An 84,403-nucleotide genomic window follows, 5' to 3' on the forward strand; every position below is an offset into this window, starting at 1 on the left:
CCCCTGGGGTGCAGTATGATAAATCACAATATCTACATCATTAAACGATATGTCAATAACATTACATATCTCCACAGTATTGGTATAATTCACTGGTTTAGTTCCAAACTATATTGCACCTCAAGGGAACCCTTATGCAATTAAAAATTGACTATTGAGGATGGAGAATTGTGGAAAACTAGCAATTGCATTGCTAGTTAAAAAATCCATTAAAGAAATTATTTTGGTCAAAAATAAATTCCACCTTAATTGTGCATTTTGTATTGTGAATTTAAATGCTCAAATGTGTAGTTATGCTTGATTATATATTAATTTTTAAGGTAGTTTATCTATATAGCCATTTATAAATATAACTGATAGAATTTCAAAAAATTCTTTTCCTTAAATCCACATTTTTTATATAATTTAATTGCTTCATTATCAGAATTCACACAAAGGATTATCTCCCTTATAGTATCATGGGAAAATACAAAATCGATTGCCACATTTAATAATTTAACTCCTAATCCACGCCCTCTACAATCAGGTTTAACTCCTAAATATTCTATGTTTCCCTGTTGAGCTTCTGGACATATCTCTACATATATGTATCCTTGAATCTCATCTTTTTCTTTGTATATATAAACTCTATTTTTTGAATTTATTTTATTAACTATCATCTCTCCACTATAGTAAGTATTGGGAAAAATACTATCATGAAGCTTTATAAATTCTTCTTTTTCATCATCTTTCAGAATCCTTACTCCATCATTAAGGTTCTCTATCCTATCCTCTCTATTTAGTGATAATATAAACTCATTACTTTTAAAATTAAAATTTAAACTATTGGAGAATTCCATAGCTAAGGAATTTTTATAGTTAAAAAACATATTCGCTTTATTTATTTTATTAGGTATTAAAGGCAATATATCATTCCACAACTTTAAAGCAAGATTCACACCGTATTTTTCATCTATAAAAGGGCCATGAATTTCTACTGTTTCATTTTCACTATCTAAATCTACTCCTAATACAGCTACTATTTCTTTTTCATCACTTAAAAACATTAAGCTTTTATTAGGTAAAAAATCTTCCTGTAGAGTCTCTAATATTTCCTCTTTATTATCTCCACAATATCCTATATGATTTTCTTTTCTCATATTCATTGTTGCCATAAATTCTGCTATTTTTTCTAAATTTTCTTCATTAATGACTGATAACTTCATACCTTCTATTTCCATGGAAATCCCTCCGATATTTAAATTATTATTGCTACATACAATTCTATATTTATTGATTATTCCTTTTTTATATTATTTTTTAACTATTTTACAAATAAAAAAGGAGAAGTTTTTATTACTTCTCCTTTTTACTATACAATTAAACTAAAATTTATTTTATTATTACTTTTAATTCAACTTTATATTGGCTATCATTTATATTATGCCCTTTTATAACACCAGTATAGATTTTTTCTCCCACTATAGAAGTATCTATAACTAAATCTTCAGTTTGCCATTGTATCTCTACTATTTTAGGTAATGCTTCATTAATTGTCTTTCCATCTGGTAAAACAAACACTGCACTTGGTAACATAGCAAATTGATCCTTATTGATAGTTATAGGTTTTGATTTTATATTCCTAATATCAAAATATTGAGCTGCTTCTCCAATATATGATAAAACTTCATCACTTAAAATCGCTTGTCCACCTAGTCCATAGACCTTTTTAGATCTTAAAAAATTAGCATATATATCAGTATTGTCATCTATTTCATATGCACTTGCCAAGATTAATGGTGAACCTGTCATTGCCGCAGCTGCACTTCCAGATAATGCATCTGGATAGTTCATACCTGTTGCTACATAAACTTCATCATAATTTAGCCAATTTCCAAAAATAGATAATACATTTACATTTGTTTCAAATCTATTTTGCCCACCTATTCTCATTGGATTTGGAAATGCAGAAGCAACTTCATAACTTATAGCTCCAATTCCTCCTACAATAACAGTTTCATTAATCTCTGTTGAGTCTATAAAATTTTTAACATCTTTATTCATATAATTACTTGGAGTTAATATAATTGGCATTGAAAGCTTTCCTGCTACTGGAGCTATTGATAATGCGTCAGCATAATTTAATCCGTAAGCAACAGCTATTCCATTTTCTGTACCAACTTCCCTAGCTATATTTACAGCTGTGTTATATCTATCCTTTCCATCAATTCTTCTAGTTGTAACTCCCATGGCTTTTAATTCTGTTTCTACCTCTTTAGATACAGCACCATTTCCACCCACTATAATTGCATTAGAAGCACTTAATCTTTTTATCTCTGCTTTTACAGATTGAGGTAACTTTTTATTTTCAGTTAAAAGTATCGGAGCATTATGTTTTGCTGCTAATGGTGTAGCGCTAAGTGCATCTGGATAATCCATTCCAGTAACTAGCACTATTGTATCTGATCCATTTGCCCATTTTTCCTTAGAAATAGCTACCGCCGTTTCGTATCTTCCTGTATTATTGCCTCCATATAGCCTCTTAGTAGTAGTTTCTACTGAAGATTTTACCCATTCTCCTGAAAAATTAAAAACATTTTCAGGACTATTATTAGCCTCGCTTTCCATCATCATTTGTATAGCATTTTCATTTTTTGCTTCCGCTGCAAAAACTACAGTGCTATTAAACAATAAAGTAGCTAATAGTCCACAACTAAAAATTTTAAAAACACTTTTTTTCATTAACTTTATCTCCCCTTTTTGGTTTATCTATTAAAGATTACCATAATTTATTTATTTTTTCAATTTTAATTTGATAAAATTTTTTTCAAAATTTTTATTTTTATTTAATTATTATATATATTATTAGTTTTTCATTATTATCTAATAAAGTATTTTATAGAATATTATGTCGAATTTTATAAGTATAAAAATAGAGTTTAATTCTAAAACAATTTTAAATTTAGAACTAAACTCTTTGTTTTTTTCAAATATATAAATTTTAAGATATATTTTAATAGATGTTGATATTTAAAATAGTAATTCACTCTTATACAAAAGATATACTATAAGAAAAACTGGCGAACAATGTTCGTCCTTATAATATCATTTATAATATAGATAAATATACTTCATGCAGCAGCAAACAGTATTCACCAGAAAATCCAAACCGATTTCCATTATCATATATTTGACAGAAAATCAATTTTCAACAGATATATTTTAAGATATTATCTTAATACCAAAATTAATACCAAAATTAATAAATATATTATTATAAAAATCATATCCCTAATAATATATGTAAAGGAAAATAGATGAACAATGTTTACCTCCTACAATTATAATATAGATAATAAAACCTACAAAAATATATAATTATCATATTATCATGAATAACAAAATTCTTATTTACTTATGTAATATTTTTTCGTAACAATAAAATTTACCTTTACGAAACTGTACTTCACCAACACATTTATAATTCAATGCTTTATATAGCTTAATAGCAAAAGGATTTTCAGAAAAAGCGTCAAGACGAATTATTGAGTAGTTATTTTCAAGTGCCTTGGCTTCAGCAAAACTAACTGTCTTCTTACCAAATCCTCTCCCTTGTACTGTAGGATCAACACACATGCGGTGAATTACACATACATTTCCTTCTCTTTGTGTCCAATTAATAGCTTGGTACTCTGGATCTTGTTGTTCATTGATTACTATGGCTGAAACCAATCTATTATTATATATAAGCACATACATTTGTTTATTTTCTATATCATTTTTAATAACATCACTATTAGGATATATATTATCCCATTGATCAATTCCCTTTTCTTTCATATCTTGTATTGCATTAAAAAATATTTTAATTATATTATTTAAATCAGACTCATTTGCTAACCTAAATTGATAATCCATTTTAAGATACCTCCTAATAATATAAACTGCTACTTAATTTATATAAAAAACTAAATTACAATTTATCTATTTTTCTAAATTTTATAATATTATAATTTAATGAAAATCTATTGATAACCTAACCATATCAACACATTGTATTCCATTTTCTATAATAGGCTCATCATAATGTTTTATAAAAAAATCATAATCTATACTTCTTATTCTAAATCCACACTTTTGATATAGTGCTAACTGAGAAATACTAGAGTTTCCCGTACCTACTTCTAAAGTTTTTATATCCGTTTTTTTTGCTATTTCTATTGCATTTTTAATTAGTACCTTACCTATTCCCTTTCCATGAAAACTTTCATTTACAGCAAGATTTACAAGCTCCATAGTAGCAGGTCTAGTTTTAATTAATACATATACTCCAATTACTCTATTATGTAGTTCTGCAATATAAACATCTCCCCTAGATGTATATTCTTTTATTAGATCAAGTGAAGGATCTGCTAACAACAGTAAGTCATAGGGAAATAACTCTTCATTTTCTATTTTTTTAATATTTAACTTATCTATAATATCATTCATATTTTTTAACCCTTTCTATTTGTATCAAGCTTTTTATTATACTATATACTTTAGTACAAATTATTATCAATAACAAACTTAATATTATATAAATTTTAAACCTCTAAAAATATAAATTATTAATATTATTTTTAAAAACTACATAATCTCAATTTCTATAATCTTATTTTAAAATAGTAAAGCGTGGTGAAAACACCACGCTTTTAGATAAAGTAATAATCTTAATGATTAGTTACAAATTATTTTGAATAAAACAATACTAAATACTATCCTCAAAAATAATATGCTTTACTCTCCATTTCTCTAGAGCAATGCTAACCCAAAAACCATATATACCTATGGTTATAATGGTTAATAGAAGCCATTTTATCCAATTACCAAATAAACCTACGGCAGTTCCTGTAAATTTTAATCTTCTACCTTCTATTACAGTATGATTAATTTTCCAACCATAAACCATACATTCTGCCCAAGGATAGCATATTCCTAAAGTTACTATAGTTATTAATATTCCTAGTAATCTCCATCCGATTAGCTGAAGTAATCCTCCATCAAAATAAGATTGCCCTTTTACATTACGCTTTGATAATTCCATTTTATCCCCCTTGGATTAAATATTGTTACAACAATATTATAAGGAAAATTTTATATAATATTACCAATAACTATAAAATTTTCAATTCATTTAACTTTTATAAATTACTAATAATTATTTTCAAATTATCATATAAATTTTTTTATAAAACATTAAAAGTAATATATTGAAATTTAAATAAATAAAATTCTTATATTTAAATAAGAATTTTATTTATTTAAGAAATTTTTTATATTATGCTTTCATAAACTATTAATGGGGTGGTTTTATGAAATTATTTTATAAAATCTTTATCATACTTATTGTTGTATTAATAATTGAATATCTAATTATTTTCTTACTTTATTATTTTTAAATTGGCAATTAAATTAACTCTCCATTTATTCCCACTGTTACCTCTCTATAAGGTACTATAGTTTGGGATTGAAGCATTGCATTTTTAACTGAACTTACTATACCTGAGCAACAAGGTACTTCCATTCTAACAACAGTTATACTTTTTATATTGTTGCTTTTTAAAATTTCAGCTAACTTTTCTCTATAATAGTCATTATCATCTAATTTAGGACAACCTATTACAGTTATATGATCTTTTATAAAGTCTCTATGAAAATTTGCATAAGCATATGCGGTGCAATCTGCTGCTATTAATAAATTTGCCCCTTCAAAATATGGTGCATTAGGATTTACTAATCTTAATTGTACTGGCCATTGACTTAATTCTGAATTTAAGCTACTGTTTTCTTCTTTAGAATTACAGTCACATATATCATTCTTTAAAGCCTTTGTACTTAGATTTAATCCTGCCTTTCTTTCAATTTTCTTTGCCATTGTTCCAGGACATCCACAAGGCATAGCTTTATTTTCTTCTTTAGTTTCTTTTTTTACCTTATCCATATCCTCTATTCTTCTTTTCACTGCTTCATCATCATAAGCTCCTGCTTCTCTTTCAATTATCTCAATAGCACCTTGAGGGCAATTTAAACAATCGCCTAGCCCATCACAGTACATATCACTAACAAGCTTTGCTTTACCATTCACTATTTCTATAGCTCTTTCATGACATGCATCTACACATATACCACAACCATCACATTTTTCCTCATTTATATGAACAATTTTTCTAATCATAATTTATACCTCCATAGCACACATTAATTTGAAAATCTAAAAGAAAATAATAATTTAAATATGTTAATCTATTTTAGAAATATGAAAGAAAAAATAGTATAGCATACTGGCTTATTACTTTTTTTAGATTGCTTAAATACTATAGTGTGTTAATTTAAATTCAATCTATGATTAAATTATATCAATTTAAATATTTTTGGTATGTAACTTATGTTACAGAGTTAATTTTTTATAATTCCAATTTTATGTGAGTTTTTAATAACTTTTATTTTGTCCTCAATATTTTTATCTAAAGCTATTATAGCTACCGTTGCAGGACCACAACTTTTATTTATATCTATGTTTATATTTTCTTCTAAGATAAATTCCATACCATTATTTTTAGCTAGTTCTTCTGCTTCATATAATATCCCTTTAGATCCTACAGGAACAATTTCCTTGACCTCTTTTAATTCTCTTAAATAGTAAAGAATATCATATTGAAAAATATCTTCATCATATTCATAACTTATCTCTTCTCCAACTTTGGGTATTCCTATGGAATAAATTATGACATCATCTTTTATATTATTTACTCTAAGTTTAGACTTTTCCCCAATTCCAATTATAGTCATTCCTAATCCTGTAGAAACACAAGGAAAATTTTCTTCTGTACTTCCACTAAGAGCAACATTGCTAATATCCGCCAATTCTAATTCACTTTTAATTCCCTTTATTATTTCTTCTCCTGTAGGTTTCATTTCTGCACAGACATTATCAATAACAGTAATCACTTCTGCACCACTACTTAATACTTCTAAAAGCCCTACTCTAACTGTATATTTTCCTGTTATAAAAGGTGGAACCTTTAATGCATCCTGTGGCTTGTCTCCTATACTTCCACAGCTATCACAAGCAATTACCATAGATTTATTTTCATCTATATCTACTAACACTAAGTCTCTTATTTTATTTATCTTCATATAGATTTTCCTGGTTATGAAAAACGTAACAAAACATAACCTTGCCCTTTCTTATATTTTTCATATTAATTTTTACGTTTTTAAAACCAATATATTTTATTAAATCTCCATAATAATTTACAAGACTTAATTCCATACCTTTTTAGTATTTTATTTTCCATTGTAGTAATATTACATTGATTTTTATTTGAATAAAGTGCAGTTATATAACCAATATAATATTCTCCATTTTTCTTTGTGTATTTTATTAAATCTCTATGCTTAAATCCATTTAGTTCTGCAATATTAGCTTTTGATTTTCTTCTCATAGGTTTGATAATCCAATCTTTTATATTACATTCGTTCATATTTACTTCTAAATCTGTTATGCAAATTGCATCATTACTATGTGTTTTATATATATTCCAATCGATACGTTTGTTAGCAGTATCTCCACCTGTAGTTAGCATTAATTTGCCCAATTTAGATAACTCTTGTCTTAAATAAGTTTTACCTTGCATAACGTGTTGAGCGTAGTCAAATCTTATATTTTTACCATCAATTGTTTTATAATATTTATCAATAAATAATTCTTCTTTGCCCTCTGTTTTTTGATGACAACCACTACACAAAGTGATTAAATTACTTATGGCATTAGAACCCTTTAATCTACGAGGAAATATATGATGTACTTCTAGCATACAATTAGATTTTCCGCATTCCATACACTCGCAATTATCTCTTAATATAACTGCTTTTCTTATATTTTCATCTAACCTATTTGATTTTTGATATTGCCATCCATATAATTTTTTACCTTCTGATAATGCTCTTATATCTACTACAACATCTTCTAAATGAAATTCCTTAATATTAACAAACTTTAATAATTGATTAATGATTCTAATGGTTGATTGTTTTTTCTGTAATATGCTCGGCGCTACTCTACCTTTTCTTTTACTTGCTGATCTATTATCAAATCTAACTTTTCTGTATCTTTTATAAGTTCTATGGTATCTTCTATAACTTTTTCTAGTTTCCATTAAACTTTTAACATTTTGTCTAAGTTCAATAGTGCCCTTGAATATTGGTTTATTATATGTTTTACATTTTTGAACTAATGCTATACCTACATGTTTACTTCCATCATATATCCCACAAATTATTTCAGTTTCTTCATCAGGACGAACCTCATAATTTAGTTGAATTGCCATAGGATATTTTTGAAGTAATCTTGCTTTCTTCTTTCTAATCAACACCCATGCTTTATTCCAAAGACATGAAGCTAATTTTCTTCCTTTTTTATCTTTTACAAATGAATATTCTTTTTGATTTTTAGTCATCTCTGACCACTCTCCTTTCGGGCATTTTCCTACTTGCCAAAGACAGTATGGAGTTCATATGATTAGGTGTTTGACTTCACAACCTAGAAGTCGGTCATCCTTCATCATTCTTAGAGCCTTAAACTGTTGGATATATTTAAGGGTAAGTCTTTAACTTATCATACAATCATAGTTCATCATGCTAAACTGTTTTCACAATTCTACACTCACTTAGGCTTGAAAACATCAAATAGTTATAACAACATACCTAAAGGTTGTGATATGTTATTATATGTTATGATTTTTAGCAACTACTTGAAGTTCCTTATGTTACTGTTTCTTAAATTTTTTCCAACCTCATTATACACCAAATTTATTTCATATAGCTTCAAAGCGTTTTTAATATTGCATATTAATGTTATTAAATAAAATTAATTATATTTGATTTTTTATTTATAATATCATATTCTTATTTAGTTTATACTAATGTTTTAGGCATCTTCAAAAAATAATAGCCCAGTATGTTAGCCTATTTTCCATCATACTGCGTTGTCAGAACTCCATGATAGTTAAACTATCATGAAAACCTGTCTCCTTTTCTGATGCAAAATATATGACCCATCTTTAACTAGCTATTTTCTTTCATATGCCTAAAATATACTAACATCTTTGGTTTATTATTTTCTTTCATATGCCTTATTTGATATAATCGAATATGAATTATAGATTTTCTCAATAATATATTTAGAGAATCTATTCTAAATTTCTCAGTTTTACTGAGAAATATCCACAATTGTGAATTTTGCATTGTGAATTGTGAATTGAATTGTCTAATAACGTATCTATATTAGCTATACATTAATTTTTAAGATACTTTATCTATATGTAAATTCATATCCCCTACTGTGTAATACTAAAGATAATTTTATAAAATAGAAGATTTTATATACAGAAAGAGAAGTGAACTGTTAATGGAAAAAGTTACGTTTAAAGGAAGTGCTATGCTTAATCCAGTGCCAGTGGTACTAATTAGTTGTAAGAATAATGAAGGTAAAGATAATATTTTTACAGTAGGTTGGATTGGAACAGCTTGTACTAAACCTCCTATGATTACAGTAGCAATTAGACCTGAAAGATTATCCTATGAGTACATAAAAGAAACTATGGAATTTGTGGTTAATCTTCCTTCTAAAAATTTGGTTAAGGAAGTGGATTTTTGTGGAGTTCGTTCAGGTAGAACTATTGATAAAATTAAAGAAATGAATTTTACAATGACAAAATGTGAAAATATTTCTGCTTCACTAATAGAAGACTGTCCTATTTCTCTTGAATGTAAAGTTAAAAGTATCACCCCTTTAGGTACTCATGATTTATTTTTAGCCGAAATAGTATGTTCACATGTAAATAGTGATTTAATTGATGAAAAAGGTAAAATTCATTTTGAAAAGGCAAATCTCATCTCCTATTGTCATGGAGAATATTTTGCATTAAATCCTAAAGCTTTAGGCTCCTTTGGCTATTCTGTAATGAAGAAGAAAACTATGAAAAAGAAAAAAATTAAAAGATAACTTAAGGCATCTTTAAAAATAACTGGTTAGAATTTTTGAATAGTTATTTTTAATGCCTAAATACTATGAAAGGTAGTGAAATCCTATGGAATTTCTAAAAGTTGCATCTGCTTGCCCTATCACTAATGTAGCAGATGTAAATTTCAATGTAGAAAATATAAAAAATTGTATTGAGGAAGCTATAGAAGAAAATTGTAAACTTGTGGTGTTTCCTGAGCTCTCTATTACCTCTTATACCTGTGGAGATCTATTTTATCAAAGACAACTATTAGATAAAAGCGAAAAAGCTTTAAAAGAGCTTTGCGAATTTTCTAGACATAAAGATATATTAATTGCTGTAGGTGCACCAATAGAGCATAAAAATTTGTTATATAATAGTGCAGTTATAATACTTAATGGTGAAATATTAGGTATAGTTCCTAAAAGTTATCTACCTAATTATTCAGAGTTCTATGAAAAAAGATGGTTTAATAGTGGTTTAAATTTAACTAACGAAAAAGTATCTCTAAGCTTTAGTGAAAACATTCCTTTTGGAACAAATCTTATTTTTACTTGTGATGATACAAAAATAGGTTTTGAAATCTGCGAAGATTTATGGGTTACCATACCTCCCAGCAGCTATTTAAGTCTTTTAGGTGCAAACATAATATGTAACTTATCATCTTCAAATGAACTTGTAAGTAAAGCAGAGTATAGAAGAAATTTAATTTCAAATCAAAGTGCAAGATGTATGAGTGCATATATTTATTCTTCATCAGGTGTTTTTGAATCAAGTACTGATTTATTGTTTAGTGGTCATTTAATGATATGCGAAAATGGTAGTACACTTTGTGAAAATGAAAGATTTCAAAGACATAATGAAATTATTACATCAACTATAGATGTGGATAAATTAAAAAGTGAGCGTTTAAAAAATGTAAGTTTTAGAGATAGTATTCACTTTTGCCCATATGATGCAGAAATTATAGAGTTTGAATTTAAAAACAAAGAAATTATAAACTTCAATCGTTATATTGATAAGCATCCATTTGTACCAAAGGATGAAATTGAAAGAGAAAAAAGATGTAAAGAAATCTTTAATATTCAAGCTGCTGCTCTAGCTAAGAGATTTTCTTATACAAAATTAAAGAAAGCAGTTATTGGTATTTCTGGTGGACTTGACTCTACCTTAGCATTACTTGTAATTGTTAAAACCTTTGATATGTTAGGCGTGGATAGAAAAAATATAGTAACTATTACAATGCCTGGCTTTGGTACTACTGATAGAACTTATAATAATGCTATAAATCTCTGTAAGCATTTAAATACAGAAACTAGAGAAATTAATATAGTAGATGCTTGTCTTCAACACTTTAAGGATATTGGTCATGATGTAGATAAACATGATGTAACCTATGAAAATGTTCAAGCAAGGGAAAGAACTCAAATATTAATGGATATAGCAAATAAGGAAGGTGGCCTTTTAATAGGTACAGGAGATTTATCTGAGCTTGCATTAGGATGGGCTACTTATAATGGTGATCACATGTCTATGTATTCTGTAAACTGTTCTATACCTAAAACTTTAGTTAGATATTTAGTACATTATGTAGCAGAAAAAGAGTTAAGTGGTGAGGTTTCTGAAATTTTATTAGATATATTAGACACACCTGTTAGTCCAGAACTTCTTCCTAAGGATAAAGAAGGTAATATTGCACAAAAAACTGAAGATATAGTAGGCCCTTATGAGCTTCATGACTTCTTCTTATATCATTTTATAAAAGAAGGAGCAACTCCTGAAAAGTTATCGTTTTTAGCTAAAGCTGCCTTTAAGGAAAACTATTCTAATGAAGAAATTGAGAAATGGTTAAATACTTTCTTAAGACGATTCTTTACTCAACAATTTAAGCGTTCTTGTTTACCTGATGGTCCTAAGGTAGGTTCTATAAGTCTTTCTCCTAGAGGAGATTTAAGAATGCCTTCAGATGCAAGCTATAATTCTTGGATATAACAAAAAGTCGTGACTAAATGTCACGACTTTTTAAAATTAAGAATGAGGAGTTAAGATAAAAATCATTTGATAATTTTCATTTCGTTTTACTTATATATGTCTACAATAAGCCCTGTTATTTCATCAATAGTGCTTGCTATATTTAAAGTTTCTTTTTCTTCACTTAATAACATTTCTGTAAGTTCTTCTAGTTTTTTATCCACAGTTTCTACAGTAATAAAATATTGAGTTTGCCAAAAGCTTATATCTTTTTTAACTGAATACATAAAAGCAAGTACAGATTCTAAATATTCTTTTATTTCTCTCTTATAAGCTCTAACATCAGCATAACATTTGGTTACCACTAATTTGCTTCCCTTAGATTTTATATTTTTTAACATTTGTTTTAATTGTTCTTCTGACTTTTTTTGACGTGCAAAATTAAAATTTCTTGAAAAGTCATTATGTTTATTTATAGTAACCCCTTCTGTCTTTATTGGAGTAGTTCTTCCTAATTTAGATATTTCCATTTAAATACCTCCTAATGACTATTTTTGAAGACTCTTTATTCTCTTATAATAATTATATCGTAATAATATTATATTCTTTAAGGCTAAATTCAATTTGTTTGATTATTAAGAATAGTGAGAGTATAATAAAAAAAGTATAATGAAGCCACAGTTTTTAAATCGCGAATTTTTTATCGTCAATTTGCAAATATTAAATATTTATTATTATAATTTTACGAACATAATAATTTCAATTTAAATAGATTTTATATTTTTATATACTAAAATATTCTAAAGGTGTGGTGATAATAAGTATGAAAAAACTTCTACAAATGTTTATTACTTTTTTCAAAATTGGAAGCTTTACTTTCGGTGGTGGATATGCAATGATTCCTCTAATTGAAAAAGAAGTAGTGGATAAACATAACTGGCTTACTAAAGAAGAATTTTTAGATATAATCGTTATCTCTCAAACTTTTCCAGGTGCTTTAGCCATAAATAGTTGTACATTTATAGGTTATAAAATAGGTAATTTTCCTGGTGCTATTTTAGGCTTACTTGGTGTAACACTTCCCTCCTTTTTTATAATACTTCTAATTGCTATGTTCTTTGCAAAGTTTAGAAATCTCTATACTGTTGAATTGATATTTAAAGGAATTAATGCTGCAGTGCCTTTATTAATTCTAGTGGCAATAATAAGCCTTAGTAAGTCCCTTAATAAAAATTATATAAATATCGTAATAATAGTTATAACAATACTTGCAATTACTATATTTAATGTAAACCCTGTAATAATTATATTACTGTCAGCAATTTACGGTATTATTGCAAACAGAAAGAAGGTGTAACAATTGCATATACTCTTTAAATTATATTTAGCATTTCTAAAGATTGGTACCTTTGGATTTGGTGGTGGTTACGCAATGTTATCCTTAATTGAAAAAGAAATAGTAACAAACAATAGCTGGATTAGTTACACTGAATTTATAGATATAATTGGAATTTCTCAAATGACACCAGGCCCAGTAGCTATAAATTCTGCCACTTTTGTAGGATATAGAGTTTATGGTGTTTTAGGAAGCATAGTTGCTACTGTAGGTGTTATAACTACTTCCTTTATTTTAGTGACATTAGCTTACTTCTTCTTTCAGAAATTTAAAGAGTCAGATTTATTGACTTCTGCTCTTTTAGGCATGAGACCTGCACTTATAGGCTTAATAATATCCGTATTCTTATCTCTTGGGCGCACTTCTTACATAGACTTTAAAAGCATAATCATAGCCTTTATAATTGGACTAATGCTAATAAAAACTAAAATTCATCCAATATTAATAATAGTTATTTCAGGAATTTTAGGAATAGTATTCTATGGAATATTACCACTTTAGTTAAGTCTTGTAAAAATTACTATATAGATCATCTTAAATAAAATAGTTGTTAATATTTTAGGCTATAGGGTTCCATAATGAAAATTTAACTTATGCACGATTTTGATTTCTATAATAAAATTTTTACTATGAATTAAAAATTAAGAATAAATAATAAAGAATTATGGTTAAAACTCCATAGCCGAAGCTTTGGAGTTTTTTTAATAAATTTTATTTTAAGAAATTTACTAAAGGTGAATTTCATCCTAAATTCTTCATTCTTAACTATCAATTCTTACTTTCTAAGGATTTAAGCTATTTTTATAAAAAATTTATTTTCCAAAGTACATTTTAAACTTTTATATTAGCTCTCTATATTGAGATCATTTTTGCATAATTATTTATTTCATAACATAAATTGATTTAAGACATCTGAAAGAAAATAATAGGCCAAGGATGCTAGTAATATTTTAGGCATATGAAAGAAAATAGCTAGTTAAAGATTCGAAATATATTTTGCATCAGAAAAGGAGACAGGTTTTCATGATAGTTTAGCTATCATGGAGTTCTGACGACGCAGTATGATGCAAAATAGATGAGTATACTAACTAGGTATTTTTTGAATATGCCTCATATCAGACAAGGCATCAGATTACGCTCATAGTGGTGCTATGGGCGGGTTCTGATAACGCAGTATGATGGAAAATAGGCTAAGATACTGATATATTATTTTTGAAGATGCCTAAATGCTCTTTTATCCTAATATGTATAATTTATAGGGTTAAAAAGCTTTTTAAAATAATAACAATATTTACATTTATTTCAAATTATATATTGTATTTAAAACCATATTATGTTATAATATTTTCTGTAATAACAGTTATTTGAAATTTTATAATTATATTCCACAATAATAATTTTTGTATATTTTGTGGATAATATGTTTTAGAGGTGATTTTTAATGTGGTTTAGCAAAAGTTCAGAAGAAGTTTTAAAAGAGTTTCAAACCAATAGTATTACCGGCCTGACGTCTGCAGAAGTTGAAGAGAAAAAAAAACAGTTTGGGTTAAATAAATTCGCAACAAAAAAACCTAAAACTAAAATCCAAATGTTTTTTTCCCAACTTCAAGATATTTTAATCTATATATTAATTGCTGCTGCAATACTATCTGCTGTTGTAGGAGAAGTTAGTGATACTATTATCATTGGAGTTGTTATACTAATTAATGCCTTAGTAGGAATGATTCAAGAAGCTAAAGCTGAAAAAGCACTAGATGCACTGAAACAACTCTCTACACCTAAAGCTATAGTTAAAAGAGATAGTGAACTTAGAGAAATACCTTCCGAGGAGGTTGTTCCAGGAGATGTAATTATTATAGATGCTGGAAGATATATTCCCTGTGATTTAAGATTGATTGAAAGTGCAAATCTTAAAATTGAAGAATCTGCCCTTACAGGAGAATCTGTCCCTGTTGATAAAGATGCAAATATTTTAATAACTAGCGATGATATTTCTTTAGGCGATCAAAAAAATATGGCATTCATGTCTACTTTAGCTACTTATGGTAGAGGAATAGGTATAGCTGTTGGTACAGGAATGAATACTGAAATTGGTAAAATAGCAAAAATGCTTGATGAAAGTGAAAATGAACAAACTCCACTTCAGAAAAAACTTGAAGAATTAGGAAAGATTTTAGGATTTGCAGCTATAGGTATATGTATTGCTATGTTTATAATAGGCTTAATTCAAGGTAGAGATACACTTGAAATGTTTATGACCTCTATAAGTTTAGCAGTAGCAGCAATTCCTGAGGGCCTTCCTGCTATAGTTACAATAGTGCTTGCTATTGGTGTTCAAAAAATGATAAAGCAAAATGCTATAATTAGAAAACTTCCTGCTGTTGAAACTTTAGGCTCAGTAAATATAATTTGTTCAGATAAAACTGGTACACTAACTCAAAATAAAATGACAGTAGTAAAATTTTACTCTGATAACATCTTAGACAATATAGATAAATTAAATATAAATAATCCTATACACAAGTTATTAATAGAAAATATGGTACTTTGTAATGATGCTACAGCTAGAGAAAATTCAAAAACCGGTGACCCAACTGAGATAGCATTACTAGAAGCAGGAAATATGTTCAATATCTATAAAGAAGAGTTAGAATCTTCACATAAAAGAGTTGATGAAGTTCCTTTTGATTCTGATAGAAAACTAATGACCACAGTAAACAAATACGATAACGAATATTACGTCATGACTAAGGGTGCTACAGACAACTTATTAAATCTCTGTACTAATGCTTATATAAATAATGAAATAATACCTTTAACTGATGAATTAAAAGATACTTTTCTAAAATCAGCCTATGATATGTCTGATAATGCCCTAAGAGTTTTAGGTTGTGCTTATAAAGTTATTCCTTCAACTGATATTGAAATTGATGATTTGGAAAACAATTTAACTTTTATAGGTTTAGTTGGAATGATTGATCCTCCTAGACTTGAAGTTAAAGATTCCATTGCTCTATGTAAAAAGTCTGGTATAAAAACTATAATGATTACTGGTGACCATAAAAATACCGCTTTTGCTATAGCAAAAGATTTAGAAATTGTAAATGACATCAATGAAGTTATTTCAGGAGCTGACCTTGATAAATTATCTGATGAAGAATTATCCAATAAAATAGATAACTTACGAGTATTTGCAAGAGTTTCACCTGAACATAAGGTTAAAATTGTTAAAGCTTTTAAGTCAAAAGGAAATATAGTATCTATGACTGGCGACGGTGTTAATGATGCTCCTTCATTAAAAGCTGCTGACATAGGAGTTGCAATGGGTATTACAGGAACGGATGTAGCTAAAGGTGCCTCTGATATGATATTAACAGACGATAATTTTTCTACTATAGTATCAGCTATAAAAGAAGGTAGGAATATATTTAATAATATCAAAAAGTCTGTGGTATTTTTAATCTCTTGTAATGCAGGAGAAATTGTTTCCCTATTCCTTGCCATACTTTTAGGATGGGCTACTCCACTTAATGCAACTCATATATTATGGGTTAACTTAATTACAGATACTTTCCCTGCATTAGCACTAGGTATGGACCCAGGGGATAAAGATGTAATGAATAGAAAACCACGTAATCCTAAATCAAGTATATTTAAAGGAGCAATTTTAAGCTTAATAATTAATGGAATTCTAATAGGTTCCTTAACTTTAATTGCTTTCGTATATGGTGCTAAAACTTATGGTGGTTCAGATGTTTCATTATCAGCTATGCCTAAACAAGTTTTAATCCATGCTCAAACACTAGCTTTTACAGTTTTAAGTGGAACCCAATTAATTCACTCATTAAATATGAGAAATGAAACTAAATCTATATTCCAAATAGGATTATTTTCAAATATGTATTTAATTGGTGCTATAATACTAGGATTTTTACTTCAATTAATAGTAATATCCTTTACTCCAATAGCAAATTTATTTGGAGTATATAAGCTTACAATTAGTGATTGGGAATTCGTATTCATGCTAAGTTTAGTACCATTAGTATTTAATGAAATTGTTAAAGTAATAAGAAGACTACTAATTAAAAAGGAAGCCTAAATTCTAGGCTTCCTTTTTAATTATTTATTGGCTATAATTTAACCTTCATCACTACTAATTTTTAATCCCTTAGTACTTAAAATCTAGGATATTAGTTATTTATTTTTAGAATTTATTAATGATAATCTAAACTACTACTTTATCTTAGAGTATCTCTAATTATCACTTCATTCATTAATTTAAGCTAATTTATATATAAAGAATCCAAATTATATTAAAATTGCCTGACCAGAACATAAATAATTAATCCGATCATATAATATTCCCTTTAATTGTTCATATGCTTTCTCGCTAGTACAATGACATGTATAATATATTGATTTCTTCCCATCTAAATATTTTCCAATATCATTTATCAATTCTACATTTACACATTTACTAAATATAGGATTAAACAAATGAAAACCTCCAATAACAAAATCTATACTTTTCTCAGTAATATCTTCAGCCTCTTCTAATATATTGACTATTCCACGATGAGCACAGCCTGCAAAAAGATAGTTCTTATTATCAGATGTAATTATAAGATTTTGCTCATGATTAAATTTATCATGAACAAACAAATTCCCTTCTTTTACATATAAATTCTTATTTGATGTTGGTATCATCTTATTTGACCTTATTTTGCTAAAAATAATAAGCTCATCATCTATTTTATAAAAATCATCAACTAAGATAATTCTATCATTTTCTCTTAGAGTTTTATCTAAACCTATATAATATTTAAACAATCCTAAAACATTACTATAGTACTTATCAAAAGCATTTTTATGAATATAAATTTTTGCCTTATTGTTTACTTTTAAAAATTCTTTTAGTCCTCCGCCATGATCTTTATGTCCATGTGATATTACAACAATATCTACTTCAGAAATATCTATATTTAATTTCATAGCATTTCTTATAAATAAATTATTAGGTCCAACATCAAATAGTATATTATGCTTTTCAGTCTTTATGTGTATACATAATCCATGTTTACTGTGATATTGTGAAGATAGTGCCTTATTTTCTAATAATGCTGTAACCTCCATATAATACTCCTTTTTATGTTAAAATTCTTTACAATTTAATATATTATATTTTATTTATATATATTATAATGATTAATCCTTATAATATAGCTATTTCTTGTTATGAAAATTATATCTAGAAATCTGTTAGTAAAATTAATCTTTATCTTATTCTTAATTTTTTATTAAAATCCACCTGCTCCGCCGCCACTACAGCCACCGCCACCTCCAGTTGAACTACCGCCGTTATAGTCTACTGTACTGGAAAAGATGCCATAAGATCCATAGTATATAAATGAATTTGTGGTTGTAAAATTATCAAAGTTAAGATAATTTATAAGCCACATATTAGTAGCATATATTGATGAAGTCAATGCAAACTTTCTAAACTCTTCAAGTCTTTTTCTGCTAACATTTAAAGTTATCATATAAGGTAGGTATTCATCTAAAGGATACATCATAGCCATTGAACCTAAGTCTTTATCTTCAAAGCTCGTTTTTACTTTTTTCCATTTCATTTTTTCACTATATCCGTAATTGCTTAATCTTATTATTAACCCTATGCCCAATACAAATATAATTACACTAATTATAAGTGATAATATAGCTATAATATTTCCATTAATTAAGGATATGATTGATATAATAAACGCAATAACAGATAAAGTTATATATAGAACTCCATATTTTCTATTGCTTTTATCAAAATAATTATTATCTTTCGCTAAATCATTTACTTTTTTTACCCATTTATGATAACTTATCGTAAAATTAATACCTTTTTCTTTATCTTTGGCGATTCTTTCTATCTCTTTCATAGTTATTTCATTATTATAATTGCTTATATCTATCAACCAATCTATTAGATACTGTTCATGAGATAAAAGCTTCTCATAGGGCTTATCTAAGACTATTATTTTATAATCCTCGTTTTTTCCTACTGTATTGTCCTCTAACTCTATAAATCCTCTTCTATTCAAGTCTAATAAGGTAGTTATAAACTCTTTAGTTGTAACTGTTCCATTATAGAATCTTGACAGTATAGCAGGACTACATTTTTCTGGAAATTCATTAAGATTTTCAGTTTTTACAATTCTTTTTGTAATTTTCATATAAAAAATAATAAGCGTTAATCCTATAATTAAAAATATATAAACTAGAAAATCGACACCTTTTTTAATCTTTTTATTAGTTTCCACTTTCTTTTCATAGTCTAACCTTTTTCTTTCTTCTTTTTGTAGTATTTCTGTTAATCCATCTTTATTTTCAGTTTTAGTGGAGCTTATTAAAATATCTTTTGGAAATAAAACTCTTCCAGTAAGATACATATCTTTTTTAATATCTGTTGCTTCAAATATTATTTTATTATTTTCAATTTTAGCTTTAGGAAATCCATCCCCTGTATCAAAAAATGCCTTAATATCTTTCTCTGATATCTCTTTAGGAAGCACTATTACTCCATTAAAGCTGTCTATCTCACTTTTATAACCTTTATCCCAAAAATTATAATATAGCTCTCCAACATCATTATATAACGTCGTTACGTCAGATAATGTATAACTAAGCTTAATTTTTCTTTTTACGTTTCTTGATGGAATATATAATTTAATCCTAAATAAATTTTTATTTTCCTCTTCTATTTCATAAAGAAAGTTATCTCCATTTTTAGCCTTTTCACTATATTTAAATTCTTTTTCTACATCATCTTCTATAAGAAAAACTTTTAAATCTTTAATACCGTTTGTCCCTTTTATAGAAATATCTTTAAAAGCCCCATTAAATTTTCCACTGAAATCCATCATTAATGTTTCTTCAACCTTTAATGATCCATCCTTTAAAATATTAACTGTAGAATGTAATTCATTAATTTTAACCTTTTTGTCATTGGCATAAACAACCATAGAGGTTGAAATTATAAATATTAACATTAAGCTAAAAACTTTAAATAAATTTATTGTTAATTTTTTGCTATTCATTTACTCACCTCAATCACTATTGCTAGAAAAAATAACTTAATAGATTAAATTTCTTTGAAATTTAAAGATTTCTCCTAAAACCTAATTATATATAGTTTCAATAAATTATTTTTAATTCCTCTTTTATATCCTTTATAGAAAATTTAGATTCTTATACTCTATAAATATTTTTCATAAATTTTAAAAAAGTGAAAAATCATCATGATGCCATGATGATTTCTCTTATTTATATTAGTTTTGTTCCGTTTTCATCTTGTATTATTAGATTTCTTTTCATAAGCCCACCTAAAGCTCTTTTAAAAGCATTTTTGCTTGTATTAAAAGTGCTTTGTATATCCTCTGGTGATGATTTATCATTTAATTTCATTGCTCCATTATTTTTCTTTAAATAATCTAATATAACAGTTTCTAAATCTTCTTTTTCTACTAACCTACTTTTTCTTGAGGTTACACCAACTTGACCTTCTTCATAATATCTTTTGACCCTAACCTTAATGGTTTCTCCTGCTTTAAGGTCATTATAATACTCATTTTTAAGTATTACTCCCCTATAAACGTTTTCTAAAGCTATCATAGCTGTTCCATTAGTCTGGAATCCATATATAGTTCCTTCAACCTCTTCTCCTATGTTATAGCTATTTGTATCATGAAGATATTTATCTATGTTAGTGGTAGCTGCTAAACGATTAGTTTTATCTAAGTATAGATAAAACAAGTATTTTTTTCCTACTTCTAGCTTATATTTAATTTCCTTAAAAGGTACTAGTACATCCCTTTCAAGTCCTATGCTTATAAAAGCACCTATTTTGCTATTGTCTACTACCTCTAAATAAGCAATTTCTCCTATCTGTGCTAAAGGATTTTTCATAGTGGCAATCATTCTATCTTTAGAATCCCTGTATATAAAAGCTTCTACTTCATCTTCAACCTGAAGTTCATTGCCTAGTGCACTCTTTGTTGGTAATAAAATATCATCAGAGGTATTATCAGTTTTTCCATCTAAATAATATCCAATTTCCGCTATCCTTACAACTTTTAGTTTATTTATTTCTCCAATTTTTATCATGTATAATCTCCTAATTCTTCAAAAATTTTTCCCAATCTACATATTCATTTAACTTATCTACAAACTTAACTAAGTACTTTTCTTCTAATTCAGTAAATCTATTAAATATTGGACTGTCTATATCAAGAACACCATAAACTATCCCATCGTTAATTATAGGTATTACAATTTCTGAATTAGAAGCAGAGTCACAAGCTATATGTCCTGGAAATCTATGTACATTTTCAATTCTTTTTATTTCTTTATTTTCTGCTGCTGTGCCGCAAACACCTTTTCCAAAAGCTATTCTGTTACAAGCAGGTCTACCTTGAAAAGGTCCTAAAACTAACTCGTCTCCTCTAGTAAAGTAAAATCCACTCCAATTAATTTCATCTACAAGAGCATAAATAATCGCAGATGCATTTGAAAGGTTTGCTAAAACATCACTTTCACTGCTTAACTGACCTTCTAAAAGAGTTAGCATATATCTATATTTCTGTTCATTTGTCATTTTATTTATACTATCTAATTTTATCATTTTATGCCCCCAAAATTCAATTCACAATTCAAAATGCACAATGCATAATTTAGGACATTTCTTAGCTAATGCTAAGAAACTAATAATTTATTTCTTCAATTTAAAAATTCTCATGCTCTGCTGAGAATTATCCACAATTGTGAATTGTGAAATGTGCATTGTGAATTACTATCCTTGTTTATGTTCTATTCCCATTTGAACATATATTTCTGCGGATTTTTTTATATGTTCAATTTCTTCTTCTGTTAACTCTCTTACAACTTTTGCTGGAGATCCCATGCATAGTACTCCCGATGGTATTTTTTTACCTTGAGTTACTAAACTTCCTGCTCCTATAATAGTATTTTCTCCTATTTCAGAATTATTAAGTATAATAGAGCCCATTCCTATTAAAACATTATTTCCAATATTACATCCATGAATAATACTATTATGACCTATAGTAACATTATCACCTATCTTTGTTGGTGTATTATGATCATTATGTACAGTGCTATTATCTTGTATATTTGTATTTTTTCCTACTTTTAAACAATCCATGTCTCCTCTTAAAACTGTACCATACCATATATTCGAATTTTCTCCTATTTCTACATTTCCTATAATAGCTGCATTTTCTGCTATAAAGCAACTCTCATGTATATTAGGATTTATTCCCTTAAATGATTTAATCATATTTCTCTCTCCTTATATTTTCTCTAAATTTAATATTACACATTTTTAAAGAAATAATTCTAGTGCATTCTAATAATTATTTTTCCATATGCTTTAGGCATCTGAAAGAAAATAATAGATCAAAGATGTTAGTATATTTTTTATCAGACAAGGCGTTAGGTTCTACTCATAGTGGAGCTATGGGCGGGTTCTAACAACGCAGTATGATGGAAAATAGGCTAATATACTGGTCTATTATTTTTTTGAAGATGCCTTATATATTATTTTAGTTAATATTATATAAAAAAGCTAGTCTCTGAAAAATAAAGCTATAAAGCTATTTTCAGAAGTTTTTAATTATTTCCTCTTATTTTTATATAATAATTTTTATTGATTAAATTATAATCTTGGTATATAATACCACATATAGTGCATATAAACTATTATATAACTATATATAGTGTTATTTCGACTTAATTGATTTTAAATACGGGAGGTGACCATGCTAGGAATATATTTTCTAGCATTATATTATGGACGATATTAAGAAATTTTTAAAAAGATATTACACAAAAGCCTTAACGGAAAATACGGATTTAACAGTTTACGATTTATTTGAATGGAAAAAGGTTGATGTTTTTATAAAAGATTATAAAACTAACACAGTATTAGTTGATATGAAAGATTTAGAGTTTCCTAAAGATTACTCACAAAATGCTTGTGATATAATTGCCTCTAAGTATTTTAAAAAAGCATTAGTACCTAATGAAGTTGGATACGAAAACAGCTTAAAGATGATAGTTCATAGAATAGTAAACTTTTGGTGTGATGCCTTAGTTGATGAAGGACTTATAAATAATGAAGATGAAAAAGAAATTTTATATGATGAACTTGCATACTGCTTTTTAAATCAAATGTATGCACCTAATTCTCCACAATGGTTTAATACAGGCTTAAAACATGCCTATAATATAGATACAGACAGTTTAGACACTTTCTACTATGATGAAAAAAAAGCTAAAGTAGTAAAAAGTAAAGATGCGTATACTCGTACTCAAGCTTCTGCTTGTTTTATACTTTCTATAGAAGATAAGTTACTTGGAGAACATTCTATTTCTGAACAATATGTTACAGAAACTAAATTATTTAAAGGTGGTTCTGGTACAGGTACAAATTACTCTACCATTAGAGCAAAAGGAGAAAAATTATCTGGTGGAGGAATTTCTTCTGGAGTTATGAGTTTTTTAAAAGGCCTTGATAGAAATGCTGGTGCTATAAAATCTGGTGGTACTACAAGACGTGCTGCTAAAATGGTTGCCTTAGATATTGACCATCCCGAGATATTTGAGTTTATAGAATGGAAAGCTAAAGAAGAAGATAAAGTAAGGGCTCTTGGTAAAATGGGATATGATGCAACCTTTGAAGGTGAAGCATATGAAACCGTATCAGGACAAAATGGAAATAACTCTGTTAGACTAAGCAATGAATTTATGAAAAAAGTTATTAATCTTTCAGAAAATGAAGATGAGACCATTGAACTTAAAGGAAGAACAGATGATTCTGTAAATAAAACTGTTAGAATTAAAGAATTATGGGATTCTTTCAATTTATCTGCTTGGAAATGTGCTGATCCAGCACCTCAGTTTGATGATATTTTCAATGCATGGCATACTTGTCCCGCTGGAGAAGATGGTTTATATGGTGCAAAATATAATAGAATAAACTCTACAAATCCCTGTGGAGAATATGCTTTCTTAGATGACACTTCCTGTAATCTTGCATCAATAAACGTATATAAATTTTATGATGTTAAAAATAAAGTTTTTGATTTAGAAGGTTATATTCATTTAGTGAAACTTGTACAATTAGCACTTGAAGCTTCTATACATTGGGGACAATTTCCTACAGAAGATATAGCTAGAAAAACATATTTATTTAGATCTACTGGACTTGGAATTTCTAATTTAGCTTCACTACTTATGGTTATGGGTTACCCATATGATTCTGAAGAATCTCGAAGCTTTTCTGCTAGTATTATAGGTATATTAACAGCTAGCTCTTATATCACTTCAGCACTTATGGCTAAAAAATTAGGAGCTTTTGAGAAGTATGAAATAAATAAAAATTATATGTTAAGAGTTATAAGAAATCATGCAAGAGTAGCTAAAGCTATAGATTCTGAATATGAAGGTTTAGACTATACTCCTGTAGAAATAAATCATGAAATATTGACTAATAACGGATTAGATTATATAAGCAAAGCCTTAAAAGAGCTTTGGGTTAAAGCTATATCCTTTGGAGAAGTATATGGTTATAGAAATTCTCAGGTATCTGTTATTGCACCAACAGGAACTATCTCCTTTGCAATGGATTGTGGAGCTACATCTATTGAACCTTATTTCTCTCACTTTATATATAAAAAGTTATCTGGTGGTGGATTTATGACTATTGTAAATCCAGTTATAGAAGCTTCTCTTGAAAATCTAGGTTATAATGAAAATGAAATCAAAGATATAATTGATTATATCCTAAGAAAAGAAATAGTTGATGAAGATGGCTTAGAATATGAAAAAATTGTAGATGGAAAAATTGAAGGTGCACCTCATCTTAAAGAAGAACATCTTCCTATATTTGATACTGCAAACAAATGCGGAAGTGGAAATAGATTTATAGGACCTATGGGGCACGTTCTTATGATGGCAAGTATAACTCCTATGATTTCTGGTGCTGTTTCTAAAACAGTTAATTTGCCTAAGAATGCAACAGTAGATGATTTTAAGAATGTTGTTGTTAATTCTTGGAAATTAGGAGTGAAAGGAATTTCATTATATAGAGATGGATGTAAAGCTAGCCAACCATTAAATACAACTCTAAATTCTGAAAGAAAGCTTACTCTTGAAGATTTAACTTATGCTCAATTATTGGAAAAGGCTAAAGAATTACAAAAAAATTCCAATATTTCAACCCGTGAGAAGCCTGAAGGCATAAGAGTTGGCACTACTCATCCTGCGCAAATAGAGGATGTTAAAATATACACTACTGTTAATAGAAATGAACAAGGTGCAATTACAGAAATCTATATAACAACAGATAGAGAAGGAACGATAATTACTGGATTATTAAACTCACTATCAAAGTCAATTTCCGTTATGCTTCAATATCATGTACCTGCACAGGATATTGCTAGAATGTTAAGAGGTCAAAAATATGAACCTTATGGTTTTGTACAAAAACATCCATATATTAAGCATGTAACTTCTATTTCTGATTTAATTAGTAAGGTTATAGATATAGAACTTGGAGATTTTTCTCGCTGCCAAGTAAAGCCTGATAGTGAAGATATAATGATGATAAGCAAAAGAAACTATTTTGCTGCTCAAAGTGAAATATCTAGTAGTTTAGTAGTGAATGATAATTTAACTACTGGTGAAAGAATATACTCCGAAGTTTGTTCTCACTGCTCAAGCACTAGACTAGTGAAGAATGGTACTTGTAAAGTTTGCCAAGATTGCGGTACTACTACAGGATGCAGCTAATAAAAAAGGAGTTCGTTGAACTCCTTTTTCTAATTCATAATGCACAATTATGGATATTTCTCAGCATTAATTTCCACCCTTCAACAATTGAAAATTGACAATGGACTATGGACAATTGTGGATATTTCTCAGCTACCGCTGAGAAATTTACAATTATTTATCTGTAACGTTGAACAATGCTCTCCACATAACTAGCAATATAATTGCTAGTTAGAAACATATTCAAAGAAATTATTTTGCTAAAAAATAATTTCAGCCTTAATTTTGAATTGTCAATTTTGAATTCTCCATTGGTGAAGCCCCTGAGGTGCAGTATGCTAAGGAGCTATATCTGCGGTATTAAACAATATTTTAACTATATTGCTTATCTCCATAATACTAGTGTAAGCCCACTAATTCTTGCTCCGAACTAGGGTGGAAGCCGAGATATGTGTAAAAGCCGGTAACTTTATGACAAAAAATTACATAAATTTACCGGTTCTATAATTTTATTAATATCTATCTCATGTATTGAATCAGGAATTTCATTTAAATCTATAATGTACTCTCCAAATCTTTTAATATGCGCTGTCATATATGGGATCAAAGACTTAATATCCTCTTTGATTACAATCACACCTTCAGCAGCTAATTTTTCAAGTGCAATATTTATGTCAATTACATTGTGAAGTATAACTGCATTTGCTAATAATTCATTATATTTTATAATCTTATTTTGTCCATCAGAATCATTTTCACATATAATGCCTTCTCCTCCAGAGAAGAACCATTTTAAAACCAATTATAAGCTTCAACTTTATTTGTACTTTCAGTTATCTTTTCTCTTAGCTCCACATTTGATATAAATTTCAGTAGATAAATCGTTCTTATTGCATTGCCAAGTTCTCTAAATGCTTGGTATAGCTTATTCTTTTTACTGTCATTATTAAGTTTTCTAAGGACCGTAGAGGGCAGTATCTTCCCAGACCTAATTAATAAAACAACTTGAAATAAATCCTTATAGTGGGTTTCTATGATAGTCCAGTTAATTGTGTCATTAAATAATTCCTCTATATGGGGATATTCTAAATCTTTATTAACTTTAAAAAATCTTAGATCTTTCCAATTCCGTATTCTAGGGATTAGATTTATTCCTAAAAGATACGTTAATGCAAATACTGGTGTTGATTGTCCTTGGGTATCAGCATGACAGTATCAGGTTGAATATCAGATTTTAATAGCCCATCTATTATATACACCGCCTCCCATACACCGCAGGGTATGAAATGACTAAATAATGCTATGTATGTATCTGAAACATGATTGTAAGCTATATTTCTAATGCCCCCATATCTAATATGGTTTTCTTCTAATAAGTTTTGAGATTAAGTATCTAGCTGCGTTCCATCGGCTACCACTACATTAACTTTTCCCCACATTTTAGGTAATGAGAACTTATTATAAAAATTAATAACATCAGCTAGAGCTTTGTCTAATTTTTCTTCTGTAATATGTCTTTTGTTTGTAAAACTTATCATATGCGGTGTAATAGAACCCCTAATATGCTTTGAAGTTTGAGCAGTGCCCATGTTAGAACCATATCCAAAAGTTAACAATATATATCTTTCCTTAGGATTTTTTAATTTAAGCTCTGTGCCAGAGTTTGGACCAAAATATTTTGTATAGTTTACCCAACGCTCTATATTACAAAGAATTTCCATGATATTTCTTTCTGGCATATGTTTTTCAACATGTCTTTTAAATTCTTTAATTTTAGACCTATCTTGTGTACTTTTCTTTTTCTTGAGCGTAACTTTACCATCATCATTTATAACAAGTTCAGTATTTTCAGGATAATTTCTATCTGCAGATTCACACTTCTTCTTAAGCATACTTTTAAAATTATCAATAAAATCTTGTTTATTAGTTGGAAGGTTAATTTCTCTGCAGTAATATCTAATAATGGTTCACATTCATCCCAAGTAAGTAATTGTGTTCTATAGTCAGCATATTCTTCAGATTCTTCAGCATATATATCTCCAGTTTTAAATTCAGAAGCTATATAAGAAAAAATGCACATTTCAAAGTATCTTCTAGCAAACATTTCTTTTTCTCCGACAATGTATTTAATAAGCTTTTTCCACTTTTCATTAACAAATGATATATCAACTTCAACAGCAATAAAATCTGATTTTCTTGGTTCGCATTTAAGTAAGTATTCTATAGCTAAAAGGATGGAAGGATATCATGTTTATCTGACCACTGATGCTTATGCGGGTTATGAGAAAGTGGACAATATAAAGAGAAATCTATGTTGGGCTCATTGTCGTAGATACATGATATAAAGTATCCCTCTAGACAATCGAGGAAGGAGATTCCTGGATCTAAGGGAACCAAAGAGAAAGAAATTGATCTTTTATTCAAGCTAGAGGAAGAAATGAAGGATCCTTCTTTTGAAGAAAAGAAAAACAAGCGTCAGGTAGCATCGCGTGCTATCCTAGATGCCTTTTGGTCGTGGGTCGAAACAACTTCGTCGATTCCAATCACTCTCCAATAACCTTTGCGAAGCAAATATCAAACCTTTTGCCACTGCAAGAAGAGCCTGATTATTTGCCGATACTCCAAAAGGAGCAACTGCAAACGCAGTATTATATATGATTGTAGAATCTACCCGTGCAAATGAGCTGAATGCTTATGAATACATAAAGTATCTGCAAACTGTGATGCCAGATACTGATTTTAATAATTATCCCTAATTATTGGATCAATGCCTGCCGTGGTCGAAAAAATTACCAGAGGGATGCAGGCTGAGAATAAGAAAAACAAAAAAGAATTCCGTTAAAGTACAATGTACTACATCGGATTTCTTTTTTCCATACGTCATGTTTTAAATCGCTTACGTAAATTTATATCCTTTAATGCATCTTTGATGCTTATCCGCCATGACTTTATTTTAGCTTAATGTTTCTATGACATTTTTATAAAGTTTGCCGTTTTGTACATCATCCAAAGTAAATACTTTTTCTTCAACATTTTTCTTTAAATACTCAAACGCATCAAAATATTTTGTATTGTCAACATAATAGGTCTGCAAGCCATCTCTATAATCTATAGTTGAAGCATCAATATCATTATGTGATAAAACAATGAATATTTTTTCAATGCCATGCTTATATAAATGTGCTAACTGTAATTTTAAATATGCAACATCTATAGAAGGATTTACACACATTATGGCTACATCTATATTTGCGGCAGAAAAGTAAGCATCAGCAAGTTTACCAAAGTTGTATGTATTTAAGCTATTAACTTGACCTATTGCGCCCCCAATATTTATAAGCCATGCATCCATGTCTTTATTAATTTCAGAAAGATACATATATTTATTAATAGAATAAACTATATTAGGGAATTTTAGTTCGTTTGGAAAATTAAAAACATTTGTATTGTAGAGTACCCCTATTGGATTATTAGAAACTGATTGAATATCTAGCCCATCTTGTTTTAAACTATTTAACAACGATAACTGAATATCAGATTTATTTAATCCGCTGCACAAACTTGTGATAGCGATAACAGGTTTTTCTAGTATAGATAGCTCAGAAGAATTATATTCACTATAGTCATACAGGTATTTATTATCGTCTCTTTTTAAAAAATTACCTATACAGATTATCTTATAGCTTCTATACTTTTCTTTTATAGTTACGGGGACTTCCAAATCAAAATATGCAGAATTTAATATTATTATTACATCAAAATCTTTATTTGGCTTACCATCTCTAAAACTATAAAAATCACATTTATCATGATCATAATACGCTACGATATTTTCATGTATATAATCTTTATTCACGTTTTCGAGTGAATTCGATGGGAATAGAACAACGGCCGCTCGATTATTTAATAACATATCATGAATACCGCTCTCTTTTAAATTAGTATTGCAACTAATATCATCCGAACTATAAAGATTAATATTGTATTTGCGGGATAGTATTTTAAATTTATCATTTAACGGCATATTGCTGAGATCATCACAAAGATAGCCGCATAGTCTAGCACACGCTAAACTAGATGAACTGAAATCAAATTCAGTATCTTTTTCCTTCATTATAAGATCTCTCATTGAAATAGAAACGGTCGTATAATCGATTGTTTTAATTTTTTCTGTTTGTTGCTGATCTACTTTTACGCATATTACGTTTTTGAAATCAGCAGGAAATGATATGGTATTAGCATGGGATGCAGCTGATAATATGACAATATTATTTTGTATAGCTTTTTCACATATATCATATAATTCTTGCGAATACGCAGTTAATCCTAAACTAATATTTATTATATCAACTTTTTCCTCTATTGATTTTTCTATCGCAGAAATAATATTAAATACCTGTAAATTTCCAGAATCATCCGATATATTTAAATCAAGTATTTGTATTTCATTATTTTTAGTATTTGACACTATTTCTTTGAAACAATCTGTGCCGTGTCCGTGGTTTTTTCCAGGTTCCTTATACTCTTCTATTAATGCTTCTTTAAATAAAGAAAAGTGCCTTACTTCACACCTGTTGTTAATTTCATTTTTAGAAATTCCAGTATCAATCAATGCAACCTTCATTTTTATTCTCTCCTTATATAATCTTAGTTTTTCTCTTGATCGCCCGTTTTCGTAGTATCTCGCAAGTTATGCAAAGCTGGATGCAGGTAGAGTGAACCTCCAGTGCCATCCTTAGTCATACATCCCTATGCCGAGTCCAAGCTCTGATGGTTAAAACCATTGACCAACTACCGGCTCTGCATTTTTCTAGGAGATACCGCTAAACGGAAGTCATATGAGTCTCCCCACAATGCAACAGGGAGACACTTCCTGTAATGAATATTACGCCGCTTTCAGCGACTGATTCCTGTGGATATCCGCAATCATTTTCTCGGGTTTATACGCGTAGCCTTTGGTGGCAACCGCATAGAATACTCGAAGGAGCTACAGCATACCGCATTTTTACGCCATTACAGGAATCTCTATTTAAATCAATGAGATGTTTGCCACATAATTAACCAAGCCTCTATTATTACTGACATGGTCTAGGTAATAACCCAATTCGCTCTCTACATCTTTTCTAGATTTTTCACAAAAATCATCATTTATATTTAGAATGTCCTTAAAGCACATTTTACAAAACCTAGCCGCCCAACAATATTTACATTTTTCTAAACTTTTTACGGTTTCATCAACAAGCCATTTTATTTTATTTATATCAATACCGTTATAAACATCTCCAATTTCAAAAATTTCCTGGCTCTCATCTACCTTTTCGCATACAATTATTCTACCGTCGGTAGTTACAAAGTTCTTTCTTACACCAGGAACACAAAACCCTCCGGGTAAAATGCAATTGCTACAAGCTGGTCCACTGAATGAATTATAATATTTTTTCATACCTTTAAGCATATTTTTATAGGCAAAATCGTAATTTCTTATATCAAGTATCTCGCCTTTATTGATCTCATCACTTTTATCCCTTGAGTTCATAAAATATTCAGTTGGGAAAAGGTCTATCATGTTTACATCAGATTTCCATAAATTATCTATAGACTCAAAAAGATCATTGCTAGCACCATTAAACATAACTACATTATATGTAACATTTTCCCTAAAAAATTTAGGGTCTTTACGATAAAATGCCTGAATGTTTTGATACACCTTCTCATAACTACCATTATCATTACAATCAACTCTATATTTATTTTGATATTTTTTAGGTCCATCAAAGCTTATATTTATTTTTATATCATTTTCTATTATGAAATCAGTAACTTTATCGTCAAGTAAAAGTGCATTTGTTACTATATTATAAGAAGGTTTTCTAAATGGATACTTATTACTTATGTAATCGATACACTCTTTTATAAGGTCTAGCCTAAGTAAAGGTTCCCCTCCATAAAAACCAAGATGGCAGATCTCGCTTTCATGTGAATTTTTCATAAGAATATCTATAGCCTTAAAAGCAACATCTTTATACATACTTTTTAGCTGATAGTTATCATCCATATATTTAGGCATATATCCACAGTATTTACATCTTAAATTGCACTGCTCTGTAAGGGCTAAAGTCATACTTTTTATTTTACTAGTATACATATTATTTAATTCGTCTTCACTATAAGAATATTTCACATCAAACTCACATGATTTCTTTATATCCCTGAAGTTGTTATTTATCAAAAAATCAGCATATTTATTATCATCTAATATATCTTCGTCAGAGTTAATTGTAGCAAAGTTATTATTTAGTGCATCATAAATATACATATTACTGCTTGTCTTAATTATTTTAGATAAATACATCTCTGTTTACATCCTTTCTCTTTCGAGTTATTGATTATTTATACCGCCTACTACTATAGTTATGAGCTATTTTTCTATTTTATAGGAATTGTCCAATATAACCATCGCCATAAGCTGACACTGGTTTACCTTTGCAGCCACAGTGGCATCCTAAAGTTCTTACTGTAGAGTTATTTGCCTTGTTAATCTTCTTTAAACTAACTTTATTATTCTTCATAATTTCCACACCCCATCTTATAATTTTTTAAAGTTATTGTAAATTTTTAGTTTATAGGAATTGTCCAATGTAACCATCGCCATAAGCTGACACTGGTTTACCTTTGCAGCCACAGTGGCACCCCAAAGTTCTTACTGTAGAGTTATTTGCCTTGTTAATCTTCTTTAAACTAACTTTATTATTCTTCATAATTTCCACACCCCATCTTATAATTTTTTAAAGTTACTGTAAATTTTTAGTTTAGGAATTGTCCAATGTAACCACTGCCATAAGCTGCCATCGGTTTACCTGCGCAGCAACAGCGGCACCCCAAAGTTCTTACTGTAGAGTTATTTGCCTTATTGAGCTTCTCTAAACTAACTTTATTATTCCTCATAATTTCCATAACCTTTCTCATAACTACAGTAGTAGGCCGTATAAATAATCAATAACACTTATTATATTTATCTCTATTCAACAGACATGGAGTAGCTGTCCGCTTGAATTTTATACATATTATAAAATTCCTTTTTCAGTTCTATTAATTCTTCAAAGCTCCCTTCTTCTATAAGTTTTCCTTTGTCTAATAAAATAATTTTATCCGCTAATTTAGTAATATACATCCTATGAGAGATGATGACTGTAGATTTAAGATCGCTTATTGTTCTAAAAGTATCGAACATTTTCACTTCTGACTTTGGATCAAGCGCTGCTGTTGGCTCATCTAAGACTAAAACCGATGCATCTGAGAAAACCGCCCTAGATATGGCAATTTTTTGCCATTGCCCTCCGGAGGGCTCTATAGCATCATTAAAAAACATTTTGCTTAAGTTTGTGTCATATCTATTTTCATAGTTTTCAATAAACTTATTTGCTCCTGTTATTTCGGCCGCTTTTTCTATATCCTTGTCGTTTTGTATCTTATCAATATTTCCAAACCCTATACAATTGTGTACACTGTCTGAGAACTTAACATAATCTTGAAACAAAGCGCCAAAAAACGATCTTAATTCATTTATGTCGTATTCTTTTAAATCGATATTATCTAGTAATATTCGCCCTTGTGTTGGATCATAAATTCTGAGTAAGAGCTTGGCGAATGTTGATTTTCCGCTCCCATTTTCACCGACAAGGCATACCGTCTCCTTTGTATCAAAATTTACATTTATATCTTTAAGTGCATAGTTATCAGAACCAGTATACTTAAAACTAACATTTTCAAAACGTATATTATGTACTGGTATTGCTTTGATTTTCAGATTTTTACTTTCTATAATATCTGTTTCCTGCATAAATTCAAATATATAGTTAATAAACATCATGCTTTTACTATTTGATGCTATTTGATCTGATAATGCTATTAACTTCGTAACGATAGTTAGAACAGCAGTAACGAACAGATAAAACTCTGACACAGATACTGAACCCGTGATTGTATTTTTTACAAGCCATACTCCAACAAAAATAGCACCTATCATTGAAATAAAACTAGTTAATATTGATACTATAATTTCTTTTGCCGCAATTTTACTGTTACCTTTCATAAGATCATCAAATGACTCTTTTCTTCTGTTTCTAAAGTGATTATATAATCTAAAAGCCCTAATCTCATTTGCATACATGGGATCGGTAATCAGCGAGAGATAATACCATATACGCCTCATTTGCATAGTTCTTTCACTAAAAAATCTAAACATCATACCTTGAAATTTTCTTTTATAAATTATGATAGGTAAAGTAAAAATCATAATAAAAAGAAAGGCGAGGAAATTAAATCTAATAATAATAACAGCATATCCAATGAGACTTATAAGGCTTGCAACCATACCGAATAAGCCTTCCATCAAATTCAATGGTTCAGAACCACATTTAGTCAAAGTGTTTGAATGCAAATCTAAAAAAGTGGGGTTATCTATTCTTTCTTGCTTTATGCTTTGAAATTTATCTGCAATCAAGTTTTCTATATTGTGTGACAGTTTTAACCCTGTCATAGAACATATAATGGTTTTTACACTTTCCGTAGCGAATGAAATCACTATAAAAGAAAGCATTAAAAATAAAATAATCAATAATCTTAAATACACAACCGATGATTCGTTTCCTATATTTTGACCTAATTCTTCTATTAATTTAGCTGTCAAATATGTAGTGAATACTGGGCTAATACCTGTGATAAGCATTGAGCCAATGGAAAGAAAAAATACACCTGGCCCTGCTTTAAAAATTTCTTTAAATATAAAACCTAATTTCAAAATATAGTCTTTTATAATTTTCATCTTCTCACCTACAATCAATAAAAAATTACGGTATAAACAGCAATTAATACTTTTTGCTCTGCATATAGAAGCCGATTCCTCTATTCACAAGCATATAATTTAATTGGCCGGTTTCGATTGCATATATGTCAGCGTTGTCAACCCTATTTTGATTCACAAATATTGGAACAACTCGCTAACAAGTTCTTTCGCATTTACTACGAAGGAACATCTGAACGCTTTGGGCTTGGACGAATCCGAACAGGCATAATTTTTCACTCCTTTATTAGCTAGCGCGAAATTTCTTCCTTAGCGACGGCTTTGTTGTACATTCTTGTAATCAGCAAGAACTTGTCCTAATTCTAACCGCCTCATCATTTAAGAATACTTTTACCGCAATCGTAATTATTTCATATATTGGCATAAACATGGATTTTATCCCTTGTTTTTCAACATTTCCCTTTCTTTTCCTATTTTACTACAATGTTTCAAATAAGTCAATTTTTTTTTAAAATTCTAAAAATTCGCATATAGATTTTAGCTATGCACCTTGAAAATTCAATACCTGGCACTAATTATCTTATCAATGTTCTGAAACTTTAGGCTGCTTGTAACTGTGACTTCAATGCAGATGGAATTGCATTCATAAAAGCATCTACTAATTCAAAGATTTTCTCATCAGATAATTCTGACTGATCCGTAAGTAGTGTTTTGAACATTTGAAGCATCAACTGAAAAGCCTGAATCCATGTGATATCAGACATCTCGTCAGGAAATTATAGAAATAGCCGTCCTCAAAATCCATATCATCAATTACGCTAAAACCCGTGATGCTTATACCGCTTATCGCAAAGCAGGATACTCAAAAAAATTCTACGAGGAACACACCGTCAATGTGATTTTACATAAGACTGCAAAGGCGGATTTTGATGAGCTGGGCGTTAAAAAGTTGCCTACTGTCAAGGCTCTGCAAATAGAATATTCCGAGCTGCTCACCCAAAAGAAAAAAGCCTATATAAAGTACCATTCGGTAAAAAAAGAAATGCAGAAAGTAGTTACCGCAAAGGCAAATGTTGACCGTCTTTTAGGTGAGGATATGGTTCATCTGGAAAAAGAAAAATCACAGGAGCAGAGATAATCTGACCTGTGATTTTTTCAACTCACGGAGTGAGCATATCCACACAATTTATCGTGTGTTCAGTGGGGATTGGGGATACTCCCCAACAAGCAGATTTTCCAAAAATCCCCCAAGGGAATTTTGAGCAAATTCGCAAGGTGTGTACCACCTTGTCCTGCTTGCCGACATTGTTTTGTCGGAGCGTTCCTCTCCCCAGCTGGTGCGTTTCCATGAAAAAATGAGGGCGGCGCTCTTACGCTTCCCCCATTTCTTCAACTTTCTTAATCTCTTTTGTCGTGACGGTGACAACCCGCAATCCCTTGTTGCTGATTTCATCAAGCAGACTGGATACCAAGCTAATTGCCGGAATACTGACCTTTAAAGCCGCCTAACATCTTTAGCCTTTGCGGGAGCGTGAACGCTTTTCCACGCTCCTGTATTTTTTTGTTTTATACCTCAGCTTGTAAATTTCCGTCAAAATAAATACAATAGAATTATGGAGGTGTTATGCGCGAATTATATAACGACAAAAGAAGCAGCGAAAATTTGGAGAATCACAGACAGAATGGTAGTGTACCATTGCTCTGCCGGGCGGATTAAGGGAGCTAAAAAAATGGGAAATACATGGCTTGTTCCTGCTGACACTGAAAAACCGGCTGACGGACGATATAGGAACAGTAAAGTAAAGGATGGTGAAAATAAATGAAACGGATATTTTTGGTTGAGGACGATAAGGCAATCGCCAAAAACCTTGTACTTTTGCTCCGCTCGGAGGGATTTACAGTCACTCACGCCCCTACGCGGAGTGAAGCCCTTGTCGCACTTGCCGGGAATAAATTTGACTTGGCGTTGATTGATATTTCTTTGCCTGATGGAAATGGCTTTACGGTTTGCACGGAAATCAAAGAAACGCAAGATGTTCCCGTTATCTTTCTGACGGCTTCTGGCGATGAAGCAAGTGTTGTTACCGGACTGAACATGGGCGCGGACGACTATATCACCAAGCCTTTTCGTCCACGTGAACTGATCGCACGAATCAGAACCGTCCTGCGAAAAAACGGACGTTCTCCATCGGCTTTTGAAATCTGCGGACTTCATGTCGATATGGCAAGTGGTGTTGTGAAAAAAAACGGCAACGAGGTTTTTCTTTCAGCATTAGAATACCGCTTGTTACTGGTGTTTATTAGCAACCCAAAAAGTATTATCACAAGGAGCAGGCTGCTTGACGAATTGTGGGACGCTGCGGGCGAGTTTGTCAATGACAATACATTGACCGTGTATATCAAACGCCTGCGGGAGAAGATAGAGAACAACCCCGCAAGCCCGCAAATCATTCTGACCGTTCGCGGGACGGGGTATAGATTGGGGTGCGAGTATGCTTCGGAATAGAGAGTTTCAGCAGTTTGCCATTTTGTTCTCCTTAATAGCTGCCGCCACTGTGACGCTGGGATTTGCAATCAATAGGTTGGCTGGAATCCTTGCCATTGCTTCTACCGCCGCCTTTGGAACAGCATTTTTTGTGTTTACCAAAGCCAAATATAAAAGCATTGCGCAGATTTCAGATCAAATCGACCTTGTGCTTCATAACGCTGACCATCTGTATATTGGTGAATCAGACGAGGGCGAACTTTCCATTCTGCAAAGCGAGATAACAAAAATGACACTGCGTATTCGGGAACAAAACGACGCACTAAAAAAAGAAAAAGAACATCTTGCAGATTCGCTGGCTGACATAGCCCACCAGCTCCGCACCCCTCTCACATCAGTAACTCTTATTCTGTCATTGTTAGAGAATAATCCTAATGAGGATGAGCGGAAAGATTTGATACGGGAAACAGAGGAATTGCTTGTGCGAATGGATTGGCTAATTACTTCTCTTTTAAAATTATCACGTTTGGACGCAGGCATTGTGGTTTTCCAAAAAGAACAAATTGATGTGAATAACTTGATCAGTGCCGCACTTCACCAACTTCTGATTCCCATGGAACTACACAATATAGCTTTAGAAATTAATGTACCGAAAGGGATAAATATTTTGGGAGATTCAAATTGGCTTTCGGAAGCACTTCAAAACATCTTCAAAAACTGCATGGAAAGTGCAGGCGATAACGGAAAAATTGATATCGTTTGTGAGGACAACCTCTTGTTTACTGAGGTTACTATTCACGACAGCGGAGCGGGCTTTAAAAAAGAAGATTTACCATACCTGTTTAACAGGTTTTATCGTGGAAAGAATTCGAGCACAGCTGGGTACGGAATTGGATTGGCGCTCTGTAAGATAATTATAACACGGCAGGGAGGGACGATTACCGCAAAAAATCACCCGCAGGGCGGCGCGATATTTGCCATTCGTTTCCCAAAGTGACTAATCTCTCACCGGAAAGTCACAGAGATGTAAGTTGAGGGTTCTATTATATAGGTGAAACATAAGAAAGGAGGCTCACATAATGGAATTTTTAAAAATTGAAAATTTATGCAAGGTCTACGGGAAGGGCGAAAACCAAGTTACCGCCCTTGACCATGTTTCGCTTACAATCGAAAAGGGGGAGTTTACCGCAATCATCGGCTCCTCCGGCTCCGGCAAATCCACATTGCTTCACATCATCGGTGGCGTGGACGTACCAACAAGCGGAAAGATATACTTGGAGGGTCAGGATGTATATGACCAGAGCAATGAAAAACTCGCTATTTTCCGCAGACGACAGGTTGGATTGATTTATCAGTTTCACAATCTGATACCAACGCTAAATGTAGTGGAAAATATTACCCTGCCTATCCTGATGGACAAGCGGAAGGTCAACGAGGAACGACTAAATGATCTGTTGGAGCTACTTGGTTTAAAAGAACGAAAAACACATTTGCCGAACCAACTTTCTGGAGGTCAGCAGCAACGTGTTGCCATCGGTCGCGCATTGATGAATGCACCGGCAGTTATGCTTGCCGATGAACCTACTGGCAGCCTAGACAGCAAAAACGGACAGGAAATTATCCATCTACTGAAAGAAAGCCATAACAAATATCACCAGACCCTTATCATTGTCACACACGATGAAAATATTGCCCTGCAAGCAGATCGAATTATCTGCATCGCAGATGGAAAAGTAGTGCGTGATGAGAGGCAGGTGGCTCGTTCATGAACATTTTTGACAAGGTTGCCCTGCAAGGGCTGAAAAAGAGTCGTACACGAACGCTTGTAACGATTATAGGGGTTGTTCTGTCTGCTGCCATGATTACGGCAGTTACTACCTTTGGCGTTTCTCTGCTGAACTATATGACAAATGGTGCCATTTCGAAATACGGTGATTGGCACGTCGCGTTTTTGGACGTTGATTCTTCTTTCATACAGGAACAGACAGGCAATGATGAAGTTGCAAATACCGTAGCATTTGAAAATATCGGCTATGCAACGCTTGACGGCAACAGAAACCCGAACAAACCATATCTTTTTATAGCCGGATTCAGCGAAGAAGCCTTTGATACTTTGCCCATAACTTTGATTTCAGGCAGGTTACCTGAAAACAGTGGGGAGATTCTTATTTCGGGGAAAGTTGCAACAGACGGCGGCGTCAAATTCGCGGTGGGCGACACTCTTTCCCTGACCGTGGGAAGCCGCATGAATGAAAACAAGAAGCTTGGTCAGAGTGACCCATACACCGCCAGGGGTGAAACGCTTGTACCACAAGACGAGAGAACCTATACAGTTGTCGGTATCTGCCGAAGGCCCGTCTTTGAGGAATCTTCCGCGCCGGGATACACCTTGATAACCAAAGCGGACGCACAATTCAAAGCGGACAGCCTCAGCCTGTTTGTCACGTTAAAAAATCCGCGTCAGGTTCATTCCTACACAAGCAGCACCGGAGACCATGCTTACGTTTTCAATGATAATGTGTTGCGTTTCATGGGCATTTCCGACAACAACTTGTTCAATATGTTTCTGTACTCGGTTGGGGGCATTGTAGTCGCCATCATCATGCTCGGCTCAATTTTTCTAATCTATAATTCGTTTAACATGTCGTTGAATGAACGCACACAGCAATTCGGGATCCTTTCATCTGTTGGAGCCACAGCAAAGCAGCTACGGAATTTGGTGCTGTTTGAGGGGCTTTGCATTGGTGCAGTTGGCATACCGATTGGTGTTGCAGTAGGTATAATCAGTATTAGGCTTGTAATTTCCGTTATCTCCAAAAATTTCGCAAATGTTCTCTACATCAACGTCCCTTTGACCTTGACGTTGTCCATCGCCGCAATCGTCGTTGCGGCAGTGGTCAGCATGGTTACCATCTTAATCTCGGCCTACATCCCGGCCAGAAAGGCCGCCAGCACACCGGTGATGGAGTGTATTCGCCAGACGAACGAGGTGAAAATCGAATCCAAAGCCGTGAAGACATCAAAGCTTACACAGCGCATTTACGGTCTAGAGGGAACCCTTGCCCTGAAAAATTTTAAAAGAAACAAGAAACGCTATCGTAGCATTGTGATGTCGCTTGTTTTAAGCATAGTGCTGTTCATATCGACCAGTGCTTTGGTAGCAGATTTGAAACAGGTGTCAAATCAGGCGTCAGAAGTTACTGACCATGACATCATTTTTTTCACACAGGACATGGATGACAGCGAAATGCTGCAGCTTTACGATAAGCTGAAAACTGCCAATGGTGTTTACGAAGGCTTGTATCAGGAACTTATTACGTATTCATGCACTGCCAAAGCAAGTGAGCTTACAGACGATTACTTGCACTATGAGGGTTCACATTCGCCGGACGAAACGATTGATCTTCCAGTAGATATTCAGTTTCTTGATGACAGCACCTATCTGAATATTATCAAAGGTCTGGGGTTGCCCACAGAAGAATATATCGGGCAAAATGCAAAAATGATTGCCGTTTCCATGATGGTGGAGGATGACAATACTATTGATATCTTCACGAGTTCTTCCAGGAATGTTACTCTCACTCCTGAAACCGATGGCGAGTCGAAGATGGTTGAGAGGCAAAACGTAAACATTGCGTTTGTCAAAATCGTGCCGCCCGATTCTCCCCCAGGCATCAGGAACTCTGAGCTGAGGCAAGCCTGCTTCAGGGTGCTGGCCCCTTATTCGGTCAAAGATGAGTTTGAGACTCCTGATGCTTCTACAGGAATTAAAAGCCTGAGCTTTCAATCAAAGAATCCCACTCAGTCAGTTGTAGAAATGGAGAAGATCATCGAGAGTGAGGGGATTACGGCCGAGTACAACCTGTACAATATGTATGGAATGATGGAGGAGAACCGCAATTACATCTTCATTGCCAACGTGTTCGCCTATACTTTCATCATTATGATTTCGCTGATTGCGGTCGCCAATGTATTCAACACAATTTCCACGAATATCAAGCTACGCCGTCGGGAGCTTGCCATGCTTCGCTCTGTGGGAATGTCTGAGCACGATTTCCAGAAGATGATGAATTTTGAGTGTGCCTTTTATGGCATGAGGGCGCTGCTCTTGGGACTTCCCATAGCGGTAATTTCTTCCTGGCTAATTCATAACGGAATGGTCACGGACGATATCGATTTTGTGCTTCCGTGGGCCAGTATCGGAATCAGCGTGTTTGGCGTTATTTTTATCGTGTTCATTACAATGCTGTATACCATTAATAAGATAAAAAAAGAAAATATTATTGACGCACTTCGGGATGATATGGCTTGATTGATTTTAGAGTTGAACACCCTAACTAGCAGGAACTGTACAGTTTCCCTGAAAGTGCTTTAGCAAAAGGTTTGGAGTGGGTTCGGGTGAAGGAAGCCTACTCCTCAATGCCTTTGCGTTCTCGCATGGAGATCTTGCCTTTGATAAAATGGTGTAGGAATCATGGACGATACGGTCGGAAATGGCATCAGCCAGGGTGGGTTCGCCGATTTTGTGATACCAGCCGCCGACCTCAAACTGAGAGGCAAAAGATGGTGGAGGCTTTTTGTACCGTGCTTCCACAATTTCCAATAATTCAGTAAGTACTTCAAAAGATGAAAGACCTTGCCTATGAAGAAAAGAAAATAAAGCGTCAGGATGTGTCACGCTCCATACTAGATGCCTTTTGGGGTGGAAGCTTACTAATTCTTGCTCTGAACTATGCTGCACCTCAGGGGAACCCTTATACAATTGAAAATTAACGATTGACAATGAAGAATTATTGATACTTCTCTTTTATAAGAGAAGTTCTAAATTTATTTCTTTTTAAAGTGACTCAGTCACTTTTATTGAAAAATCTATTTAAAGAAATTGATTGGTAAGAATTAATTTCTGCTATAATTGCCAACTTTCCATTCTCAATTCTCCATTGATTAAGTTCCCCATAGGTGGAATCAGGACCACCCGTAAAACGGGTGGTTTGCTTTAGCCCTATAAGGGCATATTACTGGCTGTGCTGCTCGCACGCCGAACGGTTTGCCAACCGCAAATTTTTACTAACTACCCCTAAAGGGGTTTATTTTATCTGCTCTTCTTTACTGGCTCACCCGTAAACGGGTCAATATATTCTTTTAAACTCAATTGCTCATATGCTATATCTTCTTGTATTTGATTTTTTATATATTCTTCAATTACTTTTTTATTACGCCCAACTGTATCAACATAATATCCCTTGCACCAAAATTGTCTATTTCCATACTTATATTTTAGATTAGCATGTCTATCAAAAATCATAAGAGAACTTTTTCCTTTTAAGTATCCCATAAACTGAGCTATGCTTAATTTAGGTGGAACACTAACTAACATGTGTATATGGTCCTTGCATGCATTTGCTTCTATTATTTCTACACCCTTATGTTCACATAACTTTCTCAATATTACTCCAATATCAACTTTTATCTTTCCATATATTATTTGTCTTCTATACTTAGGTGCAAACACTATGTGATATTTACAATTCCATTTGCTATGTGCTAAACTGTTATTGTTCATTATGAACTCCTCCTTTGTATTTCAAGTATTGGTCGGCAAACCTAATACTTATTTTACTAAAGGAGGATCTTTTTTTATACTCATAGCTAAAAGCTTTTTAGAACCACAGGTATAACCTGTGGTATTCTTTTATACAACAAGAAAAGACCTATTGCAATAGCATAGGTCTTTTAATTTACTTTTCATTTTTTGGCTCTTCTGCTTTCTTTTCTAAAGATATTAATTTATTTACCTGATCACTCCATATATCTACATACTCACCAGTTGCCCATTCTGCCATTATAACAGTTTCATTTTCTTTTAGTTTAATCTCCTTAATAGGAGTCTCTTCTAATGCATTTCCTACTATAGGGTAAACTTGTAAGCTTTCATCAGTAACTACAATAGACATATTTTTATTTGGCGATGAAAATATATCTTTAGCCTGTGGTGTCGATTGCTTTATTTGAGACCAAGGTGCAAATATAGAATCATACTTTAATAAACTTTCAGGCATCAATATAGGAATTTCAAAATCTCCATAATTATAAGATAAATTATCATTAGAAAAGTTTACTCGTCCTTTCATTATCCATTTTCCATTTTTTCTTACAAGTCCAAAACTATTGAACTGTTCTGCATCCTTTAATTCAAAGTTTTTGCTATTTCCTTTATCTTTAGCACTCCCTTGAATTGCAACTTTAAGAGCATCTACTCCTTTATCACCTATAGCTTCTGAAATAGTTATAGCACGATCTTCACCAGAATAAATTGTATCTATTGGTATAGTATTTAAAAGACTATACTGGTATGGCTGAGCTTCATCCTTTTCATTTCCTTCACCTTTTACATCTAAGGATATATAATCATTTGAAATAAAATTTATACTTTTTTCAGTATAAAATGAACTATTATTAATAAAGTCCTGTGAAGGTGTTTTTGTCTTTGACGTCTTTCCTATAGGTGCTGCAGAAATTGAATCATAGAAATAATTATCACCTTTTATCCGTTTAGAATCAACCTTCCAAAATCCATTCTTTCTTGCTAAAAATATATAAGGTAATTCTTTTATTTCTTTTACTTGTCCATCATAACTAATCCATAATGTTCTATAAACGGGTGCCTTAGGCTTTTCTTCTTTATTCCCATAAGGATAATTGTATTTTTCTTCTACATAAGATTTAAGTCCGATTATAACACCGCTTTGATATCTCTTAAATTTATTAGCGGTTATTGCTTCACTAGGTCTTACAGTCACCCCTCTATTAAATTCATGATTATTAACAATACCTTTATCTTCGCTTCCTATTCTTGATAAATAATACAAAGTACTATTCTTCTCAAGAATAGCCTCATCATCATTTAATAATATAAGCTCTATAAAATAATTATTTGAACATACAATAGTAACTACTTGAATTTCACTTTCTTCTATTCCTAAACTTTCTGGAATAGTATTATATTTATTATATATATATTCTAATGAATTTACTAATTTTAGCTTATATTTAGGATTAATAAAAGTATCACTTGGAGATATTACTGTATCTTTATTAAATGTGATCATCTTATCAACCCATAGCTTAATTGAAGCATCTTCCGGTGCATCTGTATTTAAATACTTATATGTTTCAATCTTCCATTTCCCTAATATAGATGGCTCAATTTTAGGAGATGATATTCTATTAGTTGCTACAAATTCATTATAATTACAAGCTACTAAAGCTAATGCAATTAAACTTACTATAAGTATTTTAGAAAATCTTTTCATAATCCCCTCCTTCAATCATTATCAATCTACAACGGCAAGGTTATTATAACTTTTGTACCTTCCCCTAATTTACTTTTTATATCTAATGATCCATTATGCATTTGGATAATTTCATCACAAACAGATAATCCTATACCATTACTAGAGTTAGAATTTTTTCCTTTATAGAACTTTTCCTTAACTTTAGGTATTTCATCCTGTGAAATGCCTATTCCAGTATCTTTAATACTCATTATAATACTATTTTCTATAATACTAGTATTAAAAGTAATTTCTCCTCCCGCTGGAGTAAATTTAATAGCATTATCTAAAATATTTATAAGAACTTGTTTTATTCTATTTTTATCTACAATTACATTAGATAAATTTTCATCAACATTTGTCTTTAGTGTTAAATTTTCATTTTTAGCTCTTGGTGTTAATTGTTTTGATAGTGCTAAAATTAATGCTGCTAAATTTGTATTCTCCTTTTTAAGGGTTATTTTTCCTGATAATAGCTTTGAAAAATCTAATAAATCCTCTACTAAATGAGTTAATCTATCTACTTCCTGTTCTATTATATCTAACCCTTCCTTTATTTCTTCTTCATCTTGGAAATCTGAAGCTTTCAGCACAATTGACCATCCCTTTATAGATGTTAATGGCGTTCTAAGTTCATGAGATACAGAAGCAATAAACTCATTTTTAAGCTTTTCATTTTTCATAATTTCATCTGACATATAATTAAGAGTATCTGCTAATTTTCCAAGCTCATCATCAAAGAACTTAGGTATTTTTTCACTAAAATCTCCTGTCGCCATTTTTTCTGCACCATAACTTATCTTTTTTAGTGGTTTAGTAATACTATTCGATATAAATAAACTCACAATACTTGAAACTATTATAACAAATATTCCTACTAATAGTGCATATTTAGATGCTTTAGCTACAGTTTTATCAACCTCAGCAGTAGATGCTATAAACCTAAGCGCCCCATCTATTTTATTATTATGATTAAGAGCAGTAATCATACTTATAGACGACTCTCCATTGATAGTTATTTTTTCTACTACTATTTTTTCCTTACCTTCTATAACATCCATTAACTTTTCTGGAAGATCAATATTTTCTACATCCACTCCTAAAGAATCCATCAGCACTTTACCATTTTTATCAATAATTTGTACTTCTGCGCTAGTATTTTCCCAAAATAGATCTACATCATTAGCTGTATTGGCCCGTATTCCTTCAGAAGAAAGATAAGTATTATAAAAATTACTGGAAATAATTATTTGGTTCTTTAAGGTATCATTAAGTCCTGTGTAATAGTAGCTTTTAATTGCAGTTATTACTATTACCTCAACAATAACTATAGTTAACACTATAATAAGTAAGTAACTGCCTGAAATTCTTCTCTTAATAGATACCAATTTAATTCTCCTTCCATCTATATCCTGTTCCCCAAATAGTCTCTATAAATTTAGGTTCCGATGGATTATCTTCTATTTTACTTCTTATTCTTCTTATATTAACATCTATAATTTTGTTTTCTCCTATATAATTATATCCCCATACCATATCTAGAAGCTCGTCCCTACTAAAAGCTTTATTAGGATTTTCCATAAAGATCTTCATAAGCATATATTCTTTAGGTGTTAAATCAATTTCTATATCGTTTTTATAAACTTTTTTACCATATAAATCTATTTTAAAACTGCTAGAATATAGATAGTTGCCATCATGATTTTTTTTACTATATTTAATTCTTCTAAGTAATGAGTTAATTATAGCAATTAACTCTAAAGGATTAAATGGTTTTACTAAATAATGATCTGCTCCAAATTCTAATCCCATTATTCTATCAGTATCTTGTCCTCTAGCAGTTAGCATTATAATCCCTAACTCTTCATACTCTTTTTTTAATATTTCACAAACTTTAAATCCATCTATTCCTGGAAGCATTATATCTAGAATAACTACATCTGGTGATTCTTCTCTTGCCTTCTTTATACCATCCTCTCCACTTGCTGCTTCTATAACCTCAAAGTTCTCTCTCTTTAAACTTATTTTAAGAAATTTTCTTATAGAAGTTTCATCTTCAACTATTAAAATTCTAGCCATTATCTCGCACCTCCTAAATATCGTAAAAACATAACAATTATAAAATCATTTGTTCTCCTAATTATGTATAATATAATATTTTTAAAATTAAAAACAAGACCACAAAAATTGTGGTCTATTGTTGCTATTTGTCTGACTCTTTTTTAGCATCCTCATATTCAACATCAATAATGGTAGAATTACCATAATCTATATTATTATCCTTTGATTTGCTATATGATGTATGAGAACTTGTAGTATTATGTGGATTATTAGTATATCCCTTTTTTTCCTTAAAGTTTTTATTAAACTCCTTTTGCGATTTATTAAATTTATATCTCCAATAAGCCACAGCTAAAACTATAACTAATAATAAAATCATAACTAATGTAAATATCCCACTTATTACAATGCCTAATACACTTAGAATACTAGGCCCTAATACAATGATTAAAACTATTGCTAATACAGTGTATAATATATTTTTACTATCCATGTCGTATTTTTCCCCTCTTTAAGTAATAACTTTTCCTATTAAATTTAATTATAATATAATTTCCTTATTTTTTCCCTTTACATATAAAAGTTTAATGAAATTTTAATAAACATTATAATATTGCACCATCTACATTTATAATTTGTCCTGTTATGTATTTAGATTCGTCACTAGCTAAAAAAGCTACTGCTTTTGCTACATCTTCTCCTTTTCCTAATCTTCCTAAAGGTATTTCATCTATCATTGAATTTAATTCTTCTTCACTCATCCAAGAATTCATTTCTGTGTTTATAACTCCTGGTGCTATAGCGTTAACTCTTATATTACTAGGCGCTAACTCTTTAGCTAATGCTCTGGTAAATAGGTTTACAGCCCCTTTAGAAGTAGAATATATTACTTCACAAGATGCACCAACATTCCCCCACATAGATGATATATTTATAATATTTCCACTTTCCTTTCCAATCATGTATTTACAAACATGATTACACATATTAAAAATTGATTTCATATTTGTATTCATTATTGAATCATAATCTTTTTCATCCATATCTATAAAAAGACCAACTTTAGATATAGCAGCATTATTAACTAATATATCAATTTTACCAAATTCTTCGATAACTTTGGTTACTAAACTCTTACAGAAGTTATAATCTGAAACATCACCTTTTATTAATATACCATATCCGCCTATTAACTTAATTTCCTCTAAAGTTTTTTTTGCACTATCATCGTTATTTTTATAATTTAAAATTACACTAGCACCTTTTTGTGACAATTCTAAAGCTATGTTTTTTCCTATTCCTCTAGTTCCACCTGTTATTATAGCTACCTTCCCTTTTAAGCTCATACACTTCATCTCCTACAGTATTATTACCTTCTATTTTAAATCACTTAACTAGGTCTTTTCAATTTTAAATTACTTTAACTGTATAGTAAATTCTTCAAAATCTTACTTTTTTCTCTTTATTGCTACTTATATTGCTAATAAATTAACAACCTATTATTACAAATTTTACTATTCATTCTTAAAATTTAAAGTTATATAAGTATATATGAATCTATATAACTTTAAAATAATTTTCTATAAAATTTTCTATTTAATCCATATAAATGAATTATTTAGATATATTATATTAATATTTTAAGGTTTACATTGAATAAAATTTAATAATTAAATATTATTCTTAATTTTCTTAATATTACTTCTTATTTTGATTTAATTCAAAATATTTGTATAAATACTTTATTATTGTTAAAAGTTATGTTATTATATTGTTGAATTAGAAATAAGGGAGGGTTTTTATTATGGCTTATAAAATAGTTGATGCTTGTATTAGCTGCGGAGCTTGTGAATCTGAGTGCCCAGTTAACTGTATAAGTGCTGGAGACGGATTATATGTTATAGATCCAAACACTTGTATCGAGTGTGGTGCTTGCGCTAGCGTTTGCCCAGTTGGAGCTCCAGTTCAAGAATAATTGAACATATAATATAAAAAGTACAAGCTATTGCTTAATTAATAGCTTGTGTTTTTTATTTTCAGAATAATATTATGCAATTGAGAATTGAAAATGGACAATTGACAATTATGGTGGAAATTAATTTTGCAAATTAATTTCTTCAAATAGATTTTTCAATAAAAGTGACTGTGTCACTTTAAAAAGAAATAAATCTAAAACTTCTCTATAAAGAGAAGTATCAATAATTCTCCATTGTCAATCGTCAATTCTCAATTATATAAGATAGAAATTTAAATAATCAATAACATAATTATATAAATATATAAATTAAATTTGAAAGTAGTGTATATATACTATTCCTTTAACTCTGTAAATCCATTGCCTAATATTTCATGAACATGATATGTTATAATAAACGCCTTCGGATCAATTTCCTTTATAAAATTCTTAAGTCTTAAGAATTCTTTTTTTCCTAAAACTGTAGTTATAATTTCTTTTTTCTCAAGTGTATAAGCTCCTTTTGCATCGTATAAGGTTGCTCCTCTTTCTAAATCTTCAATTATAAATCTTTGAATCTCTAATCCTTTTTCACTTACTATTTCTACTTTTTTAATTACATTAAATCCTCCTATAACATAATCAATTGTAAATCCATTAATTATAACTCCTAATAATGAATACATACCTATAAGAGGTCCAAAAGCGGCTATTGCTAAAACAGTTATAATAAAATCAGTAATCAACAATCCTTTGCCTATATCTATATGTAAATACTTATTAAGTATTTTAGCTATAATATCTGTACCACCTGTAGAGGCATTCTGATTAAACACTATTGCCATACCAATAGCACTTATTAATATTCCAAAAACTAAATTTAAAAATATATCATTAGCTACTGGTCCTTTCATAGGAATAAAGGTTTCAAAAGCAGAAATTAATCCAGCTAAAGTCAAACTGCAATATATAGATTTAACTCCAAAACTTGCCCCTATAAATATGAAGCCTATAATATATAATATTGCATCTAATCCAAGCATTATTATTCCTACATTTAACATAGGTATATATTTATTAATAATAATAGCTAATCCGGAAACTCCTCCAGCAGCTATGTTATTTTGCATTAAAAAAAAGTATAGTCCTGAAGCTAAAAAAATAAGTCCAATTATTATAAATATAAATTCTTTTAAAAGCTTTTTCTTATTATTCACACTACTACTCCCTTTTTAATTTTAATATATTCTAATACTAATTTTTATCATACTTCTACTTAAAATATAATGAAAGTAATTATAAAGTCTTATGTAAATAAATTTTAAAGATATTATATAATCTCTTTTCTTTCATTCACATATATTTTATCCATAAAAAATCCTAATAACCCTATGAATATAATAGTCCTAAAATTAATATATGTGAAAATAATTGAGTGCTTTTTAGTATTTTAATTAAAACTATTAAATTCTCAATGAGTGGTTCGTACTTTATAATTAATATTATATTTTTAACTAAATCTTATAAAAATTAGTCTGCATATATAATTTTATCACCAATTATCAATCAGTTAAAATATTTTTTTATTTTTCTTGCAATAATTTAATTTTTTAAATTTTGTTCATATATCTCTATATACTCTATATGTAAAAATTTCATCATAAAAATAAAAAGCTATGATAAGTTTATGAATTTACATAAATTTATCATAGCTTTAAAATATAGTTTTTAAATATTTAAATAATATTTATATTACTATTTTTATTTTAAGAATACATCTTTTATTATTGCAAATATATCTTTAGCAATTTGAAGATATTCTGATATATTTTCTTTAGTATCAATAACATCTGCAGTAGTTGATGTAACTACTTCACTTACATCCTTTAAATTCTCAGTTAATGTAACCACATTATCTGATGCTTCTGGTAAAGAACTCATAAGCTTATTTATATTGTGTTCGTTTTTCCCAATAACGCTATCTATTTTGCCTATAAATTTAATAGCTTTATTTAAAAATATTATAAGAAAAACTAGAGCAACAGCACCTAATAAGCTGAGTATTATAAAAAATAAATTTTCAACTGAAATATACATTGATATCACCTAGCTTAAATTATCCTTCTATTTTTTCTTCAGCTACTTCTTCTACTTCCTCACTGCAATCACAAGATTCTATTACTTCTTCACAACAAGGTTTTTTACAAGCTTTCTTTTCAGATATATATTTAGATATTTTGTCTTTAGCTTCAAGTGCATTTTCTTTTACTTCAACAGTTTTAACTTTTAAATTCTCATTAACTTCTTTAGCTTTTACTTTTATGTTTTCTCTTGTCTCTTTTCCTGATTTAGGTGCTAGCATTAATCCCCCAACTACACCAGCAACTGTTCCAACTGCAAGTTTTTTAGCAGTATTTAATCTTTCTTTTCTTATTCTCTCTTTCTTTTTTTGTTCTAATTTAGCTTTTAAGCTCATTATATATCCCTCCTAATGATTTTCATTGCAACCCTTATTTAATAGTGTTTTATCAAATTTTTAACCTTATTTTATGATAAAAATTTGTTTAAAACAATGAAGTATTTTGTTTATATAAGTATTTTTATATCATAAAAGATAATATTTTGTATTGTAAAAAAAAGACCTAATTAATATTTACTAAAGAGTTCTGACGGACAATTGCCATAAAACTCCTTAAATTCTTTAATAAAATGTGGTTGATCATAATATCCATTTTCTAAAGCCAATTCACAAAGAGGCACTTCTTTTAAAGATGCAATATCCTTTAAAGTATTTTGAAATCTTACTATCCTGCAAAATAATTTTGGGCTTATCCCTATCCAATTATTATATTTACGAAATAAGGATTTGCTACTAATATTTAGATTATTTGCAATCTCATTAACAGATACTTGTCCTTTAGCATCATAAATATAATTTAAAGAATTTTGAACTATTGGATCCAATTTAAGATTTATTTTATTTATAAGTAAACTTTTTATATAATCCTCAATTAATTCTATCTTGTCATAAATAAATATTTTTTTAGATAATTCGTCATTGATCTTCAATAGGATATCTCCCCAAAAATATTTTAGTGGTATTGTTTTATCTAGAAATTCACTTGCTGGACAATTAAAAATTAGTCCACTAGTACCAGGATAAAGCCTTATCCCAAAAAGTTCTCTATGATTTTTTATTGTAAAGCAAGATGGTTTCTTATTTAATCCTATTAATAAACTATTATCATCAAAAGGCTTATTGTAGTTACTAAATACTAAATTAATACATCCATCTGGTAATACTCTTATACAATAATCTCCATCTATGTCTTTATTAGTTTTTAAGTACCAATAACAACATATATAAGGTGTAAGTTCTTCAGAGGGTTTGTATTCTTTATATATAAAATCATTGAAGCCATCAACATTTAATAACGGCATCTGAATAGATTTATAATTGTACATATTTCCTCCTTCCAATTACATAGATTAGCATAAATTACTTAATAATTATTATACTACATTTTTACAGGTAATTATTACAAAATAAAAACTTTTTAAATAATTTAAGACAAAAATCCCTAAATAAAATTATAAAAATATCAATTAAAATATGCTAAGTAAATCATTTCTATGTATTCTTAAATTCTTCATTTTCCACTTTTATAATTTTAACAATGGACTTTTATTATATAGCATTCACTAGTTATCTTTATGAACCATATATTAGATAAATATAATATAAGCAATTATCAAACAAATAATCATTTAAGGCGTACTATAATACTTTCTATATTTTGGTTGAAATTTGTAATTTTTCATTGTACTATTTAAATATACAGATATATCAAGTAAAAATTTAAATTATTTTACATAATAATTGATATATGGATAAACTATCTAAAGATTTAATATACAGTTTAGCAGTTTATGTTATTGAATACTTATCTCTGCAACTTTAATCAATGAAAAATTGAAACTAAGCGACTTATATACATATTGATTATAAAGCGGAATTTATGAAGGAAATTAGTTTTAATTAAGCTAATTTCCTTAATTAATTTTGATTAAATATATAAATTTTAAATATCTTATCTATGTTTTGCTCTAATTTAATTAAAATTTCTACAATATAGTTATGTAAAGTAATTATTTTATTTTGTTTTCTTTACAGGATAGCTCTCTTTGGTATATCTATATAATTATTATTGGAGGTGTAAAATGAATAAGTTAAAGGTAATATTTTTATCACTATGTATAATACTTTCAAGCTTTAATATGGAAGTATTTGCAGCAAATGATACTAAAGAAATGAGGGCAGTATGGGTATCAACAGTTTATAATATCGATTGGCCTAGTACAAGAAATAACGAAGCTGCTCAAAAACAAGAATATATAAAATTGTTGGACAAGTTTAAAAGCATTGGCATAAACACTGTTGTTGTTCAAGTAAGGCCTAAGGGAGATGCTATATATTCCTCTTCTATAAACCCATGGTCAGAATACTTAACTGGAAGTCAAGGTAAAAACCCTGGATATGATCCACTTCCATTCTTAATAGATGAAGCACATAAAAGAGGTATGGATTTTCATGCATGGTTTAATCCATACAGAGTAACAACTAATTCTACTGATCTTAATTCATTAGCATCTACTCATCCTGCAAGATTACATCCTAATTGGGTGGTAAAATATAAAAGTGGAGCTTATGATGCATTGATGTATAATCCAGGACTCCCTGAAGTTAGAAAACATATTGTAGATACAGTATTAGAGGTAGTAAAAAAATATGATGTAGATGGAATACATTTTGATGATTACTTCTACAAAGATGGAATGAATGATGATGATGCTTATAATAAATATAGCAATGGAAAAAGCAAAAGTGATTGGAGAAGAGAAAACGTAAATCTTTTACTGAATGATGTAAAATCTGCTATAAAAAGTATAAAACCTAAAGTTACATTTGGTGTAAGCCCAAGTGGAATTTGGAGAAATAAAACTAGCGATCCAACTGGTTCAGATACAAAAGGAAATGAAAGTTATTCAAGTAGTTATGCTGATTCAAGAGCTTGGATACAAAGAGGTCTTGTTGACTATATTGTCCCTCAAATATATTGGACAATCGGATTTGATATAGCAGATTATTCAAAACTAGTTTCATGGTGGTCAAATGAAGTAAAAGACACCAATGTAGATTTATATATAGGACAAGGTATATATAGACAAGGTGGAAGCGATAGCCTTAATGTAGCTAAAGAAATAAAACAACAAATAACTTTAAACAGAAAATATAAAGAAATTAAAGGTAGTATGTATTTTTCAGCTAGAGATATTATAAATAATCAACAACTTCAAAATGACATAAAGTCACTTTATACAGATTCAGTACCTAATCCAGAACCTGTGCCTAAACCAGAGCCTGTACAAAAAATACAAATAGTTAATATAGATTCCCTAAATGTAAGAAGTGGTCCTGGAACAAATTATTCTATAATTGGTTCTTTAAATAAAGGTGCTAAAGTAGAAGTATTATCTGAAAGCAATGGTTGGTCAAAAATTAATTATAATAATGGTGCTGGATATGTATCCACTACATATTTGAGTAATATTACAACATCTTCAATACCTATTAAATCACTTCAAGGTAATAATAGATTCGATACTGCTGTATCAATCAGCAAAGAAGGATGGACAACTGGAGCAGAAACTGTAATTATAACAAGTGCAAATTCAATAATTGATGGAGTTACATCTACTCCGTTAGCTTCAGTTAAAAATGCACCTATTTTATTAGCTAATAAAAATAATATACCTAGTTCAACTGAAAATGAACTAAAAAGATTGAATCCTAATAATATTATAATTGTTGGTGGAAATGGTGTCGTAGACAATACAGTATATAACTATATTCAATCAATTTTGCCAAATTGTAAAATAAATAGAATTGGAGGAGTAAATAGATATGAAACTTCTCTTAATGTGGCCAATGAAATATCAAAATATGTATCTATAGATAAAGTATATATTGCAGGTGGCAATGGAGAAGCTGATGCATTATCTATTGCTTCAAAAGCTGGTTCAGATAAACAACCAATTATATTAACAGAAAAAAATGTTTTACCAAGTAATATTTATAATTGGTTAAAAGATAAAAATGTAAAAGACTCTTATTTTATAGGTGGAAATGGTGTTATATCTGATGCTGTAATAAATAAAGTAAATTCTATAACTACAAACAATGTTTTAAATAATAGAATTAATGGTGCTAATAGAGAAGAAACTAATGCGAAAGTACTGCAAAAATTCTACCCAAATTCAAATTATGATTCTCTATTTGTAACAAAAAGCAATCCACTAATAGATGCTTTAACTGCTGGTCCTTTAGCATCAAAAAATAACTCACCTATAATTATACTTGGTAATAATTTAGCCAAAGAACAAGAAAACACAATTAAAAATAAAAAATTTGGTAAAATGTACAAAGTTGGCGGAGATATAAAACAAGATAGTTTTAATGCTTTGTTAAATACATTAAATTAAAGTAATAAAACTATAAGTAAAACCTATTATTTATAAATTTATTTCAAATATGAAGGATATAAAAATGAATTTATCCTATTAAAAGCTAGCATTTTTATGCTTAATATATAAGGGGCAAAACGTATGTTTTGCCCCTTATATATTAAAGTTTTATTAAAATCTGCAGTTCCTGTTGTACTAATCTAGAATTTTGTTATATTTTCTTTCTAGTCCTTACAAGGCCCTGCTATCAAGGCTTATGGAAACTTATCAATTTATATTATTTATTCTACTACTATCTATTTTAATCTATTTTTATTCTCGTTGTGTTATAACACAACTTAAAAAATCAGTATCTATCTTAATTTAAAAAGAAAGGAGCAGTAAAGTTTCCTCTATTGCTCCTTTCTTTAAATGAGTTATATAAGATACTAGAGATATCTTTTTATTAAGCACTTATTGTTATATATTAATAAATACTTATAATTAAATAAAAATAAGTAACAAATAATCTCATTCCTATTAAAGGCATGTTGTAGTGTTGACTTTTAAGTATACTTTTTACTATGTCTCCATTATAACCTATATATTTATTTTTTGTAAAATAGTATCATCTAATTATTTATTTCTAATGCTCTAATAACTTATTCTATGTATTCTGCTTTATGAAAATACTACTTGTAGGTATTCCTATATTTTTTCAAGTCTTTTTGTATCTCTATTGTTATAAGGCCCTCCTGTGTCAGATTCTTTGCTTAAAAATTCCTTCCTCAATTAATATAAGTTACATTCCAATAACCACTCCTTATATTCACATCTTTTAAATTTATGTAGATATATCAGCTATATTTACATAAATAATTGCTTTGATAAAGTAAGATATTAAAAATAAAACAAATTTAATCATTAACATTTCCTACATTTTCCTTGTTTATTATTATAAAATTTAGAAAAAAATTTATGCTGTTTTATACAATAATGTATCTTTTTATGTAAAACTAGAACTAAACAAATATTTGTGTAAGTTTTTGTTTTTTGACATTAATTACCAATTATTATATCATTAATGCATACTATACTTCATATTAAAGAGGGGGATACAAAAATGATTTTATCAAAAAAAGGAACTGCAAAATTTTTACTTGCTACAATTGTAGGAGCTTCTACTCTAACAGGACTAGGAGGGACTGCTTCAGCAAGTGAAATTAACAAACCTACACTAAATACAGAATATAAAACTTCTATTCAACCATTAAGTTTTAATTCAACAGTTAAAGCATATGCCAATTTAACTCCTGTTAAAATAATATATTTAGCTGACGATCATGGTTTAGTTGCAGGTTGGGATGATGCATCTAGGAGAGTTTTTATTGCCGTAAAAGGTGACGAAAGTACCAAAAAATACTTTACTGACACTGAGTTGATTAGAGCTGGTGCTAAAAAAGTAAATGATCATTGGGAGATGACTGACGATCAATTTGTACTAATGGTAAAAGAGAAGGGCTTTCTTAAATAAATTTATCTTAGTAAATCAAACACAAAAAGCTAGGCTTTATAAGCCTAACTTTTTGTGGATTGTATATATGAAAATTAAACTTCATTACATTTCACATTTTTTTGCACACTATATTAAGCCTATCTCAATTAATACTCTAATAATTTTCTCCAAGTAAGAATATCTACTAAAATACTGCTATTTGATATACCTACAGTAGCCTTAAATCTACCTATAGCATCTTTATTAGCTTGCCCAATAACTCCAGTATCGCTTCCACTACTCAAATGTCCTTTAGATATTAGAATCCTTTGCATTATAGTAACTACTCCCCTAGTTTCTGTACCATTTAATTCAAGTAACTTTCTTACAAGTTTTTCTTTTGCAATTCTATCTTTATTAAGTCCTACAACCCCTTGTAGTAGTTTAATTTCTTCTATCATAACTGATGCTACAGTATTATTTTTACATGCTGCAATCTTAACTATTCCTGGTATCATCTCATCATCCTCTATATTTGACTTATCAATTAATTTTTAACATGACTTAAGTAAAAGTTTGAATGTTGATAATGATAATATTACTTTAAAAAGGTTTCTTCACTATTATCTATATGAGTATAAAAAATGAACTAGCTATATCTACATTTAAGCTTTATAAATAAATATATGTTCCTTCACTTGGTTCTATGAATTATGTTAATAAAGTTCAAAGATGCTTAAATCAGCTATATACTATTCTATTAATCACTCCTACATTGTACATAATTCGATAAAAAGTATATCTGTACCTAAAAATAAAGAAAAAAATTAGTAAGAGCATTTACACTTGAAGAACAGAAAAAAACAATGAAGTCCTTTGATAATCATAAACATGGCTTATTATTTAAACTAACACTAGGTACTGGTCTTAGTTTAGAAGAAGTTTTAGCCTTAAGATGGTCTGATATTAAAAACAATACTCTAAACATTAATAAATGCTTAAGAGGTCATATGAGGATGGCAGTAGTTAAATCTGGATAAGTGACGAGGTTAAAACCAAATATCTAACAAAAAAGTTCCTATACCTCTTAATACTACGAGAGAATTAAATTCTTTAAAAAAGAAAATTATTTTTGACCCAAATAATTATATATTTACAAATTCATCAAATTGTCATTTAAAAAATGATACTATAAGAAAATCCTTCACCGGATTACTTAAGGAGCTTAAAATTGAAAATGCAACTTTTCATACTTTAAGACACACCTTTGCAACAAGATTATTTGAAAATGATGTTCCTTTAAAAACTATTTCAATACTATTATGACATGTAGATATAAATATAACTGATAATATTTATACCCATGTTCTGAAGGATAAAAAGATTAAGGCTGTAGATAAAACTAATAATTTATTTGCATAAAAAAGAGCCTTCTAGAGAAAGCTCCTTTTCAAAAACTCAACTGTTGTGTTACAGCTGTGTTATTTTATTAAATTTTTTCTCCCAAAACCCTTGGTATATAAAGGTTTCTATTAAAACTCTGCAGTTCCTGTAGTTCTTGGGAAAGGTATAACGTCTCTGATGTTGCTTACACCAGTTATATACATTATCATTCTTTCAAATCCTAATCCAAAACCTGCATGTTTTGTGCCACCGTATTTTCTTAGCTCTAAATACCACCAGTAATCTTCTTTATTAAGACCTAGTTCTTCCATTCTCTTTTCAAGGATATCTAATCTTTCTTCTCTTTGGCTTCCTCCTACAATTTCACCTATACCAGGAACTAATAAGTCCATTGCTGCAACAGTTTTGTTGTCATCATTTATTCTCATATAGAAGGATTTAATTTCCTTTGGATAGTCAGTAACAAATACTGGTTTTTTAAATATTTCTTCTGTAATATATCTTTCATGTTCTGTTTGAAGGTCAGTACCCCATTCAACTTCATATTGGAATTCTTTATCTGCTTTCTTTAATAATTCTATAGCTTCAGTATAAGTTATAGCCGCAAAGTCAGAATTTACTACATTCTCCAGTCTCGCTTTTAATCCTTTATCTATAAAACTGTTGAAGAATTCCATTTCCTCTGGAGCATTTTCCATTACAAAGTTTATTATATATTTTATCATATCTTCTGCAAGTTCCATATCATCTTTAAGATCTGCAAAAGCTATTTCTGGTTCTACCATCCAGAACTCAGCAGCATGTCTAGCAGTATTTGAATTTTCTGCTCTAAAAGTTGGTCCAAAAGTGTAAACATTTCTAAATGCTAAGGCATAAGCTTCTGCTTCTAATTGACCACTAACTGTTAAATTAGTTTGTTTTCCAAAGAAGTCTTCTCCAAAGTTTATTGTTCCATCTTCACTTTTAGGAACGTTATTTAAGTCTAAGGTTGTAACATTAAACATTTCTCCTGCACCTTCAGCGTCACTTCCTGTGATTATTGGTGTGTGAGTATAAACAAATCCTCTTTCTTGGAAAAACTTATGAATAGCATAAGCAGTTAATGAACGTACTCTAAATACTGCTGAGAAAGCATTGCTTCTTGGTCTTAAATGAGCAATAGTTCTTAAAAATTCAAAACTATGTCTTTTCTTTTGTAGTGGATATTCTGAGGATGATTCCCCTTCTACAACAATTTTAGCAGCCTTTAATTCAAAAGGTTGTTTAGCTTCTGGAGTTAACACAAGTCTTCCCTCTATAGTAAGCGAAGAACTTATGCTAAGTTTTGATACTTCTGCAAAATTTTCTAAATCTTCCTCAAATACTACTTGGATATTTTTAAAGAAACTTCCGTCATTTATTTCTATAAAACCAAAATTTTTAGAAGCTCTTAAAGTTCTAATCCAACCACTTATAGAGATCATTTGATCACTATATTTTTCTTTTTCTCTGTAAATTTGTTTTACTAATACTTTTTCCATACAGTTTTCCTCCTTTAAAAATTCATATAAAAAAACCCTTCATCCCTCATAGGGACGAAAGGTTAACTATTCCGCGGTACCACCCAAATTGTCATAAAATGACCTCTTTACAGTACAGATTATCATCGATACTGTTTAATTTATAACGGTTTAATTCCGTCTAAGCCTACTTTCATAACAATTTCGGTTAGAAGCTCTGAGATGTTCTTCAACATAAGTTTCATATTGACCTCTCACCATCGTCAACTCGCTTAAATTACCTCTTATATCTACTCTTCTCTTCATTGCTTTTAATTTACATTATTTATATTATATACAAAAACTATTTTTAAATACTAGTAATTATTATATAGTTTAAATATATAGTTGTCAAATATTTTGTAAAATATAATTGTAAATATATTTTGTATTTTTTATAAAACATTATTCTTATTAATTTAAAATAAATTTTACCATAAAAAAATTGATATAACCATAATATTTTTGTAGATTTTTTAATTTATCTAATCAATAATTAATTTTATAAAATATAATGGACTTTGCTCATCTACTTCAATATTAAGTAACTTATACTTTATAGTATATACAATTCTTCATAATAATTTACTAATAAAATAACAAAGAATAAATTTAATTTTGTAAAATCTCATATATAAAAAGCTAAGACTACAGAATAAATCTTCTGTAGTCTTAATTTTTATTTACTGATTTTTAATATATCTCTTAAACTTTTGTCCTTTAATAGTAATTTAAATGTAGGTACCCCTATTATAGTTACTACCACAAACTCACCTACACCAACTTGAAGTGCAGATAAAAATAATGGTAAATTAAAGGCATAATAAAGCATAGCGCCTATCATTACCGCGTTTACTATTGTAGGATATAATGATGCTATAATCATGTTTTTACTTTTACTCATAGCAAAAGTTGCTATAAAGGTTGCTGCAGTTCCTACAATTACATCTATAACACCAGCAGGGCTGAAAAGATTAGCAATACCGCATCCTAAAGTAAGTGCAGGTACGTATAGTGGATCTATAAATGCTAACAAAGTCATTATCTCTGATAATCTAAATTGTACTGCCCCAAAGGATATCGGTGCTAAAGCATATGTAATAACTGCATATATTGCTGCCACCAATGAAACCTTTAATAGTTTTTTAGTATCCATACCTTTTTCCTCCTAAAAAATATTAAATAATTTCAAAGCCTTTTTAACATTAAACTTAACTGCGGCGCAATACTAATAAAGCTATTTATTAATAACTTTTCATATCCCTATTTACTTTAGAAATAATATTCCCAACTTTTCACTTTACAATTCACAAATTTCAATATAATATTATAAATCTTATTATATAAGTAAAACTTTTTAATTTGATTTTATCAAATTAAAAATTATATTTTTACTTTTCAATATAAATTAAAATTAATAGCTAATTTAAAGTTGTAAATTGTTTAAGTTATATAGAATTTTAATGTAATATGCTTTCTAAAAAATAAAATAACGCTGTCATTAAGACAGCGTTTCTACTCTTTTGAGATAACTCTAATAATCCTAATAAAATATTAGGATTAAAAAGATTGCTGCCGTAGTTTTGTTTAAAGACAGGAGGCTTCCGAACTGTCTGATTGATTTTAACAAACATTATTATATATTATAAAACTTTATAAATCAAGAATAAAGATATGTTTTTTATGGGTTAATATTTTGTCTATTCAATATCTGACAATTATAACTTATTTAGATTTCTTGGCGAACATTGTTCACCCCTACATAAAACACACTTTATTCTACTTTAAATAATAATTAATCTATATCCTTTAATGTTATTAATACCTTTAATTTATCATGTATTGCTTCTATTTTCGCTTCATTTTTTACCCAAATCCTTTTAGAAGCTATGTTATAATCTTTTATAGTAGCTGATATATATTTTATTTCTTTTTCCCTTGCTAAATTTAATACCTGAGAAAATGCACAGCTTGTATATCCATTTCCCCAATATTTACTACTAATCCAATAACCTATTTGTGCCTTTTGTTTCTTAATATCCTGTGACTTAGTGATATTATTCCTATTGCAATATTATTTAAAACAATAGCAAATATTTCAGCATTTTTATTTTGACACCATTGTTTATTGCAATCTATAAATTCTGATTTAGATATTTTATTTCCATTTGAATTGAAAGCACTTTTTAACCTACAATCATTGTTTAAAATATCTACAAGTTGCATTGCATAATCATCATTAATATTCTTAATAAATATATTGTTATATATTTTCATATAACCCTTTCCCTTTAAATTTCATTATTTTTAATACATAAATGCAAACAAAAAATATTGCTTAGACTTAATTATAGTATCTTTATTTATTTTTTAATTTTTCTATAGAATATTTGTTATTAATAATATTAAATTATTTTACATTTATCTTTATTTGATTTATTTTTACTTATATGGTAAAATGTCGTGAAAAAAGGTGGATTAATTATTGTGTATAATAAAATATTAAGCTTTAAAATTGCTTGCATATGCGATACTGAGATAACTATTACGGAATCTAACTTTGATAATATTGTTGATAATGGATTAACTTGTCCAGTATGTGAATATTCTCTAACTTTTGACGCTCAAGAAGCAATTTCTAAACTCCAAGCATTTAATGAAGCGTCAAAAGAACTTGATGAACTTTTCGAAAGATATCCTCAAGTAACTATTTAATTATCATTACAGTAGTCTTCTAAATTCTAGTATTTATATTACTTTAATATTCTATTGTAATATTATATAAACCAATAAAAACTCCTTTAAGCTATGCCTAAAGGAGTTTTTATTGGTCATATTAAACTACCACTACATTTTTCACATTATTTTTTGTTGCTATATTTTTTAGCTTTTCCATGTACTCATTAGATGGAGTATAGGATTTAATTAAATCTTCTCTAACACCTAGTGCTCTATATTTTATAAGTTTATAGATTATATTAGGATTTAGCTCTGCTATAAGCTTACTTCCCATTTCTACAGTACGTTCATTATTTAAAACTTCTGGTACTACTACTGTTCTTATTTCATAAATTTTATCCATTTCAGCTAATTTATTTATGTTTTCTATAACAGTTTCATTTTTCATGCCAGTAAGATATTTATTTTCATCACTATCAAAGGCTTTTAAATCTATCATAGTTTTATCAGTAACTTCTAGAAGTTCTAAGTTATTATATATAGGAAGCGAAGCATTAGTATCTAAAAATGTAGTTAATCCTAATTTTTTAACCTCTCTAAAAAGCTCAATTAAAAAATCACTTTGCAATGTACATTCTCCACCAGATACAGTTATTCCAGATATAAAATATTTAGTTTTATTTAATACCTTTAATATATCCTCAACAGTCATAACGCTAACTTTAGGACTACTATTATGTTCACAAACTGCAATACAACTATCACAGTTTACACATTTATCTCTATTATAATTGACTTTTCCATCTACTATAGAAAGAGCACCATGTTCACAATAGCTTACGCATTTCCCGCAATTTATACAGCGATTTATTGTTTCAGGATTATGACAATAGAGGCAGTTATAGTTACAGCCTTGAAGAAATATGGCTGTTCTATTTCCTTCTCCATCTACTGTACTAAAAGGTATTATTTTATTTACTATAGCAATTTTACTCATTATGTCTTAATTTTCTCTCTAGTACTTTTTGATTCTTAGCTGCTCCATATCCTAGTACAACTGTATCATTTAATACTTGCTGATTTCTTTCTAGTTTTTCTATATCTGATTTCTTAACTAAATAACCTGTAATTCTTATAACATCACAGTCTTCACAGTAAACAGATATATATCTAATATTTAATTTAAAAGCTCCCTTTATAACATCAATTATAGCTTTTGGATTTCTCTTAGACATTTCATCAAATTTAAATATATCACCTATTCCTGATGGGAAGAATTTATGGAATGGAGCGCTTTGTATTAAATGCTCATAAATTTCTGGCTCTTCACCTATAGGAATTCTACATCCTGGTGCTACACCTTCATCACTATCTAATCCTACTTGTGCATGTAAAAGATATTTTCCATCACTTGCTGTGCAGTGTTTATTAATGTGATTATCAACTATCTCTTGCATCTTTTCTATTATTTTCATTCCTAAATTATTTGCATAATCAGAATATCCAAATCTATCTTCTTGTTTATTTGAATTTATAAAGTAGTTAACAGCATTTGCAAGTCCTACCATACCAAACATAGCAGTAAAGTTATCTTTTGATAATAATCCTTCTCTTACTAAGAAGCTTGATTCAAAGAAACCACTTTCTTCTACTATAAATCTTACTCTTTCATCCATAAGATCTATCATAAGCTTCATTGCATGAGGTAATGCATTATTTATAAAATCTTCTGCATCTTTAGCTTTAGGTGCTAATTTAGCAAGGTTTAATCTAACTAAAGTGTAGCTTCCTCCACCTATTTTTAATCCATTATAACAACTTGCTATACCATAATTTCCAAGGTCTTTTGTGAACATTTCATGATTTGCAAAACTGGGTTTTGCACAAGATAATGCTGTTTGTACAGCCTCTGTCATAAGTTCTTCAGAAGTCTCATCACTAACCTTTAAAGTTATATTTGGTGTTGAATTTTGAAGTTCTCTTTCTGCTTTTAATATTAATCTTGCTGCTTTTGTATCTACAGGACCAATATTAGCATGACAGAAAGAATCTGTTATAGTTCTATCAATATGCATTAAAAATAATTTTATTGCATTATACGCTTCTTCTTCATCTTTTATATAAGGTTCTAAAAGAGTGTCAATATTTCCTACATATACAGGGAAAGTTGTTACAGATGGTACATTTTTATATAAGATTAATAAGTTATGAGTTGCTTCCCAAATATTTGTAGCTGGTTTTATTCTTAAAAATTCACTTCCATTTTCCATGAATTTTTCATAATTAGGAACAATATATCTTGGTCTATAAGGAGCATTTCCTTCAGCTAAATCACAAATTATTCCCTCATCCATATACTTTTTAATGTCATCGCTTATATCTAAAATGTTTACACTATTCTCAGCTAATTTAGCTAGAGATATAACTTTCATTCCATAAGTCAGTGTATTATCTTCAATAATTGAAAGTACTTGCTTCTCCATATAATCACTCCATACACTTATTTATTTTTATTATATCTTTATAATTTTAGTATAATTATATTTCTGTGAAATTTCAATAGTAATTCTCCATTAATATTGTTTATTAATTAACTAAAACATAGAATTTCACTTATTTTAATAATATTATACTACAAAATTCGATATTTTTAAACAAATCCTTATTATATTAGCATATGATTATTTTTTATATAATAATAAATAAATATTAGTGAAGCTCACGTGACTAAAGTCACGCACTTCTAAGATTACTCTTAGATTTTCCCACATCATCCACCTCGTAGCCTACTATGTCTATGGGCATTAGTTCGGATACTTCCTACCCTACTTTATTTATACAATTTAATTAAATCCTAACTCTAATAATCCTTGATTTAATATGTTTATTGCTGCATTTTCATCTCTTTGATGAACCGTTCCACAATTATCACATACCCATTCTCTTATAGATAATTTTTTAACTTCTTTATTCTTATATCCACAATCTGAGCATAATTGAGAACTTGAAAACCAAGGACTAACTTTGTGATATACTCTTCCTTTCCATTCTGATTTATACTGTAGCTGTCTTATAAATTCACCCCAAGACACATCATTTATTGATTTCGCTAAATTACGGTTTTTAACCATATTTTTAATATTTAAATCTTCTGAAATAATTACATCATATTCATTGGTTATCTGACATGATAATTTATTTAAAAAATCTTTTCTTATATTAGTTATTTTCTCATGTAATCTAGCAATTTTAATTCTTTGTTTAATAAAGTTTTGACTTCCTTTTTCTTTATGAGCTATTTGTCTTTGTAATTTAGCTAACTTTTTCTCATATTTATATAAAGTTTTTGGATTATCTATATGATTTAAATTACTATCAATTAAAAATTCTTTTATACCTAAATCAAAAGAGATTCGTTTATTAGTTTTTTCTAATTGTTTATTTTCTACATCTGCTAATATGCTTACAAAATATTTACCACTAGGTACTTGGTTTATGGTCGCTGATTTAATTCTACCTTTAAGTTCTCTATGAACTTTTGCTTTAATCCATTTTAATTTAGGTAACTTTATTTTGTTATTCTCAGAATCAACTTCTATATTATTATTTGTAAAGTTAGTAGTATAAGAATAATTATGATTCTTCTTACTTTTGAATTTTGGAAAACCTATATGTTCTTTAAAGAATTTTTGATAAGCCATATCCAAGTTATAAATAGAATTAGTTAATGCGAATTTATCAACTTCTTTAAGCCAAATGTATTCTTTCTTTAATTCTCTATTACAATAATTATTGCACTCTGTTTTGGATAAAGATTTACCTTCATTTTTATATAAATCCATCTTCATTGCTAACATTCGGTTATAGACAAATCTTACACATCCAAAAGTTTTAACTAATTGCATTTCTTGCTCTTTAGTTGGATAAATTCTATATTTATAAGCTTTTAACATTGATAAACTCACTTCCTTTCTACTTTTGTTTTTGACTATTAATAAATGAATATAGTCTGAATCTCCATTAATTTCTAATATCTTAAAATTATTATTATAAGCTATTTTATTTAATAATTCTTCCTTTATATTTTTTGTTAATACTTTATGCCTATATTTTACGCACCATACTATGTGATATTCTAGCATATTAATTATATTATTATTTTTATAGGATTATCGAGTATTTTTATTTGACATATGTCACCACTAACTCATGGTTGAAGTCACGAGAGTGCGTGGCTATGATTCAAAAATGGTCTTGACCTTTAATTTTTTAACCCAAAATAAAATAACTAGTACGTAGACTAGTTGCTTTTACCATTCTAAATTAAAGTTACATACTTAGTAAATTAACTAAAATTTTATTTATATTATATCTCCATAGTATTAGTTAAATTCATTAATTATTGTTCCTAATCTTGCTGCACCTTAGAAGAACCCTTATACAATTGAAAATTGACGATTGACAATGGAGAATTATTGATACTTCTTTTTTATAAGAGAAGCTCTAAATTTATTTCTTTTCAAAGTGACAAAGTCACTCTTATTGAAAAATCTATTTAAAGAAATTAATTTATAAGACTAATTTCAACCATAATTGTCAATTCTCCATTGTTTTAAGTTATTTTTTAATGTAGCATACCTATTTACATTTTGAAAAAAGCAACTCTCTTCCGCTTTTCCCCACTTCTTCAATTAATTTCATCTTCTTTAAACTATAAGTCATTTTTCTTATCTTATTAATTGGTATATTTGAATTTAATGATAATTCCTTATTAGTAAACTTTGAAGGTAAATCCTTAGGTAAGAAACTATAATAATCTTCTTCACTTTTAAATCTATATTTATCTATTATGTCTACTAATAGTTTATCTCCTATGCTAACTCCTCTTCTTCTAAAACTTCCTTTGCCATCTTTAACCCTTATTTCTTTTTCTTTAGTAAGTAAAATTTCTATTTCTAAATTTTTTTCTAAAGCTAAATGTGGGATAGATACTAGTTCATCAAAAAAGTCTATAACTCTTCCCTTTTTAGGAGATTTTCTTTTACTTATAACTTCTCCATCTTCACTTAATAATATAATAGTCTTTTCTGCAGCAATAGGATGAACTAAAACCACTTTATTATTTACAAGCAAATCCTTCAGCTTATTTTGTATATTATAAAAATTTTTACTTTGAATTTCATACAGTATATTGTCTTTTACTACATCTACTATATACCCCTCAACCATAACCTCCATTCTCCCATATTCACCGCAATAAATATTCTTTAAGCTTCTATGAAGAGATTTTTCCTTTTGAAGGCCTATACCATTAATCTCTATATTTTTATGGTTTATTTCATAACTTTTAATTTCTACATTCATACTTGTCCTCCAGAAGTACTTTTCTATAAAAATACTCTATTTCTAAATAGAAATAGAGCAAAATCACGTTTTTCAATTTAATTATAGCAAATATAAAAATATATAAATAGAAATTCTTTTAAATCATTTTTTATAATAATGAAAATGGATCTATAAAACAAAAAAGCTACAGCTATACTTTACTGTAACTCCTATTTTTCATTTTTACTATACAACATTGTCAGTAAGGCTATAGAAGCTATTATATTTATTATAGGTATCATAAAATATACAGATACTAAAGAAGTAATAATAGTTTCTAGCTTGCTATCCTTATTATAGTCATCCTTATCATCACTACTCATCATTATTCTAAGGATTTTATCATAAAATTTTTCATTATAGTTAATTGCATAAAATATAAGCATAAGTGTTAATATACTAAACATTACTGTTACTAAATAAAAATTGAAAATTAACATTACTTCTCTCCCCCATGTCTGTGTATAAATCATACCATAAATAATTTCATAGAACAAAGGGCAAATATATAAATAGAATATAATTCCTAATTTCCCAACTTGGAATTTGCAATTAAGAATAATTTTTTAAAAATTTACTAAAACTAATCTTTTATTAAGAATTCCCAATTAATCTTTACATTAATACTAGTAATCAACTCTAAATACTATTCTAATAGTATTTTATTTATAATAAAAACTTTATTCTAACAAAAATGCTTTTCTTCATAAAATATAGTTAAATTATTAAAATTATAGAGGAGTAAATTTTATGAACAAAAAAATTCTTGTCTTTATATTAATATTAACGATTGTAATTAATATTCCTAAGAATATATTTGCTTTATCCACTGAAAATTCTAATAAATCTCCTTATGTTATCATAATAGATTTAACTACAAATAAGATGCAGATATTTAAAAATGATGTATTTGTAGAAGAATTCAGCTGTTCAGGTGGAAAACCTTCTACTCCATCCCCTATAGGTACATGGAAAATAGTTAATAAAGGAATTTGGGGTGGAGGTTTTGGTGCTAGATGGATGGGGTTAAATATTCCTTGGGGAAAATATGGTATACATGGAAATAAAGATGAAAGTTCTATTGGTTGGAACTCTTCTCATGGCTGTATAAGAATGCATAATAAAGATGTAGCTAAAATCTATGGATATATTCCTATTGGTACTACAGTTATAATTCACAATGGTCCAACTAGAGAGCTTAAAGAATTACGTCCTGGTATGATTGGATCTGATGTATATAAAATGCAAAAGATTTTAAAAGAAAAAGGATACTTTAAAGGATATCTTAGTGGAAAATACGGAGAGGATTTTAAATATGCTGTACATAACTTTCAAAAAGATAACGGACTTAAGGTAAATGACTTTATAACTCCTGAATTTTATAATGCTCTAGGAATTTATCCTTTTGAGTAAAATATATACATTATATCATGTTATAAAGGTAACATATTATGCTATTTTAAAATAGAATAAACTATGAAGGATAAATACAAAAGTTTTATTTATTGTAAATATTATCAAGATAGATTTATACAATATTTTAATAGTTTTCTTAAAGTTATATACAAGTTCTAAAAAATTATTAGACTTGTATATCTCTTTGAAAAAAACTATTTATTTAAATCTAATAATTTAAAAGTTATCATACCCTTTATATTTTAAAATAAATAATTTATAAGTTAAATTTTAATATTATTTAGCTTAACGTAAACAATTTACATTTAGGTGGAGATAAAATATGAAAATAGCAGTGATTTCAGATACCCATGTACGCAAACATATGGATAAAATAGAAAAGTTAATAACAAAATCCTTAAAAGATGTTGATTTAGTTATTCATGCTGGAGATTATACTAGCAATAAAGTTATACCCTATATTGAAAAGCATCATAGATTTATTGGTGTCTATGGAAATAACGATAAAGAAGAAACTAGGTCTAAGGTAAAAGAAAAACAGATTATAACTTTAGATAAGTATAAAATTGGAGTGTATCATGGACATGGTTCTAAGAAAAGCACCATTGATAATGTATATGAAATATTTAAAAATGATAGTTTAGATGTAATTATTTTTGGACATAGTCACAAACCTTTTGTTACAACTAAAAATAAGACACTAATAATAAATCCTGGGTCACCTACCAGCAAAAGAAAAGAAAAATACTATTCTTATATAATTTTAGACCTTCTACCTGAAGGCATAAATGTAAATATTAAGTTTTATTCTTAGTATTGTAAACTTGTATATTTTTTATTGTTGACTATTCATTTTAAATCTCATAAGATATTATTGTAAACGAATTTTATTTTTATATTTACAATAATTTCTTAGGGGGACTTTCATGAAAATTAGAACTAAAGATTTTATACTTGTATCATTATTTGCTGCTTTAACTGCAGTAGGTGCTTTTATTTCTATTCCTTTAGGTGCTGTGCCTATAACCCTGCAACTATTATTTACTCTTTTATCTGGTATTTTACTAGGAGGTAATTTAGGTGCATTATCTCAAATAGTTTATATAACTTTAGGACTCGTAGGTCTTCCTATCTTTGCAGGCGGGAAAAGTGGTGTAGGTATGATATTTTCTCCTACCTTCGGATTTTTAATAGGTTATATTATATGTGCATTTGTTGTAGGTACATTATGTAAAAAATTAATAACAAAAAAGAAAATTTCACTTTTTAATATATTGATGACTTGTACATTAGGAGTAATACTAGTTTATTTATTTGGAGTACCATATATGTACATTATATTAACTAGAATTAACAAAGTATCTATGACTTTTATAGGTGCACTAAAAGCTGGCTGTTTAATATTTTTACCCGGTGACTGTTTAAAAATTTTATTCTCCTCATTGTTAGCGGTTAAAATGATACCAGCTATAAAGAGATAAAGAAAACTATAAAAGTTAAAATTTAAGGATAAAAATTACAGATATTTCTTAATTTCATAAATTATTTATAATTTATATAATTAAGAACTACTAAATTCATACCTTAAAACAATTCACAATTCACAATTGAAGTTTTTTATAAGAAATAACTAGACATTTTGAAAAAGCGATTCTAAATTCCTCATCTTCTGTTGAAAAATGTTTACAATTGTGAGTTGTGAATTAAAATATCTAAGGATATAATTTTTAGATATACATTGATTTTTTAGATAATTTAGCTAATTATTTTTTAAATATGGATAATTATTAATTAAACATATCCATAAAGTCCTCTTACAGATACCTCTCCTGATATTATTTTACCTTTGCTTTTATCTTCATATTCTACTAACAATTCTCCATCTTCATCTAAATCTAAAGCTTTTACAGTAACTGTTTTACTTCCATTGATTACCCTTACTTCTTTACCTAATAATAAAGAATTTTTTCTACATATATCTACTGTAGATTCTATATTCCCATGCTTTTTGAATTCATCATATAAAATTTCAAAATTATTTAATATCTTACCAAATAGTTCTTTTCTATTTACTTGCTCATTTCTCTCTATTTTTAGAGATGTAGCCATATTTTTTAATTCATCAGAAAAATCTTCTTCGTCTACATTTACATTTAATCCTATACCCATAACAATATAATTGAGTTTATCCATCTCTCCACTCATTTCCGTTAGAATTCCACAAAGTTTTTTATTGTTTAATACTATATCGTTAGGCCATTTAATTTTAGAATCTATTTCAATTTCTTCTAAAGCTTTATGAACCGCTGCTGCACCTATTAATGTAACTCTTGAGGCCATCATAGGACTTATATTAGGTTTTAGTATAATACTCATCCATATTCCTGAGCTTTTAGGTGATATCCAACTTCTTCCCAGTCTTCCCCTACCACTGGTCTGCTCTTCACTTACAATAACTGTACCTTCTTCTATATCTTCTATAGCTAAAGACTTTGCTACTTTATTAGTTGAGTCAATAGTATTATAATGAAGAATATTTCTTCCTATATATTTAGTTTGTAGATATTCTTCTACTTCTTCATATCTTAATATGTCTGGTGAACTAACAAGCTTATATCCTTTTTTAGATATAGAAGTAATTTCATATCCCTCTTCCTTTAAAGAATTCATATATTTCCAAATAGCTGCCCTTGTAATTCCGAAATCTTTACTTAAATTTTCTCCAGAGATAAATTGATTTTTATTCTCTTTCAATATTTTTAAAATCTTATTTTTCACCTATACTGACTTCCCTTCTAAAAACTCTAACTATGTTCTAACTTGTACTTTTTACTTAACTCTAAAAACATTTTAACATTATTTTCTTCTTTTTCAATGAGTTCCTTACTATTATTACCTCTACCTAATCTGTCACTTATACCTAAAAGTCCAAGTTCATCTATTGATGCCTCTTTCACCATATTTTCCAAATCACTAAAAGGCAAGTTTTTAACTACAAATAATATATGCATATGATATCTTACTAATATTTTTACTTTTTTTATGAAATCTTTATCTTCACTAAAACAGTTCAAAAATTCCTCACACATTTTAGCACCTACCTTATCATGATCGTAGGATGTGATTCTTCCTTTTCTTATTTTAGTAGTAGGAGCTTTTCCTATATCATGAAGTAGTGCAGCCCACATAAATACCCTTTTATCTTCACTTTTATTTCTTCTTTTTGCAGCTTCATCTATAACAAGCATAGTATGATTCCACACTGTTCCTTCAGGATGATGTTCTTTAGATTGTTCTGTATGTATCAAATCACTTAACATATTAAAAGGATACTCTTTAGGAAATAAATTATTATTAACTAAATCATTAAAGTAACTAGATGGTTTTTCATCTTCTAATAGATGCTTTTCAAAATTTATAAAAAAATCTCTATTCATAATTATTCTCTCCTTATTTAAAATAGTCTTCTATTAGTATTTCCCTCTATTTTTTTATTTTATTATTTTAAGTGTATTAAATAAGATAACTAATTAAAATCCTTTTGATATTTTTAATATTTTATTAAAGCTATTTAATTTAACTATAATTATGGATTTTCCATTGTAAATTGGACATAACTGATGATATAGTGTAACACATTTTGTCATGTATTAATATAATAGTAATGTAAGTGCATACCTATAAAAATTCTCCTTATAATTAAAAGCTATGATGACTTCCATCTAAGTCACTCATAGCTTCCTTTTATTATTCATAAAATATTATTGTATTGTTTTCAAAACCTTTTATTCTTGCTAATGATTCTACCTGTATTCCAAGATTTTCTACCTTTTTTCTTCCTTCTTGAAATGATTTCTCAATAGCAATACCAACACCAGCTACTTCTCCCTTTCCTTGTTTTACTATATTAACAAGTCCTAAAACTGCTTGTCCATTAGCTAAAAAATCATCTATTATTAAAATTTTATCTCCTTCGTTTATAAATTTCTTAGTAACTCTTACCTTATATGATTTTTTCTTTGTGAAAGAATAAACTTCACTTTCATATGTATCCATATCCATATTCACAGCTTCATGTTTTTTTGCAAAAACTACAGGACAATTATTAAAATATTGTGCTACTATGCAGGCTATTCCTATTCCTGATGCCTCTACAGTTAGTATTTTATTTATTTCTTTATTTTTAAATCTTTTTTGAAATTCTTTTCCCATTTCATTAAATAATTCTATATCGATTTGATGGTTTAAAAAATTGTCAACCTTTATTACATCTTTTCCAATAAGATTTCCTGCAGATAAAATTTTATCTTTTAATAATTTCATATATCATTCTCCTTTAACAAAAAATAACCCCTTATTTTCATAGGGGTTATTTTTATAATCTCTAAATTTAAAAATTATAAAACAAATTGAAATTATAAATATTATATCTATAATTTCAATTTTATTAAAACCCATAGTCTGGTAATTTAAGGTTACCAAGTAGAAACATTTAATCCCTATCATTAAACTTATATGAGCTACTAATATTTTTACTTAGTCTATAAATATTATAGTTAATATATCACAGTTATTTCTAAAGTCAATAGTTATTTTAAAATTTATAAAGTTTTTCAAATACTATAACTATAGTTTTATTTTATTTTTTAATATTAAAAAATAAATTCTGCACTTAAGTATTTTAAATCTTTGAAATATAAAATAACTAATAATAAATAAATAGACCCCACTAATAGTTGTACTATCAATGAAGTCTAACAGGAAAGTATAAAAAAATAATCTTACATCCTTACTAATTATTTCTTAATTCTTTATATAAGGTATAATAACTTCTAGAAAATTATATGTGCTACTAAAACCACTATAGGCAAAGTTATTAAAGTACGTTCAATAAATATTATAAATAAATCTTTCATTGAAACTGGAATTTTTGAACCTATTAATAGTCCTCCAACCTCTGACATATATATAAGCTGAGTTACAGAAACAGCAGCTATAACAAATCTGGTTAGCTCACTTTCAATGGTACTTCCTATAATTGATGGTAAAAACATATCTGCAAAGCCGACTATAAAGGTTTGGGAAGCTACCAATGCTTCAGGAACTTGTAATAATTTAAGTAATGGATAAAATGGCATTCCTAAAAATTTAAATACAGGTGTGAACTCAGCTACAATTAATGCCAATGTTCCAATTGCCATAACAATTGGAATAACTCCTAGCCACATATCTAAAACATTTTTTATACCTTCTAATAAGAACTCTTTAATACTTGTATTCTTTTCTGCTCTTTCAAGAGCTTGATGAAATCCCCACTTTGTTCTAGTAAACCCCTCTGGAATTACTTCTCCAGCATCTTTAGGTTCAACATAATAGGTATCCTCTTTTCTTGATAGAGGTGGTATTCTTGGAGATATAATTGCTGCAATAACTCCAGCTAAGCAAATTGTTAAATAATATGGAACAAAATATTGCTCTAGCTGTACTGTTTGAAGTACAACAAGGCTAAAGGTAATTGAAACTGCTGAGAAGGTAGTACCTATTACTGCTGCTTCACGTTTTGTATAATATCCCTCTTCATATTGTTTACTTGTTAATAAAACTCCTATTGTTCCATCGCCAAGCCAAGAAGTGATACAATCTATTGAAGACCTACCTGGTAATTTAAATACAGGTCTCATAACTTTAGTTAATAATACTCCAAAGAACTCTAATAATCCAAAGTTTAAAAGCAGTGGCAAAAGTATACCTGCAAAAAGAAAAACTGCAAATAAAACTGGTAATAAACTTGTTAAAAGCATTCCTCCTGTAGCATCTGACCATATCCATTCAGGTCCTACTTGAAATAATGCTAAGATTACAAATATCATACCAATGACTCTTGCACATAACCACAACGGAGTTATATTAAATAACGAGTTTAAATATTTATTCTCTATTACAAATCTAGGCTTTACTATTTTAGTAATTATGGTACATATAGTGCTTATACATATTATTGTGGCTGTAATTGCTGGTAAACTTTCTTCTAAGATATTAATTATCGAATTAGATAGTAGTGCAACTGAAATTGTTATCTCGCCATTAAAAGGAATTGGTATCATAAATAATACTACACCTATTAATGAAGGAATAATAAATCGTAATACCCTTGATGTTGTTTGAGGCTTTTCCTTTAAATTAATCATATCTTCCTCCTTATTTTCCAAAATATTCAATCTCTTTATATAATGGTAATACATAAATTACCAACAACCAACCCTTATTCTTTAATTTATTTTTTATGTTTCTATGAATTAATCTGCAAAAGTTTATGAAGTTGTTACATTTGATGAATTTTATTATTAAAACAACTGTAATATTATGCAAACTTATCTGATAATTATTCATAACATATAAATAATATGATATAACTATAAATTAAGGGCATACTACCCAAAGCACACCCTACTTAAACCTGCAGTTAAAATAATATCCATATCATCTCTTTTATTTCATAATAATAGTAATCTACTATAAAATAAAAAATTTATATAAATATATTCTTTTCTCTATCAACTTATTATTTACAGTTATGTAATTATATTTTAAATAATATCCACTTACAACTGTTTAGCTCATATTTAATTTCATAAATCTTTTCCTTATTATTAATAATACTTTGGCATCTAAATATCATCATTAAATTTCCTGCTAGTTTCTCTTTTTCTCTGCATATAACTTTATTTATTTTTACTACTTCTGTAGTTTCATGGACAATTCTAAATTTTACAGGATGTATTTCGCCGTCACTATCAAACCATGCAACCATATCAATAGGTTGTGCTACCACCTTCATCTAAAACACTCCTTATAAATTATTTTTTGAAGATGCCTTAAATAGTTCTTCCTCTGTTCCTCCACTTATAGATTTAATACCAGAATGTAAAAAAGATGACTTCATTATTGACTTATTTCCATATTTATCTCTTATACTATCTATAGTTTTCTCTAATACAATATATTTTTCATCCTCTTTTTTATCAAATAAGGAAAGTTGTACACCAAAGTTTTCACTAACTATCGAAGTGTTCACTGCTAAAAGTCTAATAGATTCACCATGCCAAAGTTCATCAAAAAGCTTACAACTTATCTTGTAAATTTCATTAGTGCTATTAATAGGGTTTATAATTTTTTTCTGTTTTGAGTAATTTATAAATTCACTGTTTCTTATGGATATAGAAATCACATTACAATAATTGTTACTTTTTCTTAATCGCATACCTAAAGTTTCACATAGTGATAATAAAACTCTATGAGCGGTTTCTCTATCTTCTACATCAAAAGGAATAGTAGTGGAGTTTCCCATATTTTTATTTTTATATTTTTTATTAGCATCAATTACCGAAAAATCAATTCCATTAGCATAATTATGAATCATGTTGCCATAACTTTTAAAGAAATATTTTAATTTTTCTATATCATATTTTGCTAAATCACCTATAGTGTTTATATTAATTTTTTTTAATTTTGGTAGTGTTGCCTTTCCTACCATAAATAAATTTTCTATAGGTAAATTCCACATTTTACTTTCTATCTCTTCTTTAAAAAGAGTATGAACCCTATCAGGCTTTTTTAAATCTGATGCCATCTTTGCTAAAAGTTTGTTAGAAGATATGCCTATATTCACCGTAAATCCCAATTTTTCTTTTATTCTATCTTTAATTTGATATGCTAGTTTTATATAGTCTTCTCTAGTATATTTCTTATTAGTAACTTCTAAAAAACATTCATCTATAGAATATTGTTCCAATAGCGGACTGTACTCTAAAAGTATCTCTATCATAGCCTTGCTACATTTATTATATAATTCAAAATCTCCATGAACTACCTTTAAATTAGGGCATTTCTGGAAAGCAGAATATAAACTTTCTCCAGTTATAATATTATATTTCTTTGCAGGTATAGATTTCGCTAATACTATACCATGGCGTGATTTTTCATCTCCACCTATCACTGATGGTATTTTTCTTAAATCTATTTTATCCCCTCTTTGAAGTCTATAAACTGCTGTCCATGATAAATATGCAGAATTAACATCTATATGAAAAATACACTTATTATAACTCTCCATCTTTAATACCTCTCTCAATATTCATATAATTTTAATTATATAAGAACGTACGTTCTATGTAAAGCTAAAATTCCAATTATGGTAATTAATTTTACTAAAGATATTAAAAATTTAATAAACTCTTCAAAACTATTAAATAATTAATAAGTTCTAAAAACTTTTTCATACAAAAAGTTTAAAATATAAAGGAGTTAGAACTTCTCTAACTCCTTTGTATCTTAAATTAAAAAATTCCGTTGAATACCAATGCTGCTGCAATTCCTCCTAGTATTGGTGCTACAATTGGTATCCAAGCATATCCCCAATCTGAATCTCCTTTACCCTTAATTGGTAAAATTGCATGAGCTATTCTGGGTCCTAAATCCCTAGCAGGATTTATAGCATAACCAGTAGTTCCCCCTAAAGTTATTCCTATTACCCAGATTATCAATCCTACTACTAATGGTGAGATCCCATCTACCATCTTTGTATTTGCAATTCCCAATATAGCAAATACAAGAACGAAAGTCCCTATAAATTCACAAATAAAATTATTTACTGTATCTTTTATTGCTGGAGCAGTACAAAATACGCCTCTCTTAGTATCTTTATCATCAGTAGCATCAAAATGATTTTTATAATAAATATAAACTAAACATGCCCCAAGGAAAGCTCCTAACATTTGACATAAGATAAATAGAGGAACATCTGCCCAAGGAAATTTTCCTATTGCAGCTAAACCTAAAGTTACTGCTGGATTAAAATGCGCTCCTGATATAGGTCCAAATATAAACACTGGAATTGTTACTGCTAAAGCCCATCCAGTAGCTATTACTATCCAGCCTGAACCATTAGCTTTAGATTTATCTAAACATACATTTGCAACTACTCCATCTCCTAGAAGGATTAAAAGCATTGTTCCCAATAATTCTGCTAAATAAATTGACATAATATATCCTCCTTAAATTAGATATCTTCTTTTATCGTACCAATGATCTATTAACTGCTTCATGCCAACCTTCTAAGAGTTTTTCTCGTTTTTCATCTTCCATATTAGGCTCAAATCCCTTTGAAATAGCCCAATTTTCACAAATTTCTTCTTTATTCTTCCAATAACCTACTGCCAAACCAGCTAAATAAGCAGCTCCTAAAGCAGTAGTTTCTATTACTTCTGGTCTATCAACTTGTACTCCTAATATATCCGCTTGGAATTGCATTAGGAAATTATTTGCACAAGCTCCTCCATCTACTTTTAATGCCTTTAATGTTATTCCTGAATCCTCTTCCATTGCTTTTAATACATCATAAGTCTGATAAGCTAGAGATTCTAAAGTAGCTCTTATTATATGTTCTTTTTTTGCTCCTCTAGTAAGTCCCACAATGGTTCCTCTAGCATATTGGTCCCAATAAGGAGCTCCAAGCCCTACAAATGCTGGTACCATATAAACTCCATTAGTATCCTCTACTGCTGTAGCATACTCTTCAGAATCTTCCGCTTTTTTTATCATTCTTAGCTCATCTCTTAGCCATTGAATAGCTGCTCCTGCTATAAATATACTTCCTTCTAAAGCATATTCTATCTTACCATCTACGCCCCAAGCTATAGTAGTTAAAAGTCCTTTCTTAGAATTAACAGCCTTTTCTCCCGTATTCATAAGCATAAAACAACCTGTTCCGTAGGTGTTCTTTGCAGTTCCTGGTTGGTGACAACATTGGCCAAATAAGGCAGCTTGCTGATCTCCCGCAACTCCTGCTATAGGAGTTTTAGCTCCTAATAGTGAATGATCAGTATAACCATAAACATAGCTAGAAGGCTTAACTTCTGGCAGCATTGATTTTGGTATATTTAAAATACTTAAAATTTCTTCATCCCATTTTAGTTCATGAATATTGAATATAAGAGTTCTAGATGCATTAGTATAATCCGTAACATGAACTTTTCCCTTAGTTAAATTCCATATAAGCCAAGTATCTATAGTACCAAATAAAAGATTACCTTTTTCTGCTTCTTCTCTTGCTCCTTCTACATTATCTAGTATCCATTTAATTTTTGTTCCTGAAAAATAGGCATCTAAAATAAGACCTGTTTTTTCTGTGAACATCTTGTCTAAGCCTTTTTCCCTAAGCTCATCACAAATTTCTGCCGTCCTTCTACACTGCCAAACTATAGCATTATAAACAGGTTGTCCAGTATGTTTATTCCAAACTACTGTAGTTTCTCTTTGATTAGTAATTCCAATAGCAGAAATATCTGTAGCAGTTATCCCTAGTTTTGCCATAGCTTCTGTTGCAACACCCAATTGAGTAGACCAGATTTCTATAGGGTCATGTTCTACCCATCCTCCCTTAGGATAAATTTGAGTAAATTCTTTTTGTGCCACACTTGCTATAGTCCCTTTTTCATTAAAAATAATACATCTTGAGCTTGTTGTTCCTTGATCCAATGCCATAACATATTTTGCCATGTTCATCCCTCCCATAAAATACTTTTAATTATCGTATTATAGTATATTAAAAAAGAGTATCTATTTATAACCAGTCTAAAAGTTTTAATATATTACTCTATTTCTAAACTAAAATTTAAAATTCATAAAATAATACTTTTATTATAAACTGTAATTACAATATTGTAAAAAAGAAACTAAGATCATAGATCTTAGTTTCTTGCATTATTGTTCATTAATTGTTATTAAATTATTGATTATTATTTGATTGTGCATTGTTACTTTCATTAGGCTTATTTTTATCTTTTTCTTTTTCTTTGTCTTTTTCTTTATTTTCATCTGGTTTTGAAGGTTTAGCAGCTTCTGCCTTTTTAGTACCTTTTTTAACTATTTGAGGAGTTGGCTCATAAGTATCATTATTCATAAGCTCTCTTGAAACCTCTACATCATTCTGATAAATTACTCTATAAGCCTTAACCTTATATCCTTCCATACCATATTGCTGAATAACTTCTGTTCCTTCTTCTAAAGTTGGATCCTCTTCAACTTTAGTTTCAAATGGAGTAGTTGCATAAGTTTCACTATAAAACTCGTATCTTTTTCCTGTAAGTAAGGCTGAATTAGAATAAAGATTAAAACCAACGCTACCATTACCTGCATATCCCTCAATATACATTGGATATTTTGTGTTATTTGTAAATACATAATCTAACCATCCATAAGCTATGGCTGCATCTAATCCCTTTTCAACATAACCTACAGGAAGATTATGGTTAAGTCTTGAATCTGGAAGTATTCCAGCTCTTAATACTGCATTATGAAGAGTTGTAGATACTTGACATACTCCTCCACCATAATCTTTTTCAAACTTATCACCTACAATTACAACACCTTCTAAATATCCTTTGTCAGGAGTTGTATCACCTACTATAGTATTAAAACTAAAACTATCTCCTGGCATTAATAAAGTTCCATTTATAGTGTTTGTACTTATTTCTATATTTACAGCTCTTGCTTGAGTTGAATTTTCGTAGCTTGTACTAAAATTCGATATTTTGGTATTTATCTTTTCAAGTTCTGCTTTTGTTATTGTCGGTTTATCTTCTACAAGTTTTGCTTTAACTTTAACTTCAGTTTCTGTTTCTTTTGAAGAAGCTATTGCTTTGGTTATTTCCTCCTGTAGTGATTTAGAATCTAGCTTCATACCTAATTGTTCAGGAGTTATATCAAATCCATCTCCAGCTTTAGTTATTTTAGCATTAACTTTATTTTTATTTAGTTCACTTTCCATAGTCTTAATCTTATTCTCTATTACTTTATTATCATAAGTAAATTTTAGCTGATGATCTTTTTCTGTAGGATTTTTAATCATTTTAAACTTTTCCATTACTCCCTTATCTTTTCCCTCTTCAAATACGGACTTTACTGTATCATCTAAGTTAAAGTTTAATTTCATATCAGCATAATTAACTACATAAGATTTATCTCCAGCTGTCATAATTAATTTTTTCTGCTCTACACTTTTCTTGTACTTTTCTTCTATTAATTTTAACGCTTCTTCTTTTGTTTTACCGGAAAGGTCAATTCCTTGAATTTTCATTCCTGGATAAATAACACTTTCATAATTATCAACCGTAGTTTTAACGTAGAATACTCCACCAATTGATATCATTAATAAAGCAGTTATTAAAGAAAGGATAATTACTCTTCTTTTTTTAGCTTTAGCTTTCTTTTTCTTTTTAGAAGTTCTACTTTTAACTACAGTATTATTTTCTAAGTTTGTGTTCATGTTAAAATTCCTTTCATTGAAAAATTTTCCCTAACCCGAAGTAAATAAATAATTGCTTAAATAAAACAAATTTAATAATAAATACACCTATAGTATATCATAAAATGTTTTAGCTTTCACTTTGTAAAAACCCAGATTTTATATGAGTTAAAGCGATTTTAAAAGTTTATTTCATACATTCGATTGATGTTGTTAATTTTTATAAAAGTTTAAAAAGAAATATATCTTCACTATATATAGATATTAATTGATTTCAAAATAAAAAGTGTAACAAATCTATTACGATATAATTACACTTTAAACATATTTAAAATAACTATTGTTGAATGTTAATCTATTTTGAATTTTTAAATAGCTACTTTATCTTCACAGCTCTTATTAAGATCATTTAATTTCTATTTAGTTCCCTTAGCTATAACTTTCTTCACTGGCTTATAAAAATCATCATTTAAAAGAATTTTATCTTTTTTCTCCCCATTTTCATACTCTGTTCTATATACCTTCACCTTGTAACCTATGCTTCCAGGATTTTTAATTTTCTCTTTACCTTTTTCTATAGTATTATCGTAGACATATTCAGTAGATATAGGATATTTTCCATATATATCTTGAGAAAATTCATAACTTTTACTTTTTAATGATGAATTCGAATATATATTAAAAATTACGTCCTTATCTGTAATAGCACTTTCTATATATATTGGATAATTTAAAGTGTTTTTAAATTTATAATCTACAGAGCCGTAAGCAACAGTTGCATCCATCCCTAGCTCCGTATAGCCTACAGGCATATTATGATTTAGTCTTTCTGTTGGTATTATGCCTATTTTTAAAACAGCATTATGAAGAGTAGTTGAAACTTGGCATATTCCCCCACCTAATCCTTGTTCTAACTTATCTCCCATTATAACTGTAGCAGGTAAATATCCTTTATCAGCAGTTGTATCACCCACTATCTTATTAAAACTATATTCGTCTCCAGGCATTAATAGAACTCCATTATTAGCATATGTAGCTATAGATATATTTTTAGTTCTAGCGTGAGTTGAAGGTTTATAACTGGTTTTGGCAGAAGCAATTAATTGATTTATGTCCTCTAACTTCTTCTTAGTAATCTTAGGTTCTTTAATTTCAAGAGCAATATTATATCTATATGATTCACCAATATGAGAAATAATTGCGTCTTCAATTTGACCTTTTACTTTTTTCTTATCTATTTCTTCTTTAGCTATCTCAGATGCTATATGAAATTTTCCATTTTTTCTAGTAATAGAAGCATTTTTTGCTTTCTTATTTAGAGATTTTTCTATGATGGATAATATTTCATCTACAGATTTATTGTTATAAGTAAATTTAATAGCAAACTGCTTTTCTTGTGGTTTTTTTATATTTAAAAATTTACTACGAGTATTTTGATTCTTACCATAGTTAAAAGCCTCTTCTACTATTTCCTCTATGTTGTAATTTATATTTAAACTATCATAGGGAATATCATATTCTTTTTCTTTACATACTAATGTTATGGAATTATTTCTCAAGGGCTTGTCATATTTTTCTTTAATAAACTCTAAAGCTTGTTCTTTAGTCATATTTTCTACACTATGTTCTTCAATTTTTACTCCTGGATATATAATATTTTCATATGCATTTACTACACTATAAACGTAGATAAAATAACTTACTATAACTATTATAAAAATTAAAATTATTGTAATTATTCCATATTTTTTTTTAAAAACCTCTCCTTTATCTTTCATATTCTCCTTCCTCTCTAATATTATTTACTTTTAAATATAATATTAGGGTGTGTAGTAATTATCAAAATATACTGATAAAAATTAAAGACTCTTTACAATTCTATAGCTATATATATATGTCAGAAAATTCTATCTCTATTTTTTTCATATTTATTTCTTTACCTTCGGTACTGATGAATTCTTCATTTTCAATAATAGTTTTAGGAAGTAATATTTTAAACTTACATCCTTTATTATGTTCACTTTCTAACTTTATTTCTCCATTATGCATTTCTACCAAAGATTTCACTAGTGAAAGTCCTATTCCACTTCCTTCATTAACTCTAGTAAAAGTATCTGTTACTTGAGTAAATCTATTATAAATTTTATCGTGCATATGCTTAGGAATTCCTACTCCATTATCTTTAACAGATATTGTTATATTATTTTTATCTTCGCTAATGTAAACTTCTATTTTTCCACCATCTTTAGTAAATTTAATAGAGTTAGATAATAAATTTAACATTACTCTCTCTATCATTTCTATATCACAAGCTATAATTTTTTCTTCAAACTCAGTATCAAACTCAACATCAATATTCTTATCATCAGCAAAATCTACTATGGACATTGTTATATCTTCGATTACACTTACTATATTATAATTCCTAAGTTTAATATCTAAAAACCCAGCCTCTATCTTACTCATATCAATTAAATTATTAGTAAGTTTAATTAATCTATAACAGTTGTTCTTCATATTAGTTAAATAAACTAAGTTTTTATCATTTTCCTTATTATGTTCCTTATGATAATTTAATTCTAAGAGCTGTACACTACTAAATAAAATATTAATTGGTGTTCTTAACTCATGAGAAATATTTGCTATAAATTCAGTCTTTAATTTATCTAATTCATAAATTTCTTGAATACGTTTTTGAGTTGAGTTAACTTCTTCTTGTAATAGCTGCACTTTACTGTTATAGTACCTTTCTTCTTCTACTAAAGTTAATAAAATCATACATAGTGAAAAAATAAGGGTTTGAAGAATA

At 29.0% G+C, this 84,403-nt stretch carries 75 protein-coding genes, 3 pseudogenes, 1 riboswitch and 1 other annotated feature; of the genes and pseudogenes, 22 read left to right on the forward strand and 56 right to left on the reverse strand.

Features of this window, described 5'->3' with window-relative positions:
• Positions 1–341: 341 nt before the first annotated feature.
• From ACY1IQ_RS10890 to iscB, 8 genes are all read right to left on the reverse strand, one after another.
• The gene (locus tag ACY1IQ_RS10890) at positions 342–1,220 is read right to left on the reverse strand and encodes a GNAT family N-acetyltransferase (protein WP_461613942.1); all 879 of its coding nucleotides are present in this window, start codon (positions 1,218–1,220) and stop codon (positions 342–344) included.
• Between the two features lie 151 nt (positions 1,221–1,371).
• Positions 1,372–2,721 (reverse strand): cell wall-binding repeat-containing protein, encoded by a 1,350-nt coding sequence (locus ACY1IQ_RS10895; RefSeq protein WP_461613943.1) that lies wholly within the window; start codon positions 2,719–2,721, stop codon positions 1,372–1,374.
• Positions 2,722–3,390: 669 nt separating this feature from the next.
• Entirely contained in the window at positions 3,391–3,897 is a 507-nt protein-coding gene (locus ACY1IQ_RS10900; RefSeq protein ID WP_461613944.1) for a GNAT family N-acetyltransferase, read from the reverse strand.
• A 96-nt stretch (positions 3,898–3,993) separates the two neighbouring features.
• Positions 3,994–4,470 carry a GNAT family N-acetyltransferase gene (locus tag ACY1IQ_RS10905; protein WP_461613945.1) on the reverse strand — a complete coding sequence of 159 codons (477 nt, stop codon included), beginning with the start codon at positions 4,468–4,470 and terminating at the stop codon, positions 3,994–3,996.
• 259 nt (positions 4,471–4,729) lie between these two features.
• Entirely contained in the window at positions 4,730–5,065 is a 336-nt protein-coding gene (locus ACY1IQ_RS10910; RefSeq protein ID WP_461613946.1) for a hypothetical protein, read from the reverse strand.
• Positions 5,066–5,428: 363 nt separating this feature from the next.
• Complete coding sequence (locus ACY1IQ_RS10915; protein ID WP_461613947.1) at positions 5,429–6,196, reverse strand: ATP-binding protein; 768 nt, start codon at positions 6,194–6,196, stop codon at positions 5,429–5,431.
• Positions 6,197–6,417: 221 nt separating this feature from the next.
• Entirely contained in the window at positions 6,418–7,158 is a 741-nt protein-coding gene (locus tag ACY1IQ_RS10920) for an AIR synthase related protein (RefSeq protein WP_461613948.1), read from the reverse strand.
• A gap of 80 nt (positions 7,159–7,238) precedes the next feature.
• Positions 7,239–8,480: an RNA-guided endonuclease IscB gene (gene iscB / locus ACY1IQ_RS10925; protein WP_461613949.1), complete on the reverse strand. Its 1,242-nt coding sequence runs from the start codon at positions 8,478–8,480 to the stop codon at positions 7,239–7,241.
• 950 nt (positions 8,481–9,430) lie between these two features.
• Between iscB and ACY1IQ_RS10930 the strand changes: the two genes are divergently transcribed.
• Together ACY1IQ_RS10930 and ACY1IQ_RS10935 are read left to right on the forward strand one after the other, a co-directional pair.
• The gene (locus ACY1IQ_RS10930; RefSeq protein ID WP_461613950.1) at positions 9,431–10,027 is read left to right on the forward strand and encodes a flavin reductase family protein; all 597 of its coding nucleotides are present in this window, start codon (positions 9,431–9,433) and stop codon (positions 10,025–10,027) included.
• A gap of 85 nt (positions 10,028–10,112) precedes the next feature.
• The gene (locus ACY1IQ_RS10935; RefSeq protein ID WP_461613951.1) at positions 10,113–12,017 is read left to right on the forward strand and encodes an NAD(+) synthase; all 1,905 of its coding nucleotides are present in this window, start codon (positions 10,113–10,115) and stop codon (positions 12,015–12,017) included.
• Between the two features lie 86 nt (positions 12,018–12,103).
• Here the strand turns inward: ACY1IQ_RS10935 and ACY1IQ_RS10940 are convergent, their stop codons facing one another.
• Positions 12,104–12,526, reverse strand: a complete 423-nt coding sequence (locus tag ACY1IQ_RS10940) for a YaaR family protein (protein ID WP_461613952.1) — start codon at positions 12,524–12,526, stop codon at positions 12,104–12,106.
• A gap of 293 nt (positions 12,527–12,819) precedes the next feature.
• On the opposite strand from ACY1IQ_RS10940, the gene ACY1IQ_RS10945 reads away from it, so the two are divergent.
• The 3 genes from ACY1IQ_RS10945 to ACY1IQ_RS10955 all read left to right on the forward strand — a co-directional run bounded on the left by ACY1IQ_RS10945 (position 12,820) and on the right by ACY1IQ_RS10955 (position 17,491).
• The gene (locus ACY1IQ_RS10945; RefSeq protein ID WP_461613953.1) at positions 12,820–13,353 is read left to right on the forward strand and encodes a chromate transporter; all 534 of its coding nucleotides are present in this window, start codon (positions 12,820–12,822) and stop codon (positions 13,351–13,353) included.
• Positions 13,354–13,356: 3 nt separating this feature from the next.
• Positions 13,357–13,893 carry a chromate transporter gene (locus ACY1IQ_RS10950; protein ID WP_461613954.1) on the forward strand — a complete coding sequence of 179 codons (537 nt, stop codon included), beginning with the start codon at positions 13,357–13,359 and terminating at the stop codon, positions 13,891–13,893.
• Positions 13,894–14,833: 940 nt separating this feature from the next.
• On the forward strand, positions 14,834–17,491 hold the full coding sequence (locus ACY1IQ_RS10955; protein ID WP_461613955.1) for a cation-translocating P-type ATPase: 2,658 nt from the start codon (positions 14,834–14,836) through the stop codon (positions 17,489–17,491).
• 209 nt (positions 17,492–17,700) lie between these two features.
• On the opposite strand, the gene ACY1IQ_RS10960 is transcribed toward ACY1IQ_RS10955, so the two are convergent.
• From ACY1IQ_RS10960 to ACY1IQ_RS10980, 5 genes are all read right to left on the reverse strand, one after another.
• The gene (locus tag ACY1IQ_RS10960; protein WP_461613956.1) at positions 17,701–18,525 is read right to left on the reverse strand and encodes an MBL fold metallo-hydrolase; all 825 of its coding nucleotides are present in this window, start codon (positions 18,523–18,525) and stop codon (positions 17,701–17,703) included.
• Positions 18,526–18,689: 164 nt separating this feature from the next.
• The gene (locus ACY1IQ_RS10965; RefSeq protein ID WP_461613957.1) at positions 18,690–20,480 is read right to left on the reverse strand and encodes a DUF2207 domain-containing protein; all 1,791 of its coding nucleotides are present in this window, start codon (positions 20,478–20,480) and stop codon (positions 18,690–18,692) included.
• 226 nt (positions 20,481–20,706) lie between these two features.
• Positions 20,707–21,546 (reverse strand): CvfB family protein, encoded by an 840-nt coding sequence (locus tag ACY1IQ_RS10970; RefSeq protein WP_461613958.1) that lies wholly within the window; start codon positions 21,544–21,546, stop codon positions 20,707–20,709.
• Positions 21,547–21,556: 10 nt separating this feature from the next.
• A complete protein-coding gene (locus ACY1IQ_RS10975) occupies positions 21,557–22,063 on the reverse strand; it encodes a GAF domain-containing protein (protein ID WP_461613959.1) in 507 nt (168 codons plus the stop codon).
• 168 nt (positions 22,064–22,231) lie between these two features.
• Complete coding sequence (locus tag ACY1IQ_RS10980) at positions 22,232–22,738, reverse strand: gamma carbonic anhydrase family protein (protein WP_461613960.1); 507 nt, start codon at positions 22,736–22,738, stop codon at positions 22,232–22,234.
• A 512-nt stretch (positions 22,739–23,250) separates the two neighbouring features.
• Here ACY1IQ_RS10980 and ACY1IQ_RS10985 point away from each other — a divergent pair.
• Positions 23,251–26,253 carry a vitamin B12-dependent ribonucleotide reductase gene (locus tag ACY1IQ_RS10985; protein WP_461613961.1) on the forward strand — a complete coding sequence of 1,001 codons (3,003 nt, stop codon included), beginning with the start codon at positions 23,251–23,253 and terminating at the stop codon, positions 26,251–26,253.
• Between the two features lie 448 nt (positions 26,254–26,701).
• Here ACY1IQ_RS10985 and ACY1IQ_RS10990 read toward each other — a convergent pair whose 3' ends face one another.
• The 3 genes and pseudogenes from ACY1IQ_RS10990 to ACY1IQ_RS11000 form a co-directional block, all read right to left on the reverse strand.
• Positions 26,702–27,034 (reverse strand): Tn3 family transposase, encoded by a 333-nt coding sequence (locus ACY1IQ_RS10990; RefSeq protein ID WP_461613962.1) that lies wholly within the window; start codon positions 27,032–27,034, stop codon positions 26,702–26,704.
• Positions 27,025–28,124 (reverse strand): annotated as a pseudogene (locus ACY1IQ_RS10995) (transposase). Before ACY1IQ_RS10995 ends, ACY1IQ_RS10990 begins: the two are co-directional and overlap by 10 nt.
• A complete protein-coding gene (locus ACY1IQ_RS11000; RefSeq protein WP_461613963.1) occupies positions 28,061–28,336 on the reverse strand; it encodes a hypothetical protein in 276 nt (91 codons plus the stop codon). Before ACY1IQ_RS11000 ends, ACY1IQ_RS10995 begins: the two are co-directional and overlap by 64 nt.
• Before the next feature lie 16 nt (positions 28,337–28,352).
• On the opposite strand from ACY1IQ_RS11000, the gene ACY1IQ_RS11005 reads away from it, so the two are divergent.
• A complete protein-coding gene (locus ACY1IQ_RS11005; protein ID WP_461613964.1) occupies positions 28,353–28,577 on the forward strand; it encodes an IS66 family transposase in 225 nt (74 codons plus the stop codon).
• 608 nt (positions 28,578–29,185) lie between these two features.
• Here the strand turns inward: ACY1IQ_RS11005 and ACY1IQ_RS11010 are convergent.
• The 6 genes from ACY1IQ_RS11010 to ACY1IQ_RS11035 all read right to left on the reverse strand — a co-directional run bounded on the left by ACY1IQ_RS11010 (position 29,186) and on the right by ACY1IQ_RS11035 (position 35,056).
• Positions 29,186–30,856, reverse strand: a complete 1,671-nt coding sequence (locus ACY1IQ_RS11010) for a S8 family serine peptidase (protein WP_461613965.1) — start codon at positions 30,854–30,856, stop codon at positions 29,186–29,188.
• A 405-nt stretch (positions 30,857–31,261) separates the two neighbouring features.
• Complete coding sequence (locus ACY1IQ_RS11015; RefSeq protein WP_461613966.1) at positions 31,262–32,584, reverse strand: lachnocin radical SAM maturase; 1,323 nt, start codon at positions 32,582–32,584, stop codon at positions 31,262–31,264.
• A gap of 79 nt (positions 32,585–32,663) precedes the next feature.
• A complete protein-coding gene (locus ACY1IQ_RS11020) occupies positions 32,664–32,801 on the reverse strand; it encodes a lachnocin family radical SAM-modified peptide (protein ID WP_461613967.1) in 138 nt (45 codons plus the stop codon).
• 51 nt (positions 32,802–32,852) lie between these two features.
• Positions 32,853–32,990 (reverse strand): lachnocin family radical SAM-modified peptide, encoded by a 138-nt coding sequence (locus ACY1IQ_RS11025; protein ID WP_461613967.1) that lies wholly within the window; start codon positions 32,988–32,990, stop codon positions 32,853–32,855.
• 46 nt (positions 32,991–33,036) lie between these two features.
• Positions 33,037–33,198 carry a lachnocin family radical SAM-modified peptide gene (locus ACY1IQ_RS11030; RefSeq protein WP_461613968.1) on the reverse strand — a complete coding sequence of 54 codons (162 nt, stop codon included), beginning with the start codon at positions 33,196–33,198 and terminating at the stop codon, positions 33,037–33,039.
• Positions 33,199–33,250: 52 nt separating this feature from the next.
• Positions 33,251–35,056 carry an ABC transporter ATP-binding protein gene (locus tag ACY1IQ_RS11035; RefSeq protein ID WP_461613969.1) on the reverse strand — a complete coding sequence of 602 codons (1,806 nt, stop codon included), beginning with the start codon at positions 35,054–35,056 and terminating at the stop codon, positions 33,251–33,253.
• 874 nt (positions 35,057–35,930) lie between these two features.
• On the opposite strand from ACY1IQ_RS11035, the gene ACY1IQ_RS11040 reads away from it, so the two are divergent.
• The 6 genes from ACY1IQ_RS11040 (at position 35,931) to ACY1IQ_RS11065 (ending at position 41,832) form a co-directional block, all read left to right on the forward strand.
• Positions 35,931–36,173, forward strand: coding sequence for a hypothetical protein (locus ACY1IQ_RS11040; RefSeq protein ID WP_461613970.1), 243 nt, complete (start codon positions 35,931–35,933; stop codon positions 36,171–36,173).
• 544 nt (positions 36,174–36,717) lie between these two features.
• Entirely contained in the window at positions 36,718–36,858 is a 141-nt protein-coding gene (locus tag ACY1IQ_RS11045) for a DNA-binding protein (protein ID WP_461613971.1), read from the forward strand.
• Positions 36,855–37,541, forward strand: coding sequence for a response regulator transcription factor (locus tag ACY1IQ_RS11050; RefSeq protein ID WP_461613972.1), 687 nt, complete (start codon positions 36,855–36,857; stop codon positions 37,539–37,541). Before ACY1IQ_RS11045 ends, ACY1IQ_RS11050 begins: the two co-directional genes overlap by 4 nt.
• The gene (locus tag ACY1IQ_RS11055; RefSeq protein ID WP_461613973.1) at positions 37,528–38,517 is read left to right on the forward strand and encodes a sensor histidine kinase; all 990 of its coding nucleotides are present in this window, start codon (positions 37,528–37,530) and stop codon (positions 38,515–38,517) included. The genes ACY1IQ_RS11050 and ACY1IQ_RS11055 overlap by 14 nt, the downstream gene beginning before the upstream one ends.
• An 82-nt stretch (positions 38,518–38,599) precedes the next feature.
• Entirely contained in the window at positions 38,600–39,289 is a 690-nt protein-coding gene (locus tag ACY1IQ_RS11060; RefSeq protein WP_461613974.1) for an ABC transporter ATP-binding protein, read from the forward strand.
• Positions 39,286–41,832, forward strand: a complete 2,547-nt coding sequence (locus ACY1IQ_RS11065; RefSeq protein ID WP_461613975.1) for an ABC transporter permease — start codon at positions 39,286–39,288, stop codon at positions 41,830–41,832. The genes ACY1IQ_RS11060 and ACY1IQ_RS11065 overlap by 4 nt, the downstream gene beginning before the upstream one ends.
• Before the next feature lie 97 nt (positions 41,833–41,929).
• Here the strand turns inward: ACY1IQ_RS11065 and ACY1IQ_RS11070 are convergent.
• The 7 genes and pseudogenes from ACY1IQ_RS11070 to ymfI form a co-directional block, all read right to left on the reverse strand.
• A pseudogene (locus ACY1IQ_RS11070) lies at positions 41,930–42,129 on the reverse strand (ATP-binding protein); the annotation flags it as partial.
• A 483-nt stretch (positions 42,130–42,612) separates the two neighbouring features.
• On the reverse strand, positions 42,613–43,083 hold the full coding sequence (tnpA, locus tag ACY1IQ_RS11075) for an IS200/IS605 family transposase (RefSeq protein WP_461612632.1): 471 nt from the start codon (positions 43,081–43,083) through the stop codon (positions 42,613–42,615).
• Positions 43,084–43,258: 175 nt separating this feature from the next.
• Complete coding sequence (locus ACY1IQ_RS11080) at positions 43,259–44,833, reverse strand: hypothetical protein (protein WP_461613976.1); 1,575 nt, start codon at positions 44,831–44,833, stop codon at positions 43,259–43,261.
• 26 nt (positions 44,834–44,859) lie between these two features.
• Complete coding sequence (locus tag ACY1IQ_RS11085; RefSeq protein ID WP_461613977.1) at positions 44,860–46,242, reverse strand: sensor histidine kinase; 1,383 nt, start codon at positions 46,240–46,242, stop codon at positions 44,860–44,862.
• Position 46,243: 1 nt separating this feature from the next.
• Entirely contained in the window at positions 46,244–46,933 is a 690-nt protein-coding gene (locus ACY1IQ_RS11090; protein WP_461613978.1) for a response regulator transcription factor, read from the reverse strand.
• A 124-nt stretch (positions 46,934–47,057) separates the two neighbouring features.
• A complete protein-coding gene (locus ACY1IQ_RS11095; RefSeq protein ID WP_461613979.1) occupies positions 47,058–47,408 on the reverse strand; it encodes a hypothetical protein in 351 nt (116 codons plus the stop codon).
• A 112-nt stretch (positions 47,409–47,520) separates the two neighbouring features.
• Entirely contained in the window at positions 47,521–48,261 is a 741-nt protein-coding gene (gene ymfI, locus ACY1IQ_RS11100) for an elongation factor P 5-aminopentanone reductase (protein ID WP_461613980.1), read from the reverse strand.
• 458 nt (positions 48,262–48,719) lie between these two features.
• Here ymfI and ACY1IQ_RS11105 point away from each other — a divergent pair, with 458 nt between their 5' ends.
• A complete protein-coding gene (locus ACY1IQ_RS11105) occupies positions 48,720–48,890 on the forward strand; it encodes a DUF362 domain-containing protein (protein WP_039636582.1) in 171 nt (56 codons plus the stop codon).
• A 335-nt stretch (positions 48,891–49,225) separates the two neighbouring features.
• Here the strand turns inward: ACY1IQ_RS11105 and ACY1IQ_RS11110 are convergent, their stop codons facing one another.
• The 4 genes from ACY1IQ_RS11110 to ACY1IQ_RS11125 form a co-directional block, all read right to left on the reverse strand.
• Complete coding sequence (locus ACY1IQ_RS11110; protein WP_461613981.1) at positions 49,226–50,086, reverse strand: YitT family protein; 861 nt, start codon at positions 50,084–50,086, stop codon at positions 49,226–49,228.
• Positions 50,087–50,630: 544 nt separating this feature from the next.
• Positions 50,631–50,966, reverse strand: a complete 336-nt coding sequence (locus ACY1IQ_RS11115; protein ID WP_461613982.1) for a hypothetical protein — start codon at positions 50,964–50,966, stop codon at positions 50,631–50,633.
• A 19-nt stretch (positions 50,967–50,985) separates the two neighbouring features.
• Complete coding sequence (locus ACY1IQ_RS11120) at positions 50,986–51,345, reverse strand: YtxH domain-containing protein (RefSeq protein WP_461613983.1); 360 nt, start codon at positions 51,343–51,345, stop codon at positions 50,986–50,988.
• 170 nt (positions 51,346–51,515) lie between these two features.
• A complete protein-coding gene (locus ACY1IQ_RS11125; RefSeq protein ID WP_461613984.1) occupies positions 51,516–52,334 on the reverse strand; it encodes a DUF6597 domain-containing transcriptional factor in 819 nt (272 codons plus the stop codon).
• A gap of 756 nt (positions 52,335–53,090) precedes the next feature.
• Here ACY1IQ_RS11125 and ACY1IQ_RS11130 point away from each other — a divergent pair.
• On the forward strand, positions 53,091–55,412 hold the full coding sequence (locus ACY1IQ_RS11130) for a family 10 glycosylhydrolase (RefSeq protein WP_461613985.1): 2,322 nt from the start codon (positions 53,091–53,093) through the stop codon (positions 55,410–55,412).
• Between the two features lie 1,084 nt (positions 55,413–56,496).
• The gene (locus ACY1IQ_RS11135; protein ID WP_461613986.1) at positions 56,497–56,907 is read left to right on the forward strand and encodes a hypothetical protein; all 411 of its coding nucleotides are present in this window, start codon (positions 56,497–56,499) and stop codon (positions 56,905–56,907) included.
• 128 nt (positions 56,908–57,035) lie between these two features.
• Here the strand turns inward: ACY1IQ_RS11135 and ACY1IQ_RS11140 are convergent, their stop codons facing one another.
• Positions 57,036–57,386, reverse strand: a complete 351-nt coding sequence (locus tag ACY1IQ_RS11140) for a hypothetical protein (protein WP_461613987.1) — start codon at positions 57,384–57,386, stop codon at positions 57,036–57,038.
• A gap of 348 nt (positions 57,387–57,734) precedes the next feature.
• Between ACY1IQ_RS11140 and ACY1IQ_RS11145 the strand changes: the two genes are divergently transcribed.
• Both ACY1IQ_RS11145 and ACY1IQ_RS11150 read left to right on the forward strand, forming a co-directional pair.
• A complete protein-coding gene (locus ACY1IQ_RS11145) occupies positions 57,735–57,908 on the forward strand; it encodes a hypothetical protein (protein ID WP_461613988.1) in 174 nt (57 codons plus the stop codon).
• A 19-nt stretch (positions 57,909–57,927) separates the two neighbouring features.
• Positions 57,928–58,194, forward strand: coding sequence for a tyrosine-type recombinase/integrase (locus ACY1IQ_RS11150; protein ID WP_461614014.1), 267 nt, complete (start codon positions 57,928–57,930; stop codon positions 58,192–58,194).
• Positions 58,195–58,400: 206 nt separating this feature from the next.
• On the opposite strand, the gene asnS is transcribed toward ACY1IQ_RS11150, so the two are convergent.
• From asnS to ACY1IQ_RS11170, 4 genes are all read right to left on the reverse strand, one after another.
• Positions 58,401–59,792, reverse strand: coding sequence for an asparagine--tRNA ligase (gene asnS, locus ACY1IQ_RS11155; RefSeq protein WP_461613989.1), 1,392 nt, complete (start codon positions 59,790–59,792; stop codon positions 58,401–58,403).
• 47 nt (positions 59,793–59,839) lie between these two features.
• Positions 59,840–60,086 (reverse strand) — a binding site (T-box leader).
• Between the two features lie 403 nt (positions 60,087–60,489).
• The gene (locus tag ACY1IQ_RS11160) at positions 60,490–60,966 is read right to left on the reverse strand and encodes a QueT transporter family protein (protein WP_461613990.1); all 477 of its coding nucleotides are present in this window, start codon (positions 60,964–60,966) and stop codon (positions 60,490–60,492) included.
• A gap of 639 nt (positions 60,967–61,605) precedes the next feature.
• Complete coding sequence (locus ACY1IQ_RS11165; RefSeq protein WP_461614015.1) at positions 61,606–61,866, reverse strand: GNAT family N-acetyltransferase; 261 nt, start codon at positions 61,864–61,866, stop codon at positions 61,606–61,608.
• Entirely contained in the window at positions 61,824–62,087 is a 264-nt protein-coding gene (locus ACY1IQ_RS11170; protein WP_461613991.1) for a hypothetical protein, read from the reverse strand. Before ACY1IQ_RS11170 ends, ACY1IQ_RS11165 begins: the two co-directional genes overlap by 43 nt.
• Positions 62,088–62,297: 210 nt before the next feature.
• On the opposite strand from ACY1IQ_RS11170, the gene ACY1IQ_RS11175 reads away from it, so the two are divergent.
• A complete protein-coding gene (locus ACY1IQ_RS11175; RefSeq protein WP_461613992.1) occupies positions 62,298–62,525 on the forward strand; it encodes a hypothetical protein in 228 nt (75 codons plus the stop codon).
• 121 nt (positions 62,526–62,646) lie between these two features.
• Here the strand turns inward: ACY1IQ_RS11175 and ACY1IQ_RS11180 are convergent, their stop codons facing one another.
• The 6 genes and pseudogenes from ACY1IQ_RS11180 to ACY1IQ_RS11205 form a co-directional block, all read right to left on the reverse strand.
• Positions 62,647–63,486, reverse strand: a complete 840-nt coding sequence (locus ACY1IQ_RS11180) for a YjjW family glycine radical enzyme activase (RefSeq protein ID WP_461613993.1) — start codon at positions 63,484–63,486, stop codon at positions 62,647–62,649.
• Positions 63,479–64,972: a YjjI family glycine radical enzyme gene (locus tag ACY1IQ_RS11185; protein ID WP_461613994.1), complete on the reverse strand. Its 1,494-nt coding sequence runs from the start codon at positions 64,970–64,972 to the stop codon at positions 63,479–63,481. The genes ACY1IQ_RS11180 and ACY1IQ_RS11185 overlap by 8 nt, the downstream gene beginning before the upstream one ends.
• A 360-nt stretch (positions 64,973–65,332) precedes the next feature.
• Positions 65,333–66,442, reverse strand: a complete 1,110-nt coding sequence (gene tnpB, locus ACY1IQ_RS11190) for an IS200/IS605 family element RNA-guided endonuclease TnpB (protein ID WP_461614016.1) — start codon at positions 66,440–66,442, stop codon at positions 65,333–65,335.
• A 36-nt stretch (positions 66,443–66,478) separates the two neighbouring features.
• Positions 66,479–66,631, reverse strand: a pseudogene (locus ACY1IQ_RS11195) (IS200/IS605 family transposase); the annotation flags it as partial.
• Between the two features lie 496 nt (positions 66,632–67,127).
• Positions 67,128–67,853 carry a hypothetical protein gene (locus tag ACY1IQ_RS11200; RefSeq protein WP_461613995.1) on the reverse strand — a complete coding sequence of 242 codons (726 nt, stop codon included), beginning with the start codon at positions 67,851–67,853 and terminating at the stop codon, positions 67,128–67,130.
• Positions 67,854–68,044: 191 nt separating this feature from the next.
• Entirely contained in the window at positions 68,045–68,314 is a 270-nt protein-coding gene (locus ACY1IQ_RS11205) for a hypothetical protein (RefSeq protein ID WP_461613996.1), read from the reverse strand.
• 310 nt (positions 68,315–68,624) lie between these two features.
• Between ACY1IQ_RS11205 and ACY1IQ_RS11210 the strand changes: the two genes are divergently transcribed.
• From ACY1IQ_RS11210 to ACY1IQ_RS11220, 3 genes are all read left to right on the forward strand, one after another.
• Positions 68,625–69,287, forward strand: coding sequence for a L,D-transpeptidase family protein (locus ACY1IQ_RS11210; protein ID WP_461613997.1), 663 nt, complete (start codon positions 68,625–68,627; stop codon positions 69,285–69,287).
• Positions 69,288–69,612: 325 nt separating this feature from the next.
• A complete protein-coding gene (locus tag ACY1IQ_RS11215; RefSeq protein WP_461613998.1) occupies positions 69,613–70,104 on the forward strand; it encodes a metallophosphoesterase family protein in 492 nt (163 codons plus the stop codon).
• A 112-nt stretch (positions 70,105–70,216) separates the two neighbouring features.
• Positions 70,217–70,771 carry a biotin transporter BioY gene (locus ACY1IQ_RS11220; RefSeq protein WP_461613999.1) on the forward strand — a complete coding sequence of 185 codons (555 nt, stop codon included), beginning with the start codon at positions 70,217–70,219 and terminating at the stop codon, positions 70,769–70,771.
• A gap of 310 nt (positions 70,772–71,081) precedes the next feature.
• Here the strand turns inward: ACY1IQ_RS11220 and ACY1IQ_RS11225 are convergent, their stop codons facing one another.
• The 11 genes from ACY1IQ_RS11225 to ACY1IQ_RS11275 all read right to left on the reverse strand — a co-directional run.
• Positions 71,082–72,068, reverse strand: a complete 987-nt coding sequence (locus tag ACY1IQ_RS11225) for a biotin--[acetyl-CoA-carboxylase] ligase (RefSeq protein WP_461614000.1) — start codon at positions 72,066–72,068, stop codon at positions 71,082–71,084.
• Between the two features lie 26 nt (positions 72,069–72,094).
• Positions 72,095–72,727: an HDIG domain-containing metalloprotein gene (locus tag ACY1IQ_RS11230; protein WP_461614001.1), complete on the reverse strand. Its 633-nt coding sequence runs from the start codon at positions 72,725–72,727 to the stop codon at positions 72,095–72,097.
• A 310-nt stretch (positions 72,728–73,037) separates the two neighbouring features.
• Positions 73,038–73,613, reverse strand: a complete 576-nt coding sequence (locus ACY1IQ_RS11235) for a xanthine phosphoribosyltransferase (protein ID WP_461614002.1) — start codon at positions 73,611–73,613, stop codon at positions 73,038–73,040.
• Positions 73,614–73,727: 114 nt separating this feature from the next.
• A riboswitch (purine riboswitch) is annotated at positions 73,728–73,829 on the reverse strand.
• Between the two features lie 293 nt (positions 73,830–74,122).
• Complete coding sequence (locus tag ACY1IQ_RS11240) at positions 74,123–75,478, reverse strand: YjiH family protein (protein ID WP_461614003.1); 1,356 nt, start codon at positions 75,476–75,478, stop codon at positions 74,123–74,125.
• A 392-nt stretch (positions 75,479–75,870) separates the two neighbouring features.
• Positions 75,871–76,128, reverse strand: coding sequence for a hypothetical protein (locus tag ACY1IQ_RS11245; RefSeq protein ID WP_461614004.1), 258 nt, complete (start codon positions 76,126–76,128; stop codon positions 75,871–75,873).
• Between the two features lie 12 nt (positions 76,129–76,140).
• Complete coding sequence (locus ACY1IQ_RS11250) at positions 76,141–77,403, reverse strand: Y-family DNA polymerase (protein ID WP_461614005.1); 1,263 nt, start codon at positions 77,401–77,403, stop codon at positions 76,141–76,143.
• 223 nt (positions 77,404–77,626) lie between these two features.
• The gene (locus ACY1IQ_RS11255) at positions 77,627–78,331 is read right to left on the reverse strand and encodes an MIP/aquaporin family protein (protein WP_461614006.1); all 705 of its coding nucleotides are present in this window, start codon (positions 78,329–78,331) and stop codon (positions 77,627–77,629) included.
• 31 nt (positions 78,332–78,362) lie between these two features.
• Positions 78,363–79,847 carry a glycerol kinase GlpK gene (gene glpK / locus ACY1IQ_RS11260; RefSeq protein WP_461614007.1) on the reverse strand — a complete coding sequence of 495 codons (1,485 nt, stop codon included), beginning with the start codon at positions 79,845–79,847 and terminating at the stop codon, positions 78,363–78,365.
• 229 nt (positions 79,848–80,076) lie between these two features.
• Positions 80,077–81,615 carry a VanW family protein gene (locus ACY1IQ_RS11265; protein ID WP_461614008.1) on the reverse strand — a complete coding sequence of 513 codons (1,539 nt, stop codon included), beginning with the start codon at positions 81,613–81,615 and terminating at the stop codon, positions 80,077–80,079.
• 395 nt (positions 81,616–82,010) lie between these two features.
• A complete protein-coding gene (locus ACY1IQ_RS11270) occupies positions 82,011–83,372 on the reverse strand; it encodes a VanW family protein (RefSeq protein WP_461614009.1) in 1,362 nt (453 codons plus the stop codon).
• A gap of 106 nt (positions 83,373–83,478) precedes the next feature.
• Positions 83,479–84,403 (reverse strand): sensor histidine kinase (locus ACY1IQ_RS11275; protein ID WP_461614010.1); only part of this gene is annotated, 925 nt, incomplete at its 5' end.

Source organism: Clostridium sp. Marseille-QA1073 (genome assembly GCF_054863625.1).

Excerpts from the sequence above, each read along its gene's own strand:
- ACY1IQ_RS11030 (WP_461613968.1), bottom strand. The coding sequence starts at position 33,198 with ATGAGAAAGGTTATGGAAATTATGAGGAATAATAAAGTTAGTTTAGAG.
- ACY1IQ_RS10900 (WP_461613944.1), bottom strand. The coding sequence starts at position 3,897 with ATGGATTATCAATTTAGGTTAGCAAATGAGTCTGATTTAAATAATATA.
- ACY1IQ_RS10930 (WP_461613950.1), top strand. The coding sequence starts at position 9,431 with ATGGAAAAAGTTACGTTTAAAGGAAGTGCTATGCTTAATCCAGTGCCA.
- ymfI (WP_461613980.1), bottom strand. The coding sequence starts at position 48,261 with ATGAGCTTAAAAGGGAAGGTAGCTATAATAACAGGTGGAACTAGAGGA.
- ACY1IQ_RS11060 (WP_461613974.1), top strand. The coding sequence starts at position 38,600 with ATGGAATTTTTAAAAATTGAAAATTTATGCAAGGTCTACGGGAAGGGC.
- ACY1IQ_RS11250 (WP_461614005.1), bottom strand. The coding sequence starts at position 77,403 with ATGGAGAGTTATAATAAGTGTATTTTTCATATAGATGTTAATTCTGCA.
- ACY1IQ_RS11045 (WP_461613971.1), top strand. The coding sequence starts at position 36,718 with ATGGTAGTGTACCATTGCTCTGCCGGGCGGATTAAGGGAGCTAAAAAA.
- ACY1IQ_RS11025 (WP_461613967.1), bottom strand. The coding sequence starts at position 32,990 with ATGAAGAATAATAAAGTTAGTTTAAAGAAGATTAACAAGGCAAATAAC.
- ACY1IQ_RS10940 (WP_461613952.1), bottom strand. The coding sequence starts at position 12,526 with ATGGAAATATCTAAATTAGGAAGAACTACTCCAATAAAGACAGAAGGG.
- ACY1IQ_RS10920 (WP_461613948.1), bottom strand. The coding sequence starts at position 7,158 with ATGAAGATAAATAAAATAAGAGACTTAGTGTTAGTAGATATAGATGAA.
- ACY1IQ_RS11205 (WP_461613996.1), bottom strand. The coding sequence starts at position 68,314 with ATGTTAATTTTCAATTTTTATTTAGTAACAGTAATGTTTAGTATATTA.
- ACY1IQ_RS11105 (WP_039636582.1), top strand. The coding sequence starts at position 48,720 with ATGGCTTATAAAATAGTTGATGCTTGTATTAGCTGCGGAGCTTGTGAA.
- asnS (WP_461613989.1), bottom strand. The coding sequence starts at position 59,792 with ATGGAAAAAGTATTAGTAAAACAAATTTACAGAGAAAAAGAAAAATAT.
- ACY1IQ_RS11080 (WP_461613976.1), bottom strand. The coding sequence starts at position 44,833 with ATGAAAAGATTTTCTAAAATACTTATAGTAAGTTTAATTGCATTAGCT.
- ACY1IQ_RS10975 (WP_461613959.1), bottom strand. The coding sequence starts at position 22,063 with ATGATAAAATTAGATAGTATAAATAAAATGACAAATGAACAGAAATAT.
- ACY1IQ_RS11020 (WP_461613967.1), bottom strand. The coding sequence starts at position 32,801 with ATGAAGAATAATAAAGTTAGTTTAAAGAAGATTAACAAGGCAAATAAC.
- ACY1IQ_RS11170 (WP_461613991.1), bottom strand. The coding sequence starts at position 62,087 with ATGAAAATATATAACAATATATTTATTAAGAATATTAATGATGATTAT.
- tnpB (WP_461614016.1), bottom strand. The coding sequence starts at position 66,442 with ATGTTAAAAGCTTATAAATATAGAATTTATCCAACTAAAGAGCAAGAA.
- ACY1IQ_RS11035 (WP_461613969.1), bottom strand. The coding sequence starts at position 35,056 with ATGAAAATTATAAAAGACTATATTTTGAAATTAGGTTTTATATTTAAA.
- ACY1IQ_RS11065 (WP_461613975.1), top strand. The coding sequence starts at position 39,286 with ATGAACATTTTTGACAAGGTTGCCCTGCAAGGGCTGAAAAAGAGTCGT.
- ACY1IQ_RS11215 (WP_461613998.1), top strand. The coding sequence starts at position 69,613 with ATGAAAATAGCAGTGATTTCAGATACCCATGTACGCAAACATATGGAT.
- ACY1IQ_RS11180 (WP_461613993.1), bottom strand. The coding sequence starts at position 63,486 with ATGAGTAAAATTGCTATAGTAAATAAAATAATACCTTTTAGTACAGTA.
- ACY1IQ_RS10935 (WP_461613951.1), top strand. The coding sequence starts at position 10,113 with ATGGAATTTCTAAAAGTTGCATCTGCTTGCCCTATCACTAATGTAGCA.
- iscB (WP_461613949.1), bottom strand. The coding sequence starts at position 8,480 with ATGACTAAAAATCAAAAAGAATATTCATTTGTAAAAGATAAAAAAGGA.
- ACY1IQ_RS10980 (WP_461613960.1), bottom strand. The coding sequence starts at position 22,738 with ATGATTAAATCATTTAAGGGAATAAATCCTAATATACATGAGAGTTGC.
- ACY1IQ_RS11245 (WP_461614004.1), bottom strand. The coding sequence starts at position 76,128 with ATGAAGGTGGTAGCACAACCTATTGATATGGTTGCATGGTTTGATAGT.
- ACY1IQ_RS11095 (WP_461613979.1), bottom strand. The coding sequence starts at position 47,408 with ATGGATAGTAAAAATATATTATACACTGTATTAGCAATAGTTTTAATC.
- ACY1IQ_RS10890 (WP_461613942.1), bottom strand. The coding sequence starts at position 1,220 with ATGGAAATAGAAGGTATGAAGTTATCAGTCATTAATGAAGAAAATTTA.
- ACY1IQ_RS10905 (WP_461613945.1), bottom strand. The coding sequence starts at position 4,470 with ATGAATGATATTATAGATAAGTTAAATATTAAAAAAATAGAAAATGAA.
- ACY1IQ_RS10960 (WP_461613956.1), bottom strand. The coding sequence starts at position 18,525 with ATGGAGGTTACAGCATTATTAGAAAATAAGGCACTATCTTCACAATAT.
- ACY1IQ_RS11230 (WP_461614001.1), bottom strand. The coding sequence starts at position 72,727 with ATGAATAGAGATTTTTTTATAAATTTTGAAAAGCATCTATTAGAAGAT.
- ACY1IQ_RS11160 (WP_461613990.1), bottom strand. The coding sequence starts at position 60,966 with ATGGATACTAAAAAACTATTAAAGGTTTCATTGGTGGCAGCAATATAT.
- ACY1IQ_RS11125 (WP_461613984.1), bottom strand. The coding sequence starts at position 52,334 with ATGTACAATTATAAATCTATTCAGATGCCGTTATTAAATGTTGATGGC.
- ACY1IQ_RS11145 (WP_461613988.1), top strand. The coding sequence starts at position 57,735 with ATGAAGTCCTTTGATAATCATAAACATGGCTTATTATTTAAACTAACA.
- ACY1IQ_RS10965 (WP_461613957.1), bottom strand. The coding sequence starts at position 20,480 with ATGAATAGCAAAAAATTAACAATAAATTTATTTAAAGTTTTTAGCTTA.
- ACY1IQ_RS11200 (WP_461613995.1), bottom strand. The coding sequence starts at position 67,853 with ATGAATGTAGAAATTAAAAGTTATGAAATAAACCATAAAAATATAGAG.
- ACY1IQ_RS10985 (WP_461613961.1), top strand. The coding sequence starts at position 23,251 with ATGGACGATATTAAGAAATTTTTAAAAAGATATTACACAAAAGCCTTA.
- ACY1IQ_RS10915 (WP_461613947.1), bottom strand. The coding sequence starts at position 6,196 with ATGATTAGAAAAATTGTTCATATAAATGAGGAAAAATGTGATGGTTGT.
- ACY1IQ_RS11270 (WP_461614009.1), bottom strand. The coding sequence starts at position 83,372 with ATGAAAGATAAAGGAGAGGTTTTTAAAAAAAAATATGGAATAATTACA.
- ACY1IQ_RS11140 (WP_461613987.1), bottom strand. The coding sequence starts at position 57,386 with ATGATACCAGGAATAGTTAAGATTGCAGCATGTAAAAATAATACTGTA.
- ACY1IQ_RS10910 (WP_461613946.1), bottom strand. The coding sequence starts at position 5,065 with ATGGAATTATCAAAGCGTAATGTAAAAGGGCAATCTTATTTTGATGGA.
- ACY1IQ_RS11255 (WP_461614006.1), bottom strand. The coding sequence starts at position 78,331 with ATGTCAATTTATTTAGCAGAATTATTGGGAACAATGCTTTTAATCCTT.
- ACY1IQ_RS10955 (WP_461613955.1), top strand. The coding sequence starts at position 14,834 with ATGTGGTTTAGCAAAAGTTCAGAAGAAGTTTTAAAAGAGTTTCAAACC.
- ACY1IQ_RS11055 (WP_461613973.1), top strand. The coding sequence starts at position 37,528 with ATGCTTCGGAATAGAGAGTTTCAGCAGTTTGCCATTTTGTTCTCCTTA.
- ACY1IQ_RS11240 (WP_461614003.1), bottom strand. The coding sequence starts at position 75,478 with ATGATTAATTTAAAGGAAAAGCCTCAAACAACATCAAGGGTATTACGA.
- ACY1IQ_RS11210 (WP_461613997.1), top strand. The coding sequence starts at position 68,625 with ATGAACAAAAAAATTCTTGTCTTTATATTAATATTAACGATTGTAATT.
- ACY1IQ_RS11235 (WP_461614002.1), bottom strand. The coding sequence starts at position 73,613 with ATGAAATTATTAAAAGATAAAATTTTATCTGCAGGAAATCTTATTGGA.
- ACY1IQ_RS11135 (WP_461613986.1), top strand. The coding sequence starts at position 56,497 with ATGATTTTATCAAAAAAAGGAACTGCAAAATTTTTACTTGCTACAATT.
- ACY1IQ_RS10895 (WP_461613943.1), bottom strand. The coding sequence starts at position 2,721 with ATGAAAAAAAGTGTTTTTAAAATTTTTAGTTGTGGACTATTAGCTACT.
- ACY1IQ_RS10945 (WP_461613953.1), top strand. The coding sequence starts at position 12,820 with ATGAAAAAACTTCTACAAATGTTTATTACTTTTTTCAAAATTGGAAGC.
- ACY1IQ_RS11185 (WP_461613994.1), bottom strand. The coding sequence starts at position 64,972 with ATGGAGAAGCAAGTACTTTCAATTATTGAAGATAATACACTGACTTAT.
- ACY1IQ_RS11010 (WP_461613965.1), bottom strand. The coding sequence starts at position 30,856 with ATGAAGGTTGCATTGATTGATACTGGAATTTCTAAAAATGAAATTAAC.
- ACY1IQ_RS11090 (WP_461613978.1), bottom strand. The coding sequence starts at position 46,933 with ATGGCTAGAATTTTAATAGTTGAAGATGAAACTTCTATAAGAAAATTT.
- ACY1IQ_RS11005 (WP_461613964.1), top strand. The coding sequence starts at position 28,353 with ATGTATTTAATAAGCTTTTTCCACTTTTCATTAACAAATGATATATCA.
- ACY1IQ_RS11000 (WP_461613963.1), bottom strand. The coding sequence starts at position 28,336 with ATGTTTGCTAGAAGATACTTTGAAATGTGCATTTTTTCTTATATAGCT.
- ACY1IQ_RS10970 (WP_461613958.1), bottom strand. The coding sequence starts at position 21,546 with ATGATAAAAATTGGAGAAATAAATAAACTAAAAGTTGTAAGGATAGCG.
- tnpA (WP_461612632.1), bottom strand. The coding sequence starts at position 43,083 with ATGAACAATAACAGTTTAGCACATAGCAAATGGAATTGTAAATATCAC.
- ACY1IQ_RS11115 (WP_461613982.1), bottom strand. The coding sequence starts at position 50,966 with ATGTATATTTCAGTTGAAAATTTATTTTTTATAATACTCAGCTTATTA.
- ACY1IQ_RS11220 (WP_461613999.1), top strand. The coding sequence starts at position 70,217 with ATGAAAATTAGAACTAAAGATTTTATACTTGTATCATTATTTGCTGCT.
- glpK (WP_461614007.1), bottom strand. The coding sequence starts at position 79,847 with ATGGCAAAATATGTTATGGCATTGGATCAAGGAACAACAAGCTCAAGA.
- ACY1IQ_RS11265 (WP_461614008.1), bottom strand. The coding sequence starts at position 81,615 with ATGAACACAAACTTAGAAAATAATACTGTAGTTAAAAGTAGAACTTCT.
- ACY1IQ_RS11050 (WP_461613972.1), top strand. The coding sequence starts at position 36,855 with ATGAAACGGATATTTTTGGTTGAGGACGATAAGGCAATCGCCAAAAAC.
- ACY1IQ_RS11120 (WP_461613983.1), bottom strand. The coding sequence starts at position 51,345 with ATGAGCTTAAAAGCTAAATTAGAACAAAAAAAGAAAGAGAGAATAAGA.
- ACY1IQ_RS11130 (WP_461613985.1), top strand. The coding sequence starts at position 53,091 with ATGAATAAGTTAAAGGTAATATTTTTATCACTATGTATAATACTTTCA.
- ACY1IQ_RS11015 (WP_461613966.1), bottom strand. The coding sequence starts at position 32,584 with ATGTATTTATCTAAAATAATTAAGACAAGCAGTAATATGTATATTTAT.